The sequence below is a fragment of the Achromobacter sp. 46006 genome (genome assembly GCF_059761975.1).
This window is the reverse complement of record NZ_JCBANN010000004.1, coordinates 1-115,343: the sequence shown is the minus strand read 5'-3', so window position 1 is coordinate 115,343 and position 115,343 is coordinate 1. Positions and strand designations below refer to the sequence as shown.

The 115,343-nt window shown below is 67.0% G+C and carries 96 protein-coding genes and 1 pseudogene (1 of these 97 running past the window's edge); 38 read left to right on the top strand and 59 right to left on the bottom strand.

Annotation, left to right across the window (positions count from 1 at the left end; genetic code table 11):
* From AC6LKG_RS03735 to AC6LKG_RS03725, 3 genes are all read right to left on the bottom strand, one after another.
* On the bottom strand, positions 1–462 hold the 5' end (the start) of the coding sequence (locus AC6LKG_RS03735; protein ID WP_498162820.1) for a Bug family tripartite tricarboxylate transporter substrate binding protein. The gene continues 516 nt to the left of window position 1, outside the view; 462 of the gene's 978 nt are visible here — the first part of the coding sequence; its start codon is at positions 460–462; its stop codon lies beyond the left edge, outside the window.
* Between the two features lie 121 nt (positions 463–583).
* Positions 584–1,489: a pirin family protein gene (locus AC6LKG_RS03730; protein WP_498162818.1), complete on the bottom strand. Its 906-nt coding sequence runs from the start codon at positions 1,487–1,489 to the stop codon at positions 584–586.
* 156 nt (positions 1,490–1,645) lie between these two features.
* On the bottom strand, positions 1,646–2,344 hold the full coding sequence (locus AC6LKG_RS03725; protein WP_498162816.1) for a pirin family protein: 699 nt from the start codon (positions 2,342–2,344) through the stop codon (positions 1,646–1,648).
* 181 nt (positions 2,345–2,525) lie between these two features.
* Here AC6LKG_RS03725 and AC6LKG_RS03720 point away from each other — a divergent pair, with 181 nt between their 5' ends.
* Positions 2,526–3,440 carry a LysR family transcriptional regulator gene (locus AC6LKG_RS03720; RefSeq protein WP_498162814.1) on the top strand — a complete coding sequence of 305 codons (915 nt, stop codon included), beginning with the start codon at positions 2,526–2,528 and terminating at the stop codon, positions 3,438–3,440.
* 68 nt (positions 3,441–3,508) lie between these two features.
* Here AC6LKG_RS03720 and ntrC read toward each other — a convergent pair whose 3' ends face one another.
* The 5 genes from ntrC to rdgB all read right to left on the bottom strand — a co-directional run bounded on the left by ntrC (position 3,509) and on the right by rdgB (position 9,739).
* A complete protein-coding gene (gene ntrC, locus AC6LKG_RS03715) occupies positions 3,509–5,017 on the bottom strand; it encodes a nitrogen regulation protein NR(I) (protein ID WP_498162812.1) in 1,509 nt (502 codons plus the stop codon).
* Complete coding sequence (gene glnL / locus AC6LKG_RS03710; RefSeq protein ID WP_175131996.1) at positions 5,017–6,081, bottom strand: nitrogen regulation protein NR(II); 1,065 nt, start codon at positions 6,079–6,081, stop codon at positions 5,017–5,019. The genes ntrC and glnL overlap by 1 nt, the downstream gene beginning before the upstream one ends.
* Positions 6,082–6,255: 174 nt before the next feature.
* Positions 6,256–7,668 carry a type I glutamate--ammonia ligase gene (gene glnA / locus AC6LKG_RS03705; RefSeq protein ID WP_498162810.1) on the bottom strand — a complete coding sequence of 471 codons (1,413 nt, stop codon included), beginning with the start codon at positions 7,666–7,668 and terminating at the stop codon, positions 6,256–6,258.
* Between the two features lie 184 nt (positions 7,669–7,852).
* Entirely contained in the window at positions 7,853–9,076 is a 1,224-nt protein-coding gene (hemW, locus tag AC6LKG_RS03700) for a radical SAM family heme chaperone HemW (RefSeq protein ID WP_498162809.1), read from the bottom strand.
* Between the two features lie 39 nt (positions 9,077–9,115).
* On the bottom strand, positions 9,116–9,739 hold the full coding sequence (gene rdgB, locus AC6LKG_RS03695) for an RdgB/HAM1 family non-canonical purine NTP pyrophosphatase (protein WP_498162808.1): 624 nt from the start codon (positions 9,737–9,739) through the stop codon (positions 9,116–9,118).
* Between the two features lie 126 nt (positions 9,740–9,865).
* On the opposite strand from rdgB, the gene AC6LKG_RS03690 reads away from it, so the two are divergent.
* Positions 9,866–11,722 (top strand): EAL domain-containing protein, encoded by a 1,857-nt coding sequence (locus tag AC6LKG_RS03690; protein WP_498162806.1) that lies wholly within the window; start codon positions 9,866–9,868, stop codon positions 11,720–11,722.
* A 150-nt stretch (positions 11,723–11,872) separates the two neighbouring features.
* Here AC6LKG_RS03690 and AC6LKG_RS03685 read toward each other — a convergent pair.
* Positions 11,873–13,306: pseudogene (locus tag AC6LKG_RS03685) on the bottom strand (methyl-accepting chemotaxis protein); the annotation flags it as partial.
* A gap of 233 nt (positions 13,307–13,539) precedes the next feature.
* Between AC6LKG_RS03685 and AC6LKG_RS03680 the strand changes: the two are divergent.
* Both AC6LKG_RS03680 and AC6LKG_RS03675 read left to right on the top strand, forming a co-directional pair.
* A complete protein-coding gene (locus AC6LKG_RS03680; protein ID WP_049073513.1) occupies positions 13,540–14,700 on the top strand; it encodes an acyl-CoA dehydrogenase family protein in 1,161 nt (386 codons plus the stop codon).
* Positions 14,697–16,067, top strand: coding sequence for an MmgE/PrpD family protein (locus AC6LKG_RS03675; RefSeq protein ID WP_498162906.1), 1,371 nt, complete (start codon positions 14,697–14,699; stop codon positions 16,065–16,067). The genes AC6LKG_RS03680 and AC6LKG_RS03675 overlap by 4 nt, the downstream gene beginning before the upstream one ends.
* Before the next feature lie 144 nt (positions 16,068–16,211).
* Here AC6LKG_RS03675 and rph read toward each other — a convergent pair whose 3' ends face one another.
* A complete protein-coding gene (rph, locus tag AC6LKG_RS03670; protein ID WP_498162804.1) occupies positions 16,212–16,946 on the bottom strand; it encodes a ribonuclease PH in 735 nt (244 codons plus the stop codon).
* 178 nt (positions 16,947–17,124) lie between these two features.
* On the opposite strand from rph, the gene AC6LKG_RS03665 reads away from it, so the two are divergent.
* From AC6LKG_RS03665 to AC6LKG_RS03655, 3 genes are all read left to right on the top strand, one after another.
* Complete coding sequence (locus tag AC6LKG_RS03665; RefSeq protein ID WP_498162802.1) at positions 17,125–18,054, top strand: YicC/YloC family endoribonuclease; 930 nt, start codon at positions 17,125–17,127, stop codon at positions 18,052–18,054.
* A gap of 582 nt (positions 18,055–18,636) precedes the next feature.
* Positions 18,637–18,798, top strand: a complete 162-nt coding sequence (locus AC6LKG_RS03660) for a hypothetical protein (protein WP_498162801.1) — start codon at positions 18,637–18,639, stop codon at positions 18,796–18,798.
* Positions 18,795–19,079, top strand: coding sequence for a helix-turn-helix domain-containing protein (locus AC6LKG_RS03655; RefSeq protein WP_498162800.1), 285 nt, complete (start codon positions 18,795–18,797; stop codon positions 19,077–19,079). The genes AC6LKG_RS03660 and AC6LKG_RS03655 overlap by 4 nt, the downstream gene beginning before the upstream one ends.
* Before the next feature lie 96 nt (positions 19,080–19,175).
* On the opposite strand, the gene AC6LKG_RS03650 is transcribed toward AC6LKG_RS03655, so the two are convergent.
* Together AC6LKG_RS03650 and AC6LKG_RS03645 are read right to left on the bottom strand one after the other, a co-directional pair.
* The gene (locus AC6LKG_RS03650) at positions 19,176–20,759 is read right to left on the bottom strand and encodes an amino acid permease (protein ID WP_498162798.1); all 1,584 of its coding nucleotides are present in this window, start codon (positions 20,757–20,759) and stop codon (positions 19,176–19,178) included.
* A gap of 161 nt (positions 20,760–20,920) precedes the next feature.
* Complete coding sequence (locus AC6LKG_RS03645) at positions 20,921–22,420, bottom strand: AMP nucleosidase (protein WP_498162796.1); 1,500 nt, start codon at positions 22,418–22,420, stop codon at positions 20,921–20,923.
* Positions 22,421–22,643: 223 nt separating this feature from the next.
* On the opposite strand from AC6LKG_RS03645, the gene AC6LKG_RS03640 reads away from it, so the two are divergent.
* The 3 genes from AC6LKG_RS03640 to AC6LKG_RS03630 all read left to right on the top strand — a co-directional run bounded on the left by AC6LKG_RS03640 (position 22,644) and on the right by AC6LKG_RS03630 (position 25,938).
* Entirely contained in the window at positions 22,644–22,991 is a 348-nt protein-coding gene (locus AC6LKG_RS03640; protein ID WP_498162794.1) for a hypothetical protein, read from the top strand.
* A gap of 59 nt (positions 22,992–23,050) precedes the next feature.
* Positions 23,051–25,132: a TonB-dependent receptor gene (locus AC6LKG_RS03635; RefSeq protein ID WP_498162792.1), complete on the top strand. Its 2,082-nt coding sequence runs from the start codon at positions 23,051–23,053 to the stop codon at positions 25,130–25,132.
* Between the two features lie 212 nt (positions 25,133–25,344).
* Positions 25,345–25,938, top strand: a complete 594-nt coding sequence (locus AC6LKG_RS03630) for a C40 family peptidase (protein WP_498162790.1) — start codon at positions 25,345–25,347, stop codon at positions 25,936–25,938.
* A 206-nt stretch (positions 25,939–26,144) separates the two neighbouring features.
* Here the strand turns inward: AC6LKG_RS03630 and AC6LKG_RS03625 are convergent, their stop codons facing one another.
* From AC6LKG_RS03625 to AC6LKG_RS03610, 4 genes are all read right to left on the bottom strand, one after another.
* Positions 26,145–26,843, bottom strand: coding sequence for a hypothetical protein (locus AC6LKG_RS03625; RefSeq protein ID WP_498162788.1), 699 nt, complete (start codon positions 26,841–26,843; stop codon positions 26,145–26,147).
* Complete coding sequence (locus AC6LKG_RS03620) at positions 26,840–36,478, bottom strand: two-partner secretion domain-containing protein (protein WP_498162786.1); 9,639 nt, start codon at positions 36,476–36,478, stop codon at positions 26,840–26,842. Before AC6LKG_RS03620 ends, AC6LKG_RS03625 begins: the two co-directional genes overlap by 4 nt.
* A gap of 39 nt (positions 36,479–36,517) precedes the next feature.
* Positions 36,518–38,221, bottom strand: coding sequence for a ShlB/FhaC/HecB family hemolysin secretion/activation protein (locus tag AC6LKG_RS03615; protein WP_498162784.1), 1,704 nt, complete (start codon positions 38,219–38,221; stop codon positions 36,518–36,520).
* Positions 38,222–38,517: 296 nt separating this feature from the next.
* Positions 38,518–39,288 (bottom strand): SDR family oxidoreductase, encoded by a 771-nt coding sequence (locus AC6LKG_RS03610; protein WP_498162783.1) that lies wholly within the window; start codon positions 39,286–39,288, stop codon positions 38,518–38,520.
* A gap of 223 nt (positions 39,289–39,511) precedes the next feature.
* Between AC6LKG_RS03610 and AC6LKG_RS03605 the strand changes: the two genes are divergently transcribed.
* From AC6LKG_RS03605 to AC6LKG_RS03585, 5 genes are all read left to right on the top strand, one after another.
* The gene (locus AC6LKG_RS03605; protein WP_498162782.1) at positions 39,512–40,228 is read left to right on the top strand and encodes a c-type cytochrome; all 717 of its coding nucleotides are present in this window, start codon (positions 39,512–39,514) and stop codon (positions 40,226–40,228) included.
* Complete coding sequence (locus AC6LKG_RS03600; RefSeq protein WP_498162780.1) at positions 40,225–41,145, top strand: c-type cytochrome; 921 nt, start codon at positions 40,225–40,227, stop codon at positions 41,143–41,145. The genes AC6LKG_RS03605 and AC6LKG_RS03600 overlap by 4 nt, the downstream gene beginning before the upstream one ends.
* Before the next feature lie 176 nt (positions 41,146–41,321).
* Positions 41,322–41,954, top strand: a complete 633-nt coding sequence (gene gmk / locus AC6LKG_RS03595; protein ID WP_498162778.1) for a guanylate kinase — start codon at positions 41,322–41,324, stop codon at positions 41,952–41,954.
* Between the two features lie 46 nt (positions 41,955–42,000).
* Positions 42,001–42,204: a DNA-directed RNA polymerase subunit omega gene (rpoZ, locus tag AC6LKG_RS03590; protein ID WP_006219679.1), complete on the top strand. Its 204-nt coding sequence runs from the start codon at positions 42,001–42,003 to the stop codon at positions 42,202–42,204.
* Between the two features lie 23 nt (positions 42,205–42,227).
* Positions 42,228–44,522 (top strand): RelA/SpoT family protein, encoded by a 2,295-nt coding sequence (locus AC6LKG_RS03585; protein ID WP_498162905.1) that lies wholly within the window; start codon positions 42,228–42,230, stop codon positions 44,520–44,522.
* Positions 44,523–44,640: 118 nt separating this feature from the next.
* On the opposite strand, the gene glnQ is transcribed toward AC6LKG_RS03585, so the two are convergent.
* The 3 genes from glnQ to glnH form a co-directional block, all read right to left on the bottom strand.
* Positions 44,641–45,369, bottom strand: coding sequence for a glutamine ABC transporter ATP-binding protein GlnQ (gene glnQ / locus AC6LKG_RS03580; RefSeq protein ID WP_498162777.1), 729 nt, complete (start codon positions 45,367–45,369; stop codon positions 44,641–44,643).
* Positions 45,366–46,022, bottom strand: coding sequence for a glutamine ABC transporter permease GlnP (gene glnP / locus AC6LKG_RS03575; RefSeq protein ID WP_498162775.1), 657 nt, complete (start codon positions 46,020–46,022; stop codon positions 45,366–45,368). The genes glnQ and glnP overlap by 4 nt, the downstream gene beginning before the upstream one ends.
* 167 nt (positions 46,023–46,189) lie before the next feature.
* Positions 46,190–46,942, bottom strand: coding sequence for a glutamine ABC transporter substrate-binding protein GlnH (gene glnH, locus AC6LKG_RS03570; protein WP_498162773.1), 753 nt, complete (start codon positions 46,940–46,942; stop codon positions 46,190–46,192).
* 164 nt (positions 46,943–47,106) lie between these two features.
* Between glnH and AC6LKG_RS03565 the strand changes: the two genes are divergently transcribed.
* The 5 genes from AC6LKG_RS03565 (at position 47,107) to AC6LKG_RS03545 (ending at position 51,358) form a co-directional block, all read left to right on the top strand.
* Positions 47,107–48,147: a C45 family autoproteolytic acyltransferase/hydrolase gene (locus AC6LKG_RS03565; RefSeq protein WP_498162772.1), complete on the top strand. Its 1,041-nt coding sequence runs from the start codon at positions 47,107–47,109 to the stop codon at positions 48,145–48,147.
* Between the two features lie 284 nt (positions 48,148–48,431).
* Entirely contained in the window at positions 48,432–49,232 is an 801-nt protein-coding gene (locus tag AC6LKG_RS03560; RefSeq protein WP_498162770.1) for a hypothetical protein, read from the top strand.
* A 157-nt stretch (positions 49,233–49,389) separates the two neighbouring features.
* Positions 49,390–49,698: a hypothetical protein gene (locus AC6LKG_RS03555; protein WP_498162769.1), complete on the top strand. Its 309-nt coding sequence runs from the start codon at positions 49,390–49,392 to the stop codon at positions 49,696–49,698.
* A gap of 395 nt (positions 49,699–50,093) precedes the next feature.
* Positions 50,094–50,666, top strand: a complete 573-nt coding sequence (locus tag AC6LKG_RS03550; RefSeq protein WP_498162767.1) for a hypothetical protein — start codon at positions 50,094–50,096, stop codon at positions 50,664–50,666.
* Between the two features lie 17 nt (positions 50,667–50,683).
* Positions 50,684–51,358 (top strand): C39 family peptidase, encoded by a 675-nt coding sequence (locus AC6LKG_RS03545; protein WP_498162766.1) that lies wholly within the window; start codon positions 50,684–50,686, stop codon positions 51,356–51,358.
* 175 nt (positions 51,359–51,533) lie between these two features.
* Here the strand turns inward: AC6LKG_RS03545 and AC6LKG_RS03540 are convergent, their stop codons facing one another.
* The 3 genes from AC6LKG_RS03540 to nudC form a co-directional block, all read right to left on the bottom strand.
* Positions 51,534–55,157 carry a hydantoinase B/oxoprolinase family protein gene (locus AC6LKG_RS03540; protein WP_498162764.1) on the bottom strand — a complete coding sequence of 1,208 codons (3,624 nt, stop codon included), beginning with the start codon at positions 55,155–55,157 and terminating at the stop codon, positions 51,534–51,536.
* 83 nt (positions 55,158–55,240) lie between these two features.
* Positions 55,241–55,750: a winged helix DNA-binding protein gene (locus AC6LKG_RS03535; protein ID WP_006388202.1), complete on the bottom strand. Its 510-nt coding sequence runs from the start codon at positions 55,748–55,750 to the stop codon at positions 55,241–55,243.
* A gap of 172 nt (positions 55,751–55,922) precedes the next feature.
* The gene (gene nudC / locus AC6LKG_RS03530) at positions 55,923–56,693 is read right to left on the bottom strand and encodes an NAD(+) diphosphatase (protein WP_498162762.1); all 771 of its coding nucleotides are present in this window, start codon (positions 56,691–56,693) and stop codon (positions 55,923–55,925) included.
* Between the two features lie 278 nt (positions 56,694–56,971).
* On the opposite strand from nudC, the gene AC6LKG_RS03525 reads away from it, so the two are divergent.
* The 4 genes from AC6LKG_RS03525 (at position 56,972) to AC6LKG_RS03510 (ending at position 61,156) form a co-directional block, all read left to right on the top strand.
* Positions 56,972–57,946, top strand: coding sequence for a TRAP transporter substrate-binding protein (locus AC6LKG_RS03525; RefSeq protein WP_498162761.1), 975 nt, complete (start codon positions 56,972–56,974; stop codon positions 57,944–57,946).
* 7 nt (positions 57,947–57,953) lie between these two features.
* Entirely contained in the window at positions 57,954–58,454 is a 501-nt protein-coding gene (locus AC6LKG_RS03520; RefSeq protein WP_498162759.1) for a TRAP transporter small permease, read from the top strand.
* A complete protein-coding gene (locus AC6LKG_RS03515; RefSeq protein ID WP_498162757.1) occupies positions 58,447–59,748 on the top strand; it encodes a TRAP transporter large permease in 1,302 nt (433 codons plus the stop codon). Before AC6LKG_RS03520 ends, AC6LKG_RS03515 begins: the two co-directional genes overlap by 8 nt.
* Before the next feature lie 337 nt (positions 59,749–60,085).
* Positions 60,086–61,156, top strand: a complete 1,071-nt coding sequence (locus tag AC6LKG_RS03510) for a porin (RefSeq protein WP_498162755.1) — start codon at positions 60,086–60,088, stop codon at positions 61,154–61,156.
* Positions 61,157–61,184: 28 nt separating this feature from the next.
* Here AC6LKG_RS03510 and AC6LKG_RS03505 read toward each other — a convergent pair whose 3' ends face one another.
* The 7 genes from AC6LKG_RS03505 to AC6LKG_RS03475 all read right to left on the bottom strand — a co-directional run bounded on the left by AC6LKG_RS03505 (position 61,185) and on the right by AC6LKG_RS03475 (position 68,576).
* Entirely contained in the window at positions 61,185–61,991 is an 807-nt protein-coding gene (locus AC6LKG_RS03505) for a putative hydro-lyase (RefSeq protein ID WP_498162753.1), read from the bottom strand.
* 54 nt (positions 61,992–62,045) lie between these two features.
* On the bottom strand, positions 62,046–63,392 hold the full coding sequence (locus tag AC6LKG_RS03500) for an amidase (protein ID WP_498162752.1): 1,347 nt from the start codon (positions 63,390–63,392) through the stop codon (positions 62,046–62,048).
* 93 nt (positions 63,393–63,485) lie between these two features.
* Complete coding sequence (locus tag AC6LKG_RS03495; RefSeq protein ID WP_498162750.1) at positions 63,486–64,169, bottom strand: DUF2848 domain-containing protein; 684 nt, start codon at positions 64,167–64,169, stop codon at positions 63,486–63,488.
* 76 nt (positions 64,170–64,245) lie between these two features.
* A complete protein-coding gene (locus AC6LKG_RS03490) occupies positions 64,246–65,529 on the bottom strand; it encodes a TRAP transporter large permease (RefSeq protein WP_498162748.1) in 1,284 nt (427 codons plus the stop codon).
* Positions 65,526–66,146: a TRAP transporter small permease subunit gene (locus AC6LKG_RS03485; protein ID WP_498162746.1), complete on the bottom strand. Its 621-nt coding sequence runs from the start codon at positions 66,144–66,146 to the stop codon at positions 65,526–65,528. Before AC6LKG_RS03485 ends, AC6LKG_RS03490 begins: the two co-directional genes overlap by 4 nt.
* A gap of 81 nt (positions 66,147–66,227) precedes the next feature.
* On the bottom strand, positions 66,228–67,274 hold the full coding sequence (locus AC6LKG_RS03480) for a TRAP transporter substrate-binding protein (protein WP_498162744.1): 1,047 nt from the start codon (positions 67,272–67,274) through the stop codon (positions 66,228–66,230).
* A gap of 396 nt (positions 67,275–67,670) precedes the next feature.
* Positions 67,671–68,576: a LysR family transcriptional regulator gene (locus AC6LKG_RS03475; RefSeq protein WP_498162742.1), complete on the bottom strand. Its 906-nt coding sequence runs from the start codon at positions 68,574–68,576 to the stop codon at positions 67,671–67,673.
* Between the two features lie 85 nt (positions 68,577–68,661).
* Here AC6LKG_RS03475 and AC6LKG_RS03470 point away from each other — a divergent pair, with 85 nt between their 5' ends.
* Both AC6LKG_RS03470 and fabV read left to right on the top strand, forming a co-directional pair.
* Positions 68,662–69,621, top strand: a complete 960-nt coding sequence (locus AC6LKG_RS03470) for a DMT family transporter (RefSeq protein WP_498162740.1) — start codon at positions 68,662–68,664, stop codon at positions 69,619–69,621.
* Positions 69,622–69,739: 118 nt separating this feature from the next.
* Positions 69,740–70,936 (top strand): enoyl-ACP reductase FabV, encoded by a 1,197-nt coding sequence (gene fabV / locus AC6LKG_RS03465; RefSeq protein ID WP_498162738.1) that lies wholly within the window; start codon positions 69,740–69,742, stop codon positions 70,934–70,936.
* A 21-nt stretch (positions 70,937–70,957) separates the two neighbouring features.
* Here the strand turns inward: fabV and AC6LKG_RS03460 are convergent, their stop codons facing one another.
* Entirely contained in the window at positions 70,958–71,629 is a 672-nt protein-coding gene (locus AC6LKG_RS03460; protein ID WP_049073475.1) for an ABC transporter ATP-binding protein, read from the bottom strand.
* Between AC6LKG_RS03460 and AC6LKG_RS03455 the strand changes: the two genes are divergently transcribed.
* Positions 71,628–72,287, top strand: a complete 660-nt coding sequence (locus AC6LKG_RS03455; protein WP_498162737.1) for an arylesterase — start codon at positions 71,628–71,630, stop codon at positions 72,285–72,287. The two genes, AC6LKG_RS03460 and AC6LKG_RS03455, sit on opposite strands and share 2 nt — an antisense overlap.
* 40 nt (positions 72,288–72,327) lie before the next feature.
* On the opposite strand, the gene AC6LKG_RS03450 is transcribed toward AC6LKG_RS03455, so the two are convergent.
* Entirely contained in the window at positions 72,328–74,295 is a 1,968-nt protein-coding gene (locus tag AC6LKG_RS03450; RefSeq protein ID WP_498162736.1) for a SurA N-terminal domain-containing protein, read from the bottom strand.
* Between the two features lie 322 nt (positions 74,296–74,617).
* Between AC6LKG_RS03450 and AC6LKG_RS03445 the strand changes: the two genes are divergently transcribed.
* The 3 genes from AC6LKG_RS03445 (at position 74,618) to AC6LKG_RS03435 (ending at position 78,106) form a co-directional block, all read left to right on the top strand.
* Complete coding sequence (locus tag AC6LKG_RS03445; protein ID WP_498162735.1) at positions 74,618–75,913, top strand: M20/M25/M40 family metallo-hydrolase; 1,296 nt, start codon at positions 74,618–74,620, stop codon at positions 75,911–75,913.
* 541 nt (positions 75,914–76,454) lie between these two features.
* Positions 76,455–77,204 carry a glycerophosphodiester phosphodiesterase gene (gene ugpQ, locus AC6LKG_RS03440; protein ID WP_498162734.1) on the top strand — a complete coding sequence of 250 codons (750 nt, stop codon included), beginning with the start codon at positions 76,455–76,457 and terminating at the stop codon, positions 77,202–77,204.
* Between the two features lie 11 nt (positions 77,205–77,215).
* A complete protein-coding gene (locus tag AC6LKG_RS03435) occupies positions 77,216–78,106 on the top strand; it encodes a 23S rRNA (adenine(2030)-N(6))-methyltransferase RlmJ (protein WP_336727698.1) in 891 nt (296 codons plus the stop codon).
* A 64-nt stretch (positions 78,107–78,170) separates the two neighbouring features.
* Here the strand turns inward: AC6LKG_RS03435 and AC6LKG_RS03430 are convergent, their stop codons facing one another.
* From AC6LKG_RS03430 to AC6LKG_RS03420, 3 genes are all read right to left on the bottom strand, one after another.
* Positions 78,171–79,607: a dihydrolipoyl dehydrogenase gene (locus AC6LKG_RS03430; RefSeq protein ID WP_498162732.1), complete on the bottom strand. Its 1,437-nt coding sequence runs from the start codon at positions 79,605–79,607 to the stop codon at positions 78,171–78,173.
* A 204-nt stretch (positions 79,608–79,811) separates the two neighbouring features.
* On the bottom strand, positions 79,812–80,540 hold the full coding sequence (locus AC6LKG_RS03425; RefSeq protein WP_049073470.1) for a glutathione peroxidase: 729 nt from the start codon (positions 80,538–80,540) through the stop codon (positions 79,812–79,814).
* Positions 80,541–80,710: 170 nt separating this feature from the next.
* On the bottom strand, positions 80,711–80,911 hold the full coding sequence (locus tag AC6LKG_RS03420; protein ID WP_498162731.1) for a heavy-metal-associated domain-containing protein: 201 nt from the start codon (positions 80,909–80,911) through the stop codon (positions 80,711–80,713).
* A 162-nt stretch (positions 80,912–81,073) separates the two neighbouring features.
* Here AC6LKG_RS03420 and AC6LKG_RS03415 point away from each other — a divergent pair, with 162 nt between their 5' ends.
* Together AC6LKG_RS03415 and cueR are read left to right on the top strand one after the other, a co-directional pair.
* Entirely contained in the window at positions 81,074–83,350 is a 2,277-nt protein-coding gene (locus AC6LKG_RS03415) for a heavy metal translocating P-type ATPase (RefSeq protein ID WP_498162729.1), read from the top strand.
* Between the two features lie 25 nt (positions 83,351–83,375).
* Positions 83,376–83,768, top strand: coding sequence for a Cu(I)-responsive transcriptional regulator (gene cueR, locus AC6LKG_RS03410; protein WP_068980972.1), 393 nt, complete (start codon positions 83,376–83,378; stop codon positions 83,766–83,768).
* Positions 83,769–83,836: 68 nt separating this feature from the next.
* Here the strand turns inward: cueR and rlmD are convergent, their stop codons facing one another.
* The 7 genes from rlmD to surE all read right to left on the bottom strand — a co-directional run bounded on the left by rlmD (position 83,837) and on the right by surE (position 90,603).
* Positions 83,837–85,342 carry a 23S rRNA (uracil(1939)-C(5))-methyltransferase RlmD gene (rlmD, locus tag AC6LKG_RS03405; protein ID WP_498162728.1) on the bottom strand — a complete coding sequence of 502 codons (1,506 nt, stop codon included), beginning with the start codon at positions 85,340–85,342 and terminating at the stop codon, positions 83,837–83,839.
* 165 nt (positions 85,343–85,507) lie between these two features.
* Positions 85,508–86,260 carry a TorF family putative porin gene (locus tag AC6LKG_RS03400; RefSeq protein ID WP_498162727.1) on the bottom strand — a complete coding sequence of 251 codons (753 nt, stop codon included), beginning with the start codon at positions 86,258–86,260 and terminating at the stop codon, positions 85,508–85,510.
* 351 nt (positions 86,261–86,611) lie between these two features.
* Positions 86,612–87,220 carry a hypothetical protein gene (locus tag AC6LKG_RS03395; RefSeq protein WP_498162725.1) on the bottom strand — a complete coding sequence of 203 codons (609 nt, stop codon included), beginning with the start codon at positions 87,218–87,220 and terminating at the stop codon, positions 86,612–86,614.
* Between the two features lie 167 nt (positions 87,221–87,387).
* A complete protein-coding gene (locus AC6LKG_RS03390) occupies positions 87,388–88,167 on the bottom strand; it encodes a 3'-5' exonuclease (protein WP_498162723.1) in 780 nt (259 codons plus the stop codon).
* A complete protein-coding gene (locus AC6LKG_RS03385) occupies positions 88,164–89,018 on the bottom strand; it encodes a peptidoglycan DD-metalloendopeptidase family protein (RefSeq protein WP_498162721.1) in 855 nt (284 codons plus the stop codon). The genes AC6LKG_RS03390 and AC6LKG_RS03385 overlap by 4 nt, the downstream gene beginning before the upstream one ends.
* Positions 89,019–89,035: 17 nt before the next feature.
* Complete coding sequence (locus AC6LKG_RS03380; protein ID WP_498162719.1) at positions 89,036–89,860, bottom strand: protein-L-isoaspartate(D-aspartate) O-methyltransferase; 825 nt, start codon at positions 89,858–89,860, stop codon at positions 89,036–89,038.
* Entirely contained in the window at positions 89,845–90,603 is a 759-nt protein-coding gene (gene surE, locus AC6LKG_RS03375) for a 5'/3'-nucleotidase SurE (protein WP_498162717.1), read from the bottom strand. The genes AC6LKG_RS03380 and surE overlap by 16 nt, the downstream gene beginning before the upstream one ends.
* Before the next feature lie 216 nt (positions 90,604–90,819).
* On the opposite strand from surE, the gene plsY reads away from it, so the two are divergent.
* The gene (gene plsY / locus AC6LKG_RS03370) at positions 90,820–91,458 is read left to right on the top strand and encodes a glycerol-3-phosphate 1-O-acyltransferase PlsY (protein WP_498162715.1); all 639 of its coding nucleotides are present in this window, start codon (positions 90,820–90,822) and stop codon (positions 91,456–91,458) included.
* Positions 91,459–91,534: 76 nt separating this feature from the next.
* On the opposite strand, the gene tsaD is transcribed toward plsY, so the two are convergent.
* On the bottom strand, positions 91,535–92,566 hold the full coding sequence (gene tsaD / locus AC6LKG_RS03365; RefSeq protein WP_498162713.1) for a tRNA (adenosine(37)-N6)-threonylcarbamoyltransferase complex transferase subunit TsaD: 1,032 nt from the start codon (positions 92,564–92,566) through the stop codon (positions 91,535–91,537).
* A 108-nt stretch (positions 92,567–92,674) separates the two neighbouring features.
* Between tsaD and AC6LKG_RS03360 the strand changes: the two genes are divergently transcribed.
* The 3 genes from AC6LKG_RS03360 to AC6LKG_RS03350 all read left to right on the top strand — a co-directional run bounded on the left by AC6LKG_RS03360 (position 92,675) and on the right by AC6LKG_RS03350 (position 95,927).
* Complete coding sequence (locus AC6LKG_RS03360) at positions 92,675–93,967, top strand: NCS2 family permease (RefSeq protein WP_498162712.1); 1,293 nt, start codon at positions 92,675–92,677, stop codon at positions 93,965–93,967.
* 370 nt (positions 93,968–94,337) lie between these two features.
* Positions 94,338–95,360, top strand: coding sequence for an LLM class flavin-dependent oxidoreductase (locus AC6LKG_RS03355; protein ID WP_498162710.1), 1,023 nt, complete (start codon positions 94,338–94,340; stop codon positions 95,358–95,360).
* A 192-nt stretch (positions 95,361–95,552) separates the two neighbouring features.
* Entirely contained in the window at positions 95,553–95,927 is a 375-nt protein-coding gene (locus tag AC6LKG_RS03350) for a thioredoxin family protein (protein WP_498162708.1), read from the top strand.
* 33 nt (positions 95,928–95,960) lie between these two features.
* Here AC6LKG_RS03350 and AC6LKG_RS03345 read toward each other — a convergent pair whose 3' ends face one another.
* The 17 genes from AC6LKG_RS03345 to AC6LKG_RS03265 form a co-directional block, all read right to left on the bottom strand.
* On the bottom strand, positions 95,961–96,548 hold the full coding sequence (locus AC6LKG_RS03345; RefSeq protein WP_498162707.1) for an IMPACT family protein: 588 nt from the start codon (positions 96,546–96,548) through the stop codon (positions 95,961–95,963).
* 73 nt (positions 96,549–96,621) lie between these two features.
* Positions 96,622–97,437 carry a type 2 periplasmic-binding domain-containing protein gene (locus tag AC6LKG_RS03340; protein WP_498162705.1) on the bottom strand — a complete coding sequence of 272 codons (816 nt, stop codon included), beginning with the start codon at positions 97,435–97,437 and terminating at the stop codon, positions 96,622–96,624.
* An 8-nt stretch (positions 97,438–97,445) separates the two neighbouring features.
* Complete coding sequence (locus tag AC6LKG_RS03335; RefSeq protein ID WP_498162903.1) at positions 97,446–98,201, bottom strand: ABC transporter permease; 756 nt, start codon at positions 98,199–98,201, stop codon at positions 97,446–97,448.
* A gap of 17 nt (positions 98,202–98,218) precedes the next feature.
* Positions 98,219–99,217: an ABC transporter substrate-binding protein gene (locus AC6LKG_RS03330; RefSeq protein WP_498162703.1), complete on the bottom strand. Its 999-nt coding sequence runs from the start codon at positions 99,215–99,217 to the stop codon at positions 98,219–98,221.
* Between the two features lie 72 nt (positions 99,218–99,289).
* Positions 99,290–100,060: an ABC transporter ATP-binding protein gene (locus tag AC6LKG_RS03325; RefSeq protein WP_498162701.1), complete on the bottom strand. Its 771-nt coding sequence runs from the start codon at positions 100,058–100,060 to the stop codon at positions 99,290–99,292.
* Positions 100,061–100,170: 110 nt separating this feature from the next.
* The gene (locus AC6LKG_RS03320; RefSeq protein ID WP_498162700.1) at positions 100,171–101,388 is read right to left on the bottom strand and encodes an MFS transporter; all 1,218 of its coding nucleotides are present in this window, start codon (positions 101,386–101,388) and stop codon (positions 100,171–100,173) included.
* Positions 101,389–101,511: 123 nt separating this feature from the next.
* The gene (locus AC6LKG_RS03315) at positions 101,512–103,116 is read right to left on the bottom strand and encodes an ABC-F family ATPase (RefSeq protein ID WP_498162698.1); all 1,605 of its coding nucleotides are present in this window, start codon (positions 103,114–103,116) and stop codon (positions 101,512–101,514) included.
* 145 nt (positions 103,117–103,261) lie between these two features.
* Positions 103,262–104,311, bottom strand: a complete 1,050-nt coding sequence (locus tag AC6LKG_RS03310; RefSeq protein ID WP_498162697.1) for an LD-carboxypeptidase — start codon at positions 104,309–104,311, stop codon at positions 103,262–103,264.
* Positions 104,308–104,799 carry a tRNA adenosine(34) deaminase TadA gene (gene tadA / locus AC6LKG_RS03305; RefSeq protein ID WP_498162902.1) on the bottom strand — a complete coding sequence of 164 codons (492 nt, stop codon included), beginning with the start codon at positions 104,797–104,799 and terminating at the stop codon, positions 104,308–104,310. Before tadA ends, AC6LKG_RS03310 begins: the two co-directional genes overlap by 4 nt.
* A 10-nt stretch (positions 104,800–104,809) precedes the next feature.
* Positions 104,810–105,658, bottom strand: coding sequence for an HAD family hydrolase (locus AC6LKG_RS03300; RefSeq protein WP_498162696.1), 849 nt, complete (start codon positions 105,656–105,658; stop codon positions 104,810–104,812).
* 135 nt (positions 105,659–105,793) lie between these two features.
* The gene (locus tag AC6LKG_RS03295; protein ID WP_498162695.1) at positions 105,794–106,339 is read right to left on the bottom strand and encodes a hypothetical protein; all 546 of its coding nucleotides are present in this window, start codon (positions 106,337–106,339) and stop codon (positions 105,794–105,796) included.
* Positions 106,340–106,545: 206 nt separating this feature from the next.
* Entirely contained in the window at positions 106,546–106,887 is a 342-nt protein-coding gene (gene mnhG / locus AC6LKG_RS03290) for a monovalent cation/H(+) antiporter subunit G (protein WP_498162693.1), read from the bottom strand.
* Positions 106,884–107,165, bottom strand: coding sequence for a K+/H+ antiporter subunit F (locus AC6LKG_RS03285; protein WP_498162692.1), 282 nt, complete (start codon positions 107,163–107,165; stop codon positions 106,884–106,886). Before AC6LKG_RS03285 ends, mnhG begins: the two co-directional genes overlap by 4 nt.
* Positions 107,162–107,644 (bottom strand): Na+/H+ antiporter subunit E, encoded by a 483-nt coding sequence (locus AC6LKG_RS03280; protein WP_498162690.1) that lies wholly within the window; start codon positions 107,642–107,644, stop codon positions 107,162–107,164. Before AC6LKG_RS03280 ends, AC6LKG_RS03285 begins: the two co-directional genes overlap by 4 nt.
* The gene (locus tag AC6LKG_RS03275; protein ID WP_498162688.1) at positions 107,644–109,275 is read right to left on the bottom strand and encodes a monovalent cation/H+ antiporter subunit D; all 1,632 of its coding nucleotides are present in this window, start codon (positions 109,273–109,275) and stop codon (positions 107,644–107,646) included. Before AC6LKG_RS03275 ends, AC6LKG_RS03280 begins: the two co-directional genes overlap by 1 nt.
* Entirely contained in the window at positions 109,272–109,616 is a 345-nt protein-coding gene (locus AC6LKG_RS03270; RefSeq protein ID WP_498162687.1) for a Na+/H+ antiporter subunit C, read from the bottom strand. Before AC6LKG_RS03270 ends, AC6LKG_RS03275 begins: the two co-directional genes overlap by 4 nt.
* Positions 109,616–112,531: a monovalent cation/H+ antiporter subunit A gene (locus AC6LKG_RS03265; protein WP_498162686.1), complete on the bottom strand. Its 2,916-nt coding sequence runs from the start codon at positions 112,529–112,531 to the stop codon at positions 109,616–109,618. The genes AC6LKG_RS03270 and AC6LKG_RS03265 overlap by 1 nt, the downstream gene beginning before the upstream one ends.
* Before the next feature lie 551 nt (positions 112,532–113,082).
* On the opposite strand from AC6LKG_RS03265, the gene AC6LKG_RS03260 reads away from it, so the two are divergent.
* Together AC6LKG_RS03260 and AC6LKG_RS03255 are read left to right on the top strand one after the other, a co-directional pair.
* On the top strand, positions 113,083–114,069 hold the full coding sequence (locus tag AC6LKG_RS03260; protein WP_498162685.1) for a Bug family tripartite tricarboxylate transporter substrate binding protein: 987 nt from the start codon (positions 113,083–113,085) through the stop codon (positions 114,067–114,069).
* 470 nt (positions 114,070–114,539) lie between these two features.
* On the top strand, positions 114,540–115,343 hold an 804-nt coding region (locus AC6LKG_RS03255; protein WP_498162684.1), incomplete at its 3' end, for a hypothetical protein.

Genomic DNA, 115,343 nt, shown 5'->3' with positions numbered 1-115,343 from the left:
GCCCGGATGCTGCTTGGCATACGCCACCAGGTCCTTGACGCTGCCGACCTTGAGCGCCGGGCCGGTCTCGAGCACCACCGAGGACGCGCCCAGCATGCTGATGCCGGTGAAGTCCCTGGTCGGGTCGAACGGCATCGAGGGATAGACGAAGGGGTTCAGCGCATTGGTGGAAATGGCGCCGAAGCCGATGGTGTAGCCGTCCGGCGCGGCCTTGGCCACGGCGTCCATGCCGATGTTGCCGCCGGCGCCCGGACGGTTTTCGATGATGACGGGCTGGCCCAGTTTCTCGGCCACTTTCGCGCCGGCGGTGCGCGCCACCAGGTCGGTGGTGCCGCCGGCGGTGTACGGCACGATGAACACGATGGGCTTGGCCGGGTAGCCGGCGGCCTGCGCGGCAGTCGCGCCATGGACCAGCGCCAGCGCGGCCAGGCCGCGCAGCGCATTCAGGGTAAAGCGTTGCATGATGTCTCCATCCCGATTGTTATCACGTTAGGGATGCGCATCATACCGCCGCGCTAGCCAGGACGGCGCGGCACGTTCCAGCCCATGGACACCGGGGCGCGGGCCTCGCCCCGCCGCGGGCTCAGGCGCGTGGCGCGGGCAGCGGAATGAACTCGGTCTCGTCGCCCGGCACGGTCTGGCCGAAGCGGTTGCGCTGCCAGTCTTCCTTGGCCTGCTCGATGCGGTCCTTGCTGCTGGACACGAAGTTCCACCAGAGGAAGCGCGGGCCTTCCAGCGGCTCGCCGCCGAGCACCGCGAAACGCGCGTCGGTACAGGCGCGGATCTGCACCGGGCGGCCCGGGGCGAACACGATCAGGCGGCCGCTTTCGAAAACCTGCCCGTCCACCTCGACCGAGCCGATCGCCACGTAGGCGGCGCGCTCTTCGTGTTCCGCGGGCAACACGGTGACGGCGCCGGCCTGCAACTGCATGTCGCCATAGAACAGCGGCGAATGGGTCTTGACCTGCGACGTCTTGCCGAACAGCGAGCCGGCCACGACCTGCGCGCGCACGCCCTCGCCTTCGACCACCGGCTGGGCGTCCAGGCCGTAGTGGGTGAAGCCTGGATCGGTTTCCTCGTGGGCCTTGGGCAGGCCGACCCAGATCTGCAGTCCGGCCAGGCGCTGCGCGACCTGGCGGCTCTCGGGCGAGGACCGTTCGGAATGGACGATGCCGCGGCCGGCGGTCATCCAGTTCACCTCGCCAGGCAGGATGGTCTGGGTGTTGCCGGCGCCGTCGCGGTGCACCATCGAGCCTTCATACAGATAAGTCACGGTGGACAGGCCGATATGCGGATGCGGGCGCACGTCAATGCCCGAGCCGGCCGCGAATTCGGCCGGACCCATGTGGTCCAGGAATACGAACGGGCCGACGGTGCGGCGCTGCGCCGAAGGCAGCGCGCGACGGACTTCGAAGCCGCCCAGGTCGCTGGTGCGCGGCACCACCACGGTTTCGATCTGGCTGTCGCCGGGTTGGGACAAGGTGGACATGGGAATACTCCTGTAGGTTGGCCGACTTGAGACCATGTTAAGGCCCCGGGGGGCTTTGCTGAATCGCCTGCCGCGCGGCCCAAGCCGGTGCCCGGCCGGCCGCGCGTATCGAAAACAAGGCCGGACGGACCTTCAAGTCCGCCCGGCCGCCGGCCGTCAGGCCAGATCGAACACCAGCACCTCGGCGTTGTCGCCGCCGGACAGCGCCACCCGCGTTTCATCGCTGATGGCGACCGCGTCGCCGGCCGCCAGCGCCACGCCATTGACGGTCAGGCTGCCACGCGCCACATGCACCCAGGCGCGGCGGCCGGGGGCCAGTTCCAGCGTGGCCGACTCGTCGCCGTCGAACAGGCCGGCATAGAGCCGCACGTCCTGGTGGATCGTCATCGAGCCGTCGACGCCGTCGCCGGACACCAGGGCTTGCAGGCGGCCGCGCTTTTGCGCGTCGGTGAAGGCCTTTTCCTCATACTCCGGCGCAATGCCCGTGACGTTCGGCTCGATCCAGATCTGCAGCATGTGCGTTTCCTGGTCGGCGCGCGGATTGAACTCGGAGTGCATCACGCCGCGGCCGGCGCTCATCCGCTGCACGTTGCCGGGCTGAATGGTGGAGCCGCTGCCCATGCTGTCCTTGTGCGCGATGGCGCCATCCAGCACGTAGGTGATGATCTCCATGTCGCGGTGGCCGTGAGTGCCGAAGCCGCGGCCGGCGGCGATGCGGTCGTCGTTGATCACGCGCAGCGCGCCGAAGCCCATGTGGGCCGGATCGTAGTAGTTGGCGAACGAGAAAGTGTGGAACGAATCGAGCCAGCCGTGGTTGGCGTGACCGCGTTCGGCGCTACGGCGGAGGGTAAGCATGGTGGACTCCTGTTTCAAATAAATGAATGGTCTGGCTTGATCCGGCGCCTGCCTGCTTCGGTTTGGCGCCGGGCTGCTCGACCGGCATGAATGACATTGTGCGCGCACTACGAAGCCGGTTTGACGCTATGATTTGAAGAAACCATTCAAATTTTTTGAACGAAATTCCCAGGAGTCCGCCATGCAGCCGATCACGCCCGAATTGCTCATCCTGGTGGACGCCATCGCGCGCCACGGCAGCTTCGCCAAGGCGGCACGCGAGCTCGACAAGGTGCCCTCCGCCGTGACCTACGCGATCCGCAAGCTGGAGGACGGGCTGGATGTGCTGCTGTTCGACCGCTCGGGCCACCGGGCGCTGTTGACGCCGGCCGGCGAAGCCCTGCTCAAGGACGGACGCCACGTATTGCAGTCACTGGACGACCTGGCCTGCCGGGTCAAGCGTATCGCGACGGGCTGGGAGGTGGAATTGCGCATCGCGGTGAGCGCGGTGCTGCCCTGGCGGCCGCTGTACGATCTGGTCGAGGAATTCCAGGCGCTGGGCAGCGCCACCACGCTGCGCTTTTCGACAGAAGTGCTGAGCGGCAACTGGGACGCGCTGACCTCGAACCGCGCCGACCTGGTGATCGGCGCGGGCGCGGCGGGCGAGCCGACCGGGCCGTACCGTTCACAGACCATGGGGCAGGCGCAATTCGGCTTTTGCGTGGCCGCCCATCATCCGCTGGCGGCGCTGCCGCAACCGCTGAGCCGCGCCGACATCACGCGTTATTGCGCGGTGGTAGTGGCCGATACCTCGCGCAACCTGCCGCCACAGTCACGCGGCATCCTGGCGGAACAGCCGACGCTGGTGATGCCAACGATGCAGGCCAAGATCGAGGCGCAGATCCGGGGACTGGGCTGCGGCTACCTGCCGCTGACGCTGGCCGCGCCCTATCTGGCGCAGGGCTTGCTGGTGGTCTGCGATACCGACGAGGGCATGTCGCTGACCGAACACGTGGCGTATGCCTGGCGGGCCGAGGCGCCGGGCGAGGCCTTGAAGTGGTGGTTGCAGAAGCTGAAGTCGCCGCGCCTGTGCGAAGGTCTGCTGGGCATGGCGTAAGCGCCTTTCCGCCCGCGGGCGCGGCGCAGGCGGCGCCGCGCCGCCTGCGTGCCGCAGGCCGAAGCGCCCTATTCGTCTTCGATGCCGAGCTCGCGCAGCTTGCGGGTGATGGTGTTGCGGCCGATGCCCAGGCGCGAGGCGGCTTCGACGCGCCGGCCGCGGCTGGCGTCGAGGGCGCTTTGCAGCAGGATCTTCTCGAACTGGCGCGTCAGCGTGGCCATGACGGCGGGCTCGCCGCGTTCCAGGCGGTACTGGGCATCACGCAGTAGAGAGTCCTGCCAATTGCGCGGCGCGCCGTCTTCGGCGGCCACCGCGCCAGCCGGCGCCTGCTGCACCACGGTGCCGATCGCCTGCACGGGGCTGCCGGCTGGCGGGCGCGGCGACATGGCGCCGGCCGCGGGCGCGTGCTCCATGGCGCGGATCTCGGGCGGCAGATCGGCGCGTTCGACGGTCTGGCCGGGGGCCATGACGGTGAGCCAGTGGCAGAAGTTCTCCAACTGGCGCACGTTGCCGGGGAAGTCGAACTTGGTCAGCACCGCCAGCGCTTCCGGCGTCAGGCGCTTGACCGGCACACCCAGCGCGCGGGCGCTGGCGGTGAGAAAGTGGTTGGCGAGCGCGGGAATGTCCTCGACCCGTTCGCGCAGCGGCGGCAGGCGCAGGCGGATGACGTTCAGGCGGTGGAACAGGTCTTCGCGGAACAGCCCTTGTTCGACGCGCTGCTCCAGCGGCTGGTGGGTAGCGGCGACGATGCGCACATCGACCCGCACGGGCTGCGCGCCGCCGACCCGGTAGAAGCTGCCTTCGGCCAGCACCCGCAACAGGCGCGTTTGCAATTCGATCGGCATGTCGCCGATTTCGTCCAGGAACAGCGTGCCGCCGTGCGCTTCCTCGAAGCGGCCGCGGCGCAGCGTGTTGGCGCCGGTGAAGGCGCCGCGCTCATGGCCGAACAATTCGGCTTCCAGCAGGTCGCGCGGGATGGCGGCGGCGTTCAGGGCCACGAACGGGCCGCTGGCGCGCACGCCATGGCCGTGCAGCGCACGCGCCACCAGCTCCTTGCCGGTGCCGGATTCACCGGTGATCAGCACCGTGACCTTGGACTGCGCCAGCCGGCCGATGGCGCGGAACACCTCCTGCATGGCGGTGGACGACGATTGCGTCATCATCCAGCGCTCGTTGTTCTGCGCCTCGCCCTGCCCCTCCGGGCTTTCGGGCTGGGCCGATTCCTGCATGGCGCGCTGGATCAGCGCCACCGCTTCGTTGACGTCGAAGGGCTTGGCCAGGTAGTCGAAGGCGCCGCCCTGGAAGGCGGACACGGTGCTGTCCAGGTCGGCGAAGGCGGTCATGACGATGACCGGCAGGCCGGGATGGCGCTCTTTCAATTGGCGCAACAGTTCCAGGCCGTTGCCGCCGGGCATGCGGATATCGGAAACCAGGGCGACGGGCGTGTCGTGCGCCAGCGCATCGAGCACGTCGGCCGCCTGGGAGAAACTACGGGTGGGGACTCCGGCGCGGGCCAGGGCCTTTTCGAGGACCCAGCGGATGGCCTGGTCGTCGTCGACGATCCATACGGGTTTCATCAGTTTGCGGGCTCCATCGGTAGGACCAGGCGAAACTCGGTGCGCCCGGGTCGGGATTCAAATTCGATGATGCCTCCGTGCTGCTGCACGAAATCCTGGGCCAGGCTCAGACCCAGGCCGGTCCCGCCAGCGCGCGCGGTGACCAGGGGATGGAAAATGCGGTCGCGGATGTGCTCGGGCACGCCCGGACCGTTGTCGATGATGGACAGCTCCAGCGCCAGGCGATGCTGGCGGTGCGCCAGCATGACCTGCCGGGCGACGCGGGTGCGCAGCGTCACCACGCCAGGCGCCAGCCCAGGCACCTGCGGCCGCGCCACCAGCTCCTGGGCGGCATTGCGGGCCACGTTGAGCACCGCCTGCATCAGGCGCGCGGCGTCGCCTTTCAGGTCGGGCATGGAGGCGTCGTAGTCACGCACCAGCGTGACGTCATTGCGGAATTCGGCCTGGATCAGGGCGCAGACGCGCTCGCAGATCTCGTGGATGTTCACCGGCCGCGCGTTCAGCGGCACGCGCTGCGGGCCGCTCAGGCGGTCCACCAGCGCCTGCAGGCGGTCGGCTTCGGAAATGATGACCTGGGTGTACTCCGCCAGCGCCGCGCTCGGCAGCTCGGCTTCCAGCAGTTGCGCGGCGCCGCGCAGGCCGCCCAGGGGATTCTTGACTTCGTGCGCGAGATTGCGCAGCAACTCGCGGTGCGCCTCGATCTCGTCAACCAGGCGGTGGTTGCGGTCGGCCAGCACGCGTTGTTCGATCTCGCGGGTCTCGATCAGGGCGGGCCAGCGTTGGCCGCTCAATCCCACCGTGGTCACCGCCACTTCCACCGATTCGGTGGCGCGGCGCAATGACGCCAACTGCCTGACGTCGGCATACCTGCCGGCCGCGGCGCGGTCGATGGACGATTGGATGTTTTCCGGATTGTCGAACAGCGTGGCGGCGGAATGGCCGCATAGCTGCTTGCGGGAGCGGCCGAAAAGATCTTCGGCGGCCGCGTTGGCGTATTCGATATGCCCGCGTTCGTTGACCAGGAAAACGGACGTGGCAAGCAGATCGAGAGCTTCTACATTCATTTTCAACGTACCCGAATGACTACAAGGGGGAAATCGGCACACCGCCCGGCGGCGCCCTGCCCGCCGGCATGGGCCGGCGGGGCAAGCTGTCGGTCGGCGACCTGGCGGTGCGCGTGGTGTCGGCCCTGGTTTCTGCCTACATCATCGCGCTCCCCCAGCCACGGCCTCTGGCAATCAGAGGCTGTAGTACATGTCGAATTCGACCGGGTGCGTGGTCATGCGCAGACGGTTCACATCGGCCATCTTCAGGTCGATGTAGGCGTTGAGCATGTCGTTGCTGAAGACGCCGCCACGGGTCAGGAACTCGCGGTCGTTGTCCAGCGCTTCCAGCGCCTGCTCCAGCGAGGAGCACACGGTCGGGATCTTGGCGTCTTCTTCCGGCGGCAGGTCGTACAGATTCTTGTCGGCCGGATCGCCGGGGTGAATCTTGTTCTGCACGCCGTCCAGGCCGGCCATCATCAGGGCCGAGAAGGCCAGGTACGGGTTGGCCAGGGGGTCCGGGAAGCGCGCTTCGACACGGCGGCCCTTCGGGTTGCCGACGTACGGGATGCGGATCGAGGCCGAACGGTTGCGGGCCGAGTAGGCCAGCTTGACCGGGGCTTCGTAGTGCGGAACCAGGCGCTTGTACGAGTTGGTGCCCGGGTTGGTGATGGCGTTCAGGGCGCGGGCGTGCTTGATGATGCCGCCGATGTAGTACAGCGCGAATTCCGACAGGCCGGCGTAGCCGTTGCCCGCGAACAGGTTCTGGCCGTCCTTCCAGATCGACTGGTGCACGTGCATGCCGGAACCGTTGTCGCCGACGACGGGCTTGGGCATGAAGGTGGCGGTCTTGCCGTAGGCATGGGCCACGTTGTGCACGATGTACTTGACGATCTGGGTCCAGTCGGCGCGTTGCACCAGGGTGCTGAACTTGGTGCCGATTTCGAGCTGGCCGGCGCCGGCCACTTCATGGTGGTGCACTTCGACCGGCACGCCCATTTGTTCCATCAGCAGGCACATTTCCGAGCGCATGTCCTGGAACGAATCGACCGGGGGAACCGGGAAGTAGCCGCCCTTGACGGCGGGACGGTGGCCGGTGTTGCCGCCTTCGAATTCCAGGCCGGTGGACCAGGAGGCCTCTTCCGACTTGATCTTGACGAAGGTGCCGGACATGTCGGTGTTCCAGGTCACGCCGTCGAACACGAAGAATTCGGGCTCCGGACCGAAGTAAGCGGTGTCGCCCAGGCCGGAGGACTTCAGGTAGGCTTCGGCGCGCTTTGCCAGCGAACGCGGGTCGCGGTCGTAGCCCTTCAGGTCGGACGGTTCGACCACGTCGCACGACAGGATCAGGGTCGGCTCTTCGCGGAACGGATCCAGGTTGGCGGTGGACAGGTCGGGGATGAGCAGCATGTCGGAGGCTTCGATGCCCTTCCAGCCCGGAATCGACGAACCGTCGAAGGCCTGTCCGCTTTCCAGCTTGTCTTCATCGATCGCGCTCGTGGGCACCGACACGTGGTGCTCGCGGCCAACCGTATCGGTAAAGCGGAAATCCACGAATTTGACTTCGTTGTCGGCGATCTGTTTCAGGACGTCTTTCGGGCTTGCCATGTCATCTCCATTAGATAAAAGGGTCGAGGGCTGTGCCGCTCGACTGGCATAAAAGAAGGAAGCAATAAGCGTGCCAGGTTTTACCCCCGGGATTGCCCGGGGGAGGCGGCAAGGCGATGGGAAAATGTAGCACCATTCTGGTGCAAATGATGGGGCATGATTGCCCCATATTGGTGCTGAATTGCTACAGGAACATTTCCTGCAGGTCGTTCAGGAAGCGCCAGCCCAGCGGCGTGGCCCGCAGGCGGGTGGGATCGGCATCCAGCAGGCCCTTGTCGGCGGCTGCCTCCAATTGGTGCGCGATGGCCGCCAGCGACAGGCCGGTGCGCTCATTGAACAGCGTGGCCGCCACGCCGTCCTTCAGGCGCAGCGCGTTCAGCATGAACTCGAAAGGCAGTTCGTCGGGGCCGACCTGGCGGCTTTCCGCCAGGTGGCTGCCGTCGCGCGCGGCCACCGCCCGCATCCAGGACTCGGGGCTGCGCAGCCGGGCCTCGCGCACGATGCGGTCATGGAACGACAGCTTGCCGTGCGCGCCCGGCCCCAGGCCCAGGTAGTCGCCGAATTCCCAGTAGTTCAGGTTATGGCGGCAGCGCGCGCCCGGCCTGGCATAGGCCGAGACCTCGTAGCGCGCCAGTCCGGCCGCCGCCAGTTCGGCCTCGACCGCATCCTGCATGGCGGCACTGGTGTCATCGTCGGGCAGGTCTTCGGGCGGGAACTTGGCGAAGACGGTGTTGGGCTCCATCGTCAGGTGATACAGCGACAGGTGTTCGGTGCCAAAGCCGATGGCCTGGCGCAAGTCCTGCACGCAGGCCTCCAGCGTCTGCCCCGGCAATGCGAACATCATGTCCAGATTGACGCGCGGCGCGGCGCGCTGGGCCATCTCGATGGCGGCGCGGGCCTGGGCCGAGTCGTGGATGCGGCCCAGTTGCTTCAATTGGGCGTCATCGAAACTCTGGATGCCCAGCGAGAAGCGGGTCACGCCGCTGGCGGCATAGTCGCGGAAGCGCCCAGCTTCGGCGGTGCCGGGATTGGCCTCCATGGTGATTTCCGCGTCAGGCCAGACGTTCAGACAGGCGCGCAGCATCGCCAGCAGTTCATCCAGGCCGGCGGCCGACAGCAGGCTGGGGGTACCGCCGCCAATGAACACCGACACCACCTGGCGGCCCCAGATCGAGGGCAGCGCCTGTTCCAGGTCGCTGCGCAGCCCGTCCAGGTAGGCGCGCTCGGGAATCCCGCCGCCGGGCGCCGCATGCGAATTGAAGTCGCAGTAGGGACACTTGCGCACGCACCATGGCACATGCACATAGACCGACAACGGCGGCAGGCTGGTCAGGCTGGCGCCGGCCGGGGTGACCAGGCGCGGACGGGCCGCGCCCATGTCATTGCGGATGGGGATGGTAATGGACATTCGAGATCTTCCTGCGGGCGGCGCGCATGCGCCACGCGCTCAAGCCTGGTTCAGCTTGCTCAACAGTTCGCGCAAGGCGCGGGCGCGATGGCTGATGCGGTTCTTTTCCTCCGGCTCGAGCGCGGCGGCCGTCAGGCCCTGGTCGGGCAGATAGAAATGCGGATCGTAGCCGAAGCCGTTGGCGCCTTCCGGCTGGTCGATGATCTCGCCCTGCCACAGGCCTTCGCCGATCAGGGGACGCGGATCGTTTTCGGCGCGCACCAATGCCAGCACCGCCACGTAACAGGCGCTGCGATCGGTGGCCGCGGCCAGCTTTTCGACCAGCAGCGCATTGTTGGCCTGGTCGGACTTTTCGCCGCCATGCATCTTGGCATAGCGGGCGGAATATACGCCGGGCGCGCCGCCCAGCGCCGCCACGCACAAGCCGGAATCGTCGGCCAGCGCCGGCAAGCCGGTCAGGCGGCTGGCATGGCGCGCCTTGGCCAGGGCGTTTTCGACGAAGGTGACATGCGGTTCCTCGGCCTCGGGCACGCCGAGTTCGCCCTGGGGCACCAGCTCGATGCCGAGCGGCGCGAACAAGGCGGAAAACTCGCGCAGCTTGCCGGGGTTGTTGGAGGCCAGCACGACGCGGCGCAGGGAATCGGGAATCTTGGGAGAGGTCATGGCCGAAATTGTATAGGGCGCGGCGCCTATGCCTCGGCGCAACCCTGTCGCTGGCGCAACAACACCGAAATATTTCATAGTCAATATGGCCAATCTTGTCACTGATCGTATCTCAACGCCCCGGCGATGAACCCACCTCACGCTCTGCCCCGGCCGGACGCGGCCAGCGCGCCCCCTCTGTCCAACGGCGCCGCCGCGCCCGCCCCGGTCAGCCTGGCGGGCATTCTGCGCGAACGGCTGCTGCGGCCTCGCTTTCAGCCAGTCATCGATCTGTCGCACAGCCGCATCTATGGCCATGAAAGCCTGATCCGCGGCCCTGTCGACACGACCCTGCACTTTCCCGACGCCCTGTTCGCCGAAGCCCGCCGCCAGGGCCTGCACCCCCAACTGGAGCTGGCCAGCTTCCGCGCCGGCGCCCAGGGCTTCCACCAGCACGCCGCCGCCGGCAAATTGTTCCTGAACCTGTCGGGCTCGGCGCTGATCCACTATTGGACGCTGTGGGGCGACGAAATGCCGCAGCGCCTGCTCAAGGATTGCACACTGGCGCCGTCCAACATCATCGTCGAACTGACCGAGCAGGACCCGCTGTCCGAACACATGGCGACGCTGGGCAGCGCCTTCGCCTGCCTGCGCGACCACGGCATGCGCATCGCGCTGGACGACTACGGCGTGGGCAACTCGAACCTGCAATTGTGGGCCGAGATGCAGCCGGACCTGGTCAAGATCGACCGCTATTTCTTCCACGGCATCGGCCAGGATGACCGCAAACAGAACATGGTGCGCGCCATTCTCAAGGTGGCCCAGTACCTGGGCACCGCCATCGTCGCCGAGGGCATCGAGACCGCCGAGGACCTGGCGGTGGTGCGCGACCTGGAGATCCGCTACGCCCAGGGCTGGCTGCTCGGCCGCCCCGAAGAGGCGCTGCTGACCGAACTGACTCCGCCGCTGCGCGACTCGCTGCGGGTACGCGCGCCGGCCCCCCTGTCGCAACGCTCGGCCGGCGGCACCGCCGCCAGCCTGCGGGTCGAGGCCCCGGCGGCACTGCTGAACAAGCACACCAACGACGATGTGCACCGCCTTTTCATCGAGCACAAGAACCTGCACGCAATGGCCGTGGTCGATGGCGACAACCGGCCTGTCGGCATCATCAACCGCCGCGATTTCTCCGAGCATTACGCGCAGCGCTACACGCGCGAACTGTTCGGCCGCGACGCCTGCTCGACCTTCATGAACGCCGAGCCCGTGCTGGTCGATCTGGATGTGTCGATCGACCAGTTGAGCCACGTGCTGATCTCGGAAGACCAGCGCTACCTGATGGACGGCCTGATCATCACCCGCGACGGCCGCTACGACGGCCTGGCCACCGGCGAGACACTGGTACGCTCGGTGACCGAGATGCGCATCGAGGCCGCGCGCTACGCCAATCCGCTGACGTCATTGCCGGGCAACATCCCCATCAGCCGGCACATCGCCACGCTGCTGGAGGACGCCGCCGATTTCACCATCTGCTATGGCGACCTGAACAACTTCAAGCCGTTCAACGACGTCTATGGCTATTGGCGCGGCGACGACATGATCATGCTGACCGCCGATGTCATCAAGCGCCATTGCGACCCCCTGCGCGACTTCGTCGGCCACGTCGGCGGCGACGACTTCGTGGTGCTGCTGCGCAGCCCCGACTGGAACGAGCGCATCCAGCGCGTCATTGCCGAGTTCAACGAGCGCGCCATCGACCTGTATGACGACGAAGGCCGCCGCAACGGCGGCATCGAGGCCGAGGATCGCTACGGCGTGCCGCGCTTCTTCCCGTTCGTGACGCTGGGCGTCGGCGCGCTGACCGTCACCCCGTCCTTATGCGAGCGCATCCGCCCGGAGGACATCGCGTCGGCCGCCGCCCATGTCAAGCACAAGGTCAAGCATGGGAACCTGTCGCTGGTGACCGAGCGCTACAGCGGCGGCGCCCTGCCGCAGCTCATGCCCTGACGCCTGCCCGGCGTCGGCCTGCGCCGCCCGGGCGATCTGGAAGACCGACACCGCGCGCTGCAGGCCCTGGGCCTGCTGTTCCAGCGCGGCGGCCGCGGCGGCGGTCTGCTCGACCATTGCGGCGTTCTCCTGGGTCGCGCGTTCGATATCGGCCACGGCGTCATTGACCGAGGCGATGCCCGCCGCCTGCTCGGCCGTGGCGCTGGAGATTTCCGCCACGATCTGGGTCACGCGGTCGACCGAGGTCAGCATGTCGCGCATGGTGTCGCCGGCCAGGTTGACCTGGCGCACGCCGGCCTCGACGCGCGAGGTCGAATCCTCGATCAAGCCCTTGATCTCCTTGGCCGCCTGCGCGCTGCGCTGGGCCAGCGAGCGCACCTCGCCCGCCACCACCGCGAAGCCCTTGCCCTGCTCGCCGGCGCGGGCGGCTTCCACCGCCGCGTTCAATGCCAGGATGTTGGTCTGGAAGGCGATGCTGTCCACCACGCCGACAATCTCGCCGATGCGGCGCGCGCTGTCGGCGATGCCCTGCATGCTGGTCACAACTTCCTGCACCGCCTGGCCGCCGCGCTGGGCCAACTGGGTCGCGCTGAGCGCCTGGCGGCTGGCCAGGTCGGCGTTGCCGGCGGTCATCTGCACCGTGTGGGCCAGTTGCGTCATGTTGGCCGCGGCCTCCTGCAGCGAACCGGCCTGGCGCGCGGTGCGGTCGGACATGTCGGCGCCGCCGGCCGCGATCTCGCCCGACCCGGTGTGGATCTCTTCCACGCCATGGCGCACCGAAGCCACCGCCGCCGACAGGCCGGTCTGCATGCGCCGCATGGCCGAATACAGCACGCCGATCTCGTTGTCGCCATGGACGGCGATGTGCCCGGTCAGGTCGCCGTCGGCGATGCGGTCGAAATGCGCGCCCGCCTCGTTCAGCGGCCGCAGGATGCGGCGGCGAAAGCCAAGCCGGATCAGCACCGCCAGCACCAGCACCAAGCCCAGCACCGCGACGGCCACCACGGTCACGCGCTGCATGGTCTGGCTGGCGCCGGCCACTGCCGCCTGGCCCTGCTGGCGCGCATAGGCCTGGTAGGCGTCGGCCTGCCTGACATAGGTCGAGCCGGAGACTGGCAACACCTTGTCCACCAGGCGGTTGACCTCGATGCCGTTCCAGCCCTTGATGGCCTTGAACATGGGCGCCAGCGTCTGGTCGGCGAAAGCGGCATAGGCCGCCAGCGCCTGGTCGAACAACGGCGCGCCCTCGGCGCTGGTGTCGGGATTGGCGCGCAGCCGCGCCAGGCTGGCGGCGGCCTGCTTGAGCAGCGCGTCGGCGTGGTTCAGCGACTGGTCGCGGGCCTCTTCCAGCCCGCCCTCCATGGCGGTCTTGGCGTCGGTCAGCGCGGCCCGCGCCTGGAACAGGCGGCTGGTCATGTCCGACAGGTCGCTGGCGCGCTCGATGCTGCCCCGGCCCAGCGCTTCGATGTCGGCACGGTTCTCGCGCAGCACGTAGATGCCGGCCGCCGCCGCCAGCGCGAACAGCACCACGAACACCGCCAGAATGGCGGAAACCGCCGTCGTCACCCTGAGATTTTTCCGCATATCCATCCGTCTGTTGCATCGCCACCTAGGCGTATCGGGGCGATTATGGGGATGCAGTTTGGCAATTTCTTGACACATCCCGGGGGGGCACATGACGTACGGCCGTCACACAAATGCGCTTTTGCGAACAGGAACCCGGTATTAATCAATTGTGAATTGGCAGGCCCGGCCGCTTGCGGCACATTCGATGCTGTCCCGAATTCCATTTCACCCTAGACATCGCAGCCCATTCCATGCCTCAAGCCTCCCATGCCTACCAGGACATCCGCGAAGCCGTCCGCGACCTGTGTGCCCAGTTCCCCGCCGAATACTTCCGCAAGGTCGATGAAGAACGCGGCTACCCCGACGCCTTCGTGCGCGCCCTGACCGAGGCCGGCTGGCTGGCGGCGCTGATTCCCCAGGAATACGGCGGCTCCGGCCTGGGCCTGACCGAGGCCTCGGTCATCATGGAAGAAATCAACCGCAGCGGCGGCAACTCCGGCGCCTGCCATGGCCAGATGTACAACATGGGCACCCTGCTGCGGCATGGTTCCGAGGCCCAGAAGCGCGAATACCTGCCGCGCATCGCCGCCGGCGAACTGCGCCTGCAGTCCATGGGCGTGACCGAACCCACCACCGGCACCGACACCACCAAGATCAAGACCACCGCCGTGCGCCGCGGCGACCGCTACGTCATCAACGGCCAGAAGGTCTGGATCTCGCGGGTGCAGCATTCCGACCTGATGATCCTGCTGGCGCGCACCACGCCGCTGGACCAGGTCACGCGCAAGTCCGAGGGCATGTCTATCTTCCTGGTGGACCTGCACGAGGCGGTCAAGCACGGCATGTCGATCCGCCCGATCCCCAACATGGTCAACCACGAGACCAACGAGCTGTTCTTCGACAATCTCGAGATCCCCGCCGACAACCTGATCGGCGAGGAAGGCAAGGGTTTCAAGTACATCCTGGACGGCCTGAACGCCGAGCGCACCCTAATCGCCGCCGAATGCATCGGCGACGGCTACTGGTTCGTCGACAAGGTCACCGCCTACGCCAAGGAACGCATGGTGTTCGGCCGCCCCATCGGCCAGAACCAGGGCGTGCAGTTCCCCATCGCCCGCGCCCACATCAACGTCGAGGCCGCCAGCCTGATGCGCTACGAGGCCTGCCGCCTGTTCGACGCCCACGAGCCCTGCGGCGCGCAGGCCAACATGGCCAAGCTGCTGGCCGCCGACGCCTCCTGGGAGGCCGCCAACGCCTGCCTGCAGTTCCACGGCGGCTTCGGCTTCGCCACCGAATACGACGTCGAGCGCAAGTTCCGCGAGACCCGTCTCTATCAGGTCGCGCCGATCTCGACCAACCTGATCCTGTCCTACGTCGCCGAACACATCCTGGGCCTGCCGCGCTCCTTCTGACCATGACCCCCGACACCTCCCACCCCAGCGCCACCCTCGCCGCCTTCGCCGCCAACCTGCGCTTCGAGGACATCCCCGCCCCGGTGCTGCGGCGCGCCGAAGACCTGCTGCTGGACTGCCTGGCCTCGATCCTGGCGGGCGCCGCGTCGCGCCCGGTGCTGGCCATCGAGCGCTACGCCGCCGCCATGGGGCCGGCCGATGGCCCCAGCGAGATCCTGATCAACCGGCGCCGCACCTCGCCCGTGTTCGCCGCCATGGTCAACGCCGCCGCCGCCCACGTGGTCGAGCAGGACGACGTGCACAACGGGTCGGTGTTCCACCCCGCGGCCGTGGTGTTCCCGCCGGTGCTGGCGGTGGCCCAGGCGCTGGGCCGCAGCGGCCGCGACCTGCTGGTGGCGGCCGTGGCCGGCTACGAAGTCGGCATCCGCGTCGGCGAATTCCTGGGCCGCTCGCACTACAAGATCTTCCACACCACCGGCACCGCCGGCACGCTGGCCGCCGCCGCGGCCACCGGCCGCCTGCTGGGCCTGTCGCCCGCCGCCATGCTGGACGCCTTCGGCTCGGCCGGCACCCAGGCCGCCGGCCTGTGGGAATTCCTGCGCGACGCCGCCGATTCCAAGCAACTGCATACCGCCCGCGCCGCCGCCAACGGCATCGCCGCGGCCTATCTGGCACAGGGAGGCTTCACCGGCGCGCGCCACATCCTCGAAGGCCCGCAGGGCATGGCCGCCGGCATGTCGAGCGACGCCGACCCGGCGCGCCTGACCGACCGCCTGGGCGCGCGCTGGGCGCTGGCCGAAACCTCGTTCAAGTTCCATGCGTCGTGCCGCCACACCCATCCGGCGGCGGACGCGCTGCAACAGGTGCTGCGCGAACACAAGCTGGCCGAAAGCGATATCGCGCGCGTGGTGGCGCACGTGCACCAGGGCGCCATTGACGTGCTGGGGCCGGTGGTCGATCCGCGCACGGTGCACCAGTCCAAGTTCTCGATGGGCACGGTGCTGGGCCTGATCGCGCGCCGGGGCCGCGCCGGCCTGCCTGAATTCGACGCCGCGCTGGACGATCCGGCGGTGGCCGACTTCCGAGGCCGGGTCACGATGGAACTGGATGCGGAAGTCGACGGCGCCTATCCGCAGCGCTGGATCGGCAAGGTCACGGTGCATACCCGCGACGGCCGCGTGCTGCACGGCCGCGTCGACGAACCCAAGGGCGATCCCGGCAACACCCTGTCGCGCGACGAGATCGAAACCAAGACGCTGAGCCTGGGCCGCTATGCCGACGCCGCCACCGAGGCCGAGCTGCGCGGCCTGATCAAAACGATCTGGGACCTGGAGCGGGCCGGCAAGGTAGGCGCCCTGCTGCCCTGAGACCCCGCGCCCGCGGCGCGGGCGCCGGCAAACCAAAAAAGGGATCACGCCGCGCTCGGCCGTGATCCCGTTCTGTTTGGCGCGCGCGGCGCCATTTCCGCCCCGGGCCGCGATGCATGCCCGAGCCGAAGCGTCCCCCGTCGCTTACGCCAGCGCCGCCCGCTGCGCCCGCACCAAGCCGGCGATGCCGTTCTCGGCCAGGCCCAGCATCGCGTCCAGTTCGGCGCGCGTGAAGGTCGCGCCCTCGCCCGTACCCTGCACCTCCACGAAGGCGCCGCCGCCCGTCATGATGACGTTGACGTCGGCGTCGCAGGCCGAGTCTTCCTCATAGTCCAGATCCAGCACCGGACGGCCCTGCACCAACCCGACCGACACCGCCGCCACCGCGTCGCGGATCGGGTTCACGGCCAGGTCGCCGCGTTGCATCAGCAGCGCCACCGCGTCGGACGCCGCCACCCAGGCGCCGGTGATGCTGGCACAGCGCGTGCCGCCGTCGGCCTGCAGCACGTCGCAATCCAGATGCAGCGTGCGCTCGCCCAGCGCCCGCATGTCGAACACGGCGCGCAGGCTGCGGCCGATCAGGCGCTGGATTTCCTGGGTGCGGCCGCTCTGCTTGCCGCGCGCGGCCTCGCGGTCGCCGCGGGTGTGGGTGGCGCGCGGCAGCATGCCGTACTCGGCCGTGACCCAACCCTCGCCCTTGCCCTTGAGGAACGGCGGCACCTTTTCCAGCACGCTGGCGGTGCAAAGCACGTGGGTGTTGCCGGCCTTCACCAGCACCGACCCTTCGGCGTAGCGCGTGAAGCCGCGCTCCAGGCTGAACGGCCGCAGTTCGTCGACGGCGCGGCCCGACGGGCGGGCGATGGCGGTGGCAGTGGTCATGGCAAGGCTCCAATCAGATTCGGTTGGCCGCATTGTACGGGCTGGGATCGATGCCCCGGCCGGGTTTGGAGTATCCTGCCGCGATACACGGGCCGCATATACCCGCCCGGGTCCGCGCACGGCGGACCGGCGGAACCGGCGCGGCCCGATCCAAAGCAAGCAACAGGATATCGACACCATGATTCGCAGCATGACCGCCTTCGGCAACGCCCGGGCAGACCTGGAACAAGGCACGCTGGCGCTGGAACTGCGCAGCGTCAACAGCCGCTTCCTCGACCTCTATTTCCGCCTGCCCGACGAGCTGCGCCACGTCGAGACGCCGCTGCGCGAACTGCTGACGGCGCAACTGGCGCGCGGCAAGGTCGAGATCCGCGTGTCCTACACCCGCAACGTCAGCGCCGACCTGTCCAAGCTGGACCCCGCCTGGCTCGAAACCCTGGCCGAACAACTGCAGGCCGCGCGCCGCGTCCTGCCCGACATCGCCGCGCCGCGCCTGGTCGAGCTGTTCAACTGGCCCGGCCAGCGCGCCAACGACGCGCTCGACCCCCAGGTCTGGGGCGCGGCCTGCATGCAGGCCGCCCAGGAAGCGCTCAAGCAGTTGCAGGATGGACGCGCGCGCGAAGGCGAACGGCTGGCCGGCATGATGCGCGAATGCGCCGACGGCGTGGCGGCGATCGTCGACCAGGTGCAGCACCATCTGCCGCAACTGCTCGCCGACCATCGCGACAAGCTCGCTTCCAAGTTGCGCGAAAGCGTCGAAACCGCGTTCCCCGGCGGCTTCACGCATATTTCCGGCGCCGAGCTGTCCGAACGCCTGTCGCAGGAAGCCAACCTGTTCGCGCTGCGTATCGACGTCGCCGAGGAACTGTCGCGCCTGCGCTCGCACCTGGAGGAACTGCGCCACCTGCTGACCGATGGCGGCGGCAAGGCCGCCGGCAAGAAGAACGCCGGCAGCGCGGGCAAGCGCCTGGACTTCCTGTTCCAGGAAATGAACCGCGAGGCCAATACGCTGGGCTCCAAGGCCGGCAGCATGGACGTCACCCGCGCCGCCATGGACCTGAAGCTGCTGATCGAGCAGATGCGGGAACAGGCGCAGAACATCGAGTGACGGGTCCGCAAGACTCACGCATCCGGATTGCCGATCTTTGTCCCTTCGGCTTGGCCGAGCCCCGACACCGAGCGCCGCAAATGGCAGGGCTTCGGCCCTGCTTTGACCGGCAGTCCGGATGATCAACCTCCTCCTGCCGCCTCCTATGTCGCGGAACGTGCGCTGAAGCCTTGCAGCGCACTGTGGGCCGCACCGCCGGCGCGCCAACGTAGAACACGCTTGTCAGCGGGGCGGACCGCCCCCATGCTCCCGGGCTTGCCACCGACATTGGCTGCTCGCCCAAAAAGGGATGACGAATTGGTCTCAGGCCCGCCGATCGGCCCGCCGCCTATCCATACAATGCCAGTTGCTCTTGTATCAGCTAATCCAATGGATTAGGATAGGACTCACGCGAAGTCATGCACGGCCTTGTCGAGCTGCCCTCTTATATTCGCTTGGCCGACAAGCTTCTGACCGAGCGGGAACGCCAAGACCTTATCGACTATCTGGCGGGGAATCCCAAGGCCGGAGACATCATGGAAGCCACGGGGCGGCGTACGCAAGCTGCGCTGGCGCCGCGGCGACCACGGCAAGCGCGCGGGCGTGCGCGTCGTTTACTACTATCACGATGACCAGATGCCCTTATATCTGCTGACGCTCTTTGCCAAAGGCGACAAAGGCAATCTGACCAAGGCCGAGCGCAATGATCTTGCCAGTCTGGTCGACGTCTTGACGAGCCTCTGGAACCAGCGAGCGCAATCATGACCAGCACATTCAACAACATCAAGCAGGGCCTGCGCGAAGCGATCGCCCATGCCGAGGGCGATACCCGGGGCGTGCGCGTGCACCGCCCCCGTCAAGTCGACGTCAAGGCGGTACGAGCCAAAGTGGGCATGACCCAGGAGCAATTCGCCGCCCGATTCGGCTTTTCCACCGCGACGTTGCGGCACTGGGAACGTGGTGACCGCTCTCCGCGAGGCCCGGCGCTGGTATTGCTCAACGTGATTGAACGGAACCCCGAAGCGGTGATGGAAGCACTGGCGTAAGTTGAACGGTTGTAGCGCTTCTGCTCGTGCGGGCTGTCGGCGACCCGCTGCCTCGGCGCCGTTCGTCGTTACCAGGACAACGGGGGAACCCGCATTTCAGCGGCCGCCAGTACTTGGTGTGGGCGCCGTTTCCGGCCCGACCGTGGCGGGCTCGCCGCGCAGTGCCGAATCCAGGTAGGCGCTGCGCGCCCGGGCGTCCGGGAACGTCATGTCCCTGTAGCTGACGAAGCGCGAACCCTTGGCCAGCCGGTAGCCCAGCCAGATCAGCAGGAACAGGGGAATGCCGATATAGGTGGCGGCCACGCCGCCCCAGTCGATGCGCTGTTCCAGGAAAGCCTGGTAGTTCTGGCCCAGCGTGATGACCAGGCACAGCACGAAAGCGAAGATCGGGCCGAACGGGAAGAACGGCGACACATAGGGCAGATCGGCCAGGCTGCGGCCCTGCTTGACGTAGCCGCGGCGAAAACGGTAATGGCTGATGGCGATGCCCAGCCAGGCGATGAATCCGGTCATGCCGGAGGTGTTCAACAGCCAGATATACACCGCCTTGGGGCTGAAGATGAACGAAAAGAAGCACAGCGCCGCCACCACGGTGGTCGCCAGCAACGCCCACAGCGGCACGCCGTTGCGCGCCACGCGGCCGAAAATGCGCGGCGCCTTGCCATCGCGCGCCAGGCTGTAGAGCATGCGCGTAGCCGCGTACATGCCCGAGTTGCCGGCCGACAGCACCGAAGTCAGCACCACCGCGTTCATGACCGATGCCGCAGCCAGCAGGCCGGCGCGCTCGAAGATCAGCGCGAACGGGCTGACGCTGATGTCGGTGACTTCATTGCGCAGCAGGTGCGGATCGGTATAGGGAATCAACAGGCCGATGACCAGGATCGCCATCACGTAGAACAGCAGGATGCGCCAGAACACCTGGCGCACGGCGCGCGGCAGATTGCGCGCGGGGTCCTTGGATTCGCCGGCCGCGATGCCGATGAGTTCGGTGCCCTGGAACGAAAAGCCCACCACCATCGCCACGCCGATCAGCGCCGCGAAGCCGCCGGCGAAGGGCGCGTCGCCCGTCGTCCAGTTGGCCACGCCGCCGCCCTCGCCGCCGCGGATGATGCCCAGCAGCATCATCACACCCATGGCAACAAAAGCCAGTACCGCGATCACCTTGATCAGCGCGAACCAGAACTCGGCCTCGCCGAAGCCGCGCGCCGAGAGCGCATTCAGGCCAACGGTGATGGCCAGGAACAAGGCGCTCCAGTACACCCCCGGCACGTCGGGAAACCAGTACGCCATCACCAACTGCGCCGCCACCAGGTCCACCGCCACCGTGACGGCCCAGTTGTACCAGTAGTTCCAGCCCAGCGCGAAGCCGAAGCCTTCCTCGACATAGCGCGCGCCGTAGGTCGAGAACGATCCCGACACCGGCATGGCCGCCGCCAGCTCGCCCAGGCTGGTCATCAGGAAGTAGACCATCACGCCGATCAGCACATAGCCCAGCAATGCCCCGCCCGGGCCGGCCTGGGCGATGGTGGCGCCGGAAGCCACGAACAGGCCGGTCCCGATGGAGCCGCCCACCGCGATCATCGTCAGATGACGCGCCGACAGCGCGCGGCGCAATTCAGACGGTTCCGCCGTCCCTTTCTCGCCGCGGTCGTGCTGCGGGTCGTGTTCCGATAATGCCAAAATCGTGTTCCTTCAGAGCGAAAAAGCCCCCGCGGATTGTGTCCGCGGGCGCCATGGGATTTCCAGGCAACGCGCGAGCATAGCGCAACTGCCCCCGGCCGTCGAAACCGCCGGGGGCAGGCGAGGATCCGTCCCCGCCCGGGAAACCCTTCGCCACGGGATTATTGGAACGCCGTTTCCATGAAGGTGCGCAACTTGCGCGAATGCAACCGCTCGGGCGGCATGCCGCGCAGGCGCTCCAGCGCCCGGATGCCGATCTCCAGGTGCTGGTTGACCTGGCGCCGGTAGAAGGCGCTGGCCATGCCCGGCAGCTTCAGTTCGCCGTGCAGCGGCTTGTCCGATACGCACAGCAGCGTGCCGTAGGGCACCCGGAAGCGAAAGCCATTGGCGGCGATGGTCGCAGATTCCATATCCAGCGCGATGGCGCGCGACTGCGCGAAGCGTTCGACCAGCTCGACGTGGTCGCGCAATTCCCAATTGCGGTTGTCGATGGTCGCCACCGTGCCGGTGCGCATGATGCGCTTGAGATCCCAGCCGGACAGCCCGGCCACCTCTTCCACCGCCTGCTCCAGCGCCACCTGCACCTCGGCCAGCGCCGGCACCGGCACCCAGGTGGGCAGGTCGTCATCGAGCACGTGGTCCTCACGCACATAGCCGTGGGCCAGCACGTAATCGCCCAGGCGCTGCGAATCGCGCAGGCCGGCGCAGTGGCCCAGCATCAGCCAGGCGTGCGGGCGCAGCACCGCGATGTGGTCGGTGATGGTCTTGGCGTTGGACGGCCCCACGCCGATGTTCACCAGCGTGATGCCGGAATGGTCGCCGCGCACCAGATGGTAGGCCGGCATCTGCGGCAGGCGCTGCGCCTGGCCGTCGTCGGCCGGGCCGGATTCGCCGCGGCGGGTGATGCGGTTGCCCGGCTCCACCAGCATCTCGTAGTCCTCGTTGCCGCTGGCCATCAGCGCGCGGGCGCGGGCGCAGAACTCGTCGACGTAGAACTGGTAGTTGGTGAACAGCACGAAATTCTGGAAATGCGCCGGCGCCGTGGCGGTGTAGTGCTGCAGCCGGTGCAAGGAATAGTCGACCCGCTGCGCCGTGAAGGGCGCCAGCGGCTTGGGTTCGCCTTCCTTGCCGCGCCACGAGCCATTGACGATGGCGTCGTCGGTCACCGCCAGGTCGGGCACGTCGAACAGATCGCGCAACGGCCGCTTGAGCGCCTCCAGATGCTCGCCTTCGACGTAGGCGCCCTCGGGGAAGGCGAAATGCAGCGGGATCGGCGCATCGGACTCGCCCACTTCCACCGCCACCCGGTGGTTCTGCAGCAACTGGCCGACCTGCTCGATCAGGTAATCGCGGAACAGCGTCGGTTGCGTGACGGTGGTCTGGTAGACGCCGGGCTCGGCCACGTGGCCATAGGACAGTCGGGTGTCGATCGGATCGTAGGTTTCGACCCGGATACGGATCGCGGGATAGTAGGCGCGGGCCCGGTCATGGCCGTTGCCCGACCCTTTCAGGACCTCGCGGAACGCCGCCCGCAGGAAGGCCGTGTTGCGGGCGTATATCTCGACCAGACGGTCGACCGCCGCCACCGCGTCATGGTAAGGCTCGAATGGGATCGCCTCGGGCCGGTTCATCGAGGACAAAGGGTGTACTGCATTCATCATTGAGCTTGACTCCGCTTTCTTATGGTCCTGCTTTCTTATGACCTTGCCGCCAGCGGTGGCGCCCGGCGATCAGGCCGGGAGGCCGATGGCACCGATTATGCCCGAGCGTAGGACTTGATGAAGTGTCATATTCGCGCGCCCGGCACGGCGCCAAGCACAGCGCGGTCATCGCCACAAGAATAGAAACAATATATCATTCCGTTTTTTCGCGATTCCCTTGATCATGCCGCCGGCCGCCCGCCTCCGCCCCCCTCCCAGCCTGGCCCGATGGGCCGCGCTGGCATGGCTGTGCGCCTGCCTGCTGCTGGCGCCGCTGGGTGGCGCCCGGCACACCCTGTCGCACCTGTCGGGCACGCCCGACGCCAGCCAGGACGCGGCCCACACGCCCGACAAAACGGGCCACTGCGATCTCTGCCATATCTGGGATCTGCTCGACGCCACGTTGCCGGCCTCGTTTGCCGTCGTCGGCGGCAGCGCCCCGCGCGTGGCGCCTGCCACGCAGTCGCCCAGTGGCGCCACCCTTATCGCCAGCACCTGGTTCCAATCGCGCGCCCCGCCCGCCGCGGCCTGAAATCCTCACTCCCGATTTCAACCGCCGCCGCGCCGCGGCCGGCAACCAGGATTGTCACCATGCCTTTCGTCTCTTCCCGCGCCGGGACGCCTCTGCGCGTCCTTGCCCCCAGCCCGCTCGCCATCGCCTGCCTGCTGGCCCTGCCGCAAGCCGCCCTCGCCCAGGCCGCCGCCGACTCCCCCATGCTGTCGCCCGTGGTCATCACCGCCAATCCGCTCGGCAGCGAGGCGCTGGCCTCGCCATCCACCGTGTTGCAAGGCAACGGCCTGGACCTGCGGCGCGCCTCGAACCTGGGCGAAACCGTCAATGGCCTGCCCGGCGTGTCGACCACCACCTATGGCCCGATGGTGGGCCGCCCCATCATCCGCGGCATGGACGGCGACCGCATCCGCCTGCTCAACAACGGCGTCGGCTCGCTCGACGCCTCGTCGCTGTCGTTCGACCACGCGGTGCCGCAAGACCCACTGACCACCAACCGCGTCGAAATCCTGCGCGGCCCGGCCGCCCTGCTGTACGGCGGCAGCGCCATCGGCGGCGTGGTCAACACCATCGACAACCGCATCCCCACCGAACCCATCGACGGCATCCACGGCGACGTCGCCGGCAGCTACGGCGGCGCCAACAACGACCGCAACGGCGCGATCCAGCTCGAAGGCGGCGACGGCAACTTCGCCATCCACGCCGACGCCTTCAGCCGCAAGACCGGCGACCTGCGCATTCCCGGCTACGCCCGCACTTCACAGCAACGCGCGATCGACGGCCCCGACCGGGACCAGCCGCGCGGCACCCTGCCCAACAGCGACGGCCAGGCCAGCGGCGGCGCGCTCGGCATGTCCTGGACCGGCGAGCGCGGCTACGCCGGCCTGTCCTACAGCGGCTACGACTCGAACTACGGCTCGGTGGCCGAGCCGGACGTGCGCATCAGGATGCGCCAGGAACGCTTCGGCTTCGCCAGCGAGCTGCGCGACCTGGAAGGCCTGTTCACCAGCGTCAAGATGAACTTCGCCTACACCGATTACCAGCACAAGGAAATCGAGGACGGCGAAACCGGCACCATCTTCAAGAACCGCGGCTACGAGGCTCGCATCGAGGCCCGCCACGCCGACATCGGACCGCTGCGCGGCGTGGTCGGCCTGCAACTGGGTCAGACACGCTTCTCGGCGCTGGGCGACGAAGCGCTGGTGCCCACCACCGACACCGATTCCGTCGCCTTGTTCGCGCTGGAGGAATGGAAGATCAACGAGCGTCTGACGCTGAGCGCCGGCGCGCGCGCCGACCACACCCGCCTGACGCCGGGCGGCGGCGGCAACGAACGCTTCGACGGCTCCAACCGCCGCACCTTCACCGCCGGCAGCTTCTCGCTGGGCGGCATCTACAAGCTGGACAGCGCCTGGTCGGTGGCCGCCAACACCGCCTACACCGAGCGCGCGCCCACCTTCTACGAGCTGTACGCCAACGGCCCGCACGCCGCCACCGGCCAATACCTGGTGGGCGATCAGAATCTGGCCAAGGAACGCGCCTGGTCCGGCGACCTGTCGCTGCGCTACAAGAAGGACGCCGACAGCGCCAGCATCGGCGTGTTCTACAGCCGCTTCTCCAACTACCTGGCCGAAATGAACACCGGCCGTTTCCGCAACGATGACGGCGACCTGGTCGCGGCCGGCGATGACGGCGCCTTGCCCGAGGCCCGCTACCAGGGCGTGTCCGCGCGCCTGTACGGCGTGGAAGCCGAAAGCAGCACGCGCCTGCTGCAATCGGGCGGCCACAAGCTGGACCTGGGCCTGTCTGGCGACTACACGGTGGCCCGCAACAGCGACACCGGCCGTTCGCTGCCGCGCATCCCGCCGCTGCGCCTGCGCGTGGCGCTGGACTACGGCTATGGGCCTTACAGCGCCGGCGTCAGCGTATCCAAGGCCTTCGCCCAACACAGCCGCCCGGACAACGACACAGCCACCGCCGGCTACTACAGCCTGGACGCCAACGCCGGTTACCGCTTCAAGGTTGCGGCGGTGCAATGGCAGGCCTACGTGCGCGGCATCAACCTGACCAACCAGGACATCCGCTATGCCACCTCGGTGCTGCGCGACGTCGCTCCCGAGGGCGGCCGCGCCGTGATGGTCGGCCTGCGCGGCAGTTTCTAAGCCCCACGCCTGGCGCCCGTTACCTTTTCCTGACGGAATGAGGTAACGGGCGGGACGGGAGAATGCTGCATTGCACTACAAATGTAATGAAACTTTATTCCATTACAATGCGATGGCAGTTCGTGAAGCTCAAGCCTCCCCTGCCCCCTTTCCGCCGGCTTGTCCCCCCGGGACAAAGCCATGCCGCCCACTCCGATTCCTGAAGTGACGTAATGACGCCGCCTACGCGAAAAGCCCGCTTTGCCTTTTTCCGCCTCCCCGCTTTGCTGTCAGCGCCCCTGCTGGCCCTGACGTTCTCCTGGTTACCCGGCGCCGCCCAGGCGTCCATCCCCTCCGAACAAGCCCGCGCCACCCTGTCCGGCCTGAGCCTGGCGCAGGAACCCACCGTGCCCACCCTGCGCGAACGCGTGGTGCAAGCCGGCCTGGCCGCCATCGGCACGCCCTACCGCTGGGGCGGCGACGACGCCGCCGAGGGCTTCGACTGCAGCGGCCTGGTGCTGTACGTGTTTCGCGAGATCGCCGGCCTGGAACTGCCGCGCACCGCGCGCCAGCAGCGCACCCAGGGCGATACGGTCAACAACAAGAAACAGCTCAAGCCCGGCGACCTGGTGTTCTTCGCCACCCGCGGGCGCGGCATCACCTCGCACGTGGGCATCTACATCGGCCAGGACAAATTCGTGCACGCCCCTCGCCGAGGCGCCAAGGTGCGCGTTGACGAGATGAAGAATCCGTATTGGTCCAAGCGCTATCTCGGCGCGCGCAGCTACATCGATACGGCCAAGGGCCAGATGCTGGCGCAGAAGTAAAACAGCCGTCGCACTGTGCGCTGTGCTGACGTTGGAAGGAGCCCAGCCCGATTCTAAAAGCTGACGCTTGCGGAGGGGCTGAGGCATGAGGCCGACTCCCGGGAAATTGGGGCGCTTATGCGGGGTGTGGAACGCCTTACCACCCGCCCACGGCCCCGTCACATCATGCTGTACGGCCCAAATTCGGCAAAAGTCGTAGTCCCGCTTTATTTCCGGAGCAACGGCATCAGTTTTGGTGTGATCAGCTCTACTTCGTCAGTGCTCATCGGGTCGTAGGAAACAACGATATAGGCACCGCCCTCCAGCACATCAGCGCGTGCGACCTGGCCTTTGACGGCATTCACAACCTGCTCGGGGGTGAGGCCGAAATAGTTATTGCACTGTTCGCTGGCCCAGTAGTTGACCTGCCAGATATTGGAGCAAGTGGTCTCCGGCGAGCGGTCGCTTGCCATGAAGGTCTCGTAAGCCTCCTGACTCATTGAACGTAACGCTTCCCCAAATCGAACAAGCGTATCTAAGTCCTCCACTGTGACCCGAAAAGCGCCGAAGGTTCGCACATAGAAAGGAACTACCTCGTCGAATATATAGTGAAGGTTCTGTCCTTTCCTGGCTGCATTGAATTCGACAAAAAGGTGATCATGAAGGTAGTAAATATAGTCTGCATTTGGATCACGATTTCGGTTGCAAAGACCGATTTCAAGTCTTTTTGCACCACCCCGAAGGCGATAGTTAACTCCGTATGCTGTATTACCTGGTTTTCCGCCTTTTAGCGGCAATACATCAATACCACCGAGTCCCCACGGCTGGTCAAGTTCAGCCAACGCAGTGCAGAGGTCAGAGTAGAAAACTTTCACGTCCTCATTAAAGCTCATCTTGCGTAATACTCGAATGATGTTATAGCTCACTTACGTTTTCCTCTGGTTCGGACAGTAATTCGGTTAGAGTACTTTGACTTTGAGTCGACACCGAAATTCAAATCTAGCTTCCTTTGCGCATGGTTCGCCTTGGTATCAGTCGGCAAGTGCCACTCAGCATAAACGCCATTTTGATTTAGTGCAGATTGCTGCCGCGTTACATCCTGAAGAGCCTTTGACCCTTCATACATCGAGTGAGTATCGTTCTTGCTGTCCACTGGTATCAGAGTGTTCCCTTGGAGTTCATAACCGTCGAAACGAACAATATTGAATCCTTTACCACCTGCTGAAGGTCCTGTCACGTCATTGTTGTACCGCAGAGTGAATACCAATCTCTGGCGGCTGTTCACATCACTCATCGCGCCCGGGGTTTGTGCATCATACTTGCCCGATGGCGTCGATATACCGGACGAAACTCGCTGATCCCCTCCCTGTGTAGTGAAAATCGCCCCAGTACCTGGTGGCAGCTTCTTGGCATCCTTGTAGGTGTAAACGGGATATGAGTTGCCATTGACTTCGACGAAGGCGAAAGGTTTAACCGAAGACTTCGGGTCGTATCCTGACACCAAAGGTTTTGACGGCTTTGGTGATTCGCCTGATATTGACTGATAAGCGGTGGTGATGCCTGCAATCAGGAGGTCAGCAGACGCCTGTATGGCGTAATCCTGATTACTCCTGGGGCCATTGACCACTTCGCCGAAGCCGTTCAGTAGCGCCTGGTTTCGGATTTGAGAGTGTTCGGACTTGAGATAGTCTCGGATTTCCTCTGTAAGGGGGGATTCCCCTTCGATGCCCGAACCTTCGCCGGCTACCCTGGAGGCCGCAATATAGTTTTGCGTGACACAACTTAATCCCCGGCCTTCACAACCGAGCACAGCTTGGTTGAGATATTGATCTTGCTGAAATTCGGAGATTGCCCTCCAGCGTTCCCAGACTTCGCGCTTTTCTTCCTCGGAACAACCTCGTTGTTCACATGCCTTCAGCTCCTCATTAAGGCGCCGTTCCTGGCCCTGGGTGAGGTAGTTGTTGTCGAGAGCAGAAATTGCGCTGCTGCTCGCCGTTGATGCATCACTGCCCCCTGCGGCGGCAATTCCGGTCACGAGGGTGGCCAGCAGGTTTCGCTTTGCCTCCTTCTGCTCCGCGTTATCGCTGGGGTTTTCGTCAAAAAGGTTGGTCAAGAGGCTGCTGGTGGCGGCACCGAGTGCGCCGCTGCCGCATCCCTTGCCGGCCGCGGATGCCCCAGCGCATGCGACGATGGCATGTAGCGCGGCATGGGCCGGGCTGCCCTCCTTCACAATCCCCTTTGCAACCAGGTCTCCGATATAACCGGCGCCTTGTTGTTGTACATAGCTTGCAACCAGATTACGGGTGAACTGCGCGCCCGACGCCGATACATTGCCGCCAACGGCTGCGGTGAGAGCCGTCAGAAGCTGACGCCCAGTTCCTCCCGGCGCCCATGTAGCGCTGTCGGTTATCTGTCGCTGGAGAGCCGCGATGCGGGCTGGATCGCGTTCCGTATCCGGTTTATCAAGTTCGCGATCCAGGGTTTCTTTTGCCGCAACGGCTTCCCTGGCGCGGTTGTTGAGGAAGACTCCCGTTTCTCGCTGAAGGGCCCCTACAATCTCGAAGCCAGCCCTGATCTCCCGTTCGTTGAAGATGGGTTTGAGGGCATTGGCGCCGTCCTGCCCGGTGAACACCTCACGGTTCAGTTCGGCCATCATTTCGTCGACCGACTTGCCCGACGCGGCCTGCTGGCCGGCTTCATCCGTGATAGTGACCTGCGCGCCGCTTATACCGCTGCGAGTTGTACTGCCACTGTTGCCGCTGGCGGCCATGACAACTGGCAGACTGGCGCTGAAGTTGCCCAGGGTCGGCAGGGTACTGCCGGGCACCTGGCCGCCGGTGGCGGCCTGCCCCTGCTGGTTGGTACCCACACCGCCGCCGGAGCCGGCTTCCTTCCTGTCGCCATTGCCAGTGCTGTACCCGCCGCCAACACTGATGCTGCTGGCGGAGTATTCGGCGTGGTTACTGATGTCACTCGTGGTGAGTGTGCCGGTGGTCAGCGTGTTGAAACCATCCCTGACCGCCTTCTCGGACGACGTGATGGCGGCTCCCCTGAGGTCGGTGTTGTCCCTGGCTCTTATCTGGAACCCACCCGCGCCGGCTTCGATGCGCGACTGCTCGGTGACGCTGGCATAGTCGCTGTGTATCTTCTGCTGGCTGAGGTTTACGCTGCCCGAGAAGCCCGCGCCCACGGTCACGCTGCCGCCAACGTTGGTGTCTTTGCTCCTGAAGGCACTGGTGTCCTGCAGGCTCTCGATGCTGAGGTTGCCGCCTACGTCGGCCACCACCTGCCTGCCGCTGGCGACCGCGCCGCGCAGGCGGGTGTGGCCGCCGGACTCCAGGCTCAAGCGTTCGCCGGCTGTTACGTGGCTGTTGGTCCAGGTGACATCCTTGCCTTCTCCCTTACCTCTGCCAATGCTGGCGTTCGCCGTGACGCCCATGGCGGCGCCGCCCTGGCCGACAGAGATCGCCACACCCACTCCCGCGCTGGAGTTGCTGCTGGTTCGGCGGGTTTCAATGATGTTCTGCGCCGCCAGCAGATTGATATCGCCATCGGCCTTGAGCACGGCATCCCCGCCCGCGCGGATGTCGCTGCCGCGCACGGTCAGGTTGGAATCCGGCCCGCCGCGGGCGCCGATGCGCACATCGCCGCCCGCGGCCACGGCTGAACCGGCGGCCGTATCGGTGGTGGCGGTGGATTTGCTGTCGCTTTTACTGGCGCCAACGGTGATCGAGATATTGACGCCGCCAGCCGACTGCGGGTCGGCCTGGACCGCATCGTAGGCGTTCTTGGCCGCCAGCCCCGTGGCCGCGCCTGCCAGCACCTGCATACGTCCGTCAGCCGTCTGGCCGGCAGCGCGCTTCATCTGCCCGGCGGTCTCAATGGCCGACAACACCGGCGCAGAAATCGCCACGGTCAGGCCGGACTGGCGGAACTTGCTCTGTTCCACGCGCTTGCCGGTTTCCCGCGCGTCGACGATATCGACCTTCTTGGCCTGGATATCGATGCCGCCCTTGGGCGCCAGGACATGGCTGCCGGTCTGCTGGTAGTGGCCGCCCGCCACCAGGGTCACGTCGCCGGCCGTGGAGCCCGCGGTTGACGCCGCCGCGTGGGTACTGGCGTCCCGGCGGTCGCCGCTTTGCATCTGGCTGCCGATGGTGAAGGCGAGCCCGCCGTTGTAGAGGAAGCCGCTTTTCCGGTTTTCCTTGAAGTGGCTTTCCTGGCTGGTTTCGGTGGCGGCCAGGAGGGTCAGGTTGTTGTTGGCCACGATGGCCGTGCCGGCATCGGAGACGACGTTGCTGCCGGTGATGGTGACGTTCTCGCCCCGGATGGCGACGGTGTTGCCGCTGAAGGTGCTGGATAGCGCCGTGGTCTCTTCCAGGCTGTCGCGGGTCGTCTTCGTGCTGGAGCCCAGCAGGCTCTTGGACGAATGGCGATGGCCTTCGGCCCAGTTGCGGTTCGCTTTGCCTGCCAGGATGTTCACGTCGCCCCGCGCAACGGCAATCAGGGCTCCCTGCTCGCTGGTGACAGCGCCCGCGGTGCTACTCAGATCGCGGCCAGCCTGCAGGCGCACGTCGCCGGCCGTGGTGATGGTGCTGCCGACATCCTGCTCGTAACCCTGCCTGAGATAGTTGCTGGCATCGCGTACGTTGTTCTCCTGCTCGGCAATCGTGACGGTGCCCAGCGTCAGGTCCCGGCCGGCGACCATGGCGGTCTGACCCTCCTTGCCGCGGTTGCCGACCCGGGCCGCGATCAGCTTGGCGTCACGCCCCGCCGAGGCCAGCAGGAGGCCATTCGGGTTGGTGACGTAGAGACCGGCAACGCGATCCAGGTTGGTCCGGCTGAAGTCGCTGCGTCCGGCCCGCGTGGCGCCGCCGCGAGTGGTGCTGACCACGTTGAGGTCGCGTCCGGCGCCGAGCCGCAGCGTCGAACCGGCATCCAGCGTGCCGCCGATATTGTCGATGTCGGCGCGGGCGCTGAGCGCCACGGCATCGGCGGTGATGCGGCCGCCGAGAATGCGCAGGTTGTCGCCGCTGAGATTGACCACCGCGCGTCCCGCAATGGCGCCGGAATTAACGAGATCGCTTTTCAGGTTGAGATCGATGGCGCTGGCGGCCAGCAGGGTGCCGTTGCCGTCGATGTCGCCAGGTTGTACGCGGACGTAGACCTGCGGCACCAGGGCGCGCGTGATACTGCCGTCGGCCAGCGTCACGTCGCGTTCGACCAGCCAGACGATATCGCTGGTGAGCTGCGCCATCTGCCTGGCGCTGAGCGCCACTCCGGGACGCAGATTCCATTCCCTGGCGTAGGTGACGCCGGCATCCAGCAATGCCTGGTACTGCGCGTCGTCGCTGGCGTAGTTCGCGAGGAATCGGCGGCCCGTCAACTGGCCTATCTGGTCGCGCACCAGCTTCTGTTCGTAAAAGCCATCGCCCAGCCGCTTGTGCACCGCGGCCGGGTCATGGCCGAGCTGGGACAGCATGTAGTCGGAACTGAGCCAGTTGCGGTAGTCGGCGAAGCGCGGGTCGGTTTCGATGAGGTAGCCGCCGGCGTCGGGACCAGTGCGGAACAGGCTGTTGGCGGGTGCGGCTGTGTCGATCTGGACCGTACGAATGATCGTCACCGCGTCGCTGTTAGCACCTGTCACCCCCTGTGTGGGGCCCCGGACGGGAGCATTGAGGTCTGTGAAGTGTGGGCCCGTGACAGTGGCGGGACTGTCGACGTTGTTCACGCCAGCCCGGACTTCCGTTATCTGTCCAGGCCCGATAGTGCCCGTGGCACGGACGAGGCCGCCCTCGATGGCGCCGCCGACCTGATGGTCCCGGCGGTCAGGCACCGTCAAGCCGCTGCCTGCGCCTGCGGCGTGTTGCGCGACGCTTGAAACATTGAGGTCGAACGTTGTCGCAATGTCTTCGGGGGCGTAGGCAATCTTTCCGCGCCATTTGCGCTGGTGGAAGCGTCTTCCGCCACCGCGCCACCTTGAGTAGGTGTACTGGCTGGTGCCGGTCTGGTGGATTACGTGTTCGCCAACGGCGGCTACATTGTCGAGGCGATCCAGATCGCCCTGCAGAGTGCCGCCGGCGGCAATGCGGCTTTTGTCGTTGACAAGCCCGTCACCGCGCAGGGTCATATTGCCGCCCGCGCGAATGAGCGCCGGCGCGCTTTCGATCACCTGCGTTTGGTACTCGGTCTGCTTTACGTCGTATTGGGTCCAGTCGTGAATCTTCGCGCCGGTTTCCCTGTGGCGATAACGATTGGCATGGCTCCAGTGCTCCCAGCGGTATTCGCTGGCATCGTGTTTTTCGGGATCGCCTTCAGGCTGGATGTACAAATACCTGGTCGGGCCGCTGATCCGTGCCAGCTCCGTGCGGAAATGCAGGTTGCGATTAAGCAGGCGAGCGCTGTCGATGGTCAGCCCCCCCAGCGATTCGATGGTGGCGCTGTCGTTGAGGATGAGACTGGCGCGGCCAGCCGCCTGGTTGTCCGCGTCCAGCGAGCCGCCGATGTTCAAGGCATCGCTGCCGCCGCCCGCGCTGAATATCAGGGCGTGCTCGCGGTTGTCGATCGTGCTGGCGCCGATATCCAGCCGGCCACGCGCGGCGATGACGGCGGCGCGGCCGCCTTCCTCGCGGTTGTTGACCGTGCCCCCCTTGATGGCCAGGCGGTCGCCATGGATGCGGCCGGTGCCGACGTTGTCGAGCGTGCCGGCCTCGATCCGGGCCTGGCCGCCGTCGATGAGGCCACGGTTGGCCAGGGTGTCGAGCGCAACGACCGTGGCGCGGCCCGCGCTCATTTCGCCGGTGGCGGTGTTGTCGACGTTGGCGCCGCGCGCTTCGAGGTCGCCCGCCCGAAGCAGGCCGCGGTTGGTCAACAGGCCGGCGGTGCTGATGCGCGCGCGACCGTTGGCGGTGATTTCCTTGAGGTTGGTGAAGTCCTGCTGGAGGATGAGGCTCAAATCTCCCTTGGACAGCAGGCTGCCGTCGCCGCCCAGGCTGTCCGCGGTGACGCTGAGCGACTTGCCCGCCAGCAGCGTGCCGAGCGGGTTGAGCGCCCGGCTGACCGCCACCTCGAGGCTGCCGCCGGCTGTGACGGTGCCGCGCGTGTTGTCCAGGACGCTGTCTGTGCCCGCGCCAAGGATGCCGATGTGGGTTTCGGCGACGATGGCGCCGGCGGTGTTGTCGATGCCGCCGCTACGGATGAGGGCATCCCCCTGGCTGTGCACGATGCCGCCGCGATTGTCCAGGCTGCCGCTGGCAAGCGCCAGCGCGTCGCCGCTGAGGATGCCGCCCGTGTTGCCGGCGTCGGTGTTGGCCAGCGACTGGCCGTGGGTGTCCACGCGCATCCCTCGCGCCGACTGCAACAGGCCGCCAGTGTTGTTCAGGGCGCCGCTGTCCGCGCTGAGCGTGCCGCGGCTGCTGGCGATGGTGCCGCCGCCATTGTCGAGCGAGCCCAGCCGGGTATCGACTTCGACGTTGGCGCCGAGTACCGTGCCACCGGCATTGCCGAGCCCCGCCGCGGCCACGCGGACATCGCCGCCGCCTTGCAGCGTGCCGCCCGCGTTCTCGATACGGCCCTGCGTATCCACGTCGAGCTTGCCGTCGATGGAGACGATCAGGCCGGCGTCGCGGTTGACCAGCGTGCCCGCCCTGACGGCGAGGTCTTCGGCGCCGACCAGCTTGCCGCGCCGGTTGTCCACGGCATCTCGGACAATGGCGGTCAACGGGCCGGCGGCATTGACCGCGCCGCCACGGTTGTCCAAGGAGCCGGCGCGGACATCGGCCTTGCCGGCGCTGGCAACGAGGCCATCGCGCCGGTTGTCCAGCGTGCCGCCGATGTACACGGCCAGGCCGGCGGCGCTGGACGTCTGCACCTTGCCTGCCTGGTTGGCCAGTTCGCCCGCCTTGACGATGGCGGCGCCAGCCGCGACCAGGGCGCCACCGGTGTTGTCCAGCGTGCGCGCCACGTCGATGCGGGTCGCGGCATCGCCAGCCGCCTGCACCGTGCCGTCACGATTGATGAGCGCGCCAGCCTGGAGCGCCAGCGCGCCGTTGCCGGCCAAGGTGCCGTCAGTGTTGTCGAATTGATCGGTGACGGTGATGCGGCTGGCGTCCGTGCCGGTGGCCGATACCGTGCCGCGAGCATTGTCGAGAGACTTGGCGTGAAGTTCAACGGCGCCGTTGCCGGCGATAGTGCCGCCGCGGTTGTCCATTGCGTCGCGGACCGTGAGGTCCAGCGGCTTGCCGCCGCTGGCCACGAGCGAGCCCTTGGCGGTGGTCAGCGTGCCGGTGTTGACGGTGATGGCCTTGGCCCGCGTGGTGGCGCCGGTCAGGTCGGTCGTTGCGCCTTTCAGGCTCAACGCGCCGTGGCTGGCAATCGTAGCGCGCTCGCCGCGCAGCGTCTGGGCCTCGATTTCGAGACGGCCGTCGCCCGTTAGAAGAATGCGGCCCTCCGCGGTGCCGAGGGCGCCAGCGCGAATGTCCAGGTCGGCATTACTGGCGAGCGTACCCCCGTTGCCGTTATCGAACAGACCGGCCACCTCGATGCGGTTGGCCTGGTTGCCGCCGGCGATGACCCTGCCGCCGCGGTTGTCGAAGGACTGTGCGGCGAGGTCGACCTGGGCGGCACCGAGCTTGGCCTTTCGATGGTCGCTGTCGCCCAGGCGCAGGATGGCGATGCCGGCCGTGGCCGTCTCGCCGCCCGCACCGCTGAACGCGCCGGCATTGACCAGCAGGCCACCGTCGCCGGCATGGGTGATGTGGCCATCGGTGTTGACCAACTGGCCGGCGTCCAGGGTCAGGCGCTTCGCATTGCTGGCCAGGGTGCCTTCGCTGTTGTCGAGTTGCCCCTTGACCTTGATGTGGGTGTCGGCCTCGTCGCTGTGCTGGAAGATGCCGGCGCGGTTGGAGAAGTCCTGCGCGCTCAGGACAACGGGACCGGCCACCTGCATCAGGCCGGCATCGTTGTTGAGTTGGTCTGCCGCGATGCGCGCCTCGGCGACCTTGAATTCGCCCTTGCGGTTGCCGAGATCGCCGCCGCTCACGTCGAGCCGCCGCGCGCCAAGGTGCCCGCCATCGTTGTCAAGGCCGGCCCCGACAGTCACGTCGACAGCACCGCCGGCCATGATGCGACCGCCGTCGTTGTCCAGCGCGGACGCGATGTTCAGCGCGCCGTTGGCCAGCGGCGCGACGCCGGTGCCTTCACCCGGCGCAGCGCCGCCGGTGCCGCCCGCTCCGCCGCCTGTCCCGCTGCCGTTGCCCGTGTTGCCGCCGCTGTCCGGCGTGGCGCTGGTATCGGCTGCCGCCAGCCCGATACGGCCATCATCGCGATTGCTCAGCCGCGCGGCGTGCAGCGCCAAGTGCTGTGTGCCGGTCTGCTCGATGGCGCCGCCGCGGTTCTTCAGCGACTGGGCGTTGGCCTCGATACGCCGTGCATTGAGCATGCCGTTGCGGTTGTCGATGTCCTGCGGCGTGCTGACCACCAGTTCGCGGCCGGCGCTGATCATGCCGGCATTGGCAAGGCCGCCGCTCACGTCGATGCGGGTATCGGCACTGGCCTGCATCGTGCCGCTGTTTTCCAGGCGGCCATCGGCGGTGACGACCAATTTGCCGGCCTGCGCGCCGAGGGTGCCGGCGTTGCGCATGCCGACACCGTGCTCGGTGCCCACCAACACGATTTTCTGGCTGTACATGCCGCCGAGCGCGCCAACGTCCAGCGCGAAGGCCGGCGCATCGCCGCTGGCGGCGGTCTTCCGCAGCTTGGCGTGGTCGGCGCTGACCTCGTTGGTCCCGGTGGAAACCTGGAGCTGCTGCGCCCAGATTCCGGCATTGGCCTCCACGGAACGGGCGATCAGGTCCGTATAGTTGGTGGCGCTGGCGTCCATGCCTTTGCCATCGACCCGGATGGCGCCGCCTGCCACGCGATAGCCTTCCAGCGATCCGCCGTTGATGATCGGCTTGCCGGTGGCGAGGGTGGCGCGGTCGGCGTTGATGAAGCCGCAGCCGTCGCAGGAAATACCGGCCGGGTTGGCGATAATCAGTTGGGCGCGATCGCCGGCAACTTCCACGTAGCCGCGCAATTGGCTCGGGTCGCTGGCGTTCACCTCGTTGAGGATGACGCGGGCGGTCCCGCGCGCCAGCCACGGGTTGCCTTGCACCCAGCCGCCCAACTGCGTCTGCGTGTTCGTGCGGGCGTTATTGAGGATGGCGCCTTGCTGGTCGACGTCGAATTGCCTGTAGGCATTGCGCGAGACGCCCGCGGCGCTCGGCGTCTGGATGTTCACCAGGGGCACGCCGTTGGCGGCCTCCAGCACTGTCGGGCGCTGATTGCCGGGAGCGCCGGGGTCGGCGACGACCTGGGCGGTCGCCAGCGGCGCGACGACCGCCTGCCCCAGCGCGAGCGCCAGGGCGAAACGCAAGGGTCTGACGGTGGCAAGAAACCTGCTGCCGGCGGCGGTGGCGTTTGCGCAGCTTGCGCCCGGCCCGTCGCGCCGCGCAATCTCCGCGACGACCTGGAACAGGCCCAACGCCCGGTTGAAAACGACGCGATACAGGTTCTTGTTCATGTCATCACTGCCTTTTGCTTGCGCGTAATCGATGCGGAATCAGCAGGCCCAGCCAAGGCTGAAGCCGGCGGTGAGCGAGTCGGTCATGAAGCCCCTGGGCCTGGAGAGCGGCATGCCGGCGAAGAGATCCCAATGGAATCCCTTGGCGCCGCCGCGCAGGCCAATGACCGCGCCGGCCAAGTTGCGGCCCTGCAGCCAGCGGGTGGACGGGCCGCCGACATGGCCGTAGTCGGCGCCGAAATAGAGTTCCTGGCCGGCGCCGAGCAGCAGACCGATTTCGTTGCGCCAGATCCAGCCGCGCTCGCCCATCAGGGTCAGCTCGCCGTCGAACCCGCGCACGCTGTAGCGCCCGCCGATGGAGAAGCGATCCTGGGGCACCAACGGCGTGCGATCCCATTGCGCGCGCCAACTGCCGATGTAGCGGGCGCGTTGCGACCCGAGCGGCAGGGGAACCAAGAGCTGGGCGCTGGCGGTGATGACCTTCATTCGGGAGCTGCCTTCGCCGAAGTCTTCCTCGGGCGCAGGCATCGCGTTGAAAGCACCGGTGCCGCGCCGGTAGGCCAGGTTCGCATCGAGCGTGCTTTCGCCCAGGTATTCGCGGTGCGTCAGGCCCAGTTCCCAGCCGCCGGTGCGACGGCGCTGGACCTCGATTTCCGTATCGTCGATGAAGTTGTTCGACCTGCGCATCCAGCCGCGGCCGTAGAGGGAGGTCTTGCGGGTGGCATCGCGATGGATGAGCCGCGACAGGCGCAGTTCGGCGTTGTCGCTGGTGCCGCTGTAGACATAGTTCTGGCTGTAGCCGGCGACGGTCTGGCGATACCCATAGCCGCTGGCCGTGGCGCTTAGCGCCCAATAGCCATGGGGCAGGCTGTAGTGCGCGGTGTAGCCCCTGGTGCCCTTGCGGTTGCCGTTGAACACGTCATGGTTGAGGCTGGCGTAGAACAGGTCGTTCAGCATGAGGAGGTCGTCAAGGGAGACGGTCAACTCCCCCTGGAGCCTGCCGGTCGCCTTGCTGCCGGCGTCATCCAGGGACGCGGACACACGGATCGGGGGCGAGCGCTGCCGCCAGGCGATGACCAGGTCGCTCTCGCCGGGGCGGGCATCTTCGCCATCGGCCGGGACGATCTGGATGTCCGCCTCTGCCGTCGGCACGCGCTTGAAGTTCTCCAGCGCCTGTTCGACGTCGCGCAGATTGAGCAGGTCGCCGCGCCCGACCGGCACGGCGTTCGAGGCCGTGGCCCGGCGTGATGTGCCGGGCGCGAAACGAATGGCGCGGATGCGGCCCGGCACGACGGTAAGCGTCAGCGTGCCGCCCGTAAGATCCTGGGGCGCGGCGAGGATGCGGGTGGTGACGAACCCCCGCGCAACGACGGCGTTCTGCACGCGCGTCATGACCACGCTGATGCCCTTGGCGCCGAGGCAGCGCCCCGTGGCGGCATCGTTGTCGGGATCGGCGGCGTTCAGGGCCCAGACAAACCGCCCGGCATCCTCGCCATCGAGGCGAATGCGGCCAATCGGGAAACATGGCGTCTCGTCGCGCGGCAACAGATCCGGCGACGGCGCGCGCGCCGGCTGCGCCCGAACACTCGGCGCCGCTTCCTGTTGCTTGCGCAGTATCCGCTCGCGCTCCTGCTGACGCAGCAGTTCCTGCGCGGCGCCAGCCTGCGTCTGTGCGGACGCCGATACCATGAACAGCAGCAGGCTGAACGAGATCCATGCCCGCTGCCACAACCACCCGACCATCCTCCCCCCTTTATATCCGTGCGCAGTAATGCTTCGGGATTGGATGGCGGTAAGGCGGATATTGGGACGCGGAGAGCCCGCTTGTCAGACTACACGTTAGCTGTCACTCGTGATTTCGGATCACATAACCTATTGACGGTAAACGGCGGCAGCGCCTCAGGCTTCATGCCCGGCACGGGAAAGCGGCAACCAACGAAACAGCGCCCGAATGAACTGACCCCCGGAAGCTGGACTCAAATCCAACCTTCGGGGGTCAGTTCAGAAGGCGCTTTTTTTGGCTGCCGGCGCAGCCCCGGTCAGCCGCGTCCGACGAACGGCATGTTGGTCGCCATGATCGTCATGAACTGGACGTTGGCTTCCAGCGGCAGGCGCGCCATGGCGGCCACGGCCTGGGCCACATGGGCCACGTCCATGCGCGGCTCGACCCTGGTGCTGCCATCGGCCTGCAGGATGCCGGCGGCCATGCGTTCGGTCATTTCGGTGGCCGCGTTGCCGATGTCGATCTGGCCGCAGGCGATATGGTATGGGCGGCAATCGAGCGAGATCGATTTGGTCAGGCCGGTCACCGCATGCTTGGTGGCGGTGTAGGCAATCGAGAACGGCCGCGGCGCATGCGCCGAGATCGAGCCATTGTTGATGATGCGGCCGCCCTGCGGCGCCTGCGCCTTCATCACGCGGATCGCGGCCTGCGCGCACAGGAACATGCCGGTCAGGTTGGTGTCGACCACCTCGCGCCAGAGGGCGACCGGCAATTCCTCGATCGGCATGGCGGGAGCGCCACGGCCGGCGTTGTTGAACAGCACGTCGAGCCGGCCGTATTCGCGCTGCGTCGTATCGAACAGCTCGCGCACCGCCTGTTCATCGGATACGTCCGTCGGCACCACCAGCGCCCGCACACCGTCTTCGCCCGCCGCCGTGCGCGTGGCTTCGAGCGGTTCGCGGCGACGGCCGGCCAGCACCACGCGATACCCCTGCGCCAGGAATTCCAGCGCCACCGCCCGGCCTATGCCGGTGCCGGCCCCTGTGACCAGCGCGACGCGCGGCGGTTCGATCTCGTTCGTGTGCATCGGATGCTCCTTGTTATCGATCGGCGAAATGCTAACCGAATCGATCTGGACGTGGTGCAAGCGAACGTTCCATTCGCTACGCGTGAATTACCGGCCCGGCATGGGGCGTTACACGTTGCGCGCGCGCAATCGCGGCGGTAACGCTTTGCGCTGTCACAAATTTCCATATAATTTTGGGAAATTAACTTATTACCAAAATCCGATAACCGGGGAGTCTCCCATCATGGCACTACGGCCCTTTTCCGCTGTCCGCTGGGCAAGCTCGCTGGCCCTGGGCGCCGGCGCCCTGGCCGCGCTGCCGGCCCACGCCGCGCCCGACGGACAGCAGATCAGCACCCAGGGCGCCAACGGCGCGCCCGCCTGTATGACCTGTCACGGCGCCCATGGCGAAGGCAACCCCGCCGGCGGCTTTCCGCAGTTGGCGGGCATGGGCGCCGCGTACCTGGCCGAACAACTCGAGGCCATGGCCAACGGTGGCCGGGTCAGCCCGATCATGGCGGCCACCGCCAAGGCGCTGGACCCAGCCCAGCGCCAGGCGGTGGCCGAGTATTACGCGGGCCTGCCTTCGCCCCTGAACATCGATCGGCTGGCCGCCACCGCCCTGCATCCAGTCAAGCCCGACAATACCGGGGCCTGGCTGGCGACGCGCGGCGCCTGGGACAAGAATGTGCCGGCCTGCAACCAATGCCATGGCCCGGGCGGCATTGGCGTGGGCGCCAACTTCCCCAGCCTGGCGGGCCAGCCGGCGGCCTACATCGCCGGCCAATTGCGCGCCTGGCGCCAGGGCCAGCGCCCGCCAGGTCCGCTCGGCCTGATGCCGGCGGTCGCCACCCGCCTGACCGACGCCGAAATCGACGCCGTGTCCGCCTACTATGCCGGCCTGCCCAAGGCCGCCGACCAGCTTGCCGCGCAAGCCAGCGCCGCGGGAGCCAAGCAATGAGCCACGTCCCCTCTCGATTCGCCCGCCTACTGCTGTTGGCCGCCGCCCTCGCGCCCGGCGCCGCCGCCATGGCCGCCGATACACCGCCCGCATTCACCCCGCCAAGCGCCGCCTCGCTGCCCGACACCGAATTCGGCCAGGTCGTGCGCCAGGGCGAACAGATCTTCCTGCACACGCCGCAGAACGCCAGCAAATTCGTCGGCAACAACCTCAACTGCGTCAGTTGCCACCTGGATGCCGGCCGCCGTCCCGACTCGGCGCCGATGTGGGCGGCCTACGTGCTGTACCCCGCCTATCGCGCCAAGAACGGCCACGTCAACACGCTGGCCGAACGCCTGCAAGGCTGTTTCCGCTTCAGCATGAACGGCAAGCCGCCCGCGGCCGACGACCCGGTCCTGACGGCCTTGCAGACTTATATGTTCTGGCTGGCCAGCAAGGCGCCCACCGGCGTGCGGCTCGAAGGCCAGGGCTACCGCAAGCTGCCCAAGCCGGCGCAAAAGGCCGACTACGTACGCGGCAGCCAGGTCTACGCCCAATATTGCGCGGTCTGCCATGGCGCCGAAGGCAAGGGACAGAAGAACGGCGACCATTGGGTCTTCCCCGCGCTGTGGGGCGCGGATTCGTTCAACTGGGGCGCCGGCATGCACCAGATCGGCAATGCCGCCGGATTCATCAAGGCCAACATGCCGCTCGGGCAGGCTGGCATGCTGAGCGACCAGGAAGCCTGGGACGTGGCCTATTTCATGAATGCGCACGAGCGGCCGCAGGATCCGCGCTATACCGAATCGGTGGCCAAGACCCGGGCCAAGTATCACGACTCCGACGATTCGCTGTACGGCATCGAGGTCAATGGCCATCTGCTCGGCAGCGACTCACCGCCGTCCGGCGGCAAGCTGAGGCAGGCCGCGGCGCGCTGACCCCGCGCGCCCGGCCGCTCCAGGGCCGCCGGGCGCACGGGATTTTCCGCGGTTGCCGGGCGCCTCGGCCACGTCCCGCCGAGCCCCCCGGCACCACGGCCGTGGCGGGGATTTTCCCTGCCGCGGCGCGCGATTTGCTATTCTTCGGGTCTCGGCATCACACGCTCGTCACATTCATGCACGCCACTTCCGGCAATGTCTTCATGGTCGTCGCCCCCAGCGGGGCCGGCAAATCCAGCCTGGTCAAGGCCTTGCTGCAGCAAGACCCGTCCATCCTACTGTCCGTTTCCTGCACCACCCGCGCGCCGCGTCCCGGCGAAGAAGACGGCCGCGAATACCGCTTCATCGGCACCGACGAATTCAAGCAGATGCGCGACGAGCAGCGCCTGCTGGAATGGGCCGAGGTGCACGGCAATTTCTACGGCACGCCGCGCGACCGCATCGACGAAGCCACCCGCGAAGGCCGCGACGTGCTGCTGGAGATCGACTGGCAGGGCGCGCGCCAGGTGCGCCAGCGCTTCCCCGCCGCAATCGGCATTTTCGTGCTGCCGCCATCGATCGAAGAACTCGAAAGCCGGCTTAAGGCGCGCGGCCAGGATGCGCCCCAGGTGATCGCGCGCCGGCTCATGGCCGCCGGCGGCGAAATCGCGCACGCGCCGGAATGCGAATATGTTATTATTAATCAAGAATTTAGCGTGGCCTTGTCGGAACTGACTCAAATCGTCAGCGCCGCGCGGCTGCGCTTTTCGTCTCAGGCCATCCGCCACGCCGAATTGTTCGCGCAACTCGGCATCCCGGCAGCCCACTGAAACGAAACCGCATTCTCCCTATCCTCCATCAGCACCAGGTGTCCTAATGGCTCGCATTACCGTCGAAGACTGTCTGAACCAGATTCCCAACCGTTTCAAGCTCACGCTGGCCGCCACCTACCGCGCCCGCGAGCTGGCGCAAGGCCATGCCCCGCGCCTGGACAGCAAAGACAAGCCCACGGTCACTGCCCTGCGCGAAATCGCGGGCGGCCTCACCGGCGTGGAAATGCTGCGTAAAGTTCCCACCTGATCTTTTCCGGGGGGCGGCAAGCAATAGCTTTTCCCGGGCTGAAATACGCTTCATCAGGTCTGCTTGCCGCACTCCGTGCGGGTTCCCGTCTGGGACGCCGCACGGGCAAAAAAGACAAGCACTCCGCCACACCATCCTCCGTCGCCGCGCAAGAAGCGGCGGAAACGACTGCCTCGCCGGTCGCCTCGTTGGCGCCGCTGACCGAAATCATCGGCAGCTATCTCGACAAGAAAGATGTAGAACGCGTGCGCGAAGCCTACCGCTTCGCCGACCAGGCGCACCTGGGCCAGTTCCGCGCCAGCGGTTCGCCCTACATCTCGCACCCCATCGCCGTCACGGAAATCTGCGCGGGCTGGAAGCTCGACGCGAACGCGTTGTCCGCCGCCCTGCTGCACGACGTGATGGAAGACCAGGGCATCGCCAAGCACGAGCTGGCCGAAAAGTTCGGCCCTGAAGTCGCCGAGCTGGTCGATGGCCTCTCCAAGCTGGACCGGCTCGATTTCGCCACCAAGGCCGAGCAGCAGGCCGAGAGTTTCCGCAAGATGCTGTTGGCGATGGCGCGCGACGTGCGCGTCATCCTCATCAAGCTGGCCGACCGCCTGCACAACATGCGCACGCTGGACGCGGTCAACCCCGAAAAGCGCCGCCGCATCGCCCGTGAAACGCTGGATATCTACGCGCCCATCGCGCACCGGCTGGGCCTGAACCTGTTGTTCCGCGAGCTGCAGGACCTGTGCTTCGCGGCCATGTACCCGAACCGCTACCAGGTGCTGTACAAGGCCGTGCTGGCCGCGCGCGGCAACCGCCGCGAGGTGATCGGCAAGATCGCCGACTCGGTGCGCGCCGCGCTGCCGGCCGCCGGCATCGAGGCCGAGGTCACCGGCCGCGAGAAGACGCTGTACGGCATCTACCGCAAGATGGTCGACCAGAAGAAGTCGTTCTCCGACGTGCTGGACATCTACGGTTTCCGCGTCATCGTCCACACGCTGCCCGAGTGCTACCTGGCGCTGGGCACGCTGCACCAGCTCTACCGGCCGGTGCCCGGCAAGTTCAAGGACTACATCGCGATTCCCAAGGTCAACGGCTACCAGTCGCTGCACACGACGCTGGTGGGCCCCTACGGCACCCCGGTGGAATTCCAGTTCCGCACCCGCGACATGCACCACGTGGCCGAGGAAGGCGTGGCTTCGCACTGGCTGTACAAGGGCGCCGACCTGACGCTCAACGACCTGCAAAAGCGCACCCACCAGTGGCTGCAATCGCTGCTCGACATCCAGAGCCAGACCGGCGATTCCGGCGAATTCCTCGAACACGTCAAGGTCGACCTGTTCCCGGATGCGGTCTACGTCTTCACCCCGCGCGGCAAGATCATCTCGCTGCCGCGCGGCGCGACGCCGGTGGACTTCGCCTACGCCATCCATACCGACATCGGCAACCAGGCGGTGGCCGCCAAGGTCAACGGCGAGTTCGTGCCGCTGCGCACGGAACTGAACAGCGGCGACACGGTGGAGATCGTCACCTCGCCCGCCTCGCGCCCGAACGCGCAATGGCTCAACTACGTGCGCACCGGCCGCGCCCGCTCGGAAATCCGCCACTACCTGCGCACCGTCAAGTACGAGGAATCGGTGGCCTTCGGCGAGCGCCTGCTGGGCCAGGCCCTGCAGGAATTGCACATGCCGCTGCCGGCCACCGACGACCCGGCCTGGCAGAAACTGGCGCGCAGCACCGGCGCCAGCTCGCGCGAGGAAATCCTGGCCGACATCGGCCTGGGCAAGCGCCTGGCCGCCGTGGTGGCGCGCCGCTTCGCGCCGGAGCATCAACTGGTGGCCACCACCGCCGCCGCCGTGGACGAACTGACCTCGGCCCGCAGCGCCCCGATCCTGATCCAGGGCAACGAAGGCCAGGCGGTGCAACTGGCGCCGTGCTGCGGCCCGCTGCCCGGCGACCCGATCATCGCCGGCATGCGCCTGGGCCATGGCCTGGTGGTGCATACCGCCGACTGCCCGGTGGCCATGCGCCAGCGCCTGCGCGAACCGGAACGCTGGATCAACGTCGCCTGGGATGCGCACACCGCCAAGCACCTGGCCACGCGCCTGGACATCGTCACGCGCAACGAGCGTGGCGTGCTCGGCCGGCTGGCCGCGGAAGTCACGGCGGCCGACGCCAACATCATGCACGTCACCATGCACGATGACGCGGTTGCCACGGTGTCGCTGCACCTGACCATCCAGGTCGACAGCCGCAAGCACCTGGCGCAGGTGATTCGCGCCATCCGCCATGTGCCGCAGGTGCAGAAGATCGTCCGGGTAAAGGGCTAAAGGCGGGGAGCCCACCCCCGAAGCGCTGCGCGCTTCCCCCTCAAGGGGGCATGTCTACGGACCGGCGGAGCCGGATCCGTGACACCCCGCTTGGGCGCGGTTCAGGGGCGATACTCGCTCAGGCCACGTGTTGCAGGAAGTCCTTCAGGCGCTGGCTGGGCGGATTGTCCAGCAGCTCGGCCGGCGGACCGTCATGCGCGATCTTGCCGGCGTCGATGAAGATCAGGCGGCTGCCGACCTTGCGCGCGAACTCCATTTCGTGCGTGACCACCACCATGGTCATGCCCTCCTCGGCCAGGTCGCGCATCACCTTCAGCACTTCGTGGCGCAGTTCGGGGTCGAGCGCCGAGGTCGGCTCGTCGAACAGCATCAGCTTGGGCTTGATGGCCAGCGCGCGGGCAATCGCCACGCGCTGCTGCTGGCCGCCCGACAATTCAGACGGGTAGTGGTTCATGCGCTCGCCCAACCCGACCTTGCGCAGCAGTTGCTCGGCCAGTTCGCGCGCCTCGTCGCGGCTCTGGCCGCGCGTGTGCACCGGCCCGAACATGACGTTCTGCAGCGCGGTCATCTGCGGGAACAGATTGAACTGCTGGAACACCATGCCGGCCTCGCGGCGGATCTCGCGGATCTGCGCGGCCGGACCGTTGACGCTCAGGCCATCGACCAGCAGGTCGCCGCCATTGATGGTCTCGAGCACGTTGATGCAGCGCAGGAAGGTGGACTTGCCGGAACCGGACGGCCCGACCACCACGACCACCTCGCCGGCGTCGATATTGAGCGAGATGCCATCCAGTACCGTGGACTCGCCGAACGTCTTGGTGACGTCATGAAACTCAACCATGCTCATAGTATGCGCATCCTCTTTTCCACCAGGTGCAGGATCAGCGCCATCGTGCCCGTCAGGATCAGGTAGACGATGGCGATGGCCGACCAGATCTCGACCGCGCGGAAGTTGCTGGCCATGATTTCCTGGCCCTGGCGGGTCAGTTCCGCGACGCCGATCACGATGAACAGCGACGAATCCTTCAGGCTGATGATGCACTGGTTGCCCAGCGGCGGAATCATGCGGCGAAACGCCACCGGCCCGATGATGTGGAACAGGATCTTGTGGAACGGCAGGCCCATGGCCTGCCCGGCTTCCTTCAGGCCCTTGTGCACCGACAGCAGCGACCCGCGCACGATTTCGGAAATATAGGCGCCCGAATTGATGATGAGCGTGACAATGGCCGCCCATTCGGCATCCACCCGGATGTTCGCCAACAGCGGCAAGGCGAAGTAAATGAACATCACCTGCACCACGATCGGCGTGCCGCGGATCACCGCGACATACACCTGCGCGATGCCCGACAGTATCGGGTGCCCGTAGGCCCGCGTCACGCCGGAGAGCGCGCCCAGCAGAAAGCCGCCGACCAGGCCCCAAAAGGTGATCTTGATCGTCATCTGCGTACCCACCCACAGGTTGGGCAACGCATCCATCACTACTTTCCAGTCAAAATCCACGATTACCCCTCAATGGCGCGCCTCGCGCGTCGCCTCATGGCGGGAACGCCCGGCGCCGCAAGCGACTCGGGGCCGCCCCGTCCCGGGCCCGGCGTCGCCGCAGCGAAGCGCCAGGGCCCCAGACTGCCGGGCGGCCCCGAAATGCAACATCGATCCGACGCGGAAGCTCAAGGCTTCTTGCCGAACCACTTCTCGTAGATGGCGTCGTACTGGCCGTTGGACTTGAGCGTGGCCAGGGCCTTGTTGACCTTCGGCACCAGATCGCTGCCCTTGGGGAAAGCGATGCCGTAGAAGTCGCCGCTCTTGACCGAGCCGACCACCTTGACGCGGCCCTTGCCCGCCGTGTTGGCGTAGTACTGGACGTTGGGGGTGTCGTGCACGGCGGCGTCGACCCGGCCGGTGGCCAGTTCCAGGTAGGCGTTGTCGATGTTGGGGAACAGCTTGAGCTTGGCGTCCGGCACCTGCGCCTTCAGGAAGTCCACGGTGGCGGTGCCGGTCTTGACGGCGACCGTCTTGCCAGCCAGCGACTTGGCATCCTTGATGTCGGTGTTCTTGTCGCCGACCAGGATGGCCAGGCCGCTTTCGTAGTAGGGATCGGAGAAATCGATCACCTTCTTGCGGTCGTCGCGGATGGTGATGCCGGCCAGCGCGGCATCGATGTTCTTGGTCTGCAAGCCGGGGATAATGCCGTTGAAGTCCATCGGCTGCAGCTTGTACTTGAGGTTCAGTTCCTTGGCGATGGCCGCCCACAGGTCGATGTCGAAGCCGGTATAGGTGTTGCCCTGCTTGAACTCGAACGGCACGAAAGCGGTGTCGGTGGCCACCACCAATTCCTTGCCTTGGGCATAAGCGCCGGAGGCGGCGCCGAACATGGCCACGGACAGGCCGACCAAGGCGGCGGCGACTTTACGTTTAATCATGAAACTCTCCTCTTGGGGCTGATCGCGCCCGGGGTTGTAGTTGGAACATGATGCGCGGGCCGCGCCGGGATCGCCGGAGCAACTTACAGGGCATGTTAACGCATCCGTCCCCACCGCAGAGAGCTTAGAAAAATTACAATCCGCATGACACCCGGAGAATCCCCATGCCCTACAAGTATGTACGCATCGCCGGCAACCGGCGCCAGGCCGGCGTGGCCCTCGGCAAACTGGCCCGCCCGCTGATGGCGACCTACCTGGACCAGAGCGCCACCTGGAAAGCGCTGCGCCCCTGGCGCGGCCATCCCTACCTGGACGAGCTGGGGCAACAGGCGCAGGCCAACCTGCCCGCGATCTGGGAAGAACTGGAAGGATTGGCCGAGGGGCTGGACATGCCGCTGGCGGACGTGCTGCTATGGAATTGCCGCGGCGACCTGCTGCACAGCAGCGGCAGCGGCGATGGCTGCACCTCGGTAGCGCTGAAGGCGGTGGACGGCACCCGCTGGATCGGCCACAACGAGGACGGCGATCCGTTCCTGTACGGCCGCTGCCATCTGGTCGACGTGGCGCTGGACGACGCGCCGGGCTACCTGAGCTTCTATTACCCGGGTTCCCTGCCCGGCCATACCTTCGGGGCCAATCGCGCCGGCCTGGTGCAGACCATCAACAACCTGCGCACCCGGCAACGTCATGCCGGCGTGCCGCGCATGCTGCTGGCGCGCGCCGTGCTCGACTGCGCCACGCTGGACGAAGCCGTGGCGCTGCTGCGCGGCACCTCGCGGGCGGGCGGTTTTCACCATACGCTGGGCTCGGCCGCCGACGCCCGCATCTTCAGTGTCGAGGCGGCGCCGGGCAATGCGTCCGAGCTGGAGATCGGCACCCGCTACGGCCATGCCAACCACATGGTGCACCAGGGCAGCCGCGGCCAGACGCAGATCATCACCGACTCGTCGCGCGAGCGCCAGCGCCGCATCGAGGGCATCGTCGACACCTGGTCGCCCGCCACCGGCGGGACGGACCTGCTGACGGCGCTGCATGACACCGAGGGCGAATTGCCGATCCTGCGCACCGATCCCAAGGACCCGGACGGCGAAAACACGCTCGCCACCGCGATCTTCGAAATCGGCGATGGCGAGGTGACGCTGCGGGTCTACGATCGCAAGCCGAAGGCGGATATCGTCCTGGATGTGATGAACGATCCGGAGTAGGAATACTTGCGCGCAGAACCGCGCGCAAGTATTAGCAATGCACTGAGGTGCTAGCCAATGAACGTCAGGGGGCCCTCTCCTTCACGACGGTTCTTGGTGTGCAAGGCATGCAGGTGACCTCACGCAATTCCGGCAAATCTCGGATCAAATCCAATCGAAAAATACCTCACCCAAAAATAGAATGAGACTCAATATTATTTGAGGGTCTCATGCGTATCTCGCGCCTTTGTGCCAGTCTAATTCTAGTTATCCCCCTCGCAGCGTGGGCTGAATTACCTCTTACGGTGGAGAACCTGATCACCGACGCGGGGAAGCTCAGGATGGAATTATCGTTGGCCTACGCCAACACAGACCGCAATGGCATATCAATCGGCGAACCGATTATTGTCCAGACGGGGCCGACGTCATTCATCACCGTTCCCACGTCGCTCGGAGAGAGTCTCGGTAATAGCGACACCGTGGTTGGCACACTCGGTCTGCGATACGGTCTGACAACAGACACCGAGTTGTATGCCCGAATAAGCGGCCTCTCGTCAAACCAGCGCAATAGCGGTGTCGACGGCACAACCACCAGCAGCGAGTCGAAATTCGTCGATGCTTGGGTAGGCATCAACTATCAATTCAAACAAGATACCGACAGTCCTGCCGTACTCGGATTCGGGGAAATCGCTTTACGGGAAAAGCACCGGCAAGATAGCGCCAGCCTCAAGTCGGCCATGCTAGGCGTTACCGCCTACCACGCAATCGATCCAATCGTATTCTCATTGACGGCCGCGTACCAGTTCAACCAAGCCCGTGTAGACGGTTCTTACCGATACCGGCCAGGCAACTTGCTATTGCTCAACCCCTCGGTGGGCTTCGCCGTCAACGACCGCGTGACACTCACCACAGGCGCGCAATGGACGCACCGGCAGGCCGATCGGCTGGACGGTCATAACCAAGGCATCAATCGCACCGCAACCGATCTATTACTTGGCGTCGGTTACGGCCTGACAAGCGATAGCACACTGACCACCACCTTAAAGGCCAATGTATCGGGCCGTAGCGGTTCGGAGTTGCGAGCCAACTGGCTGTACACGTTTTGACCTTGACACGGTTGAAAAAAAGGCGGCAAGCCGCCCGAAAAGATTGCCGGTGACGCAAACACCGGCAATAGGTGCCTTGAGAGTCTATTTCAAGGCTTGTTGTAGTTCCTGTAGTTCCTAGAGAGTCTATATGAAACAGTTAACACGCATAGCACTAATGCTGACAACCGCCGGCCTGCTGTCCTCACAGGTATACGCCAGCGAACCGAGAATACCCGATCTCGATCGGCCGATGGCCGTTTTTAGTGCGACAGACATTAATGCAATGTTCGAACCATCGAATCGACCAATGCAGTTGACAGCATTGTCGCAGCAGGAAATGAAGGAGACCGAGGGCGCTTTTTGGCCTCTCCTCTATTACGCTCCCATGGCAACTGGCGCCCTTTATACGGCCTACCAAACTTCGGCCTACATGCCGCTCTATCACTTCTTTCATCCTATGCTCCACTGGCACGGGTGGCGTTAATCTGACTGCAATCTAAGAACGGCCGCCAGGCAACCTTAAAAGTTGTTCTGGCGACTCAGATCATTCCGACAACCCAAAAACATGCGCGACAAGATACTCAATTACCTGCGCTCCATAAAATGGAATGACCCCGGAACAGGCTCATTTATTTTTTGGCTTTCGCATCTCTTAATAATCGCATTCGCTGCCGTTCTGTGGGTAGCCATGACAATTGGTGATTGGCTATTTCCTTGAAAATCCCGACCGAAACACGATGCCGTGACAATCAATCATTGAATTGTTTCGCTTCAGTTGCCTGGACACCAACGCATCGGTAACTTGCCACTATTGCCACAACGTAACCCCAGCGTCCTGATAAACGTTGACAATCACGTTGCCTTTAGAAAATCGAGCCAATGATCGCATCTTCCCTCTCCCTCTTTGCCCTGAACGGACTGCCCTTCTCGCGGTTCGATTTCCCTCGCTGGCGATCCGCGCTAGTTATCACGCTCATCGGTTTGGCAGGCGGCTTGATTCCCGGCGTACCCGCAGAATCGAATTTGCCTGCGGTCCCCGCGTGGCTAACCCTGTGCGGGGCAATCATCTCAACCTGGGCCGCCTTTCTTATCATCGTCTGCGTACTGCGAACCTGGATGAAACGCGATGGCCGATGGGATGGCCAAGGCAATCTGTTCAACCTGGTGGCGACCTCTTGGCTGGTGGCCGACCTGCTCGGTATCGGCCTGACCGCCATGGGTGTCCCCCCGCTCCTTACGCTGCTGTTGTGGCTATATTCGGTGTGGGTCGGGGCCAATGCCCTCTCGAGCGCGATCCCCAAAGCCAGTATAGGCTACAGCATCGGCGGCATTGCGGTCGGGCTGATTCCAGCCATCTTGGTCACAATACTTGTGTATACGGCGCTTGGCGTCGTCCTGGCCATGTTGGGAATCGCTTTGCCGCTCCCGCCCCTCGTCGTCCCGGCGCAATGAATCAGACGTATTTCATCATGCCGCAGCTTCTCGTCGTTGCCGCGCTAGCAGCGGCCAACGCCATTGCGGCCGGCGCGTCGAGCGATGCCATTCCTCCCGGCCCGGTAGGCGTCCTGCTCCTGACCCACTCCAGCCATGGAATCGTTCCGGTAAGAAGCTGGAAACATCTGCGCGACGACCGGATAGTCAAGCAGGATCTGGACTACTCTTGCGGCGCCGCCTCTCTCGCCACGCTACTCGACAGCCACTATGGTCAGGCAGTCACCGAAGAACAACTTCTTAAGGCTATGAACAAGACCGATGGAAGAGCCAGCTTCGAGGACATGGCAAGCGCTCTCGCCCAGTTCGGCTTCAAGGCGCAAGGTTTTGCCGCGAGCTTCGATCAATTGGCCCGACTTAGAATGCCAGTCATCGTTTACATGAAGCACCGCAAGGACGACCACTTCAGCGTCTTGCGAGGCATCAACGGAGACACCGTATGGCTGGCGGACCCATCGTTGGGCAATCGTACATTCAGTCGTACACAGTTTGAATCCATGTGGAATGTGAGGGGAGAGGCGCTTTCAGGGAAATTCTTGGCGGTGTTACCGATTGACCCCGAGACGACTGCTGCGAACACTTTTTTTTCCAAGGCGCCTCGCCGTCAGACCGCCAATACGGTCAAGCAACTGACGATTCGCTCGATCCCCTAAAGCAAGCGAAAACACGCTCGCCACCGCGATCTTCGAAATCGGCGATGGCGAGCTGACGCTGCGGGTCTACGACCGCAAGCCGAAGGCGGACATCGTCCTGGATGTGATGAACGATCCGGACGACGCGACGCCCGATCCCGCCTGAACGGACTCGGACGCCGATGGTGGGCGGCGCTTACGCCGCGCCGTAGCCCCCGCCCCCCGGCGTTTCGACCACGAACACGTCGCCCGGATGCAACTGGGCGCTGTCCTGCGGACCGAGTTCCTGCACCGAACCGTCCAGCCGCTCGACGTAGTTGCGGCCCATCGCGCCCGGTTCGCCGCCGGCCAGGCCGAACGGCGCGTGCAGGCGGTTGTTGGACAGGATCGCGGCGGTCATGTCTTCCAGGAAGCGGATGCGGCGCACGCCGCCGTTGCCGCCCGGATAGCGCCCCGCCCCGCCCGAACCGTGGCGGATCTCGTACGACTCCAGCCGCACCGGGAAGCGGAACTCCAGCACTTCGGGGTCGGTGAGGCGCGAGTTGGTCATGTGCGCCTGCACCACCGAAGTGCCGGGGAAGCCTTCGTCGTGGGGACCGGCGGCATCGATGCGCACGGGACCGGCGCCGGTGCCGCCCGAGATGGTCTCGTAGTACTGGTGGCGCGCGTTGCCGAACGTGAAGTTGTTCATCGTGCCCTGGCTGGCGGCCAGCACGCCGAGCGCGCCGTACAGCGCGTTGACGATGCACATGGACGTTTCGACGTTGCCCGCCACCACCGAGGCCGGCGGGTTCGGGCGCAGCATCGAGCCTTCCGGCAGGATGATCGACAGCGGCACCAGGCAGCCGTCGTTCAGCGGGATGTCGTCGTTGACCAGGGTGCGGAACACGTACAGCACCGCGGCCACGGCGATGGCGCCCGGGGCGTTGAAGTTATTGTCCAGCTGGTCCGAGGTGCCGGTGAAGTCGACCACGGCGCTGCGCGCCTGGTTGTCCACCCGCACCGCGACGCGGATGACCGCGCCGTTGTCCAGCGGATACTCGTAGCTGCCGTCCTTGAGCACCGAGATCACGCGGCGCACCGCCTCTTCGGCGTTGTCCTGCACGTGGCCCATGTAGGCCCGCACCACGTCCAGGCCGAAGTGATCGCACATGCGCAGCAGTTCCTGCACGCCCTTTTCGTTGGCGGCGATCTGCGCGTGCATGTCGGCGATGTTCTGGTCCGGGTTGCGCGCCGGCCAGCGGCCCGAGCCGAGAATGTCGCGCGCGGCCTGCTCGCGGAACTCGCCGCCCTTGACCAACTGGAAGTTGGTGAACAGCACGCCTTCGTCTTCGACCGTCTTGGAATCCGGCGGCATCGAGCCCGGCGTGGTGCCGCCGATGTCGGCGTGGTGGCCGCGCGAACCGACGTAGAACAGGATTTCGCTGCCCTTGCGGTCGAACACCGGCGTGATCACCGTGACGTCCGGCAGGTGGGTGCCGCCGTGGTACGGGTCGTTGACCACGTAGGCGTCGCCCGGCTGCATGCGGCCGGCGTTGGCGTTCATCACGGTGCGCACCGACTCGCCCATGGAGCCCAGGTGCACCGGCATGTGCGGCGCGTTGGCGATCAGGCGGGCCTGGGCGTCGAAGATGGCGCAGGAGAAGTCCAGGCGTTCCTTGATGTTGACCGAGTACGCCGTGTTCTGCAGACGGTAGCCCATCTGCTCGGCGATCGACATGAACAGGTTGTTGAACACTTCCAGCATCACCGGATCGGCCTGGGTGCCGACGGCGCGGCGCTCGGGGCGGGCCTCGACGCGGCGGATCACGAAGTGATCCTGTTGCGTCAGCTCGGCCTGCCAGCCGGGCTCGACCACGGTGGTCTGGTTCGGCTCGGAGATGATGGCGGGACCCGCCACCAGGTCGCCGCCGGCCATGTCTTCACGCACGTACAACGGCGTGTCGCGCCAGGCGCCGCCGCTGTACATGCGCACGGTGCGGCGCGGCGCCAGCGCGCCATCGCGGCTGCGCGAGGCGGGCGTCTCGGTGACGCGCTCGCCGCCGCCGGTGGCTTCCACCGAGATGGTCTCCACCACCAGTTCGCGGTTGGGCATGAGGAAGGAATAGCGCTGGCGATAGGCCGCCTCGAAGTCCTTGCGGGCCTGGTCCAGGTCCGAATACGGCACTTCGAGCGCGGTGTCGGTGCCGCGGTACTTCAGGTGCAGGCGGCGCTGCACCTGGATGTCGCTGTCGGCCACATGCTGGCGGCGCAGTTCGCCCACGGCCTGCTCGGCCAGCGCGTCCAGTTCGCCTTGCAGCTCGGCCATCAGCGCGGCGTCGAGCGTTTTTTCGACGGTCTTCTGGCGCATGTCGGTCTGGTCGGCCAGGCCCATGCCGTAGGCCGACAGCACGCCGCCCAGCGGGTGCGCGAACACGGTGGTCATGCCAAGCGCGTCGGCCACCAGGCAGGCGTGCTGGCCGCCGGCGCCGCCGAACACGGTCAGCGCGTATTCGGTCACATCGTGGCCGCGCTGCACCGAGATGCGCTTGATGGCTTCGGCCATGTTGCCGACGGCGATTTCCAGGAAGCCTTCGGCCAGTTGTTCCGGCGTCATGTCGCGGCCGGTGGCGGCGCGGACCTCGTCGGCCATGGCCTGGAAGCGCTGCACGACCGCGTCGCGGTCCAGCGGCTCGTTGGCGTCGGGGCCGAAGACCTTGGGGAAGAAATCAGGCTGGATCTTGCCGAGCAGCACGTTGCAGTCGGTCACGGCCAGCGGGCCGCCGCGGCGGTAGCAGGCGGGACCGGGGTTGGCGCCGGCCGAATCCGGGCCGACGCGCAGGCGCGCGCCGTCGAAATGCAGGATCGAGCCGCCGCCGGCCGCGACCGTGTGGATGCTCATCATCGGGGCGCGCATGCGCACGCCGGCCACCAGGGTCTCGAACTCGCGCTCGAATTCGCCGGCGTAGTGCGACACGTCGGTGGAGGTGCCGCCCATGTCGAAGCCGATGATCTTGTCAAAACCCGCTTGTTCGCTGGTGCGCACCATGCCGACGATGCCGCCGGCCGGGCCGGACAGGATGGCGTCCTTGCCGCGGAAGCGGTGCGCGTCGGTCAGGCCGCCGCTGGACTGCATGAACATCAGGCGGATGCCGGGCAGCTCGCCAGCCACCTGGTCGACGTAGCGCTTGAGGATGGGCGACAGGTAGGCGTCGACCACCGTGGTGTCGCCGCGCGAGACGTACTTGATCAGCGGGCTGACCTCGTGCGAGGCCGAGACCTGGGTGAAGCCGATCTCGCGCGCGATGCGGGCGGCGCGCTGCTCGTGGCCGGTGGCGTGCCAGGCGTGCATGAAGACGATGGCGACGGTGCGGATGCCGTTGTCGTACGCCGCCTGCATGTCGCGGCGCAGCGCGGCTTCGTCCAGGTCGCGGATCACTTCACCATCGGCGGCCACGCGCTCGTCGGCCTCGACCACGGCTTCGTATAGCATTTCCGGCAGCAGCACGTTGCGGTCGAACAGGCGCGGACGGTTCTGGTAGGCGATGCGCAGGCCGTCGCGGAAGCCGCGGGTGGTCACCAGCAGCGTGCGTTCGCCCTTGCGCTCGAGCAGCGCGTTGGTGGCGACCGTGGTGCCCATCTTGACGCATTCGACCTGCTCGGCCGGCACCGGCTGGCCGGGCGCGATGCCCAGCAGCTTGCGGATGCCCGCCACCGCAGCATCGCGGTACTGCTCGGGGTTCTCCGACAGCATCTTCGCGGTGGTGGTGGTGCCGTCGGGGCGGCGCGCCACGATGTCGGTGAAGGTGCCCCCACGATCAATCCAGAATTGCCACTTCATAACTATCCTCGGGTACAAGAAGCCGCCACGGCGCTGCGGCCGCGGCGTGCGGGTGGTGGTACGGGAACGGTCCCGCGTATCGGTTACAGGGAAGTCGCGGCGCGCGCGGCCTGGTCGTACAGGCCGGACAGGGCGCGCAGCGTGTGCGCCAGCTGGCGGCTGAATTCCAGGCCGCCCCCGCCCGGCGCATCGAGGCCGGCGGTCAGGCATTGCTCGCGGATTTCGCCGTAGCGCTTGATGATGGCCGCGCCCTCGGGCGTGACGCTGTAGAACACTTCCTTGCTGGCGCGCTCGCCCTTGACCACACCCAGGCGGTCGAGCTTTTTCAGCGCGTAATTGACGATGTGCGTGTCCTCGACATTGAGCGTGAAGCAGATGTCGGCCAGCTTCTTGGGGCGCTGGCGATGGAACACGTGGTGAAACACCATGACGTCGGTGGGCGTCAGATCAGGCAGGCCGGCCGCCGCCATGCAGCGCACGGTCCAGCGGTCAAAGGCGTGGCTGGCGATCATCAGGCCGAATTCGACTTCGGACAGATCGGGCGCGCTGCCCCCGGCCAGGTGGGCCGATGAGGCGATCAACGTGGAGGTCATAACGGCCGCGCAACAAGTTTATCTGCTCGAAATACTAATAATTTATCTATATTTCATCAATAAAAAATAATCCAGGGACGCAAAAAAACCCTCGTTTCGAGGGAATACCCTAGGATTTCTCGAGTGTGGAGCCGTGGCCGCGCCCCTTCCGGAACGCGGCGCCGGAAGGCGGCTACGGAGCTTCCCAGCCCGCCGGCAGGTGGGCGCGGATCAATGACCCGGCGATGGAGATGCGCGCCGCGATCTCGGGCATCGGGTCGCCCGGGCCGAACCAACGCGCGTCGGCGATCTCGTCTTCCTGCACGCGGATGTCGCCCGACACATATTCGGCCGTGTAGGCCACCATCAGCGAATGCGGGAACGGCCACGACTGGCTGCCGAAGTACTTCAGGTTGCCGACCTTCAGGCCGACCTCTTCCAACACTTCGCGATGCACCGTCTGCTCGATGCTCTCGCCCGGCTCGACGAAGCCGGCCAGCGCCGTGTAGCGCCCCGCCGCATTGGCGGTGTGGCGCGCCAGCAGGATGCTGTCGCCCTTGCGGATCAGCACCATCATGGCGGGCGAGATGCGCGGATAGGCCGAGAAACCGCAGGCCGGGCAACGCTGGCAGAATTCGCCGCCGACGCGCTCGGTGGGCGTGCCGCAAGCGCCACAGAAACGGTGCGTGCGGGCCCATTCGGCGATCTGGTAGGCGCGCCCGGCGAGCGCCATGCGTTCCTCGTCCAGCACGCCGAACAGGGAACGCAACTTCTTGAATGCGTAGCCGCGCGGCGCCTCGATGCCGGGCTCGACATGGGCGGCGCGGGCCGGAGATTCGGGCCCGGCCCAGACCGGCTGCAAGGCCTCGGCCACGAGCCCGGCACGCACACAGGCATCCAGGTCAGGCAACACGCTGGTGGCTTCTTCGACCAGCAACTCGTCACGACGAAAAACGAAATTCACACGACCCTCTGCGACACAACGGCGATGGATAGATCTTAGAAGAAAAAGACGCGGACGCCACGCAGCGTCCGGCCAGTGGGCACACCATTTCAATCTTCAAGCAAATGGCCGGCGCCAGCCTAGGAATTACCCGTAAACGCGCCGTTCCAGGCACATCGTGACTGTCCGGCAACATAGAATGGCACGGCTTTTCCGCAACGCGGCATTCGGCGCCGCCCGCTTTTTCGCAATGTCTATCGGGCCCGTCCCGCACCCCTCATTCGCAAAGAAGGACCATCATGATCAAGAAGCTCTCGCTGTTGACCGGCTCCATCGTCCTGGCGTTCAGCGCCGGCGCCCAGGCCCAGACCAAGTGGGACCTGCCCAGCGCCTACCCCGCCAGCAACTTCCACGTCGAGAACCTGGCCGCCTTCGTCAAGGACGTCGACACCCTCTCGCAGGGCAAGCTCAAGATCACCCTGCACAACAACGCTTCGCTGTACAAGGCGCCGGAGATCAAGCGCGCGGTGCAAGGCAACCAGGCGCAGATCGGCGAAATCCTGCTGACCAACTTCGCCAACGAAGACCCGGTCTACGAACTGGACGGCCTGCCCTTCCTGGCCACCGGCTATGACGCGTCCTTCAAGCTCTACCAGGCGCAGAAGCCCTTCCTGGAGAAGAAGCTGAACTCTCAGGGCATGATGTTGCTGTACGCGGTGGCTTGGCCGCCCCAGGGCATCTTCGCCAACAAGAACATCAAGCAGATCAGCGACATGAAGGGCCTGAAGTGGCGCGCCTACAGCCCGGTGACGGCCAAGATCGCGGAACTGGTCGGCGCGCAACCCGTCACGGTGCAGCAGGCCGAACTGTCGCAGGCCCTGGCCACCGGCGTGATCGACTCGTACATGTCGTCGGCCTCGACCGGCTACGACACCAAGACGTACGAATACATCAAGAAGTTCTACGACACCCAGGCCTGGCTGCCCAAGAACGCCGTGATCGTCAACAAGAAGGCGTTCGACGCGCTCGACCCGGCCACGCAGGAAGCCCTGAAGAAGGCCGGCGCCCAGGCCGAGGAACGCGGCTGGAAGCTGTCGCAGGAAAAGAACAAGTGGTACCAGGAAGAACTGACCAAGAACGGCATGGAAATCATCAAGCCGACGGTCGAACTCAAGGAAGGCCTGTCGGTGATCGGCAAGCGCATGCTGGATGACTGGCTCAAGAAGGCCGGCGCCGATGGCCAGGCCATGATCGACGCCTACCGGAAGCAGTGATATCGCCATGCGCCGATTTCTGGATGGACTTTACGGCGCGGCCGGCCTGCTGGCCGGCCTGTGCACCATCGGCGTGCTGGTGGCGGTGCTGGCCGCGATCATCGCGCGCCAGCTCGGCCTGAACATACCCGGCACCGACGCTTATGCCGGGTATTTCATGGCCGCCGCCGGCTTCCTGGCGCTGGCCAGCACGTTCAAGCACGGCGAACACATTCGCGTCACGCTGTTGCTGAACGCGCTGTCGCCAGCGGGCAGCCGCCGCCTGGATATCTTCGCGCTGGTCGCGGGCACCCTGATGGCCGCCGCCTTCGCCTTCTTCAGCGTCAAGCTTGCCTACGACTCCTGGCAATACAACGACATTTCCACGTCCAACGACGCCACGCCGCTATGGATTCCACAGCTCAGCATGGCGCTGGGCACGGTCCTGTTCCTGGTCGCCCTGCTCGATGAGCTGGTTCGCCGTTCGCGCGGCCTGGCCGCCGCCAATTCGCAGCAAACCCATGAATGAACTTCTCGTCATTACCCTGCTGGTGATCTCGATCTTCGCGCTGCTGGGATGCGGCGTCTGGGTCGGGTTGACACTGGCCGGCACCGCCTGGATCGGCATGGAGATCTTCTCCAGCCGGCCGGCCGGCGATGCCATGGCCGTCACCATCTGGGGCGCCTCGTCCAGTTGGACGCTTACCGCCCTGCCGCTGTTCCTGTGGATGGGCGAAATCCTGTTCCGCACACGCTTGTCCGAAGACCTGTTCAAGGGCCTGGCGCCGTGGCTCAACCGTCTGCCGGGCCGGCTGCTGCACACCAACGTGATCGGTTGCGCCATCTTCGCCGCCGTGTCGGGCTCGTCCGCGGCCACCTGCGCCACGGTCGGCAAGATGACCATCCCCGAACTGACGCGCCGCGGCTACCCCGAGGAAAAAATCCTCGGCACGCTGTCGGGCGCGGGCACGCTGGGACTGTTGATCCCGCCCTCGATCATCATGATCGTCTACGGGGTGGCGGCGGACGTGTCCATCGCCAAGCTGTTCATCGCCGGTATCCTGCCTGGCCTGCTGCTGGCCCTGTTGTTCATGGGCTATATCGCCTGGTGGGCGGTGCGCAATCCGGACCAGGTGCCGGCGGCCGACCCGGGGCTGACGCTGAAGGAAAAGCTGGCGCGGTCGCGCCACCTGATCCCGGTCATGCTGCTGATCGGCGCTGTGCTCGGCTCGATTTACAGCGGCGTGGCGACCGCCACCGAGGCGGCGGCCGTGGGCGTGGTCGGGGCCTTGATCCTGTCGGGACTGCAGGGATCGCTCAGCCGCGCCACCTTCATGCAATCGCTGCTGGGCGCCACCCGGCTGTATTGCATGATCGCCCTGATCCTGGCGGGCGCGCAGTTCCTGACGCTGGCAATGGGCTACATCGGCCTGCCGCGGGCACTGGCCGAATGGATCGGCGGACTGGGCCTGTCGCAGTTCTGGCTGATCGTGGCGCTGATGGTGTTCTTCGTGGTGCTGGGATGCTTCCTGGACGGCATTTCCATCGTGGTGCTGACCATGGGCGTGCTGCTGCCGACCGTGCAGGCCGCCGGCATCGACTTGATCTGGTTCGGCATCTTCGTGGTGTTCGTTGTGGAAATGGCACAGATCACGCCGCCCGTCGGCTTCAACCTGTTCGTGCTGTCCGGCATGAGCGGACGCGAGCTGCCGTATATCGCACGCGCCTCGATGCCCATGTTCCTGTTGATGATCGTGGCGGTGCTGCTGCTGTACCTGGTGCCGGGCATCGCGACCTGGCTGCCCTTGCACATGACGCTCTGAGGCCATGGCCCTCCCCCAAGAACCCCGTTCCCGCAACGGGGTTTTTTTTGCCTGCCGCGGCGCTCGTGCGAGCCGGACCTTTTTTGCGGTTCTGTAAACCCAGGGAAAACGCGAAAAGGAGAACCCCCCACTACAAGCCGTAACTTTTCTAGAATCCCCCTGGCGTTCCATCGCGCACCAATGTGGCGCATGGAACCCACCAATGGGCCTACGCTCCGGACCCGCGCCAACCCTGGCGTCGGTGCTGCGGCCCAGCGCCCGGCGAACCGCCAGGCGCGCCTCCCCCCGGGCCACAAGTCCGGTTCACGCTGAAAAATAACCATTAGGAGAAGCCTTCGTGAAACGCATCACCCTTACGCTTGCCGCCGCCGGCCTCGGCCTGGCCGCTGGCGCCGCCAGCGCTGAAACCAGCGTCACCCTGTACGGCATCGCCGACGTCAGCATGCGCTACGTCAACACCAGCTCGGGTTCGACCGGCGTGGACGGCAGCCGCGTCTCGATGGAAAACGGCGCCATCTCCAACAGCCGCTGGGGCCTGCGCGGCTCGGAAGACCTGGGCGACGGCAACCGCGCCTTCTTCCGCCTGGAGCAAGGCTTCAACGTGCAGAACGGCAAAGCGTCCGACACCAGCAAGACCTTCAACCGCCTGGCCTACGTCGGCCTGGACGGCGGCAGCATCGGCGCGCTGACCCTGGGCCTGCAGAACACGGTGATCCAGGACCTGATGGCGGACTACTTCGATCCGCTGACCGTCGGCAACTATGCGGAGAACTCGTGGCTGCCCGCCGCCATGGGTCGCGTGCGCAACAACAATACCTTCCGCTATTCGAACACGATCGGCGACCTCGCCGTGATCGCCTCCTGGGCCAACGGCGACAAGTGGTCGGACCGCAAGGCCGGCCAGCAGATGGGCATCAGCCTGCGCTACACGGTCGGCCAGTTGGGCCTGGGCGGCGCCTTCATGAAGACCTACGAAGGCGATAACTCCGACCTGCGTCAGCAAGTTTGGAACCTGAGCGCCTCGTATCAGTTCGACAGCGCCAAGGTGTTCGCCGGCTACTTCAACGGCAAGGACCAGACCGGCTGGGTCAACATGATCATGGGCGGCACCACCACCGCGAAGCTCGACCGCAAGGACAACGGCTACTTCGCCGGCGTGACCTGGCAGGCCACCCCGCGCTGGGCCATCACTGGCGCCGCCTACTACGACCAGAGCAAGAACATCGTGGAAGACGGCGACAAGGGCAAGCGCTACGCCCTGGTGGCCGTGGCCGAGTACGCGCTGTCCAAGCGCACCCAGGTGTACGGCACCGTGGATTACAACAAGGTGCGCGACGCCGTCACCGGGGAAATCGCCGGCCGCACCAGCCAGGTCGGCGCCGGCATGGGCATCCGCCACATTTTCTGAGTCTCGCGCCGCGCACGGCCCGCTGGCCTTACATGACCGCCATGCGGCTGTTGACCAGGTCCGTGACCAGCATGTGGCCGGGCGCGTGCGTGATGCAGAAATCGGGGCGCACGGCCGCCACGACCGACTGCGGCGTAACGCCGCAGGCCCAGAACACGGGGATCTCGCCCGGCCGGATTTCGACGGCATCGCCGTAGTCCGGCCGATCGATATCGGCGATGCCGATCAGCGCCGGATCGCCCAGGTGGACCGGCGCGCCGTGCACCGACGGAAAGCGCGACGTCACCTGGATGGCGCGGATGGCGTCGGCGGCCTTCAAGGGGCGCATCGACACCACCAGCGGGCCGCCAAACACGCCGGCGGCCTGCGTCGGGATGTTGGTGCGGTACATGGGCACGTTGCAGCCTTGCTCGATATGACGCACCGGCAGCCCGTTGTCCAGCATGGCCTCCTCGAACGAAAACGAGCAACCGATCAGGAACGACACCAGATCGTCGCGCCAGATATCGCGCACGTCGGTCGGCTCGGCCACCAGTTCGCCGTTCTGCCAGACGCGATAGCGCGGGATATCGGTGCGAATGTCGATGTCCTGTCCCAGTTCTGGCAAGGCCGGATCGCCGGGCTCGGACATTGCCAGCAAGGGGCAAGGCTTGGGATTGCGCTGGCAGAAATGCAGGAAATCCGCCGCCAGCGCGCGCGGCAGGATCGCCAGGTTGGCCTGCACGTGGCCGGGCGCGAGATTGGCCGTGGGGCCGGTCAGCTTACCGCTGCGCGCATCGAGCCGCGCCTGCCGCGCCAGCGCCACGCTGGCGCGCGCCACCGGGTTGAGAACCATGTCAATGTCCTTCTTGAAAAAACGGGGCCCGCGCAACGCGGGCCCGCAACCGCGTCAGGCCGCCAGCAATTCCTCGACCGCCAGGCCGATGGCCAGGATGCGGCGGTCGGCGCCATTGCTGCCCGCGATCATCAGGCCGACCGGCCCGGTGCCCGGGGCTTGGCACGGCAGCGACAGCGCGCAGCCATCGAGGAAGTTGATGAGGGTCGGGTTGCGCAGGATCAGGCCGTTGGCGGCGTAGTAGGCCTCGTCAGACCCTTCCAGGTCGGCCACGGCCGGCGCCACGATCGGCGTGGTCGGCAGGATCAGGGCGTCGTAGGCGGCAATGCGGCGATCGACCGCGGCCACCCACGCTTCGCGCGCATCCAGCAGGTCGAGGTAGTCGGCGGCGCTCATGTCCTTGCCGCGCAGGATGCGCGAGACCACGCGCGGGTCGTAGCGCTTGCCGGCGCGGGCGATCAGGTCGCGGTGCCAGGCCCAGGCCTCGGCGGCGGTGAAGCCGCCCTTGGCGTTGATGTTGCCCAGCTCGGCGAATTCGGGGATGGCGATCTCGTCGACCAGGGCGCCGGCCTGCCGCAGGCGCGCCACGGCCTGGGCGAAGGTGTCTGACACATGCTTGTCCATGCCGTCCAGCGCCAGCGTCCTGGGCACCGCCAGGCGCAGGCCGCGCAGCGGCAGCGCTTCGGGGACCGGCCCGCCCTCGCCCGACAGGATGGCGTCGAGTTCGGCGCAGCAGCGCACGCTGGCGGCGATGGGGCCGATGGAATCCAGGTTGGCCGACAGTGGCAGCACGCCTTCCATCGACACGCGCCAGGCACTGGGCTTGAAGCCGGTCAGGCCGCACAGCGCAGCCGGAATGCGCACCGAACCGCCCGTGTCCGAGCCGATGGCGGCCACCGCCATGGCGTCGGCCACCGAGACCGCCGCGCCCGACGAGGAGCCGCCGGGAATGCGGCCAGTGGCGCGGTCCCAGGGGTTCAGCGGCGTGCCGTAGTGGGGGTTGATGCCCAGGCCCGAATAGGCGAACTCGGTCATGTTGGTGCGGCCGACGATCACGGCCCCGGCCGCGATCAGGCGTTGCACCACTTCGGCGTTGGCGTCGGCCGCGGGCTCGCCCTCGCGCGCCACCGAGCCAGCCATGGTGGTTTCGCCTTCGACGTCGAACAGATCCTTGATGCTGATCGGCAGGCCCTCGATGGCCGAACGGACAATGCCGGCGGCGCGCAGGGTATCCGAGGCCCGCGCCTGGGCCAGCGCCGAGTCGGCGTACAGCCGGGTGAAGGCGCGCGCGCCCTCGCCCGCCGGATCGGCGGCCCGCGCCAGCGCGGCTTCGGTCAGTTCAACGGAGGTGGTGCGGCCGTCGTTCAGGGCGGCGGTCAGGTCGTTCAGGGTCGGGTACATACGGTTCCAGGTGCCGCCAGGCGGCGCAAGAGAGGCATGGATGGGCGCGCCCTGCGCGGGGCGCGCCGTGGCGATCAGGCGATCCGCCGGCGCTCAGGCCACCACCGGCAGGATCTCGACATGATAGCGGTGGCGCAGGCTGCGCTGGCGGCGCGGGTCGTACAGCTCCATGCTGAATTCCGCCGACGGCCGGATGCCGCCGATGGCGCCCACCGTGCCGCAGGTCATGCCCGCGCCCTCGGGCAGCACCGAGGCGCCGCCGGTATAACCGGCGATCAGTTCCTGGGGCGTGCGCAGCGACGACAGCGGGCCTTCCTGGTACAGCACTTCGACACCGTTCTCGACGATATGCGAGCGAATCACCAGCTCGTCCCAGTAGTCGGCCACGTCGGCCAGGCGCCAGGCCGAAGACGCCACCGGTTTGACGCAGACCTGCTTGGACATGGCCACGCTGACCGTCTCGAGCTTGCGGTCGGTGTGGTCCGAAGCGATGCTGACGTACATCTCGCCGCCAGCGGTGAACACGAAGGTTTCGACTTCACCCGAGGAATCGCCGCCCACGGCCTGCACCCGCGCGGCCTGGGTCAGTTGGTTATCGGCGATGCGGTAATACAGCGGCACGCTGCTGGGACGCGGCACGCCGATGGCGGCCAGTTCCTCGATATGGTGTTCGATGGCGGCGATATCGCGGCCGGCCCAACCGGCCACGATCAGGGTGTTGAAATCCACCTCGACCTGGCGGGGGGAATCGGCTTCGATCTGGAATACGGCTTTCATGAAAAAATCCTGCGGAGGAAAACGGGGAAATGGACGCGGCCCGGGCCGCGCCCGCAACGGTTGCGAACGCGGCGCCCTAGCCAAACACGCGCGGCAGCCACAGGGCCAGGTCGGGCCACCATGCCAACAGCGCGAGCATCAGGAACATGGACAGCACGAACGGCAGGCTGCCAACGATCACGGCGCTCATCGAGCCGCTCTTGCGCAGGCTCTGCACCACGAACAGGTTCAACCCGACCGGCGGCGTGATCAATGCGGCCTCGACCAGGATGATGATGACGATGCCCAGCCAGATCGGGTCGTAGCCCAGCGCGATCATGATGGGCGCGACGATGGGGATGGTCGTGATCATCATCGACAGCGTCTCCATGAAGCAGCCCAGCACCAGGTAGAACACGATCACGATCAGCAGCATCCAGCCGGGCGACAGGCCCAGTCCGGTGATGGACTGCGTCAGCGCGTCGGTCAGGCCGGTGGCCGACATGATGAAGTTCAGGAAGCTCGCGGCCACCACGATCAGCATGATCATCGCGGTCGAGCGCATGGTGCCTTCGATGGCCTCGCGCAGCATGGTCCAGGTCAGGCGGCGGAACCATGCGGCCAGGATCAACGCACCCAGCACGCCCAGCGCGGCGGCTTCGGTCGGCGTGGCCAGGCCGGCGTAGATCGAGCCCACCACCAGCAGGAAGATGCCCATGGGCGGCGCCAGGTGCACCAGGCTGGCCAAGCGCTGGCCCCAGGTCGCCTGGATCTTCTTGCCCCCCCAGGCCGGCCTGGCCACACACGCGACCACCACCATCAGCATGAACAGCGCCGCCATGGCGAAGCCGGGAATGATGCCGGCCAGATACAGCTTGGGCACCGACGAGTTGGTCAGCACGCCGTAGATCACCAGGTTGATCGACGGCGGAATCAGGATGCCGAGCGTGCCGCCGGCGGCCAGGCTGCCCAGGAACAGCGGTTCGTTGTAGCCGTACTTGCGGATCTGCGGAATCGCCACCGTGCCGACCGTGGCGGCGGTCGCCACGCTGGAGCCGGACGTAGCCGAGAACAGCGTCGAGGCGCCGATGTTGGCATGCATCAGGCCGCCCGGCAGCCACGACAGCCACAGGCTCATGGCGCCGTACATGCGTTCGGCGAAGCCGGCCCGCAGCAGCACCTCGCCCAGCATGATGAACAAGGGGATGGCGACCAGCAGGAATTCGTTGTTGGTGCTCCAGGATATCTCGCCGATCGCGCGCGACAGCGGCAACATCGAGAACATCGGATCCAGGATCAGGCCCAGCACCCCGAGGGCGGCGCCCACCGGGATCGACAGGCCGATCAGGACCAGCAACAGCGTCAGGGCGGTGGCGATCATGATGCGGCTCCCTTGACCATGCGCTCACCCGCGGCGGCTTCTTCCTCTGCCTCTTCCTGCGCCGAACGCACGCCACAGATTTCCTTGATCAGCGCGATATCGCCCGTCACCAGTGCGGCCGAGGCGCGCGCCAGCATCAGGGCCACGGTGATGCACATCCAGGCCAGGCCCAGCAGCCACAGGCCCTGCGGAATCCACAGCGGGGTGGCCAGCGGCGTATTGGCCGTGGACTTCTGCGCCCACGACATCTGCACCACTTCATAGGCGTAGTAGGTCACGAACACCATGAAGACCGCCAGGGCCACCATGGAAAGCCAGTCGAGCACGGCCGAGACGCGCACCGGCAGTTTCTGGTAGAGCACATCCACCCGCACATTGGCGCGCTGCAACGTGGCGAATGCCAGCGCCCACGAGGTGCTGATCGCGAAGGCATAGCTGGACAGCTCGTCCGCGCCGCCGGTGTTGAAACCCAGGAACTTGCGCGCCAGCACATCGAAGGAAATGAGCAGCACGCTGGCGATGGTCAGCGCGCCGCCCGCCCACACCGCCACGCGCGAGAACGTCTCGGCGCGCCGCAGCAGCCCGCCCAGCAGGCGGAAGTGTTCGGATCGGGTCATTGGGAAAACCTCTGGGGCCGGGTCGCGGCCCGAATGATGATTCGCGGGCGCGCCGCCGAGACCGGCAGCGCGCCGACGCGCTTACTTGCTGGCGGTCACGCCCAGCGTCTTGCCGATCGTGGCGTTGAAGTCCTTCACGCACTGTGCCGAGCAGCGCGCGGCCCACTTGGGCAGCACGGCTTCCTGCGTCACCTTCTTGAGCAGGTCGCGGTCGGCCTGCGAAGGCTGCACCAGCACCATCTTGCCCTTGACCGGGAACGGGCATGCCGCCGCGCCGGTGTTGCAGTCATAGCCTTCCTGGGTCTGGCGCGCCGCGGCGTCCCAGATGTTGTCCACCAGGGTCTTGATGTTGGCCTGCAGGAAGGTGCGCACGCTGGGGTCGAGCTTGTCCCAGGCTTTCTGGTTGACGGCGTGGATCTGCTGGTTCCAGTTGATCGGCAGCGCCACCAGGTGGGTGGACACTTCGTACCACTTGGCGGAGTAGCCCGACAGCGAACCGGTAATGGCGCAATCGACCACCTTGTTCTGCAGCGCCGGCACCACTTCGCCGAACGCCATGGTGACGCTGGAGCCGCCCAGCGCCTCGACGAACTCGGCGGTGGTGCGGCTGCTGGTGCGGACCTTCTTGCCCTTGATGTCCGCCAGGCCCTTGATATCGGCGTTGCAGAACAGCACCTGCGCCGGATAGGTGGAGATCCCCAGCAGCTTGACGTTGTTGCCTTCGCCGTAGAGGCGGGCGTAGACCGGTTCGAAAGCGTTGGTCACTTCGCGCGCCGTCTTCACGTCCGGCGCCAGGCCGGCCAGGTCGATGGCTTCGTTGATCGGGTTGTCGCTGGCGAAGTACGACAGGGTGGCGGTGCCGAACTCGACCACGCCGGTCGACATCAGGCGCAGCAGCTCGGGCCCCTTCAGGCCCATTTCGTTGAAACCCTTGATGTCCGCAGTGACCTGTCCCTTGGACAGTTCCGGGATGGTCTTGGTCCAGAACGGCTTTTCGTAGTCGTTGTAGGCGGTCAGGTTGGACAGGCCGCCGACCACCTTGAGGTGGGTCTTGGGCAGGTCCTGGGCCTGCGCGGCACCGGCCAACAGGCTGGCGGCAACGGCGGCGAGAGCGAGCGACTTCTTCATGGTCAAAACTCCAGGCTGGCGGGATGGTCTGGCACGCGCGGGTCCCCGTTACCCCTTGAGCGCGTGGGTAGAAATCGAAACGTCAGAGGAGCGTAAATTTCCCCCGGGGCCTGTGGAACCAGGCGATCTTCTTGATGTGCCGCCATTGCAGCCCCAGGGCCGCCCAGCGTCCAATCGTATGTTGCGATGTGGGGGTATAAATTTTTCTTGGGTCTGGCCGCTCAGCGCCGCCCCCCTGTGCCGCAGAAGCAGCAACCATGCGGGCTGGCGCGGTGCCGCCAAGTCTGGCGGGGGTTCCCGGCGGCCCCGCCGCCGGACCGCCCGCCGCCGCCTTGCTCGGGAAAACACCTAGACGCCGGCCGCGCCGCTGGACCGGTCCGCGGCCGCCAAAAACGCCTAGGACGGCACGCCATCGCTGGCCTGCTCCGCGACTTTCTGCGCCATCTGCGCGATCAGCCGCGCGGCATGGCTGTCGGGACCCTGCACCCAGGTGGCCGTGAAACTCAGTTCGGGCAGCGGATCGGCATCGACCCGCAGGATGCGCAGTTCGCCGCGCGCCAGCTCCTTGCCCAGGAACACCGGCGCGATCACGCTGGTGCCGATGCAGTCCTGCGTCATCCGCACCACCATCGACATCGAGGCGCTGCCATACATGCGCGGCGATACCACCCCGGCCCGCGTCAGCATGTCGCGCACCACGCGGTAGGGCGCGCTGTTGGACGGATAGGTGACGATCGGCAGCCGGCCGATGCGTTCCAGCGTCAGCGGCTCGGGCCCCAGTTCCAGCAAGGGACTGGCGACCCAGGCCAGCGGATAGGTGCACAGCGGCAGGTTCTCGACCCGCGCCTCGAGCACCGGCCCCATCAGGAAAGCCAGGTCGATCTGCCGCGACATCAGGTGCGAGCGCAGCACGTGGGTGGTGTCCACCTCGATCTCCAGCACCAGCGCCGGATACGAGGCGTGCACCAGTTCGATCAGCGCCGGCAGCCAGGTCTGCACGATGGTCTCGGCCACGCCGATGCGCACGGTGCCGGTCATGACGTTCTGTTCGCGCGCCGCTTCGAACATGTCGCGCCGCACCTGCAGCATGCGCTCGGCATGCGACAGCAATTCATGGCCCTTGGCGGTGAGCTTGACGCCCCGGGCATCGCGCTCGAACAGCCGCACGCCCAGGTCGGCCTCGAGCGAGGCGATGCGCTGCGACACCGCCGGCTGCGTGGTGTTCAGTTTGTCGGACGCCGCGCGGAAGCTGCCCAGCGTGGCGACCCAGAAAAATGTTTCTATGTTGCGTAGTTCGATCATGAACCTTTCCCCCTGGCGCGATGAGCGTATCATGTCAGCCGCTCCGGGGCCCGCCCGGAATCCATCCCGCACAAGGAGCCTGTCCATGCCCCCGGCCGATACCGGTCGCCCGCGCCCCGGCGCGTCCGCCGCCAGAGGCCCGCTCGTCGGGATCCTGCTGCTGGTGCTGTCGATGTGGACGCTGTCGTGCCTGGATGCCAGTGGCAAGTGGGTCATGAATGCGGGGGTGCCGCTGCTGGTGCTGTCGTGGTTCCGCTACGCGGTGCACCTGGCGCTGGTGCTGGCGCTGGTGCTGCCCACCCGCGGAACCGGCATCCTGCGCAGCAGGAAGCCGCGCGAACAGCTCCTGCGCGGCGGCTCGATGTTCCTGGCCACGCTGATGTTCTTCACCACGCTCAGCTATATCCCCCAGGCCGAGGCCACTGCCATCAACTTCCTGGCGCCGTTGCTGGTGCTGTCGCTGGCGCCGTGGATCCTCAAGGAACCGGCCCGCATGTCGCGGTTCGTCGCGGCCGGCATCGCCTTCATTGGTGTCATCATCGTCATCCGCCCGGGAGGCGGACTGCACCCGGTTGGCACCGTGTTCGGCCTGCTGACCGCCTGTTGCTTCGCGGCCCAGTTCATCGCCACCCGCCGGGTGGCCGGCGACGACCCGTTCACTTCGCTGATCTGGAGCGGCGCGGTGGGCACCGGCTGCCTGACGCTCGCCCTGCCCTTCATCCTGCCGCCGGCGCTGCCGGTGTTGCGGTCGTTGACGCCGCTGGACTGGACCCTGCTGATTTCCACCGGCCTCACCGGCGGCCTGGGTCACCTGTTCCAGATTGCCGCCTACCGACGCGCGCCGGCCTCGACACTGGCGCCGTTCATCTATCTGCAGATCATCAGCGCCACCACGGTCGGCTGGCTGGTCTGGGACCACTTCCCCGATCCCCTGACCTGGCTCGGCATCGCCATCATCTGCGCCAGCGGCATCGGCATCGGCCTGGTGGAATGGCGCCGCGGCCGTGCCCTGGCGGCCGCAAGCGCGGCGGCCGACGCACGCTAGCCGACGCGTAGCGGCGCGCCGCGGCGCGGGACCGCATCCGCGCGCCCGCCTCCCGTACAATGCCGGGCGCCGCCCGCCCGCGCGGGCGGCCTCCCGCCATTCCCGGAACGAGGGCTCCATGATCATCAAACCCCGCGTGCGCGGCTTCATCTGCGTGACCACCCATCCCGTCGGCTGCGACGCCAACGTCAAGCAGCAGATCGACTACGTCCGCGCCCAGGGCCCGATCGCGGGGGGGCCGAAACGCGTGCTGGTGATCGGTGCGTCCACCGGTTATGGGCTGGCAGCGCGCATCAGCGCCGCCTTCGGCTGCGGCGCCCAGACCCTGGGCATCTTCTTCGAACGGCCCGGCGACGCCGCCAAGGCCGGCACGCCGGGCTGGTACAACAGTGCCGCTTTCGACAAGTACGCCAGCGCCGAGGGCCTGTACGCCGGAAGCATCAACGGCGACGCCTTCTCCGACGCCATCAAGGCCCAGGCCATCGCCGCCATCCGTCAGGACCTGGGCCAGGTCGACCAGGTGATCTACAGCCTGGCCGCCCCGCGCCGCACCCATCCGGTCAGCGGCACGGTGTTCAACTCGACCCTCAAGCCGGTCGGCCAGGCGGTCACGCTGCGCGGCCTGGACACCGACAAGGAAGTCATCAAGGAATCGGTACTGGAACCGGCCACCCAGGAAGAGATCGACGCCACCGTCGCCGTCATGGGCGGCGAGGACTGGCAGATGTGGATCGACGCCCTGCTCGAGGCCGGCGTGCTGGCCGAGGGCGCCACCACCACCGCCTTCACTTACCTGGGCGAGAAGATCACCCACGACATCTACTGGAACGGCTCGATCGGCGCCGCCAAGAAGGACCTGGACCAGAAGGTGCTGGACATCCGCGCCAAGCTGGCCGCGCGCGGCGGCGACGCCCGCGTCTCGGTGCTGAAGGCGGTCGTGACGCAGGCCAGCTCGGCCATTCCGATGATGCCGCTGTACCTGTCGCTGCTGTTCAAGGTCATGAAGGAAAAAGGCACGCACGAGGGCTGTATCGAGCAGGTCTACGGCCTGTACCGCGACAGCCTGTGCGGCCCGTCACCGATCCTGGACACCGAGGGCCGATTGCGCGCGGACTACCTGGAACTGGACCCGGCCGTGCAGGCGCAGGTGCAGGCGCTGTGGCACCAGGTGACCGAGTCCAATCTGTATGAACTGACCGACTTCGCCGGCTACAAGCGCGATTTCCTGCGCCTGTTCGGATTCGAGATCGACGGGATCGACTACAACGCCGATGTCGACCCGGATGTGAAGATCCCCGGACTGATCACCGACTGAAGGCGGGCCCGAGGCGCACGGCTACGCCGCCATGCGCCCCGCCGCCAAGACCACCTGCCGGCCGCAGCGCGCCGCCAATTGGGGATCGTGCGTCACCAGCACCAGCGTGGTGCCGTGCTCGCGGTGCAGGTCGAACATCAGGTCGATAACGGTGACGCCGGTGGCGGCGTCCAGGCTGCCCGTGGGTTCATCGGCGAACAGCAGGTCAGGCTGCACCACGAAGGCGCGCGCCAGCGATACGCGCTGCTGCTCGCCGCCGGACAGGGTACGCGGGTAATGATGCAGCCGCGCACCCAGGCCGACGCGTTCGAGCATGGCCTGGGCCGCCTCGCGCGCCGGCTGGCCGGCCAGCTCCAGCGGCAGCATGACGTTTTCCAGCGCCGTCAGGTTCGGCAGCAACTGAAACGACTGGAACACGAACCCCACGTGATTGGCCCGCAGGCGCGCGCGGCCGTCCTCGTCCAGCGCGAACAGGTCCTGCCCGGCCAGGCGCACGCTGCCGGCGCTGGGAACATCCAGCCCCGCCAGCAGTCCCAACAAAGTGGACTTGCCCGAGCCGGAACTGCCGGTGATGGCCACGGCGCTGCCCGCCGCCACCGTAAAATCGATGTCTTCCAGGATAGACAGCGTCCCGCCGGCATCGGCCACCCGCTTGCCCAGCCCTTTCACCTCGATCGAATTCTTGCTATCCATGCGCCTGATTCCCCTGATCCGCCGTTCACTGCTGATATCCACACTGGCCACGGCCACCCTGATGGCGCCCGCCCACGCTCAGACCGCCCCGGCAGCCCAGGGTTCCGCGCAACGCACCGTGCTGGTGGTGGGCGACAGCCTGGCCGCCGAGTACGGCATCAAGCGCGGCACCGGCTGGGTGCCGCTGCTGTCGGCGCGGCTTTCCGAACAATACCCGAAGTACAAGGTGGTCAACGCCAGCATCAGCGGCGACACCACCAGCGGCGGCGTCGCCCGTCTGCCGGCGCTGCTGCGCCGGCATGAACCGGCGGTGGTGGTGCTGGAGCTGGGGTCGAACGACGCCCTGCGCGGGCTGCCGCTGAACATGACGGAGCAGAACCTGCGCGCCATGGCGCAGGCGGCGCGCAAAGCCGAGGCCGAGGTGGTCATCGTCGGCATGCAGATCCCGCCCAACTACGGCCGCGACTACACCCAGCGCTTCGCCCAGGTGTTTCCCACCGTCGCCAAAGAAGAAAACGCCCGGCTCGTGCCCTTCCTGATGGAAGGGATCGCAACGAACCGGGCGATGTTCCAGGCCGACGGCATCCATCCCAACGAGGATGCCCAGGCCCAACTGCTGGACAATGTGTGGCCGGCGCTGCGGCCACTGCTGCGCTGACGCGCGGACCTGAGCGGCCCGCGCCGCGCCAAATGGCAGGTCAGCCTGCCGCCTGCTGGGCGGCGTCGCCGCGGATGACCTCGGCGGCCCCAGGCAGCACCTGAACCTTGTATTCCTCGCGCAGCATGCGCACCAGCGCGTCGTTCTCGGCCTGCCCCCAGGCGCCGGCCAGTTGTTGCGCCAGGCGTTCCTTGTCGGCGGCCTCGACCTTGCCGGCCTCGACCTTCTCCAGGCGCACCAGCGTGTAATCGGCGCCCGATTGCACCCCGGCGTAGGCCGGCAGCTTGCCGGCCGGCAGGCGCATCACGGCGTCCAGCACCTGGCGCGGCAGATTCTTGGGATCCTGGCGCGACACCACCAGCGCATCGCCGAAACCTTCCGGCACCGCGGCCGGATTGGCCTGATCGGCCGCCAGCGCGGCTTCGCCGGCCTTCTTGGCGGCCTCGGCCGAACGTTCGTCCAACAACTTGGCGCGGATCGAATCGCTGACCTTGTCCAGCGCCGGCACGTGGGCCGGCTCGACCGCGGCCACGCGCACCGCCAGCATGGTGTCGGGCGACAGCTCGATCACGCCGGAATTCTGCTTTTCGCGCAGCACGTCGGGCGAAAACAGCACCTGGCGCACGCGGGGATTGTCCAGCAGTGCGGCATCGGGGCTGCTGGAGGCGGCACCCGGACCGACTTCGTCGGCCGGCAACAGGCCTTCGCGCGTCACGCCCGCCGCGGTGCGCAGCTTCAGGCCCACCGCATCTGCGGCCGGCTGCAGGCTGTCACGCTGGTCGTAGACCTGCTTGTTCAACTGGCTGGCCATCTCCGAGAAACGGACCGCGGCCAGTTGCTTGCGGACTTCGGCGGTGATCTGTTGCTTGACCTCGGCCAGCGGCTTGATCGCGGCCGGCTGGATCTCGGTGACCTTGATCACGTGGAAACCCGACGGGCTTTCGATCACGCCCGACACCTGGTCCTTGGATTGGCTGAAGATGGCCTTTTCCAGCGGGCCGGACAGCATGCCCGGCGCCAGCCAGCCGAGGTCGCCGCCATTGGCGGCCGAACCGGCGTCCTGCGAGTTCTTGCGCGCCAGCTCGGCGAACTGCGCCGGATTGGCGGCGGCCTGTTTGGCCAGGTCTTCCGCCTTGGCGCGCGCGGCCTTGCGCACGTCTTCCGAGGCGCCTGCGGGCACCTCGATCAGGATGTGGCTGGCGCGGCGGCGCTCGGGCTGGCCGAAGCGGTTCTTGTTCTGCTGGTAGTAGGCGGCCAGGTCTTCGTCCTTGACCTGCACCCCTTCGGTGGCGGCGGCCTCGTTCAGCACCAGGTACTGCACCTGGACCTGCTCGGGAATCTGCAATTGCTGCTTGTTGGCATCGTACCAGGCCTGGATGTCGGCCGGCGTGACGGTCACTTGCGAACGGAAATCGGCGGCCGCGAAACGGCGCAGTTGCACCGTGCGCTGCTGCGTCAGAGCGGTTTCCAGCCAGGCCACCACTTCAGCCGGAGCGCGGGCCGACTGGCCAACCGGCTCGAGCACACGGGCCACGGCCAGGTCACGGCGCAGGCCGGCCTCGAACGAGGTCGGCGACATGCCCTGGGCCGCCAGCACCTGGCGATAGCGCTCGGGCGAGAAGCGGCCGTTGTCCTGCACTTCCGGGATGGCGGCGATGGTGTTGCGCAGCGTGGCGTCGGACACCGAGAAACGGTTGTCCACCGCCACGTTGGCCAGCAGGCGCTGGTTGATCAGTTGGTTCAGCAGCGCTTCGCGCAATTGCGGCGTATCGATCACGGCCGGGTCGAACTGCGCGCCCAGGCGCTGGCGGTATTGCTCCAACTGGTTGCGGTGCGCCTGGTCGAACTCCGCACGGGAAATCGGCTGGCCGGCGACCGTCGCCAGTTCCGGCTCCTTGCGCATGAAGCTCTCATAGCCCTGGATCCCGACGAGGAAGAAGGACGGCACAATCAGAAGCAGCAGGATCAGCTGCATCCAGCGCCGGTGGCTGCGAATAAATTCGAACATGGAATCCCTGTTGCCGCACTCGGACGGAGCATTCCGCCCGGGGCGCACGAAAACGCATAAAAAAAGGCGAATCTCATTCGCCCTATTCCCATACCGGTCAAACCGGGTCAGCGGGCGGATTTTAGCATTTCTCATTCGTCCCGCAGCGTCTGCTTACAAGGGCGGCCACGCCCCAAGGGGCCGGGGCCGGCCGCCCCATACAAGCGCGCCCCGGTCAATCCGGGAAACCCTTGTTTTCGCCTTCCGTCCCCGCTTGTATCGTGAAAGCCGCAGCGGCGCCGCGGCGCCGGCTCCCTTCCCTTCCTTGCAAAGGTGACTTTCGATGCCGTTTCCGCTCTCGCGTCCGCTCGTTCTGCGTGCCACGCTGGCCCTTGCCTTCCTGGGCGGCGCCCACGCCGCCACCCAGGCCGCTCCGGTCGCCGCCGTGCAGCAAGCCGCCCAGGCCCAGAAACAGGCCATGCTCGACACCATGCGCGATCTGGTCAACATCGAATCGGGCAGCAAAGACGTGGAAGGCGTGGAACGCATCGCCGCGCTCATCGGAGAGCGCCTCGGGGCCCTGGGAGGCAAGGTCGAGATCCTCCAGGCCACCGACATCTTCCGGCTGGACGACACGCCCGAGCGCGTCGGCCCCATGGTGCACGCCGAATTCAAGGGCAGCGGCCAGAAGAAGATCATGCTGATCGCGCACATGGACACCGTCTACCGCAATGGCATGCTCAAGGACCAGCCCTTCCGCATCGATGGCGAGCGCGCCTATGGCCTGGGCATCGCCGACGACAAGCATGGCGTGGCCACCATCCTGCATACCCTGGCCCTGCTGCAGAAGCTGGACTTCAAGGATTACGGCACCCTGACCGTGCTGATCAACGGCGACGAGGAAATCAGTTCCCCCGGCGCGCGCGCCACCCTCACCCGCCTGGGCGCCGACCAGGACGCCGTGTTCTCCTTCGAAGGCGGCGGCGCCCAGGCCCGCCTGACCCTGGCCACCAGCGGCATCGGCGCCGCCTACCTGACCGTGCAGGGCAAGACCTCGCACGCCGGCGCCCGCCCCGAGGGCGGCGTCAACGCCCTCACGGAACTATCGCACCAGATCCTGCAACTCAAGGACCTGTCCAAGCCCGAGGCCGGCCTGAAACTGAACTGGACCGTGGCCCAGGCCGGCACCAACCGCAACGTCATCCCCGGCCAGGCCACCGCCCAGGCCGACGCCCGCGCCCTCAAGGTGTCAGACTTCGACGCCCTCGAACGCACTCTGCAGGAACGCATCCAGAACAAACTGCTGCCCGAGGCCAAGGTCAGCCTCAAATTCGAAGTGCGCCGCCCGCCGCTGGAAGCCACCCCCGCCTCGCGCGCCCTCGCCAACCACGGCGTTGCGATCTACCAAGAACTGGGCCTGCCCATGAAAGTCATCGACCGCCCCAGCGGCGGCGGCACCGACGCCGCCTTCGCCGCCCTCAAGGCCCGCGGCCCCGTCATCGAAGGCATGGGCCTGAGCGGCTTCGGCGCCCACTCCAACGACGCCGAATACATCCAGATCCCCTCCATCGTCCCCCGCCTCTACCTGGCCACCCGCATGATCATGGACGTCTCCCAGGACAAGGCCCCGATGAAATAAACGCCAGGCGCCTGCGGCGGCCCCCGCCCTCCCAACCCGCGGGCGCCGGACAGACGGCCCCAGCAAGCAGTCCCTCCGCCAGCAACTCCCCACATCCCCCAGGAGGATGCGCCCACCGCAAGCACCCCCAAGTATGTCCGGCCAGGCCGCGCAGGGCGGCCTGGCCGGACGGGCGCCAGCAAATCTTTCAGCCCCCCAACCCTTCCCACAAAGCCCAAGCACACCGCCCGCCCCAGCGACGCCCCGAACTTTCCCCACCGCGAGCGGCTGCGGGGCCGTGGCGCGGGGCCGGGGCGTGTAGAGGCGCGCGCGACGGAATCCGAAGGAGCCGCAGGCGACGAGGATGAGGATGCGCTGTCCGGCGCGCAGGCGCCGGACAAGCCTCGTAGCCCGGGCCCCGCGCCACGGCCCCGCAGCCGCGCCAAAAGAACCGAACCCGCGACACAGGCGCGAAGCAAGCCCCCCGCACGACAGGAAAGGAACCCCCAGAACAGAGTATCCTTCCACCCTGTCCCAAAGAACCCCAAAAGCATCAACAGAAATGTCCGCACCCCTCCCCACCTGGCCCTATTCCCGCCACATCGCCCACCGCGGCGGCGGCCGCCTGGCCCCGGAGAACACCCTCGCCGCCATGCGCGTCGGCGCCGAACACGGCTTCACCATGTTCGAATACGACGTCAAGCTCAGCCGCGACAACGTCCTCGTCCTGATGCATGACGACGACGTCGACCGCACCTCCAACGGCCACGGCCCCGCCGCCGCCAAGACCTTCAGCGAACTGGCGCAACTGGACTTCGGCAGCTGGCACTCCGCCGCCTACGCTGGCGAACCCCTGCCCACCTTCGCCGCCGTGGCCCGCTACACCGTCGCCAACGGCATCGCCAGCAACGTCGAGATCAAGCCCTGCCCCGGCCGCGAGGCCGAGACCGGCGCCGCCGTCGCCCTGGCCGCCCGTGAACTCTGGAAAGGCGCCGCCGTGGCCCCGCTGCTGTCCTCCTTCGCCGAGGAAGCCCTGCAGGCCGCCAAGGACGCCGCGCCCGAACTGCCGCGCGCCCTGCTGGTCGACAAGGTGCCCGCCGACTGGCTCGACCGCCTGGTCAAATACGACTGCGTCGCCCTGAACATCAACCAGAAAGACGCCACGCGCGAACTGATCGACGCCGTGCACGCCGCCGGCTACCGCATTGCCGCCTGGACCGTCAACGACCCAGAGCGCGCCCGCCTGCTGCTGGACTGGGGCATCGACGGCATTTTCACCGACGAACTGGCCGCCATCCGGCCGGCCGCCTGAGGCCCCCGCCCGTGTTCAGCTATCGCCACGCCTTCCACGCCGGCAACCACGCCGACGTGCTCAAGCACGCCATCCTGGTCCACACCCTGGACTACTTCAACCGCAAGGACGCGCCCTACTGGGTCATCGACACCCACGCCGGCGCCGGCCTCTACAGCCTGGACAGCGACTGGGCCGCCAAGACCTCGGAATTCGCCGACGGCATCGGCCGCCTGTGGGAACGCGACGACCTGCCGCCCCTGCTGGCCGACTACGTCGCCCGCATCCGCGCCTTCAACACCAACGGCCGCCTCAAGCGCTACCCCGGCTCGCCCTGGCTGACGCTGGACGCGCTGCGCCCGTCCGACCGCCTGCGCCTGTTCGAAATGCACCCGACCGAAATCGACACCCTGGTCGGCAACCTCGAACACATGGACCGCACCGCGCAGCGCCAGACCACCATCTACGGCGACGACGGCTTCGAGGGCGTCAAGGCCCTGCTGCCGCCGCCGACGCGCCGCGGCATGGTGCTGATCGACCCGTCCTACGAGGACAAGAACGACTACCGCCGCACGCTGATCACCGTCAAGGAATGCGTCAAGCGCTTCGCCACCGGCACCATCGCCGTCTGGTACCCGCTGGTGCAGCGGCGCGAGGCCAGCGAAATGGCGCGCCACTTCGAGAACCTCAAGGTCAAGAGCTGGCTGCACGCCACCCTCACGGTCAAGAAGGCCACCATCGACGGCTACGGCCTGCACGGCAGCGGCATGTTCCTGATCAACCCGCCCTGGACGCTGCACGACGCTCTCAAGCAGGCCATGCCCTACCTGGCGCGTGAACTGGGCCAGGACGAGCGCGCCGGCTTCACGCTGCAGTTCCGCGAAAATCCGTTCCCCGCCCCCAAGAAGCAGTCGGACGACTGATTCCCGGCCGCGAAGATAAAAGGGCTGCCCCGTGTGGGGCAGCCCTTTTGCATGGCGACGGCGTTCAGGCCGCGGCGTCTTCCGCCTCCACCTGGCGCAGCGCCTCCTGCGCCCGCGCCAGCTTGGCGGCCGCGTCGCGCAGCGCGGTGCGCAGGCCTTCCTCGATGACCGGATGGTAGAACGGCATTTCCAGCATGCGCGCCACGGTCAGCTCCTGCTGCACGGCCCAGGCCAGCAGGTGGCCGATGTGCTCGGCGCTGGGGCCGACCATTTCCGCGCCCAGGAAGCGGCCGGTGGCGATATCGGCATACACGTGCAGCAGGCCGCGGTTCTTCAGCATCACCCGCGAACGGCCCTGGTCGCCGAAATCGACCTCGCCCGTCACGAAGGTGCCCGGCGTCAGGCGGGCGTGGCCCTGCCCGGCCAGCGCGATCTGCGGATCCGAGAACACCACCGCCAGCGGCGCGCGGCGCAGGCCCTGGCGCACCTCAGGGTAGCGCGCCGCGTTCTCGCCGGCGATGCGGCCTTCGTCGGCCGCCTCGTGCAGCAAGGGCGCGTCGGCGTTGGCGTCGCCGGCGATGAAGATCGCCGAATCGCCCGCCTGCATGGTGTCGCGGTCGAACAATGGTACGCCCTGCGCGTTCAGTTGCAGAGAGGTGTTCTCCAGGCCCAGGCCGTCCACGTTGGGGCGGCGGCCGGTGGCCACGAGCGCGTAGTCGAAGCGCTCGGTGCGCTCGCTGTTGTCCAGCGCCACGTAGCGCACCTCGACCTCGTCGCCCACTCGCTGGGTTTCCAGCACGCGCGCATCCGGGTCCAGGTAGAACTCCTGCTGGAAGATCTTGCGGGCGCTGTGGCGCACCTGCGGATCGCTGATGCCGCCCAGGCTGCCGCTGACGCCGAACACGCGCACCTCGACGCCCAGCCGCGCCAGCGCCTGGCCCAGTTCCAGCCCGATCACGCCGGGGCCGAACACCGCCACACGGCGCGGCAGGTCATCCCAGGCGAACACATCGTCGTTGAGCACCAGGCGGTCGCCCAGCCCCCGGAACGGCGGCGGCACCGACGGCCGCGAGCCGGTCGCGATCACCACGCGGGAGGCGTGGATCTCCGTGTGGTCATCAACCCGCAGCAGCGTGTCCGATTCAAAGCGGGCATAGCCGCGGATCTTGTCTTCCGCCGGGATGTTCTCCACGCCGTCGAGCACGAAGCCGACGAAACGGTCGCGCTCGCGCTTGACGCGGTCCATCACCTCTTCGCCGTTGACCGTGACCTCGCCTTCGACGTGTACGCCGAACGGCTCCGTATGCGCCGCCTGGTGGGCCGCTTCGGCGGCGGCGATCAGCAGCTTGGACGGCATGCAACCGACGCGGGCGCAGGTGGTGCCATAGGGACCGCCTTCGATCAGCAGCGCGCGCTTGCCCGCGGCCTTGGCGGCGCGGTAAGCGGCCAGGCCGGCGGTGCCAGCGCCGATGACGGCGATATCGGTGTGCAGAGTCTTCATGAGTGGGGTCCCCCGGTGTAGCGTGGAGCAAACATTGTCAAAGGCGGATTCCGCCTTGTTGCGCACCCTCCGGACGAAGCCCGTCCCGCGGCGCCCGTCGGGGCCGCGCGAAGATGCGGAAAAAGGGAAACCGGCGCGCCGGGCCGCTCCTTGCGGCAGCGGCCGCGGCGAGGGAAAGGGACCGTGTCCCCCTCCCAGCCAGCATCAGGCGAAGTGCGCCTTCAGGTCGTCCAGGCCGCCGATCAGCGAACCGTTGATGAACACCTGCGGAGCGGTGCCCTTGCCCGACACGGCGCCAATCACGCGGCCGCGCACTTTGTTCTCCAGCGGGATCTCGATCGGGGCATAGCCCTTGTCTTCGAGCAGCGCCTTGGCTTCCACGCAGAACGGGCAGCCGGGCTTGGAGAACACCACCACCTGGTCGGGCTTCTTGGCCGTCGGGGCGACGTGGGCCAGCATGGTGTCGGCGTCCGACACTTCAAACGGGTCGCCTTCCTTCTCGGGCTCGATGAACATCTTCTGCACCACGCCGTCCTTGACGAGCATGGAATAGCGCCAGCTGCGCTTGCCGAAGCCCAGGTCGCTCTTGTCGACCAGCATGCCCATGCCTTCGGTGAATTCACCGTTGCCGTCGGGCAGCAGCGTGATGTTGGACGACTCCTGGTCCTTGGCCCATTCGTTCATGACGAAGGTGTCGTTGACCGACACGCAGACGATGCTGTCGACGCCGGCGGCGGCGAAGGCCGGAGCCAGTTCGTTGTAGCGCGGCAGGTGGGTCGACGAGCAGGTCGGCGTGAAAGCGCCGGGAAGCGAAAAGACCACGACCGTCTTGTTCTTGAACAGGTCGTCGGTCGTGACCTTTTTCCAGGTGTTGCCCTCGCGGACGGGGAACGTTACGTTGGGAACACGTTGGCCTTCACGGTTTTGCAGCATGCAATCTCTCCTTGGGGTAGCGGGGTCTTGTTCAACCACCATGGAAAGAATCATAAACGGCAGCTATCAATTATTCAAATTTAATTAAATTAATTCATTGATAGTTTTAATCAATACTAGAAAAGCCACCGCCAGACTTTTTCTATCGTACGCCCGGCGGCGGCCCTTCGTCATACGCGTTGCGGCTCGTAGCCGGCGTCGCGGATCGCGGCCTCGACCTTGTCGGCCTGGTCGGTACCCGTGACGGTGACGCGATGCGCAGGCAGGTCCACCGCCACGCTGGCGCCCGGCGCCGCCGCGGTCACCGCGCCGGCAATGGTCTTGACGCAGTGGCCGCAGGTCATGTCGGGAACTTGGAATTCGATGCTCATGGTGTGCTCCGTGTGAATCAGGGGTGGGCGCACCGCCTTCGGTGCGAACTGGATATCAGCTTAGACCTTCCTATCGTGGGAAGGTCAAGCGTAGAATAATCCTTGACCTTCCCACAATGGGAAGGATGAAACTGAGGTCTTCATCCCTCAACCGAGACTGCCATGAGTGTTGCCAACCCTTCCGCCGAGCTTGAACTTGCCATCGAAGGCATGACCTGCGCGTCCTGCGTGAAGCGCGTGGAAAAGGCCCTGACCCGGGTGCCAGGGGTGGCCCAGGCCCAGGTCAACCTCGCCACCGAGCGCGCCCTGGTGGCCTACGACCCGGCCGCCGCCCAACCCGACGCGCTGGTCGAGGCCGTCGTCAAGATGGGTTACGAGGCGCGTCCGATCGCCGCCCAGGACGACCACGCCGAACGCCAGTCCGAAGCGCGCGACGCCGAGGCGCGGCGACTGCAGCACGCCTTCATCGCCGCCCTGGCGCTGACGCTGCCGGTGTTCGCGCTGGAAATGGGCTCGCACCTGATCCCCGCCATGCATCATTGGGTCATGGCGACGCTTGGCCAGCAGAATAGCTGGCTGCTGCAATTCGTACTGACCACCGCGGTGCTGGCGTGGCCCGGCCGCCAATTCTTCAGCAAGGGGCTGGTCGCCCTGTGGCGCCGCGCGCCGGAAATGAACTCGCTGGTCGCGCTGGGCGCCGGCGCCGCGTGGAGCTATTCCGTCGTGGCGACCTTTGCGCCCGGCTGGCTGCCCGAAGCGGCCCGCAACGTCTATTACGAAGCGGCGGCGGTGATCGTCACGCTGATCCTGCTGGGCCGCACGCTGGAAGCGCGCGCCAAGGGCAAGACCGGCGCGGCCATCAAGCGCCTGATCGGCTTGCAGCCGCGCACCGCGCGCGTGCTGCGCGGCGGCCAGCCGCAGGACATCGCCATCGAACAGGTGCGCAAGGGCGACATCGTGATGGTGCGTCCCGGCGAGAAGATTCCCCTGGATGGCGAGATCATCGAAGGCAACTCTTACGTCGACGAGTCGATGCTGACCGGCGAACCGGTGCCGGTCGAAAAGCACCCTGGCATGCAGGCCACGGGCGGCACGCTCAACACCTCGGGCAGCTTCACGCTGCGCGTCACCCACACCGGCGCCGACACCATGCTGGCCCGCATCATCCGCATGGTCGAGGCCGCCCAGGGCGCGCGCCTGCCGATCCAGGCGCTGGTGGACCAGGTCACCGCGTGGTTCGTGCCCGCCGTCATGGGCATGGCGCTGCTGACCTTCCTGGCGTGGTTCTTCCTCGGCCCGACACCGGCGCTGTCGCATGCGCTGGTCAACGCGGTGGCGGTGCTGATCATCGCCTGCCCGTGCGCCATGGGCCTGGCCACGCCGACCTCGATCATGGTCGGCACCGGCCGTGCCGCCGACATGGGCGTGCTGTTCCGCCAGGGCGACGCATTGCAGACGCTGCGCGAGGTACAGGTGGTGGCCTTCGACAAGACCGGCACGCTGACGTTGGGCAGGCCGACGCTGACCGACCTGGAGGCGGCCGCCGGCTACCGCGACGAAGACGTGCTGCAACAGGTCGCCTCGGTGCAAGCGCGCTCCGAGCACCCGATCGCGTTGGCCATCGTGGCAGCGGCCAACGATCGCGAGATCGCGCTGCTGCCGGTCGAAGGCTTTGCCGCCATCACCGGCGCCGGGGTCGAGGCCAGCGTGGCCGGCAAGCGCTTGCTGGCCGGCGCCGACCGCCTGATGGCCGAGCGCGGCGTCGACATCAGCGTCTTCGGCCAGCGCGCCGAACAATGGGGCAACGAGGGCAAGACGCCAATCTATGTCGCCATCGACGGCCAGGCCGCCGCCATGATCGCCGTGACCGACCCGATCAAGCCGTCGGCCATGGAAGCGATCGCGGCGCTGCACGCACAGGGCCTGAAGACCGCAATGATCACCGGCGACAACCGACATACGGCGCGGGCCGTGGCACGGCAACTGGGCATCGACGAAGTGCGCGCCGAAGTCCTGCCCGACGGCAAGGTCGAGGCCATCGGCGCGCTGCGCGCCAGCGGCCGCAAGCTGGCCTTCGTCGGCGACGGCATCAACGACGCGCCGGCGCTTGCCGCGGCCGACACCGGCATTGCCATCGGCACCGGCACCGACGTCGCCATCGAGGCCGCCTCGGTGGTGCTGATGGCCGACGATCTGCAGGGCGTGCCCAACGCCATCGCGCTCAGCCGCGCCACGCTGGCCAACATCCGCCAGAACCTGTTCTGGGCCTTCGCCTACAACGCCGCGCTGATTCCGCTGGCGGCGGGCGCACTGTACCCCGCGTACGGCCTGTCGCTGTCGCCGATCTTCGCGGCCGGCGCCATGGCGTTGTCCAGCGTCTTCGTGCTGGGCAACGCGCTGCGCCTGAAGACCTTCCGCCCGCCGCGCGCCGCGCGCTGAGCGCCGCCTTTCCTGGAGACCTCGCATGAACATCGGACAAGCCGCGCAGGAATCGGGCATCTCGGCCAAGATGATCCGCTACTACGAGAGCATCGGCCTGATCGGCCCGGCGCTGCGCAAGGACTCGGGCTACCGCGTCTACAGCGAGCACGACCTGCACACGCTGCGCTTCGTGCGGCGCGCGCGCGACCTGGGTTTCTCGGTGGAGCAGATGAACGAGCTGCTGGCGCTGTGGCGCGACCGCAGCCGCGCCAGCGCCGACGTCAAGCGCATCGCGCTGGAACACGTGGCCGAACTGGAACGCAAGGCCCGCGCCCTGCGCGACATGGCGGCCACGCTCAAGCACCTGGCGCACAACTGCCATGGCGATGACCGGCCCGACTGCCCCATCCTGGAGAACCTGGGGCGCTCCCAGTAAGCAATAAGGGCAAGCCCATCCGGCTTGCCCTTATTGCATGCGGCCCGGTCCGTCCCGGCCGGGCGGCGTCACGCCTGGCTTTGCGCCGGCGCCTCGCCTTCGGCCGCGACGCGGGCGTGGTAGGCCTCGGTGGCCGCCTGCTTGGACGCGGCCTTCTCGGCGGCCGCGGCGGCCTTTTCCGTTTCCGCGGCGGCCGCATCGGCGGCCTGCTGCAAGGCGCGCTGGCGGGCGCGCTCCTGCACTTCGCGCACGCCCTCGGCATCCAGCGATTCGAACACCGCGATCGACTCCACGTGCCCGGTGTGGGGGAACATGTTGATGACGCCGGCGCTCTTGAGCAGGTAGCCGCCCTCGTGCACCATGATGGCCGCGTCGCGCGCCAGCGTGGCGGGATTACAGGACACGTAGACGATGCGGCGCGGCCGCTCCTCGACCTTCAGTTGCGACAGCGCCTGTGCCACGGCCTGCGCGCCTTCGCGCGGCGGGTCGATCAGCATGCGGTCGAAGAAGCCCAGGCCGCGCAGCCATTCGACGTCGACCTCGAACAGGTTGAGGGTGGCGAAACTGGTGCGTTCGCCCAGCCCATGGCGCGCGGCGGCCTCATGGGCGCGGTCGGTCAGCGCCTTGCTGCCCTCCACGCCCACGGCCTCGCGGCCCTGGGTGGCCAGCGGCAGCGTGAAGTTGCCCAGGCCGCAGAACAGGTCGGCGACGCGGTCGGTCGGCTGCACTTCCAGCAGCGTGAGGGCGCGCGATACCATCGCGCGATTGATGGCGTGGTTGACCTGGGTGAAATCGGTCGGCCGGTACGGCATGCGCAGGCCGAATTCGGGCATGGTGTAGGTGAGCGCGTCGCGGTGTTCGGGCACCAGCGGATGCACGGTGTCCGGGCCCTTGGGCTGCAGCCACCATTGCACGTCGTGCTTGTCCGCGAAGGCGCGCAGCACGGCGATGTCGTGGTCGGTCAGCGGCAGCAGGTGGCGCAGCACCAGCGCCGTGACCCCCTCGCCCAGCGCCACTTCCACCTGCGGCAGGCGGTCGGGCGCCGACATCGATGCGATCATGGCGCGCAGCGGCATCAGCAGGTCGCTGACGTGACGCGGCAGCACATGGCATTCGCGCATGTCGGCCACGTAGCTGCTCTTGCGTTCATGAAAGCCGACCAGCACCCCGCCCTTCTTGGGCACCACGCGCACCGACAGGCGGGCGCGGTAACGGTAGCCCCAGGTCGGGCCGTGCAGCGGCGCCAGAATGCGCGCCGGACGCAGCTTGCCGACGTGCCAGAAGGTGTCTTCCAGCGCGCGCTGCTTGATCGCCACCTGCGTGGTGGGTTCGAGATGCTGCATGGCACAGCCGCCACAGACGCCGAAATGCGGGCAGCGCGGCGCGACGCGTTGCGACGACGGCCGCAGTACCTGGTCCACCCGCGCGATTTCATACGACGGTTTGCGGCGCACGGTCGTGGTGGTGACCCGCTCGCCCGGCAAGGCGCCTTCCACGAACACGACCTTGCCCTCGCGGCGGGCAATGCCCCGGGCTTCCAGGTCCAGGGATTCGATACTCAAAACGTCAGACATCTCACGCAGTCCAGAAAATTCACGCAACCCGGCATTGTAAGAGGATTCGGCGGCGCCCCGCCCGCGCCTGAAAAAAGGGGGGACTTGCCGGAGACGGCCCGCCGGGCAGTCTCCATCAAGCCCCCCAAAAGCCGGCGCCGGTCAAGGCGCCGCCACGGATGGAAATCAGAACGAACGCGATACCGAGAACACCGCCCCCAGGCGCCCAGAGGGATGGCCGTACTTGGTCGGCAGCCAGTTGTCCTTGGTGGCGCCGACCGCCGCCAGGCCCAGCACCCAGCCCTTCAGATCCTTGGTGACGCCGAGCTTGTAGTCGACGTAGTGGCTGATGGAATCGCCTTCCATGTTGACCTGGTTCTTGAGCTTCTGGTAGCCGACATGGCCGACCAGCCCCCAGCCATCGCCCAGGTCGAAATTGGCGGTGCCGTCCAGGTACCAGGTGCCCTTGCTGTCGGGCGTGCTGAAGAAGTCGCTGGGCGTGTACGAGTACTTGAGGGTGTAGTTGCCGTAGGTCGCGCCCAGGTACAGGTCGGTGTTGTTGTAGTTGCCGCCCTTGGGCGAGCTGGAACCCGGGTAGTAGTAATGCAGCACCCCGGCGTCGAGCGAAAAACCACCGCCCACGTCGCCTTTCCAGCCGCCATAGAAGTCCATTTCCAGATTGCCGTCGGTGAAGACGAAATTGGACACATTGGAGTTCCAGTTGCCCAGGTAGAAGCCGGAGCTGTGGGTCAGGTCGAAGCCCAGTTGCGCGGCGGGACGGAAATCGGTCTGCGAGTAGCCGCGGAAGCGGTAGTCGCTGACGATCGTGGCATTGCCGCTGAGCGAAAAACCGCCGCCCAGGTCGGTGGGTTCAGCCTGTGCCGTTGCAACGAAACAAGCGGCGAGCACGGCGGGCAAGGCTAGCAACGTCTTCTTCATGGTGCGGTGTCCTGATCGGATTTAACGAGGAGGAGGAAGGCCAAGGGCGCATCCGTCAGGCCGGTCTTGCAACGGCAGGTAACCGGCTCCTCTTCGCTGAAGCAATGTCCGTGCCAGGTTTCATCCCCGTGTCAGCGCGCGGGCGATGCCCCGGCGCCACGCCGTTCCCGCACCACCGCGGTGCGCCGCGCCGCGCTTGCAGGCGGCCGCGCATCAAAATGGGGCCCCGCGCGCCCGGGCGGTCTCCGCCGCGCAAAAGAAAGCCCCGTCGCGCGGACTCGCGGGACGGGGTTTTCCCGGCCGCCGTCAGACGGCGGTCGGGAGGACGGCGCGGACCGTCTGCCTGGCGGATCAGTTGGCGGCGGGTGGCGCGGGGGGCGGCGGCACTGCGCCCGGGCCATTGCCAGGTCCCCTGCCATGACGGCCCTCCATCTTGGCATGGCGTTCCTGCATCTTGGCCTGGCGGTCCTTCAGCATCTGGGTCACCTGGGTACGCTGGGCGTCGTTCAGGCTATCCCATACGGCCAGCCATTGGTCGCGCACCTGCTTGGCCTGCGCGCCAAATTGGTCACGCGATTTGTCGGATTGCTCCAGCAGCGCGCGCGGGTCCAGCTTGCCGCTGTCCAACTGCGCCTTGAGCAGGTCGTGGCGCTGGCCGCCGGCGGCGCGCATGGCTTCGTGCAGGCCGCGCTGGCCATCCTGGGCGGTCTTGACCAGGGCCTGCTGTTTCTGGTCCAGCTTGAGTTGATCGAGTTGCGCCTTGGACACGGGGCCCAGGCCCGGAATCCAGAGGCCGTCACGCATGCCCTTGTGGAAGCCGCCACCCCGGGGGCCTTCGTGCATGGCGGCGGGACCACCGTCGGCGGGCGCGGCCGCCATGACGGGACCAGCCAGCAGGCCGCCGGCGGCGGCGACCATGGCCAGGGCTGCCAGGTTGGTGCGGATAGCGAATCGGGACATGTAGGTCTCCTGAAAGTGAAGAAAGCGAGGCCATTGTGCGATTCGCCTGGTTTCATCCAGGTTTCGTCCCCGCAAGCTATGTTTCAGTCGATTGCGCCCCCTGCCGGCGTGAAAACGGGGCCCGCGGGCCCCGTCACTCGAGCATGCCGCGCCGATACGCGCGGCGCTCAGTTGGCGTCCCAGGCCGCCATGTACTCTTTCCAGTGCGGCGCTTCGCTGGCCGTCAGCGTGTCGCGCACCAGCGCGATCTCGGCCTCGTAGGCGGTGCGGTCGATTTCGCCACGCAGGAAGCGAAAGCGGCAGTACACCAGCCAGGTGTTGACCACGTCGGTCTCGCAATAGGCGCGGACCTCGTCGGCGCGCCCCTGGCTCCAGGCCTCCCAGACCTTGCTGCCGTCCATGCCGAGCTTGCCCGGAAAGCCGCACAGCTTGGCCAGTTCGTCCAGCGGCGCGTTGGCGCGGCCATTGTATTTGGCCAGCAGGTCCATCAGGTCGGTGTGGCGGGAGTGATAGCGCGAGATGTAGTTGTTGAACTTGAAATCGCGGTCTTCCTCGCCCATGTCCCAGTAGCGCGGCGCGGGCACGCCCTGGATCAGGCTGCGGTAGTGCAGCACAGGCAGGTCGAAACCCGAGCCGTTCCAGCTCACCAGCTTGGGCGTGTAGCGCTCGATGGTCTTGAAGAAGCCGGCCAGCAAGGCGGCTTCGGGATCGTCGGCCTGGCCCAGCGTCTTGACGCGAAACCCCTGGTCATCGCGGAACACGCAGCCCACCACCGCAACCTTGTGCAGGTGCAGCGGCAGGAAGTCGTGGCCCACGGCCTCGCGGCGCGCGGCCAGCGCGCGCTCGACCACCTCGGCGTCGGGGACGTCGGCGCTCCAGCCGTTGAGCTTGCGCAGGCCGTCCGCGTCGGGAATGGTCTCGAGGTCGAATACCAGGGTGGGCGTCATTTGGCTGGCAGGTACTGCATCGGATCCACGGGGGTACCCTGGCGGCGGATCTCGAAATGCAGGCGCGGCGAGGTGGTGTCGCTCTGCCCGATTTCGGCGATCTTGGCGCCGCGCTTGACGTCCTGGCCGGTCTTCACGAGCAGCGTGCGGTTGTGCGCGTAGGCCGTGATGAAGCCGTTCTGGTGATTGACGATGATCAGGTTGCCCAGGCCGCGCACGCCATTGCCGCTGTACATGACCTTGCCGTCGGCGGCGGCGTTGACCGGGTCGCCCAGGGCGCCGACGATGTCGATGCCCTTGCTGTTGTTGTTGAAGCCTTGCATGATCTGGCCGTTGGCCGGCCAGGCCCAGTTGATCACGCCGGCATCGGCCGCGCGCGTGGCGGGCTTGGTTTCGGCCGGCGTGGGCGCGGGCGGTGGCAGCGAGGCCGTGGCGGTGGCCGAGGTGTCACCCGGCTGGTCGTCCAGCGGACGCGGCTGCGGCTTGGAACTGGCGATCGGCGCGGGCTGCGCGGGGGCGCCGGACGCGGCCGACATCTTCAGCACCTGCCCCACCGAAATCTGGTTGGGATCGCTGAGATTGTTCCAGCGCTTGATGTTCTCGACATCGACGTTGTTGGCGCGGGCAATCTTGTAGAGCGTGTCGCCCGGCTTGACGACATAGCTGCCGCCGGACTGGACGGCGGTCGGCTGGCCGCCGGTCAGGTCGACGACCGGCGCCCGCGTGCCCTTGGATGCGCAGCCGGCCAGGATGGCCAGGCTGAGGACGCCAGCCACGAATACCGGGCGGCGCAGGCGCGTCATGGACACGCCAAGGTTCATATCGGTCAGTTGCAACTGCCCGTTGAGCATACGTTTCTCCTGTTTGCTCAAGATTGTATTCCGGCACGCAGCGGCACAAAGCGCACGGCCTCGAGTTCAGTACGTTTCCAGCTGGCTGCGCCGGTGCGTTCGATCAGCACCAGGCGCTGGTTGGCGCCCCCCTCGGGAGCGATCAGGCGTCCGCCCGGCGCGAGTTGCGTCAGCAGCGCTTGCGGAATGGCCAGGCCGGCGGCAGCCACAACGATAGCATCGAACGGCGCCACGCCGGGCAGGCCCAGCATGCCGTCGCCGTAGATCAAGCGGATGCGGGTGGTCAGCCGCAAGGCGCGCAAGTGTTCGCGCGCCAGTTCGTACAGGCCGCGAATGCGTTCGATCGAATGGACCTCGCGCACGAACTGCGCCAGCACGGCGGCCTGGTAGCCGCAGCCGGCGCCCACTTCGAGCACGCGGGTGGGGCTGCGGTCTTCGCAGATGGCGGCGATCATGCGCGCCACCACCCACGGTTGCGAGATGGTCTGCGAATGGCCGATGGGCAGGGCCGCGTCTTCATAGGCGCGGCTGGCCAGCGCCTCGTCGACGAACAGGTGGCGCGGCACCGCCGCCATGGCATTGAGCACGCGCTCGTCGGAGACGCCCTGGGCCCGCAGGCGCTGCACCATGGCCTGGCGCAGGCGGTCTGAATTGAGCCCGAGATTGCCGCCAGCGGCAGGCGCCGGCGCCTTGGCCTGGCTCTGCAGGGTGGCGGCGGAGATGCGGGTGTTGCTGTTGGCCGGCGTGACGCCGGGGCTGAGCCGGCCGGAGTCGTAGCGCACCGGGCTGGGGCGCCCGGGCACCGCCTGCGAAACGTCCGGTTGGCTTATGCGTCGGCGCATAGCGGCTCCGCCCAGGTCCGGATTTCGTCGAGCTGGCTGTGCTGGGTCAGGTCCAGCCGCAGTGGCGTAACCGACACCATGCCCTGCGCCACCGCATGGAAGTCGGTGCCGGGCGTCGCGTCGGCCGCCTGCCCCACCGGACCGATCCAGTAGACCGGATCGCCGTATGGCGTGGTGGTGCGCACCACCGGTTGCGACGGATGGCGCTTGCCCAGGCGCGTGACCTGGAAACCATGCATGTCTTCGAAGCGGCGGCTGGGGATGTTGACATTCAGCAGCACCGGCGCGGCCAGCGGCTGCGCCAGGTGGCGCTCGACCACCAGGCGGGCGGCGCGGGCAGCCGAATCGATGTGTTCCCACCCCTTCTCGGCCAGCGAGAAGGCGATGGCCGGAATGCCGAACAGGTAGCCTTCGCTGGCGGCCGCCACGGTACCCGAATAGAGCGTGTCATCGCCCATGTTGGCGCCGTTGTTGATGCCGGACACCACCAGATCGGGCCGAGTGTCCATCAGCCCGGTCAGGGCGACGTGGACGCAGTCGGACGGCGTGCCGTTGACGGCGATGAAGCCATTGGAGGCGGTGCGCACCGACAGCGGACGGTTCAGCGTCAGGGAATTGGACGCGCCGCTGTGGTTGGTCTCGGGCGCGACGACGGTCAGGTCGCCCAGGCCCTGCAGCGCCTTGACCAGCGCTTCGAGCCCGGGGGCCGAGTAACCGTCATCGTTCGAAACCAGAATTCGCATTGTGCATCCGAAAGAAAATAAAACGCGGGTGGACCGGCTGGATTGTACCGTCCGCGGGCGACAGCGGCATGTCCGCTCCTGAACCGGTGCCGGATGGCACGGCGCGCGCCCCCCCGCCGGCCCCCGCGCCGGCGGGCTGCCCATTCGCCGGCGCCGCAGGCGGGGTAGAATCCGCAGCCATCGAGACAACAACACGACAACAACGGACCCCCACTCATGGCGATCACCGAACCCTCCCTGGCGTTCACCGCGGCGCTCATCCTGCTGGCCTACCTGATCGGCTCCGTGCCGTTCGCGGTGGTGGTCAGCAAACTGATGGGGCTGCAGGACCCCCGCAGCTACGGCTCGAAGAACCCCGGCGCCACCAATGTGCTGCGCACCGGCAACAAGACCGCCGCCGCGCTGACCCTGCTGGGCGACGCCGCCAAGGGCTGGTTCGCGGTCTGGCTGGCGCAGCGCCTGGCGCCCGGCATCGCCCCTGGCCCGCTGGCCGCGGTAGCCGTGGCGGCCTTCCTGGGCCATCTGTACCCGATTTTCCTGGGATTCAAGGGCGGCAAGGGCGTGGCCACCGCGCTGGGCGTGCTGGTCGCCATCCAGCCCTGGCTGGCGGTGGCCACCGCCGCCACCTGGCTGATCATCGCGGTGTTCTTCCGCTATTCCTCGCTGGCCTCGCTGGTGGCGGCGTTCTTCGCGCCGGTCTACTACGTGTTCGGCTCCGGCCTGGCGTGGTACGCCCAGCCGGCCATGGGCATCGCCCTGGCTATCATCGGCGTGCTGCTGTTCTACCGCCACCGGGCCAACATCACACGCCTGGTGCAGGGCACCGAAAGCCGTATCGGCGGCAAGAAGAAGTGATCCGTGTGCGGGCGAGTGATCCGCGCGCGCAATAGGAAAAGGGGGCCTCGGCCCCCTTTTTCATTCATTACCCGTCTCAGGCGATATCGGCCAGATCCCAGCGCGGCCGCACGGTGAAGCCGTGGGCGTCCGGATCCAGCGTCACCAGCCCCGCCTTGACCCGCTCGGCCGCCGCGAAGGCGATCATGGCGCCGTTGTCGGTGCACAACGACAGCGGTGGGAAATAGGCCTGGGCCTTCAAGGGCTTGAGCGCGGCGGCCAGCTTGGCTCGCAGCAATTGGTTGGCGCCCACCCCGCCGGCCACCACCAGGCGGCGCAGGCCGGTCTGCTTGAGGGCCCGGACCGACTTGGCCGCCAGCACCTCGACGATGGCGGCCTGGGTGGACGCCGCCAGGTCGGCGCGAGTCTGTTCATCCAGCCCGCCGTCCTGCTCGGCGGCCTTGACCCGGGTCAGCACGGCGGTCTTCAGGCCGCTGAAGCTGAAATCCAGGTCGCCGCTGTGCAGCATGGGACGCGGCAGGTCGAAACGCGCGGCATCGCCCTGCTCCGCCAGCCGCGCCAGCGCGGGGCCGCCCGGGTAGCCCAGCCCCATCAGCTTGGCGGACTTGTCGAAGGCTTCGCCGGCGGCGTCGTCCAGGGTTTCGCCCAGCAACTCGTAGCGCCCCACCCCGTCGACCCGCATCAATTGCGTATGGCCGCCGGACACCAGCAGCGCCACGAACGGGAAATCGGGCCGCGGGTCGGCCAGCATCGGCGACAGCAGGTGGCCTTCCAGGTGATGAATGGCGATGGCCGGCAGGCGGCGCGACCAGGCGAACGATTGCGCCACGCTGGCGCCCACCAGCAGCGCGCCCGCCAGGCCGGGACCCGCGGTGTAGGCGACCGCGTCGATGTCCGACATTTCCAGGCCAGCTTCGCGCAGCACCTGGTGGGTCAGCGGCACCACGCGCCGGATATGGTCGCGCGAGGCGAGTTCAGGCACCACGCCCCCGTATTCCTGGTGCATGGCGATCTGGGTATGCAGGGCGTGCGCGAGCAGGCCGCGTTCCGTACAGACGGCTGCGACGCCCGTTTCGTCGCAGGAGCTTTCAAAGCCGAGAATAATCATGGCGGCAGAGTTTACAACTGATGCGAAAATACGCCCGTTTACAAAATAACCGGGGGCGCCCAAGCCCCCTTCTCACCAACCAAGCCTGCAAGCACCCTGGGGACAAGAATGCTGGAGAAGCTATTCAACCTGCGTGAACACGGCACGACCGCGAGAACCGAGATCGTGGCCGGCCTGACGACATTCCTGACGATGTCGTACATCATCTTCGTCAACCCGGACATCCTGTCGTCCACCGGCATGGACCGCAACGCCGTGTTCGTCGCCACCTGCCTGGCGGCCGCGCTGGGCTCGCTGGTGATGGCGCTGATCGCCAACTGGCCGATCGGCATGGCGCCGGGCATGGGGCTGAACGCCTTCTTCGCCTTCACCGTGGTCAAGACCATGGGCTACACCTGGGAGCAGGCGCTGGGCGCCGTGTTCATCTCGGGCGTGATCTTCCTGATCCTGACCATCTCGGGCATCCGGGTCTGGCTGGTCAAGGGCATCCCGCATTCGCTGCGCAGCGCCATCGCCGCCGGTATCGGCCTGTTCCTGGCCATTATCGCGCTGTCCAGCGCCGGCATCGTGGTGGCGCATCCCGCGACCAAGGTGACGCTGGGCGACCTGACCACGCCGGGGCCGCTGTTCGCCATCCTGGGCTTTTTCATCATTGCCTCGCTGGACGCACTGCGTGTGCGCGGCGCCATCCTGATCGGCATCCTGGTGGTCACGGTGCTGTCGATGGCGCTGGGCTACAACGAATTCAAGGGCGTGTTCGCGGCGCCGCCGAGCCTGGCGCCGACGCTGTTCAAGCTGGACATCCTGGGCGCGCTGCACACCGGATTCGTGCACGTCATCCTGGTGTTCGTGCTGGTCGAGGTGTTCGACGCCACCGGCACGCTGGTGGGCGTGGCCAAGCGCGCCGGCCTGATGCCGGAGAACCGCCCCAACCGCCTGGGGCGCGCCCTGTTCGCCGACAGCACCGCGATCGTGGCCGGCTCGATGCTCGGCACCAGCAGCACCACTGCCTACGTCGAAAGCGCTTCGGGCGTGCAGGCCGGCGGCCGCACCGGCCTGACCGCGCTGGTGGTGGCCCTGCTGTTCCTGGCCGCGTTGTTCATCTCGCCGCTGGCCGGCGCCGTGCCCGCCTACGCCACCGCGCCCGCCCTGCTCTACGTGGCCGGCCTGATGATGCGCGAGCTGATCGACATCGACTGGAACGACGTCTGCGAAGCCACCCCGGCCGCGCTGACCGCGCTGGTGATGCCGTTCACCTACTCCATCGCCAATGGCATCGCCTTCGGCTTCATCAGCTACGTGGTGCTCAAGACCGCCACCGGCCGCGTGCGCGACGTGCATCCGGCCACCTGGCTGGTGGCGATCCTGTTCGTGATCCGCTACGCGTTCTTCCCGGAATAACATCCGCCAGACGCGCCATGCGAAACCGCCGCGCTTCCGGTCCGGAAGGCGGCGGTTTTTTCATGCCGGCGCGCGTACCCGCCAGATGCCGCCAGCGCGGTTGCCGTGACCGCGCGCCAGCGGCCATGCGCACAGGAAATGCGAACGATGCGGGTGGGACCGGCGTGACCACGATACCGGTACGGTTGCCAGGGTCGCGAACGTCCGGCAAATCGCCGTCATTGAGTCCGGCTATCAACCCGCCGGCCCGCATGGTTGCTGTCAGGGGCGGTTGAATTCGCCGATACACTCCCCATGTACGTAAGACCATGGAGCCGACCTTGTCCCGCCACACCCCGCATTCCTCCTGTCTCCACCGCGAGCGCCGCGCATGAGTACCCTCGACCGCATCCCCTTCTCGGTGCTGGACCTGGCGCCGATCGTGCAGGGCCGCGACGCCGCCGACGCCTTCCGCAACAGCGTGGCGGTGGCGCAGCATGTCGAACGCCTGGGCTACAAGCGCTTCTGGCTGGCCGAGCACCACAACATCAACGGCGTGGCCAGCAGCGCCACGGCGGTGCTGATCGGCCACATCGCCGGGCACACCTCGACGCTGCGCGTCGGCTCAGGCGGCGTGATGCTGCCCAACCATGCGCCGCTGATCATCGCCGAGCAGTTCGGCACGCTCGAAACCCTCTACCCCGGCCGCATCGACCTGGGCCTGGGCCGGGCGCCCGGCAGCGATGGCGCCACGCAGCACGCGCTGCGCCGCGGCCCGCGCAGCGGCCTGGAATTCCCGGCACTGGTCGAGGAGTTGCGCGGCTTTCTCGCTCCTTCGCGGCCGGGCCAGCCGGTGCGCGCCATCCCCGGCGAAGGCCTGGACATCCCCATCTGGCTGCTCGGTTCGAGCGATTTCAGCGCGCGGCTGGCGGCCGAATTGGGCCTGCCATTCTCCTTCGCCGGCCACTTCTCGCCGGAAGGCATGGCGGCCATGCGCCTGTACCGTCACCTGTTCAAGCCGTCCGAGACGCTGGCCCGCCCTTACGCCATGATCGGCGTGCCAGTGGTGGCCGCCCCCACCGATGAAGAAGCCCGGCGCCTGTCGACCACGCAGCAGCTCAAGTTCCTGTCGCTGGTGCGCGGCAACCGCCTGCAACTGCAGCCACCCGTCGACAGCATGGACGGGCTGTGGAACGAATGGGAGCGCGAGGCGGTCAATCAAAGGCTGGGCGCCGCCATCGTGGGCGGCCCCGAGACCGTCAAGCGCCGTCTGGAGGCCTTGGTGGCCGAGACGGAAGCGGACGAGGTCATGATCGTGTCCGACTTCTACGATATCGCCGATCGCCTGCGCTCTTTCGAGATCGTCGCCGCGCTCAAGCAGCGCGACGGCATGTGCACGACAACCTCGGCCTGAGGCCGGCGGCGCCGCCGCCAGTCTGGCCGACTGCGCCCCCCCATAGCGCCAACCATTGCGACGTGACCGGTCCCCGCTCTACTATGGACCGGTAAGACCGGCAATACCGCGTCGCCGAATCCGGGTCGAGGCATGTCTCCCCCGTGCCGCCGATACCGACACTTTGCGCCGCGCCAGCGGCAAGGATCCAAAATGAGTATTGTTGAACTCACCAAAGACAGCTTCCAGGAAGCCATCACGCCGGACGGCACCTTGATCGTGGACTTCTGGGCGCCCTGGTGCGGCCCTTGCCGCGGCTTCGCGCCGGTGTTCGAACAGGCCGCCGCCGAGCATCCCGACGTCACCTTCGCCAAGGTCAACACCGACGTGGAACAGGAACTGGCCGGCGCGCTGGGCATCCGCTCGATTCCCACGCTGATGGTGTTCCGCGAAAAAGTGCTGCTGTTCTCGCAGCCGGGCGCCTTGTCCGGCGGCCAGCTCAATGAGCTGCTCGCCAAGATCAAGGAAGTGGACATGGAAAAGGTCCACCAGGAAATCGCCGCGGCCCAGGACGGCCAGGACGCGTGATGCACAAGGGCCCCACGGGGCCCTTCTGTTTTCTTACGCCAGTTGTTCCCAGGCCGACCGGCCGCGCGTGATGTTGGCGGCCGTCATCTCCAGGTCGGCCAAGACGCCGCGCGGCACCGTGAAGCGCAGCGCGGCGCCCTCCGCGCCAAAGTCTTCTTGGACGATCACCGCGCCGGCCTGCGCCAACCGCGATTTGAGCAGGGGCAACTCGGCAAAGCCGCAAACACATGCAACCGTGGCCAGGTCCACGATCTCGGTGCGCGGGCCGTTGCGCAGGCAGTTGGCGGCGCAACCGCCGTAGGCGCGCACCAGCCCGCCGGCGCCCAGCTTGACGCCGCCAAACCAGCGCACCACCAGCACCGCCACGCGGTCCATGTCCTGCCCTTCGATCGCCTGCAGGATCGGGCGGCCAGCGGTGCCGCCGGGCTCGCCGTCGTCATTGAAGCGGTATTCCTGGCCGATGCGGTAGGCCCAGCAGTTATGGGTGGCCTCGGGGTCGCTGTGCGCGGCGAAGAACGCCATGGCCTCGTCGATGCTGGAGACGGGCGCGGCGTGCGCGACAAAGCGGCTTTTCTTGATGTCTTCCTCGTGCGAGCAGACGGCGGTCAAGGTGGTGGTCATAGCGCGCCATTGTAAAGGCCGCGCCTCCCGGACCCGCGCGGCCCGTGCGGACGAAGCCGGCGCCGCGCGCGCCTCAACCGTGGCAGTCGGCGACTTCCTGGTCCAGATAGACGTCGAAAGCCACGTCGCGCGCCCACTTGGCCGGCAGCGCCTTCCAGGCGCCGGCCCGCGCCCATTCGCGCATGCGCTCGGCCAGCCAGGCCTGGCCGGCCGTGTCGGCCGCCGGCAGCAGCCAGACGCGTTCATGGCGCGCGCCATCGGCGGCGAGCGTAGCCGAGAACTTTTTCCATTCGGGAAAGCGCATCAGCGGTTCCCAGACCACGTCATCGATCAGGCCGATGTCGCAGCTGCCTTCGCGCACCGCCACCAGCGCATCCGACGGCACGCGGTAGGTACGCACTACCGCGCCCCAACTGTGCGCCAGCGCCTGCGCGCCGACTGCGGCCTCGGCCATGCAGACGCTGCGGCCGCGCGCATCCCCGCCCTGTCGCATGCGCGTGTCGCTGCGGATTATCGCCTTGGGCCGCGCGGCATAGCCGGTTGCCACCGTCGCCAGTTCGCTCGGCAGCCCCGGCGCCGGCTGCGCGCGGTCTGCCAGCACCACGTCCACGTCGCCCGCGGCCAGCAGGCGGGCCGCATCGGCGGCCGCCACTTGCCGCAGGCGGAATGGCACGCCCAGTTCCTGCGCCAGCTTCTCGGCCATGGCGTGATCCAGCCCTTCGGGCGTGCGGATCTTGGCGCCGGCCTCGGGCGCGGGCGCCAGATACGGCACGCCCACCACCAATTCACCGCGCTGGCGCGCGGCCCCCAGGCCATCGGCCGGCGCCGCCCCGCTCGCCGCGCAGAGCAAGGCCGATACGCCGATCAGGAGACGAAGCGCGCGCCGCATCCCGAACCTCACACGTATTGGTAGCGCAGCAGCCGGTGCTTGAGGTTCTCGAGCACGAACTGGTCGATCAGGGCCGCCAGCACCGCGATCACCAGAATGTTGGTCATCACGCCGGTCATGTCGGCGATCTCGCCCGAATAAGCCAGCGAACGGCCCAGGCCCTTGCCGAAGCCGATCAGCATCTCGGCCGAAATCAGCGCGCGCCAGGCATTGCCGAACGCCAGTTGGGCGCCGGTGATCAGTTCGGGCATGACGGCCGGCAGGTACACGCGCTTGACCAGACCCCAGGGCGTGGCGCCCATGACGCGGGCGGCCGAGACGTGCACGCGCTGCACCGATTCAGTGGCGTTCATCACGCTCAGCGCCGCCGGGAAAAACGCCGCCAGCGCCACCACGACAATGATCGGCGTGCTGCCGAAACCCATCACGATCAGGAACAGCGGCACCCAGGCGATGGACGGAATCGATTGCAGGATGACGATGGCGCTGCGCAGCACCTCGCGGAAGAAGAACAGCACCGCCGCAACCAGCCCGAAGCCGATGCCCGCCGCCAGCGCCAGGCCGTAGCCCGCGCCCAGCCGGCCCAAGGTGCCCACCAGGCTCTGGTGGAACGATTGCTTGCCCAGGTCCTCGAGCAGGCGCTCGAGCACAGCGGGCACGCCCGGCATCAGGAAGTCCGGCAGGGCGAACGCCGCCGCCTGCCACAGCGCCAGGATGAACAGGACACCCAGCACGCCCGCCAGATGCTTGCGGGCGCCGGTCACACGGGTCGTCGATGCGCTCAAAGCTTGCGAGCCTCTTGCCAGGACAGGTCGACGATGCTGGAGACGTCGTACGGCTTGCCGTCGCGTGTCTTGAGCGAGCCCTGGGCCTGCAGGATGTCGGCGATCTCCTGCATGCGCTTGGTGTCCTTCTCGGTCAGCTTGGGCGTGAACACCTGCGTGCTGATGGCCTCGGCGATCACCGTTTCGCGCGGCAGTTCGCCACGGTTCAGGGTCTTGAGCGTGGGCTCGGCGATGAAGTACGAGGCGATCAGCCTGGAGGCCTGGGCAGGTTCCTTCTGCAGCAGCGTAATGGCCTGGTTCTGCGCGTCCAGCGCCTTCCAGACATCGTCCTTGCGCTTGGCCAGCGTTTCGCCCGACGTGATCACCACCATGCACGGGAACGGCCAGGCCTGGCCCACTTCGTAGATCTGCTTGACCGGCGCCACCAGTTGCGCGATGCGGTCATACGGCTCGAACAGGAAGGCCGCGTCGACGCGCTTGCCCACCAGCGACTGCACCGCCACGGCCGGGCTTACGCCCATCACATTGACGTCATCCGCCGTCAGCTTGCCCTGCTTGAGCACCACGCCCTTGAGCACCACGTCGGCGGTGCTGCCCTCGGCTTGCGAGGCCAGCGTCTTGCCCTTCAGGCCGGCGATATCCTTGATGCCCGAATCATCGCGCACCACCAGCGAATGGTAGCCCTGCTGCGCGCCGCCCACCACCTTCAGGTCGGCGCCCTTGGATGCCCAGGCCACGGCGTTGGTGAAGCCCAGCACGCCGATGTCCAACTGGCCGCCGACGATGGCCTTGATCAGGTCGGTGCCCGACTTGAACTCGATCAGTTCGGAATCCAGGCCGGCCTTCTTGTAGTAGCCGCCCTCCTGCGCCACGATGGCCTGCGCATCGTCCATCACGCGCAGGTAGCCGACGCGGAATTTCTCGGCGGCCATGGCGGGCGCCGCGGCCAGGAGCGCCGCGGCCAGCGGCAGGGACAGCCATTGCTTGAATTTCATGGGAAAGGCTCCAGGGAATCGAGGATGACCGGCGCCCGCGGGCGTCGTCCGGAAAGCAGGAATCGAAAGAGATCAGGCCGCCAGCGCCAGGTCGGCAGGCGCCGCCGTGCCGTCCACAGCGATACCCAACAGACGCAGGATCTCGCGCTTCTCGGCGGCCAGGTCCGACAGGTCGTGGCTCCTGGCGCGGTGCGCCAGATTGAATTCGCGCAGCACACGCGCCGGACGCGGGCTGAACACCACGATGCGGTCGGCCAGGAACAGCGCCTCGTCGACGTCGTGGGTCACCAGCAGCACGGTGGGCTTTTCCTGCGCGATCAGTTGGCGCAGCACGTCCTGCAGCGCCAGGCGCGTCAGCGCGTCGAGCGCGCCGAACGGTTCGTCCATCAGCATGGTCTGCGGCTGCGCGATGAAGGCGCGGGCCAGCGCGGCGCGCTGGCGCATGCCGCCGGACACCTGATGCGGGTAATAGTGCTCGAAGCCGGCCAGGCTGACGCGCGCCAGCCACTGGCGCGCCGCTTCGCGGGCGCGCTTCCTGGGGGTCTTCTGGAACTCCAGCGCCAGCGCCACGTTGTCTTCCAGCGTCAGCCACGGATACAGCGCGTGTTCCTGGAACACCAGCGTGCGGCTGGGATGCGGACCGGCCACGGCCTTGCCGTCGGCCAGCACCTGCCCTTGCGTGGGCTTTTCCAGGCCGGCGGCCAGGTGCAGCAGGGTCGACTTGCCGCAGCCCGACGGGCCCACCAGCGCAACCAGCTCGCCGCTTTTGAATTCGCTGCTGAAGCCATCGACGACCGGCAGGTCGCCAAAGTGCTTGTGGACGTGGTCGAAAGTCAGGTTCATGGAACGGATCGTGGGCGCGCGTGGAGAACGGGCCTAATCTAACAATTCGTTATATGAACACCAACGATAAATATCGAATGTCCTTACGCCTTTTGGTTATATGAAACCGTTCAAGCCATGGCCGCCTCGCGGTTGGCGTGGCGTTGCAGTCCGAAGGCGATCAGGCAGCCGAACAGCACCGCCACCGCGGCGGACAGGAAGATCGCGGGATAACCGAAACCTCCCGAGATATAGCCCGCCACCGGGCCGGTGGCGCCCAGCGCCAGGTCGAGGAAGGCCGAATAGGCACCCAGCGCCGCGCCGCGGCTGCCGGCCGGCACGCGCGCCACCGCCTCGACGCCGATGGCCGGAAACACCAGCGCGAAGCCGCAGCCGGTCAGGGCCGCGCCTACCAGGGCGGCGCCGGGATTGGGCGCCAGCCACAGCAACGCCAGGCCGGCCGCTTCCACCAGGAACGACACCTGCGCCACCTTGAAACCGCCATAGCGCGTGATGGTGCCGGCCAACAGCAGCCGCACGCCGATGAAGGCGCAGCCAAACGCGCTGAGCGCGTGCGCCGCCCCCTCCCACGAGAAGCTGGCGTAGTACAGCGCCACGAAGGCCGCCAGCGTGCCGAAGCCGACCGAGCCCAGCCCCAGCGCCATGCCGTGCGGGAACACCCGCAGCACCACGCTCTTGAAGGCCATGCGATGCCCGCCGACGATGGCCACCGCGGCTCGCGCCAGCGCCAGGCCCAGGCCGGCCAGGCCCAGCAGCAGCACCGCGCCGCCCAGCGCGCCCATGCTCCATTCGGTTTCCAGGTAGACGCCCAGCAGCGCGCCCAGCGCCAGCCCGCCGTAGGTGCAGATACCGTTCCAGGAGATCACCCGCGCCGTGTGCAGCGGGCCGACCCGGGCGATGGCCCAGGTGGCCGAGCCGGTGCCGACCCAGCTTTCGCCAAAACCCAGCGCCAGCCGGCTGACGATGATGGCGCCCAGGCTGAGCCAGGCGCTGCGTTCAAAAGCATAGGCCAGCAGCAGGAACACGCCGCTGGCGGCGCAGGCCGCCATGCCGATGACCACGGTCTGCTTGGGCCCGACCGTGTCGGCCATGCGGCCGGCGTGCGAACGGCTCAGCAGCGTCGCCACGTACTGCACGCTGATGGCCAGCCCCGCCAGTACCGAGCCATAGCCGAGCTTGCCATGCACGTAGCCCGGCAACACCGCCAGCGGCAGGCCGATGGCGAGATAACAGATGAAGGTGAAAAAGGCGATCGCGACGATGCGCGCGGTCAAGGCGAACGTCCCGATGGGCTGGCCATCGGGCGTGGTATGCGGTGTGGGAGACATGTCGAACGGGATGGAACCTGGCGCGACGGGCCAGGGTTTACCCGGATGATAGCCCAGCACGATTGCGGCAGGCTGAAAGCGGTCCAGACCGCCGCATGGGCGCGGGGCCGAGGCCCCGGGGCGTCAGGCTTCGATGCCGCGCGAGGACAGGTAGTCTTCGTAGCCGCCGCGGTAGTCGACGATCTCGCCCGTGGGCAGAATCTCGATCACGCGGGTGGCCAGGCCCGACACGAATTCGCGGTCGTGCGAGACGAACACCAGCGTGCCTTCGTACTTTTCCAGCGCGAACTGCAGCGATTCGATCGATTCCATGTCCAGGTGGTTGGTCGGCTCGTCGAGCAGCATGACGTTGTGGCGACCCAGCATCAGGCGGCCGAAGGTCATGCGGTTCTTTTCGCCGCCGGACAGCACCTTGGGCGCCTTGGGCAGGTCGTCGGCCGAGAACAGCAGGCGGCCCAGCACCGAACGGATCGACTGGTCGTCATCGCCCGGCTGGCGATGCTCGCCCATCCAGTCCAGCAGGTTGATGTCGGTCTGCAGGAATTGATCGGAGACGTCCTGGGCCATGTAGCCCAGGTCGGCGTTGTCCGACCACTTGACCGTGCCCGCGTCCGGCGCCAGGTCGGTGGCCAGCAGGCGCAGCAAGGTGGTCTTGCCGACGCCGTTGGCGCCGATGATGGCGATTTTCTCGCCGGCATCGACCATGGCCGAGAAGTTGCGGATAACTGGCGCGTCGTAGGACTTGGACAGATTTTCGACCGTGACCGCCAGGCGGTGCATGACCTTGCTCTGCTCGAAGCGGATGTACGGGTTCTGGCGTGACGAAGGCTTGACCACCACCTGCTCGGCCTTGATGCGGTCGATCTGCTTCAGGCGCGAGGTGGCCTGGCGCGACTTGGACTTGTTGGCGGCGAAGCGGCGCACGAAGTCCTGCAGTTCGGCCACGCGTTCCTTGGCCTTGGCGTTGTTGGCCACCAGGCGCTCGCGCGCCTGGGTCGAGGCCAGCATGTAGTCGTCGTAGTTGCCCGGGTAGATGCGGATCTCGCCATAGTCCAGGTCGGCCATGTGGGTGCAGACCTGGTTCAGGAAGTGGCGGTCGTGGCTGATGATGATCATCGTGCTCTGGTAGCTGTTGAGCACATTTTCCAGCCAGCGGATGGTGTTGATGTCCAGGTTGTTGGTCGGTTCGTCCAGCAGCAGCACGTCCGGGTTCGAGAACAGCGCCTGCGCCAGCAGCACGCGCAGCTTCCAGCCAGGCGCCACTTCGCGCATCGGCAGGTTGTGCTGGTCGACGGCGATTTCCAGTCCCAGCAGCAGCTCGCCGGCGCGGGCCTCGGCGGTGTAGCCGTCATATTCGGCGAACTTGGCCTCCAGGTCGGCCGCGCGCATGTAGTCGTCTTCCGTGGCTTCCGGATTGGCGTAGATGGCGTCGCGCTCGGACATCGCGGCCCACATCTCGGTGTGGCCCATCATCACCACGTCCAGCACGCGCAGGTCCTCGAAGGCGAACTGGTCCTGGCGCAGCTTGCCCAGGCGCACGCCCGGCTCCAGCGAGACGTTGCCGGCCGACGACTCCAGGTCGCCGCCGATGATCTTCATGAACGTCGACTTGCCGGACCCGTTGGCCCCGATCAGCCCGTAGCGGTTGCCTTCCCCGAACTTGACGCTGACGTTCTCGAAAAGGGGCTTGGGACCGAACTGGATGGTGAGATTGGCGGTGGATATCACAGTGTTTTAGCAGCGGGAAAAAGGATGCGGCGCCAGGATGGCGCGACAACGCCGGCATGCGGCGAAACCTGATAGTGTACCAAGCCCGGATGGCAGACCGCCCGGCGCGGGCCGGGCGGTCGAAAATGCCAGACGGACCGGGACCTCAATGGTGGTGTTCGTCCAGCACCAGGTGGGCCAGGCCCTTCTCGGTGGCGATGCCGACCTTCTGGCCGATCGGCAGCGTTGCCTTGGTGGCCACGTGGCCGTACGGCAGGCCGGTCACCACCGGCACCTTGACCGTCTTGCGCAGCCAGGCCACCACTTCGTGCAGGTCGTAGCCCTTGTCGTGCGGCGCCAGCTTGTAGTCCGAGAAGCGCCCCAGCACGATGGCCTTCTGCCTGCCCAGGATGCCGGCCTGCCAAAGCTGGATCAGCATGCGCTCGATGCGGTAGGGATGCTCGGCCACGTCTTCCAGGAACAGGATGCCGCCGCGCACCTTCGGCATGTAGGGGGTGCCCACCAGCGAGGTCAACATCGCCAGGTTGCCGCCCCACAGGATGCCGCGGCAATCGACCGGGTCGGCATCCTGGGTCTCGAAGCTGAGGATTTCCAGTTCGCCGCGCATCACTTCGCCGAACAGCGCTTCGGTCAGGTCGTCGACCTTCTTGCCGCCGAAGTCGTAGATGGCGGTGGCGCCGGTGTAGCTGACCGCGCCGGTCTGCGCCAGCAGCGCCAGGTTGAACGCGGTGAAGTCGCTCATGCCGACGAAGCGCTTGCCGCTGTCGGCCATGACCTTCCAGTCGATCGCGTGCAGCAGCCGGCCCATGCCGTAGCCGCCGCGCGTCACCATGACGATCGGCAGCTTCTGCTTGGCGGCGCGCGTCAGGCTGGCCAGGCGCTGGGCGTCGGTGCCGGCGAAGCGCTGGTGTTCGGCCAGCGCGGTGCGGTCCAGCGCGGTCTTGAAGCCCTGCGCGGCCAGGCGCTCGCGCGCCAGCTCGACGGTCTGCGGGTCGCGCACCGCCGACGACGGCGAGATCAGGTAGATGCCGCGCGCGTCCGGGAAGCTGTGGACGTGGCCCGGCTCGTGGTCGTGGCTGTGGTCGTGGCCGCAGGCCTCGACGCATTCGTGGTCGTGATCGTGGCTGGCGTGGTCATGCGCCGCGGCGGCGGCCGCCTTGGCGGCGCGCGCCTTGGCGCCTCGGGGGTTGCTCATGCGATGGATTCCTTGGCGCGGCGTTCGCGGAAGAACCGGCGCAGCAGCTCGCCGCAGGGTTCCGCCAGCACGCCGCCGGTAACTGAAGTGTGATGATTGAGTTTGGGCACCGAGCCCACGTCCAACACGCTGCCGCAGGCGCCGGTCTTGGGGTCGTAGGCGCCGAACACGACCCGCGCCAGGCGCGCGTGCAGCATGGCGCCGATGCACATGACGCAGGGCTCCAGCGTGACGTACACGGTGATGCCCGGCAGGCGGTAGTTCTCCAGCGCCCGCGCGGCGCCGCGCAACGCGACGATCTCGGCGTGGGCGGTGGGGTCGTGGTCGATGATGGTGCGGTTGTAGCCGCGCCCCAGGATGTCGCCCTGGGCCGAGACCACCAGGGCGCCCACCGGCACCTCGCCGATGGCATAGGCCGCCTGCGCCTGTTCCAGCGCCAGCGCCATGAAATCGGCATCCTGCGCGGTCCAGGGCGGCACCGCCGCCATGGCGAGCGGCTCAACCACGGTACACCCGCGACTTGAGCGCGATGCGGCCGGCCAGGCTGGTCACGGCCTCTTCCAGCCATTGGTAGAGTTCGGCGTTCTCGTCGTAGCGCGCCTGGTTCAGGTTCGACACCCGGCCCTCCTCGATGAAGCCCCAGGCGCGGCTGCGCTTGTCGCGGTGCTTCGGATCCCAGACGCCGAAGGCGTAGCCGCCGGCGCGCCGGATCAGCGAGAAACACGGGATGTCGGTGTAGCCGTCGCCGACGAACACCATCTGGTCGAACGGCACCCGCAGGCGGTCCTCGGGCACCTTGCGGTTGACCTCGAACGGCTTGTTGCGGAAATCGCGGCCGATGATGCCCTTCTGGATGTGGAACAGGTAGCGCGTCTTGTCGGTGAAGCTGACGATGCGGCGCGGAAACTCGATGCCGCCGTCGGCGCCGTAGGTGAATTCGGAGGCCCAGATCTCGGTGAATTCATGGGCAATGGGCGTGGAGCGCACCACGTCGCCGATGCCGCTGGAGATCAGGTAGAACTCCAGTTGCACCTGCGGCTGCGCCGCCCGTACCGCAGCGCGCAGGCGCTGGAACAAGGTCGCCACGCCGGCGTGCAGTTCGAGCCGCGCACCCCAGTCGCGCAAGCGCTGCTGCGTGATCAGGCCATGCCTGCCCTCGCGCGAGAGCTGGATCATCTGGTAGAGGTAGGCGGGAACCGGATCCCAGTCCTGGGTGGACAGCAGCGGGTCGACCTGGTCTTTCCAGAACGACGCCGTGTCCACCCCGATGCTGTCCAGGAAACCGGACGTGCTGTCCGAGGCCAGCGTGTCGTCAAAGTCGAAAATCAGGGCGATGACATCGGACATGGCTATGCGTGATGCGTGAGTAGAGGCGGCAGCCTGAAGGGAACAGCCGCCATTTTGCCTGATTGTGGCGGCGGCCGGGCCCGGGCCGCGGGGCAAAGGGCGCAGCCGCCCTCCCCTTTGGCTCGCTGCCCGCCGTTACTGCCGCATCGGCGCAGGCGGCGGCGCCATGCCTGGCGCGGGCGGAGGCGGCGCCATGCCAGGTGCGGGCGGCGGCACCGTGCCCGGCGCGGGCGGAGGCGGCGCCATGCCCGGCGCGGGCGGCGGCACCGTGCCGGCGGTGCCAGCAGGCACCTGGATCACGGTTTCACGCAGCACCCCACCGCCCTGGACGCTGCCGCGCACCTGGGTCGGCGAAGTCATCTGCGTGATGCAATCCTGGCGCGACGCGGCCGGCAGGCGGTTGCAACGGTTGAGCATGTTCTGCTGGTGCTGTTCGGCGGTGCCATCGCTCAGATGCTGGCGGTTGGCTTCCTGGCGGGCCGCCCCTGCCTCGCGCATGCAAGCGGTGCGCTCCTGGCCGGTGCTGCCGTTCTTGCAAGCCGCCACATCCTGTTCGTATTGCGCCTGGATGCCGGCGCGGCCGATCGGGTCGGCGGCCTGGGCCGCGCCCGCGGCCAGCAGCAGGCCCGCCGCGCAGAGGGATGCGGCAAGGCGTTTGGGGTGCATGGGACGTACATTCATGGCCAGCTCCTTGGAGAAAGAGGATTGAACCTGGGCGGCTCGGCCAGTTGAGCCTGGCGCCGCCTGCTTGATACAACTATCCCACGATGACACGACGGGGACATGTCGAGCAACGTGCAATCGTAAGCCGACGTTTCCGATGCTGCGACGCAATAGCCATTGCGCCAACGCAACTCGTCCCCGAATTTCCATCGATCTGTCCCCGCCTAACGCGCGTCCAGATCGGCATCCGCCTTGGTCAACCGGTTACGGTACACCGCCGCGCGCATCAGCAGCATCGCCGTCACCGGCGACGACACGATCAGCAACAGCGTGATGATCACTTCGTGAAACACCGGCCGCGCCGACAGCGCCGAGAACACCAGGATCGAGGCGGTCAGCACGCACGCGCAGCCCAGGGTGTTGCCCAGCGTCGGCGCATGGATACGGGCGTAGAAGCTGCGAAAACGCAGCAGCCCGGCCGAGCCGGTCAGAGCCAGCAGGCCGCCCAGCACCAGCAGGATGCTGGCCGGAATCCCCGCCCACAACGGGATGTCGGTATCGATCATGGTTCGATCACCTCGCCGCGCAGCAGGAAGCGGGCCATGGCGGTGGACCCGACGAAGCCGAACAGCGCGATCAGCAGCGCGATGTCGAAATACACCGACGTGCCCGAGCGGATGCCGAACACCAGCATCATCAGCATGCCATTGATGTAGAGCGTGTCCAGCGCCAGCACGCGGTCCTGCGCGGTGGGGCCGCGCAACAGGCGGACGGTGGCGAACACCATGCCCAGCGCGAAACACACCAGGGCAAAGGAGGCCGCCCAATACAGTATGGCGTTCATTCGAATATCTCCATCAGGGGACGCTCGTAGCGGTCTTGCACCAGGCGCACCCAGTACTCCTCGTTCTGCAGGTCGAGCACGTGCAGCTTGAGGCGGTGGTCATCGCTCAGTTCGACCCAGACCGTCCCGGGCGTGTAGGTGACGATGCAGGCCAGCATGGCCAGCCCGTGCGGATCGCGCATGGTGAGCGGGATGCGGATGAACCCGGGCGAGAAATCATTGGGCCGCGGGTTCAGGATCAACCTGGCGACCGCGATATTGGACTTGATGATGTCCAGGGTGACGTGCAGGAACAGCGGAATCGCCTTCCACAGCCGCCGTGGCCGTGCCCGCAACGGACGCAGGCGCGAAGCGGCCCAGGTGAACCAAAGCGCCAGCGCCACGCCCAGCGCGACCTGGCCGGCCGACAGGCTTTGGTTCAGCACCAGCCACAGCAGGAACAGGAACACCGGCAGGAACAGAAAATAAAAGCGGCGCATCAGCTTCCTCCTTGGGCGGCGCGCACCGTCTGCGCCGACATGACGGCGTCGATATAGCTCTTGGGCTGGTCGAGCGAACGGGCCGCCTCGTCCAGGTAGGCCGATACCGGCCCCGCCCCGGCGGCCAGGCCCACGCACAGCAGCACCAGGACCGCGACCGGTCCGGCTTCGATCACCCGCAGGCGCGGCGTGCTGCGCTCGTCGCTGGCCCAGAAAACGCGGATGCCGGTACGCCCCAGGCCGATCAGCCCGGCCAGGCCCGACACCAGCACCGCCGCCACCAGCACCCAGGCGTCCATCGGCGGCGCCGATTCCGTCGCCGCCGATACGGCGGCCGACAGCAGCGAGAACTTGGCGACAAATCCGGACAACGGCGGCAGCCCGGTCACCAGCAGCGCGCAACTGATGAACGCGAGCCCGAGGAACGCCATGGCCGCCGGAATCGCCACCCCGACGACGTCATCGGAACGATTCACCGAGGCCGGGTCATCCAGGTCGAAGGCGTCCAGCGTGACCGCCAGCACATTGGCGCCGAAGCTGCGCGTGCGCTCGATCAATTCGGCCAGCAGGAAGAACGCGCCGGTGGTCAGCACCGAACTGATCAGGTAGAACAGCGCCGGGCCGGTCAGCGTCACGCCGGGCATGCCGAGCGCCGTCAGCAAGGTGCCGGCCGAGACGATGACACAATAGCCCACCATCTTCTCCAACTGCTGCGTGGCCAGCAGCCCGAGCGCGCCGAACAGCAGCGTGGCCAGCCCGGCCGCGAACATCCAGTCGAGGCTGAAGGCGGCCGGCGCGCCGCTCGGCAGCAGCAGCGAGCCGATGCGCAGCAAGGCATAGATGCCGACCTTGGTCATGATCGAGAACATGGCCGCGATCGGCGCTCCGGCCGAACCATAGCCCTTGACCAGCCAGAAATTCAGCGGCCAGGCCCCCGCCTTCACCAGGAAGGCCACGCCCAGGATGGCCGCGCCGGCCTCGAACAGCATGCGGTCCGAGCCGGTCAGGTTGCCGGCGCGCAGTGCCAGGTCGGCCATGTTGAGCGTGCCGCTCACGCCATAGATCAGCGCGATGCTGATCAGCAGCAGGAACGAGGCCACCAGGTTGACCGCGATGTACTGCAGCCCCGCGCTCACCCGCGCCACCCCCGAGCCGTGCAGCAGCAGGCCATAGGAAGCGGCCAACAACACCTCGAAGAACACGAAGAGATTGAACAGGTCGCCGGTCAGGAAGGCGCCGTTCAGGCCCATCAGCAGGAACTGGAACAGCGAATGGAAATGCACGCCGGCACGGTCCCAGCGCGCCAGCGCGTAGGTCAGGGTGGACAGGCCCAGCACCGCCGTCAGGGTCAGCATGACCGCCGCCAGGCGGTCCACCACCAGCACGATGCCGAACGGCGCGGACCAGTCGCCTACCAGGTAGACGCCGACCCCCTCGGGCCAGACGCCCGGCACCGCGCCGCCGGCGACTGCCAGCAGGGCAATCGCGGCGGCCAATTGGGCCAGCGTCGACACCATGGCGATGGCGCCGCGCGCATAGCGGCTGGTGTCGGACAGCAACAGCATCGCGGCGCCGGCCAGCAGCGGCGTGATGATGGGCAATACGGGAAGATGTTGCAGCCAGAAACTCAAGATTGGGACTCCCGTCCATCGACGTGGTCAGTGCCCGTCAAACCGCGCGACGCCAGCAGCACCACCAGGAACAGCGCGGTGGTGGCAAAACCGATCACGATGGCCGTCAGCACCAGGGCCTGGGGCAGCGGATCGGCATACCAGGAAGGATCGTGGGCCTGGGCCGGGTCCACCACCGGCGGACGGCCCGAAGTCAGGCGGCCCATCCCGAAGATGAACAGGTTGACCGCATACGAGACCAGCGACAGGCCCATGATGAACTGGAAGGTGCGCGGCCGCAGCAGCAGCCAGACCCCCGAGCCCGCCAGGACGCCGATCGCCACGGCGTAGATCATTTCCATCAGGCTTCCCCTGTTTGTGCGGCGGCCGCCTGGCTGTCGGCGACTGCCTTGCGTTGCGCGCGCAGCGATTGGTGAGCCAGCGCCACCAGCACCAGCACGGTGGCCCCGACCACCAGCATGTAGACCCCCAGGTCGAACAGCAGCACGCTGGACAGGTGCACGTGGCCCACCAGCGGCAAGGCAATGTCCCAGGCCAGCGCGGCCAGGAACGGCTTGTAGGCCAGCCACGCGGCCAGGGCGGCGGAGCCCGCGAACAGCAGGCCGATGCCGATCCAGTTCTGCGGGTTCAGGCGGCTGCGCGATTCGACCCAATAGACCCCGCCCACCATGTATTGCAGGATCACCGCGGTGGCGAACACCAGGCCGCCGACGAAACCGCCGCCGGGCTGGTTGTGGCCACGCAGCAGGAAATACACCGATATCAGGGCTGCCGTCGGCAGCAGCAGGCGCACCAGCACCGTGGGCACCATCATGGAACCGCTGGGCACCACCGCCTTGATGTCGGGCGCGGGCGGCACCGGCCCGTCCTGGTCGATCTGCTGGCGCGGCAGGTCGGCGCTCTCGGGCGCCGGCCGGAAGCGGCGCAGCAGCGCGTACACCGTCAGCGCCACGATGCCCAGCACCGTGATTTCGCCGAAGGTGTCGAACCCCCGGAAGTCCACCAGGATCACGTTGACCACGTTGGTGCCGCCGCCGTCGGGCAGCGCGCGGTCGACGAAGTACGAGGAAATCGTGTCGGTCTGCGGCCGCACCAGCACCGCGTATGCCAGCGCCGCCATGCCGGTGCCGGCGGCGGTCGCCAGCAGCAGGTCGCGCAGGCGGCGGCCGCGGGCCCGCAGCGTCGCGCCCAGGCCTTCGTCCTCGTCCTGCGCGATGCGGCGCGGCAGCCAGCGCAGGCCAAGCAGCAGCAGCACCACGGTCACCACCTCGACCGACAACTGCGTCAGAGCCAGGTCGGGCGCGGAGAACCAGACGAACGTCAGACAGGTCACCAGCCCCGCGCCGCCGGCCAGCGCCAGCGAGGCCAGGCGGTGGTATTTGGCCTGGTAGGCGGCCGCCACGGCGCAGACGCAGCCCACCAGCCACAGCAGGGCGAACGCCGGGTCCACCGCGCTGGCGCGGCCGGTGCCGTCCAGCCAGCCGCCGGCGCGCAGCGGCAGCCAGGCCACGAACAGCGTACCCACCACGATCAGCGCCATCTGCACCTGCAGGCGCGAGGAGGACAGCCAGCGCAACAGCCAGGCGGCAGCGACGCTGGAGCCATCGAGCAGCGCCTCGAACGAACGGCGGCCGTCCAGGCGGTAGATGAACGGCACCCGGCCCGGGTTGGCGCGCTGATGCGCGCGCAACGCCAGGTACAGGATCACGCCCGCGGTCATGGCCACGAAGCTCATCACCAGCGGCAGGTTGACCCCGTGCCACACCGCCAGGCTGTAATGGGGCATGTCGGCGCCCAGGATGCTCTGCGCCGCCGTCGCCAGGAACGGGCCCAGGGTCACGCCCGGCAGTATCCCCACCACCAGGCACATCAGCACCAGCAGGCCGCTGGGCACCAACATCCAGCCGGGCGGCTCGTGCGGCGCGCGCGGCAGATCGGTGGCCAGCGGCCCGAAGAACACCTGCAGGATGAAGCGCAGCGAATAGGCCACGCTGAAGGCGCCCGCTACGGTGGCCGCCAGCGGCAGGCCCACTTTCGTGATCATGTCGCCGCTGACGAAGGTGGTCTCGGCGAAGAACATTTCCTTGGAAATGAAGCCGTTGAGCAGCGGCACCCCGGCCATCGAGGCCGCCGCCACCATGGCCAGCGTGGCCGTGATCGGCATGGCCTTGTACAGGCCCGACAGGCGGCCAAGGTCGCGCGTGCCGGTTTCGTGGTCGACGATGCCGGCCGCCATGAACAGCGAGGCTTTGAAGGTGGCATGGTTGACCATGTGGAACACCGCCGCCACCAGCGCCAGCGAGCTGTTCAGCCCCAGCAGCAGCGTGATCAGGCCCAGGTGGCTGATGGTGGAATACGCCAGTACGCCTTTCATGTCCTGCTGGAAAATGGCGGCATAACCGCCCAACACCAGCGTGATGAGCCCGGCCCCGCCGATGATCCAGAACCATTCATCGGTGCCGGCCAGCACCGGCCAGAAGCGCGCCAGCAGGAACACGCCCGCCTTCACCATGGTGGCCGAGTGCAGATAGGCCGACACCGGCGTGGGCGCGGCCATGGCGTTGGGCAGCCAGAAATGGAACGGAAATTGCGCGCTCTTGGTCAGCGCGCCCAGCGCCACCAGCAGCAGCACCGCCGGATACCAGGGGTCGGCACGGACCAGGTCGCCGGCGGCCAGCACCCGGTCCATGTCGTAGCTGCCAACGATGTGACCCAGGATCAGCACTCCGGCCAGCAGGCACAGGCCGCCGGCGCCGGTCACGGTCAGCGCCATGCGCGCGCCGCGGCGCGCATCCAGGCGGTGGTGCCAGTAGGCGATCAGCATGAACGAAGCCAGGCTGGTCATTTCCCAGAACATCACCAACTGGATCAGGTTGCCCGAAAGCACCACGCCGAGCATGGCGGCCATGAAGGCCTGGAAAAACGAGAAAAAGCGCGGCACCGGGTCTTCCGGCGACATGTAGTAGCGCGCGTACAGCACCACCAGCCCGCCCATGCCCGCGACGATCAGGGCGAACAGCCAGGCATAGCCATCCATGCGCAGCGTGAATTGCAGTCCGAGCGCGGGCGCCCAGGGCATGTCCGCGCGGACTACGCCGCCGTTCGCGACCTCGGGGTACAGGCTCGCCACCAGCACCACGCAGACCAGGGCGATGATGCCCGCCAACCAGGCCTCGGCATTGCGGGCGTTGGACGGCAGCAGCGCGGCGCACAGGCTGCCGGCAAACGGCAGAGCGAGGATCAGTATCAGCGACATGGCGTTCCGAGAATGTCCGGGCCCCTCCCGCCAGCGCAGCAGCGAGAGACGAAACGAACCGGGGATTGAAAAACGGACGGAACCCTGGTCCGGCGCGTCGCTGCACTACACGTTGCCCCGCGGGGACATCGACCAACGCCCCATTGAACGGCGCAGACAGAAACAAGCGCAATAACTTTCTTGCAGGACCGGCCAGGAATCTCATCCGAAAAATATCAGATTCTTGTAAGTTATGCAGAGATTTATGCATGTACCGAGGGGATGGCAGCATGTTCGCTGCGCAATCGTTACGCAGGCGAGATCCCGGGACTTCGATTCAAGTTATTGTCAGCATACGTTTTTTTGCAACAACGTCGCCGATCAAGGTGCTTTCTCCCACCTGGAAATATCCCCGCGCCAGCCAGGGGGAATCCCGATTGACCCACGATCTGTAACTGTGTGGAATGGCGCCCAAGAAGCGTCGGCCTGGCCAGTACCCGAGCCGGGCGCGCTTCCCCCGACGCCGGCCAACGAAGCCGGCCGGCTCGGAATCAATAATATGGAGAAGACTCTTGACCGTGCTGTCCCAAGCCAAGGCCATTCTGGCCACCGCCCTCGCCGGCCTTTGCCTCAGCGGTACCGCGCATGCCGCCGACGCCTACCCCAACAAGCCCATCCGCCTGATCGTGCCGTTCGCGGCCGGGGGCACCACCGACATCGTCGCGCGCATCATGGCCGAAGGCCTGGGCCGCGAACTCGGCCAGCCGGTGGTGGTGGAAAACCGCGGCGGTGGCGGCGGTTCGATCGGCGCCGATGCGCTGGTGCGCTCCACCCCGGACGGCTACACCCTGGGCGTGGCCACGGTCAGCACCATGGCCACCAACCCGGCCACCAACCCCAAGAACCCCTACAACCCGCTCAAGGACTTCGCCCCCATCACCAATATGGTGAACGTGCCCAACGTGCTGACGGTGAATCCGGCGGTGCCGGCCAAGTCGCTGGCCGAATTCATCGCCCTGCTCAAGGCCAACCCCGGCAAGTACAGCTACGCCTCGTCGGGCGCCGGCGGCATCGGCCACCTGGACGGCGAACTGTTCAAGTCGCTGACCAAGACGGATATGGTGCACGTGCCCTACCGCGGATCGGGCCCGGCGCTCAACGATGTGATCGCCGGCCAGGTCAACGCCCAATTCGACAATCTGCCCTCGTCCATGCCGCACATCCAGGCCGGCAAACTGCGCGCCATGGCCGTGGCCGCGCCCAAGCGCCTGCCCGCCCTGCCCGACGTGCCGACCTTCGCCGAAGGCGGCCTGCCGGAGATGGACAACATGGCCTGGTACGGCCTGGTGGCCCCCGCCGGCACGCCGCAGGCGGTGATCGACCGCATCCACGACGCCGCGGTCAAGGCGCTGAAGGACCCGAAAATCGCCCAGCGCCTGGCCGACGGCGGTTCGCTGATCGATGGCAATACGCCGGCCGAGTATGCCGCGCAGATCAAGCGCGAACTGGAGCTGCGCCAGCGCATCGCCAAGGAACGCAATATCCAGTCGACCAACTGAGGCTCGCGCGTCCCCCCGGCCGAGGGTCGTCGTTGCCGGCCGCCGCCGGCCCGGGGCGCGAAACTCGGACCATTCAATACCTGCCCCGGCGCCGCGCGGGCCGCCGGGGTCACGCCCGCTCTGATACCATCTCGCCTGTGCGAACCCGTTTTTCTCCCCCCGCCGACGCCGCCTGCGTCCTCTGCGCCCTGCGCTCGACCCTGTTGAGCTCGCAGGAAGTCGCCGCGCGCCGCGCCTACGCGCGCTCCAAGCCCGGCTAAGCGCCCGCCCTTCCTTCCCCGTCTTTCGTCCCTACCGGCCCGGCGCCGGCCGCCAGCACGTCCGTACGTCCCACCGACGTCGAACGATCTGGCGCCACGCCGGCCGGCACAACCGCCTCGCCCCATGGCAAGGCGGCTTTCGCCCCACTTTCGTCCGCGCGCCGGCCCTGCCCAGCGGGCGTTGCCACGCCTTGATTGCCACTGAACGCCATGCAACTCACCAAGAAATTCGTCAAAGCCAAGAACCCCTGCGCGGGTGGCTACAAATGGTTCCTGCGCGACCACAACGGCCAGGGGGACTACCAGGCCGTCCTCGATGCCCTGGTGGCCGACGGACGCGTGGGTGACGCCTGCTGGCTGCTGGACCAGTTCGGCCCGACCGACGCCGTGCTGAAGCTGGATACGCTGGACGCGCAGGCCATCGTCTTTGCCGGCACGCTGGAGGTGCGCATGGGCATCAACGTCGACAGCGTGGTGCGCGCCGGGCGCAGCATCGTCACCGGCGGCGGCATCCGCGCCGGCGAGTCGATCGTGGCCGGCGAGAACATCACCGCCGGCGCCAACATCGCCAGCGCCGGCGACTTGCGCGCGGGCGGCGACGTTACCGCCGAATGGGGCATCGAAGTCGCCGCCGCCTTCGACTGCCGCGGCAACCTGCGCGCCAAGTGGGACATCTGTGCCGGGCAGGACCTGGCCGTGACCGGACACCTGCGGGCCGGGCAGGACGTGCAAGTGCAAGGCAACCTCAAATGCGGCCAGGGCATCAAGGCCGGCGGCGGCGTGCAGGCCGCCAAGGACATCGATGCCGCGTGCGGCATCCAGGCGGGCGCCACCATCGCCTGCGGCGGCCACCTGGCCGCGGGCTGGGGCCTGATCGCCGGCGAGGACATCCGCGCCGACGGTTCGATCCGCGCCGGCGAAGGCGTGCAGGCCGACGGCCGCATCGAAGCGGGCGACGGCCATGGCGTCTATGCCGGCCTGAACGTGCGCCTGGACGCCTGGGCGGTCTGCGCC

Excerpts from the sequence above, each read along its gene's own strand:
- AC6LKG_RS03730 (WP_498162818.1), bottom strand. The coding sequence starts at position 1,489 with ATGTCCACCTTGTCCCAACCCGGCGACAGCCAGATCGAAACCGTGGTG.
- AC6LKG_RS03725 (WP_498162816.1), bottom strand. The coding sequence starts at position 2,344 with ATGCTTACCCTCCGCCGTAGCGCCGAACGCGGTCACGCCAACCACGGC.
- AC6LKG_RS03720 (WP_498162814.1), top strand. The coding sequence starts at position 2,526 with ATGCAGCCGATCACGCCCGAATTGCTCATCCTGGTGGACGCCATCGCG.
- ntrC (WP_498162812.1), bottom strand. The coding sequence starts at position 5,017 with ATGAAACCCGTATGGATCGTCGACGACGACCAGGCCATCCGCTGGGTC.
- glnL (WP_175131996.1), bottom strand. The coding sequence starts at position 6,081 with ATGAATGTAGAAGCTCTCGATCTGCTTGCCACGTCCGTTTTCCTGGTC.
- glnA (WP_498162810.1), bottom strand. The coding sequence starts at position 7,668 with ATGGCAAGCCCGAAAGACGTCCTGAAACAGATCGCCGACAACGAAGTC.
- hemW (WP_498162809.1), bottom strand. The coding sequence starts at position 9,076 with ATGTCCATTACCATCCCCATCCGCAATGACATGGGCGCGGCCCGTCCG.
- rdgB (WP_498162808.1), bottom strand. The coding sequence starts at position 9,739 with ATGACCTCTCCCAAGATTCCCGATTCCCTGCGCCGCGTCGTGCTGGCC.
- AC6LKG_RS03690 (WP_498162806.1), top strand. The coding sequence starts at position 9,866 with ATGAACCCACCTCACGCTCTGCCCCGGCCGGACGCGGCCAGCGCGCCC.
- AC6LKG_RS03680 (WP_049073513.1), top strand. The coding sequence starts at position 13,540 with ATGCCTCAAGCCTCCCATGCCTACCAGGACATCCGCGAAGCCGTCCGC.
- rph (WP_498162804.1), bottom strand. The coding sequence starts at position 16,946 with ATGACCACTGCCACCGCCATCGCCCGCCCGTCGGGCCGCGCCGTCGAC.
- AC6LKG_RS03665 (WP_498162802.1), top strand. The coding sequence starts at position 17,125 with ATGATTCGCAGCATGACCGCCTTCGGCAACGCCCGGGCAGACCTGGAA.
- AC6LKG_RS03655 (WP_498162800.1), top strand. The coding sequence starts at position 18,795 with ATGACCAGCACATTCAACAACATCAAGCAGGGCCTGCGCGAAGCGATC.
- AC6LKG_RS03645 (WP_498162796.1), bottom strand. The coding sequence starts at position 22,420 with ATGATGAATGCAGTACACCCTTTGTCCTCGATGAACCGGCCCGAGGCG.
- AC6LKG_RS03640 (WP_498162794.1), top strand. The coding sequence starts at position 22,644 with ATGCCGCCGGCCGCCCGCCTCCGCCCCCCTCCCAGCCTGGCCCGATGG.
- AC6LKG_RS03635 (WP_498162792.1), top strand. The coding sequence starts at position 23,051 with ATGCCTTTCGTCTCTTCCCGCGCCGGGACGCCTCTGCGCGTCCTTGCC.
- AC6LKG_RS03630 (WP_498162790.1), top strand. The coding sequence starts at position 25,345 with ATGACGCCGCCTACGCGAAAAGCCCGCTTTGCCTTTTTCCGCCTCCCC.
- AC6LKG_RS03620 (WP_498162786.1), bottom strand. The coding sequence starts at position 36,478 with ATGAACAAGAACCTGTATCGCGTCGTTTTCAACCGGGCGTTGGGCCTG.
- AC6LKG_RS03615 (WP_498162784.1), bottom strand. The coding sequence starts at position 38,221 with ATGGTCGGGTGGTTGTGGCAGCGGGCATGGATCTCGTTCAGCCTGCTG.
- AC6LKG_RS03610 (WP_498162783.1), bottom strand. The coding sequence starts at position 39,288 with ATGCACACGAACGAGATCGAACCGCCGCGCGTCGCGCTGGTCACAGGG.
- AC6LKG_RS03605 (WP_498162782.1), top strand. The coding sequence starts at position 39,512 with ATGGCACTACGGCCCTTTTCCGCTGTCCGCTGGGCAAGCTCGCTGGCC.
- AC6LKG_RS03600 (WP_498162780.1), top strand. The coding sequence starts at position 40,225 with ATGAGCCACGTCCCCTCTCGATTCGCCCGCCTACTGCTGTTGGCCGCC.
- gmk (WP_498162778.1), top strand. The coding sequence starts at position 41,322 with ATGCACGCCACTTCCGGCAATGTCTTCATGGTCGTCGCCCCCAGCGGG.
- rpoZ (WP_006219679.1), top strand. The coding sequence starts at position 42,001 with ATGGCTCGCATTACCGTCGAAGACTGTCTGAACCAGATTCCCAACCGT.
- glnQ (WP_498162777.1), bottom strand. The coding sequence starts at position 45,369 with ATGAGCATGGTTGAGTTTCATGACGTCACCAAGACGTTCGGCGAGTCC.
- glnH (WP_498162773.1), bottom strand. The coding sequence starts at position 46,942 with ATGATTAAACGTAAAGTCGCCGCCGCCTTGGTCGGCCTGTCCGTGGCC.
- AC6LKG_RS03565 (WP_498162772.1), top strand. The coding sequence starts at position 47,107 with ATGCCCTACAAGTATGTACGCATCGCCGGCAACCGGCGCCAGGCCGGC.
- AC6LKG_RS03555 (WP_498162769.1), top strand. The coding sequence starts at position 49,390 with ATGCTGACAACCGCCGGCCTGCTGTCCTCACAGGTATACGCCAGCGAA.
- AC6LKG_RS03550 (WP_498162767.1), top strand. The coding sequence starts at position 50,094 with ATGATCGCATCTTCCCTCTCCCTCTTTGCCCTGAACGGACTGCCCTTC.
- AC6LKG_RS03545 (WP_498162766.1), top strand. The coding sequence starts at position 50,684 with ATGCCGCAGCTTCTCGTCGTTGCCGCGCTAGCAGCGGCCAACGCCATT.
- AC6LKG_RS03540 (WP_498162764.1), bottom strand. The coding sequence starts at position 55,157 with ATGAAGTGGCAATTCTGGATTGATCGTGGGGGCACCTTCACCGACATC.
- AC6LKG_RS03535 (WP_006388202.1), bottom strand. The coding sequence starts at position 55,750 with ATGACCTCCACGTTGATCGCCTCATCGGCCCACCTGGCCGGGGGCAGC.
- AC6LKG_RS03525 (WP_498162761.1), top strand. The coding sequence starts at position 56,972 with ATGATCAAGAAGCTCTCGCTGTTGACCGGCTCCATCGTCCTGGCGTTC.
- AC6LKG_RS03520 (WP_498162759.1), top strand. The coding sequence starts at position 57,954 with ATGCGCCGATTTCTGGATGGACTTTACGGCGCGGCCGGCCTGCTGGCC.
- AC6LKG_RS03515 (WP_498162757.1), top strand. The coding sequence starts at position 58,447 with ATGAATGAACTTCTCGTCATTACCCTGCTGGTGATCTCGATCTTCGCG.
- AC6LKG_RS03505 (WP_498162753.1), bottom strand. The coding sequence starts at position 61,991 with ATGGTTCTCAACCCGGTGGCGCGCGCCAGCGTGGCGCTGGCGCGGCAG.
- AC6LKG_RS03500 (WP_498162752.1), bottom strand. The coding sequence starts at position 63,392 with ATGTACCCGACCCTGAACGACCTGACCGCCGCCCTGAACGACGGCCGC.
- AC6LKG_RS03495 (WP_498162750.1), bottom strand. The coding sequence starts at position 64,169 with ATGAAAGCCGTATTCCAGATCGAAGCCGATTCCCCCCGCCAGGTCGAG.
- AC6LKG_RS03490 (WP_498162748.1), bottom strand. The coding sequence starts at position 65,529 with ATGATCGCCACCGCCCTGACGCTGTTGCTGGTCCTGATCGGCCTGTCG.
- AC6LKG_RS03485 (WP_498162746.1), bottom strand. The coding sequence starts at position 66,146 with ATGACCCGATCCGAACACTTCCGCCTGCTGGGCGGGCTGCTGCGGCGC.
- AC6LKG_RS03480 (WP_498162744.1), bottom strand. The coding sequence starts at position 67,274 with ATGAAGAAGTCGCTCGCTCTCGCCGCCGTTGCCGCCAGCCTGTTGGCC.
- AC6LKG_RS03475 (WP_498162742.1), bottom strand. The coding sequence starts at position 68,576 with ATGATCGAACTACGCAACATAGAAACATTTTTCTGGGTCGCCACGCTG.
- AC6LKG_RS03470 (WP_498162740.1), top strand. The coding sequence starts at position 68,662 with ATGCCCCCGGCCGATACCGGTCGCCCGCGCCCCGGCGCGTCCGCCGCC.
- fabV (WP_498162738.1), top strand. The coding sequence starts at position 69,740 with ATGATCATCAAACCCCGCGTGCGCGGCTTCATCTGCGTGACCACCCAT.
- AC6LKG_RS03455 (WP_498162737.1), top strand. The coding sequence starts at position 71,628 with ATGCGCCTGATTCCCCTGATCCGCCGTTCACTGCTGATATCCACACTG.
- AC6LKG_RS03460 (WP_049073475.1), bottom strand. The coding sequence starts at position 71,629 with ATGGATAGCAAGAATTCGATCGAGGTGAAAGGGCTGGGCAAGCGGGTG.
- AC6LKG_RS03450 (WP_498162736.1), bottom strand. The coding sequence starts at position 74,295 with ATGTTCGAATTTATTCGCAGCCACCGGCGCTGGATGCAGCTGATCCTG.
- AC6LKG_RS03445 (WP_498162735.1), top strand. The coding sequence starts at position 74,618 with ATGCCGTTTCCGCTCTCGCGTCCGCTCGTTCTGCGTGCCACGCTGGCC.
- ugpQ (WP_498162734.1), top strand. The coding sequence starts at position 76,455 with ATGTCCGCACCCCTCCCCACCTGGCCCTATTCCCGCCACATCGCCCAC.
- AC6LKG_RS03430 (WP_498162732.1), bottom strand. The coding sequence starts at position 79,607 with ATGAAGACTCTGCACACCGATATCGCCGTCATCGGCGCTGGCACCGCC.
- AC6LKG_RS03425 (WP_049073470.1), bottom strand. The coding sequence starts at position 80,540 with ATGCTGCAAAACCGTGAAGGCCAACGTGTTCCCAACGTAACGTTCCCC.
- AC6LKG_RS03420 (WP_498162731.1), bottom strand. The coding sequence starts at position 80,911 with ATGAGCATCGAATTCCAAGTTCCCGACATGACCTGCGGCCACTGCGTC.
- AC6LKG_RS03415 (WP_498162729.1), top strand. The coding sequence starts at position 81,074 with ATGAGTGTTGCCAACCCTTCCGCCGAGCTTGAACTTGCCATCGAAGGC.
- cueR (WP_068980972.1), top strand. The coding sequence starts at position 83,376 with ATGAACATCGGACAAGCCGCGCAGGAATCGGGCATCTCGGCCAAGATG.
- rlmD (WP_498162728.1), bottom strand. The coding sequence starts at position 85,342 with ATGTCTGACGTTTTGAGTATCGAATCCCTGGACCTGGAAGCCCGGGGC.
- AC6LKG_RS03400 (WP_498162727.1), bottom strand. The coding sequence starts at position 86,260 with ATGAAGAAGACGTTGCTAGCCTTGCCCGCCGTGCTCGCCGCTTGTTTC.
- AC6LKG_RS03395 (WP_498162725.1), bottom strand. The coding sequence starts at position 87,220 with ATGTCCCGATTCGCTATCCGCACCAACCTGGCAGCCCTGGCCATGGTC.
- AC6LKG_RS03390 (WP_498162723.1), bottom strand. The coding sequence starts at position 88,167 with ATGACGCCCACCCTGGTATTCGACCTCGAGACCATTCCCGACGCGGAC.
- AC6LKG_RS03385 (WP_498162721.1), bottom strand. The coding sequence starts at position 89,018 with ATGCTCAACGGGCAGTTGCAACTGACCGATATGAACCTTGGCGTGTCC.
- AC6LKG_RS03380 (WP_498162719.1), bottom strand. The coding sequence starts at position 89,860 with ATGCGCCGACGCATAAGCCAACCGGACGTTTCGCAGGCGGTGCCCGGG.
- surE (WP_498162717.1), bottom strand. The coding sequence starts at position 90,603 with ATGCGAATTCTGGTTTCGAACGATGACGGTTACTCGGCCCCCGGGCTC.
- plsY (WP_498162715.1), top strand. The coding sequence starts at position 90,820 with ATGGCGATCACCGAACCCTCCCTGGCGTTCACCGCGGCGCTCATCCTG.
- tsaD (WP_498162713.1), bottom strand. The coding sequence starts at position 92,566 with ATGATTATTCTCGGCTTTGAAAGCTCCTGCGACGAAACGGGCGTCGCA.
- AC6LKG_RS03360 (WP_498162712.1), top strand. The coding sequence starts at position 92,675 with ATGCTGGAGAAGCTATTCAACCTGCGTGAACACGGCACGACCGCGAGA.
- AC6LKG_RS03355 (WP_498162710.1), top strand. The coding sequence starts at position 94,338 with ATGAGTACCCTCGACCGCATCCCCTTCTCGGTGCTGGACCTGGCGCCG.
- AC6LKG_RS03350 (WP_498162708.1), top strand. The coding sequence starts at position 95,553 with ATGAGTATTGTTGAACTCACCAAAGACAGCTTCCAGGAAGCCATCACG.
- AC6LKG_RS03345 (WP_498162707.1), bottom strand. The coding sequence starts at position 96,548 with ATGACCACCACCTTGACCGCCGTCTGCTCGCACGAGGAAGACATCAAG.
- AC6LKG_RS03340 (WP_498162705.1), bottom strand. The coding sequence starts at position 97,437 with ATGCGGCGCGCGCTTCGTCTCCTGATCGGCGTATCGGCCTTGCTCTGC.
- AC6LKG_RS03330 (WP_498162703.1), bottom strand. The coding sequence starts at position 99,217 with ATGAAATTCAAGCAATGGCTGTCCCTGCCGCTGGCCGCGGCGCTCCTG.
- AC6LKG_RS03325 (WP_498162701.1), bottom strand. The coding sequence starts at position 100,060 with ATGAACCTGACTTTCGACCACGTCCACAAGCACTTTGGCGACCTGCCG.
- AC6LKG_RS03320 (WP_498162700.1), bottom strand. The coding sequence starts at position 101,388 with ATGTCTCCCACACCGCATACCACGCCCGATGGCCAGCCCATCGGGACG.
- AC6LKG_RS03310 (WP_498162697.1), bottom strand. The coding sequence starts at position 104,311 with ATGAGCAACCCCCGAGGCGCCAAGGCGCGCGCCGCCAAGGCGGCCGCC.
- tadA (WP_498162902.1), bottom strand. The coding sequence starts at position 104,799 with ATGGCGGCGGTGCCGCCCTGGACCGCGCAGGATGCCGATTTCATGGCG.
- AC6LKG_RS03300 (WP_498162696.1), bottom strand. The coding sequence starts at position 105,658 with ATGTCCGATGTCATCGCCCTGATTTTCGACTTTGACGACACGCTGGCC.
- AC6LKG_RS03295 (WP_498162695.1), bottom strand. The coding sequence starts at position 106,339 with ATGAATGTACGTCCCATGCACCCCAAACGCCTTGCCGCATCCCTCTGC.
- mnhG (WP_498162693.1), bottom strand. The coding sequence starts at position 106,887 with ATGATCGATACCGACATCCCGTTGTGGGCGGGGATTCCGGCCAGCATC.
- AC6LKG_RS03285 (WP_498162692.1), bottom strand. The coding sequence starts at position 107,165 with ATGAACGCCATACTGTATTGGGCGGCCTCCTTTGCCCTGGTGTGTTTC.
- AC6LKG_RS03280 (WP_498162690.1), bottom strand. The coding sequence starts at position 107,644 with ATGCGCCGCTTTTATTTTCTGTTCCTGCCGGTGTTCCTGTTCCTGCTG.
- AC6LKG_RS03270 (WP_498162687.1), bottom strand. The coding sequence starts at position 109,616 with ATGGAAATGATCTACGCCGTGGCGATCGGCGTCCTGGCGGGCTCGGGG.
- AC6LKG_RS03265 (WP_498162686.1), bottom strand. The coding sequence starts at position 112,531 with ATGTCGCTGATACTGATCCTCGCTCTGCCGTTTGCCGGCAGCCTGTGC.